Here is a 115,343-nt window from a genome sequence, read left to right on the forward strand (position 1 = left end):
GGCATAAAAAAGCCCCACCAAATGGTGGGGCATTAAAAGAGCTTTTAGCTCCTGATGAGAGAGACCAAATGATACGACCGTCGTCATTTGGTGAGGTAATGATAATTGTTATCATTTACATCTGTCAAACGGATTTGCCGATTTTTTTATGAATGATTTTTCAGGAGGTGGGTAATGACCTACGACGAACTCATTGAGCGGCTGGATCCGACTGTATACCGGAACCTCAAGCAATCTATCGAGCTTGGTAAGTGGCCTGATGGAAGGGCAATGACCCGCGAGCAGCGGGAAATCAGCCTGGAAGCGGTTATCTATTACGAGAACAAACACAATGTGCCCGAAGAGCAGCGGGTGGGCTATCTGGACCGGGGCGAGAAAGCCGGTACTGCCTGTGATCCGTCCGTGCAGTTTCGTAAAGATCGCCAGAACGGCAACGATGTGGATCCAGACCAGTTTGTTGAGGTCAAGGTTTGAGCGAGTCAATTGATGTAACCGGCCGCTTGCGTAAGATGCCGGCGCAAGCTGGCGATCCGGTGGCCTACACCCTGGCCGTGGGTGACACCCGCATTCCCCTGAACGACCTGATTGGCCAGAAGGTGCGACTGGACTTTGACGGTGTGATTCGCTGTATCCACTGTGACCGCGCCACCAAGAAGAGTTTTAACCAGGGCTACTGTTATCCCTGTTTCCGCAAACTCGCTGCCTGTGACAGTTGCATCATGAGTCCTGAGAAGTGCCATTACCATCTGGGTACCTGCCGGGAGCCCGAGTGGGGCGAGGCGAATTGCATGGTGGAGCACGTGGTCTACCTGGCCAATTCCAGTGGCTTGAAGGTGGGTATTACCCGGGGCTCGCAAGTGCCGACTCGCTGGATCGACCAGGGCGCGGTGACAGCCATTCCCATGCTGAGGGTAGCCAGCCGTTACCTGTCCGGTCTGGTGGAAGCAGCGTGCAAGAGCCATGTGGCGGATCGGACCAACTGGCGTGCGATGCTCAAGGGTGATGTGCCAGAGCTGGACCTGGTTCAGGAGCGCCGGAAAATGCTGGAACTTATTGAAGACGAGTTGGCGCAAATACGGGCTCAACATGGTGAGGACAGTATCCGGGTTGTGGACGAGGCCTCACTGGGGCTCGGTTATCCGGTTCAGGTGTGGCCGTCGAAAGTGAAAACCCATAATCTGGATAAAACCCCGGAAGTCGAAGGGCTGCTGGAGGGGGTTAAGGGCCAGTACCTGATGCTCGATACCGGTGTGATCAATATCCGAAAATTTACCGGCTACGAAGTCCGGTTCCGGGTTCTTGACTGAGCGCGGAAGTTTACCGTCTGGAGAGTGTGAATGCGTACCAACCAGCCACAAACCATCTACCTGAGCGAGTACCAGCCGCCGGCGTATCTGGTGGATCATGTTAACCTGCGCTTTGAGCTGTTTGAAGATGGCGCGCGGGTGCACAGTACCTTGTCCATGCGCCGCAATCCCGCCGCCATGCAGAGTGGCTCCACACTGGAACTGGATGGCGACAGTCTAACCCTGGAATCACTGGCTCTGAACGGTCAGTCCCTGGCCAGTGATGAATATCGAAACGAGGGCGACAAGCTGGTAATTCCGACCGTGCCAGAGGCTTTCGAACTGACCGTAGTCACCTGGATCGAGCCGCAGAACAACACTCGCCTGGAAGGGCTGTACAAATCATCGGGCATGTTCTGCACCCAGTGCGAGGCCGAGGGCTTCCGCTGCATCACCTATTATCCGGATCGGCCGGACGTGATGGCGCGTTTCCAGACCCGCGTTGAAGCCGATAAATCCGCCTACCCGGTATTGCTGTCCAATGGTAATCCTGTTGAGCAAGGTGATCTTGAGAACGGCCGTCACTTTGTCACCTGGGAAGACCCATTCCCGAAACCAGCCTACCTGTTTGCGTTGGTGGCGGGCGATCTCGTTGAGAAACGAGACACCTTTACAACCTGTTCCGGTCGCAACATAGATCTGCGTATCTACGTGGAGGCGCGCAACGCACGCAAGTGCGATTACGCCATGGATGCGCTCAAGCGTTCGATGCGCTGGGATGAAGAGGTGTACGGCCGTGAGTACGATCTTGATATCTTCATGATCGTGGCAGTGGATGATTTCAATATGGGGGCCATGGAAAACAAAGGCCTGAACATTTTCAATTCATCCTGCGTGCTTGCCAGCCAGGACACGGCCACGGATGCCGCTTTCCAGCGCATCGAGGCCATTGTTGCCCATGAGTATTTCCATAACTGGTCCGGCAACCGGGTTACCTGCCGTGACTGGTTCCAGCTAAGCCTGAAAGAAGGCTTTACGGTGTTCCGGGATTCCCAGTTCTCGGCGGACATGGGGTCGCCCACCGTCAAGCGCATTGAAGACGTTACCCTGCTGCGCACCGCTCAATTCGCCGAAGATGCCGGCCCCATGGCCCATCCGGTCCGGCCGGCCTCGTATATGGAGATTTCCAACTTCTACACCCTTACCATTTATGAGAAAGGGGCGGAAGTTGTGCGGATGATTCACAACCTACTCGGCGCCGAGCTGTTCAGGAAGGGCAGTGACCTCTACTTTGACCGCCACGACGGCCAGGCCGTCACTACCGATGACTTTGTTAAAGCCATGGAAGACGCGTCGGGTCGCGACCTGGGCCAGTTCCGCCTGTGGTACGAACAGGCGGGCACGCCGGTGTTGGCGGTATCGGATCATTACGATGAGGTGCAGGGTGTGTACCGCCTGGATATCCGGCAGTCGGTTCCGGATACGCCCGGACAGTCCGGGAAAAAGCCGCAGCATATTCCGTTTGCGATCGGCCTGCTTGATTCCGAAGGGCAGCCGCTGCCTCTGAATATGGGGGCGGAGGACAGCAACGGTCCCGCTGAGCGGGTGCTTGAACTGACTGAGACGCAACACAGCTTTGAGTTCCATGGACTCAAGGAGCGGCCGGTGCCGTCGTTGCTGAGGGATTTTTCCGCCCCGGTGAGGGTTCATTACCCCTGGACCCGCGAACAGCTGTTGTTCCTGATGAGTCATGATCCGGATGGCTTTAACCGGTGGGATGCTGGCCAGAAACTGGCGGTCGATGTTATCCAGTCATTGGTTGACGCGCCTCAGGGCACGGAAATTGAACCACGGCTGGTGGAAGCCTATCGCCTGTTGTTGAACGATACCGAGTTGGACCAGGCGCTTGTGGCCAAGATGCTGCTGTTGCCTTCGGAAGCCTATCTGATTGAGCTTTCCGAGCAGGCCGATGTGCCGGCCATTCATGACGCCCGGGAGCAGGTTCTGACGCATCTGGCCCAGGCGCTCCGCGATGACCTGTTGGCCTGTTATCAGCGCAACGCTGGTCAGGGCGATTACCAGCTGACGCCGGGTGCCATCGCCCGTCGCAGCCTTCGTAATACAGCGTTGGCGTGGCTGCTGCACATTGATGATAAGCAGGGGCGGGCGCTGGCCGTTGAGCAGTTTGAGCAGGCGGATAACATGACGGACCGGCTCGGCGCTTTGCGTGCCCTGGTAAATTCCGGTTTTGAATCGGATCGGATCAGGGCCCTGGCAGAATTCTTCGAGCGTTTCCAGGATGACCCGCAGGTGGTTGAACTCTGGTTCTCGGTGCAGGCGTCCAGCGACCGGGCAGGGCAGTTGCCGCAGATCCAGGCATTGTTGGAGCATCCGGCCTTCGACTGGAAGAACCCCAACAAGGTGCGTTCTGTAGTCGGGGTGTTTGCTGGCCAGAACCTGGCAGCTTTCCATAAGCCGGGTGGCAGTGGTTACCGGTTCCTGGCGGACCAGGTGTGTCGACTGGACGACAGCAACCCGCAGATTGCTGCCCGGTTGGTGTCTCCGCTTACCCGGTGGAAGAAGTTTTCACCGCAATACAGCAGTCAGATGAAGACCGCCCTTGAGCGGATTCGTGACAAAACCGAGCTTTCACGAGACGTGTACGAGGTGGTTCACAAGAGCCTGGCGGACTGACCCAGGCTCGTACCCTGGCTGTGATTGTAAAGCCGTCGTCACAGCCAGATACAAAATCGCACTTTCGGTCGATAGACAATGTTGCTCAATCGGCTAACCTGATGGAAAGTCTGCGATTACGTCAGACCATAACAATAAAGCCCTGTAGAGGCTCCCAGACGGATTTAAGGTTGCACAATGAGATACAACAAGAACGCATTTTTTGGCGGGCTGCTTGCGCTTTCGTTTGCAGCTGCGCCGGTTCACGCCGCTGTGTCTGCCGCTGAGGCAAGCCGCCTCGGTCAGGACCTGACGCCCTTCGGGTCCATCAAGGCTGGCAATGAAGCTGGTACCATTCCTGCCTGGACTGGCGGGCTGACAGAGCCCCCGGCTGGTTATGAAGGCAGTGGGCAGCACCACATCAACCCGTTCCCGGATGATGAGGTGTTGTTCACTATTACCGCCTCCAATATGGAACAGTACGATGAGTACCTGACCGATGGCGTCAGGGCCATGCTCCGTACCTACCCAACTACTTTCCGTATTCCGGTGTACCAGTCGCGCCGCACCCATGCCGTGCCCGACTGGGTTGCCGAGAATACCCGCAAGAACGCAGTCAACGCGGAAATCGTCGGACAGGCCGAGGGGTTGAGTGGGGCGTTTGGCGGCTACCCGTTCCCAATCCTGCACGGTACGGATGAAGAAAAGGCCTGGCAGGTGGTCTGGAACCATCTGACCCGCTGGCGCGGTGTTTCCGTGACCCGTCGTTCCAGTGAAGTGGCGGTTCAGACCAACGGTGATTATGGTCTGGTGACCTCGCAGCAGGAAGCCTTTTTTAACTTCTACAACCCGGAAGGCAGCGAGGCCGATCTCGACAACGTCATTTTCTACTACCTCTCGTTCACCCAGTCTCCGCCCCGACTGGCCGGCGGTGCTATTCTGATTCACGAGACACTCAACCAGATTATCAACCCGCGTAATGGTTGGGGCTACAATGCTGGCCAGCGGCGGGTTCGCCGTGCACCGAACCTCGGGTACGATTCCCCGATCGCGGCGGCTGATAACCTGCGCACCGCGGATGACACCGATATTTTTAACGGTGCCATGGATCGCTACAACTGGAACTACGAGGGTATTAGGGAAATATACATCCCTTATAACAACTACCGGATTGGCGAAAGAGGCACACCGTATTCCGAGGTTCTGGGTATTTCCCACCTGAATCCTGATCTGACCCGCTGGGAGCTGCACCGCGTGCACGTGGTAGAGGCTACCCTCAAGGAGGGCGAGCGGCACATTTACGGCAAGCGTCGTTTCTATGTGGATGCGGACAGCTGGAATACCGTGCTGCTGGACCAGTACGACGGTCGTGGAGAGCTGTGGCGTGTGACCATGGGCATCCCCAAGAACTATTATGAGCTGCCCGGCGTGTGGACAGTGCTGGACGTATACCACGACCTTCAGGCTCGCCGTTACCACGTGCTGGGTCTGGATACGGAAGAATCCGGTACTCGGGTGTTTACCGACGACGTACCGAATAAACGTTATTTCTCACCGGCCTCGCTGCGCCGGCGGAGTGTACGCTAAGGACTCGGCGCACAGTCTTATCCCGGAGTGGCAGTAGTGGTACCAGAGATACCGGCGGCCTCATGGCTGCCGGTTTGTTTGTGCTGCTGCGAGGCTCAGGGATAACGCAACAAGATACAATCAACGTAAAGGCAATTTGAATGGCTAATAGGTTCATATGCGAGACACTGGGGTCTGCCTGTCTGGGGTTCTCCATGGTACTGGCAGCCCCCGCGGCATTTGCGGTGCCAGATATTCTTGAAACTCCTGCCCGCCCGACACTGCTGGCGCCGGAATCGTTGCTGAACGACGCAACCCGTGCCGGCGAGCGGATTGTTGCTGTTGGAGAGCGTGGGCACGTGATCTTCTCGGATGATGAGGGGCGTACCTGGGTGCAGGGCGCCGTGCCGGTTTCCGTGACACTCAATGCTGTGGACTTTGGCACCGAGCAGCACGGCTGGGCGGTTGGCCATAGTGGGGTGGTACTGCACTCCTCGGATGGTGGCGAGAACTGGACCTTGCAGCTTGATGGCATCCAGGCAGCCGAATTGGCCATAGAGAGCAAACAAGCGCAGATTGCCGAACTCGAGGAGCAGATTGAGCAGGCACCTGAAGACGAAAAGACGGACCTTGAATGGGCGCTGGATGATCTCTTTTTCACCCTGGAGAACATGCAGGCGGATATGGATGTCGGGCCGGTTAACCCGTTCCTGGATGTCTGGTTTGAAGATGACAGCCACGGTTTTGTGGTTGGTGCTTACGGCATGATCCTGAGAACCCAGGACGGCGGTGAAACCTGGGAAGACTGGGCGCCGAATCTGGATAACCCACAGAGTTTTCATATTAACAGCATCACCCAGGTTACCGGTGGTGCCCTGGTAGCAGTTGGTGAAGCCGGGCAGATCCATGTGTCCGTGGACGGTGGCGATACCTGGGAACGCCGTGAAAGCCCCTATGAGGGATCTTTGTTTGGGGTTATGGGAACTGGCCAGGTTAACGAAGTCTTGACGTTTGGTCTGCGGGGCAACACCTTCCGCTCGACCGACCTTGGCCGCAGCTGGACAGTGGTTCCCAACGAGGGCGGCGCAACCATTAATAACGGTGCGGTTGCAGACGACGGCAGGATTACCCTGGTGGGCAATGGTGGCGCCGTGCTTATGAGTACCAATGGCGGCGAGAGCTTCCGGGTGTACTTCCGGAACGATCGGGAAGGTGTGATGGCCGTTGTTCCCCTGCAAGGAACCAATCTTCTTCTGGTTGGCGAGGGCGGTGTCAAGTTCACCGACGCTCGTGGCCGGAATCCGAATTAACGCCCTGGTGTGGCATCAACAGATTAATGGATAGAGGGGCTTTTTAATGTCTAACCCGATGCACGACAGGGGTGAACATTACCTGACAACGCCAAAGGCGGAGCCGTTTCTCGAGCGGCTGATTTTCAATAACCGGGCACCGATCCTGGTTGCGTTTTTCATTCTGACGCTGTTCCTTGGCTATAACGCCGTCAAGATCCAGCCAGATGCGAGTTTCGAGCGGATGATTCCGCTTGAGCATCCTTACATCGTCAATATGCTCGAACACCGGGACGATCTGGAGAACCTCGGTAACTTTGTCCGGATTGCGGTGGCCGTGGAAGAAGGCGATATCTTTACCGCTGAGTACATGGAAACCCTGCGGCAGATTACTGACGAGGTGTTTTACCTGAATGGGGTAGACCGTTCCGGCCTCAAGTCGCTGTGGACCTCCAACGTACGCTGGGTAGAGGTAACAGAGCAGGGCTTTCAGGGTGGCACGGTCATTCCTGACGGCTACGACGGTTCTCGTGAAAGCCTGGAGCAGTTGCGCCAGAACATCCTGCGTTCCAACGAAGTAGGGCGCCTGATTTCCGATAACTTCCGTTCCTCCATCGTTTACGCGCCACTGTACGAGAAGAACCCGGAAACCGGAGAAGCGCTGGATTATGGTGAGTTCTCACGCCAGCTCGAAGAAAAGATTCGCGATAAGTACGGAGCGGAAAATCCTAACATCAATATCCACATTGTCGGTTTCGCCAAGAAAGTGGGTGATCTGATTGAGGGTATTGCCTCCATTGCCTGGTTTGCGGGGATCACCATCCTGCTGACCACGCTGCTGTTGTTCTGGTACTCCCGTTGTATCGCAGGCACCCTGGTGCCGGTGTTCACATCGATCATTGCGGTGGTCTGGCAGCTTGGTACCCTCAAGCTGCTGGGTTACGGGCTGGACCCATACTCGGTGCTGGTTCCGTTCCTGGTCTTCGCGATCGGTATCAGTCACGGCGTGCAGATCGTCAACGCCATGGCCGTCGAGGCAGGTAAAGGCTTTGATGCCATCACCTCGGCCAGGCTTGCGTTCCGGGCCCTGTATATTCCGGGCATGCTGGCGCTGATTTCCGATGCCTTCGGCTTCCTGACCCTGGTGTTTATCGAAATTGACGTTATCCGTGACCTGGCCATTGCGGCCGGTCTGGGTGTGGCGTTCGTGATCATCACCAACCTGGTGCTGCACGTACTGATTATGTCTTACATCGGCATCTCCAAGGGCGGTGTCCGGCATGTGCAGAATCACGGGGAAAAACAGGATCGCAAATGGCGGGTCATGTCGTACTTCTCCCATCCAGGCGTTGCGCCGATTTCCCTGCTGATTGCGGTGATTGGTCTTGGTCTGGGTCTTTACTACAAGCAGGACCTCAAGGTTGGTGACCTGGACGAAGGTGCGCCGGAGCTGCGCCCGGATTCCCGCTACAACAAGGATAACTCCTTCATCATCAACAACTACTCCACCAGTGCTGACGTTCTGGTGGTGATGGTGAAAACCCAGGAAGAGCAGTGCACCCAGTACAACGTATTGCGCGCGATGGATCGCCTGCAGTGGGAGCTGCAGAACACTCCGGGCGTGCAGAGCTCTGCTTCCCTGGCGGATGTTTCCAAGATGGTGACCAAGGCGCTGAACGAGGGTAGCTGGAAGTGGTACGAGATCTCCCGTAACCAGACCATCATCAACGCTTCTATTCGTGAGGCCCCGGCAGGCCTGATCAACACCACCTGTGACCTGACGCCGGTGCTGGTGTTCCTGGAAGACCACAAGGCGGAAACCCTGCAGACCGTGGTTGACCGTGTTGAGGAGTTTGCCGATAACTTCAATAACGACGAGCACACTTTCCTGCTCGCCGCAGGTAACGCCGGTATTGAGGCCGCTACCAACGAAGTTATTGCTAATGCCAAAGACATCATGTTGCTGCTGGTTTACAGCGTGGTGAGCTTGCTGTGTTTCCTGACCTTCCGGTCGATCCGCGCGGTGGCGTGTATCGTGATTCCGCTGGGCCTGACCTCCATCCTGTGTGAGGCAATCATGGCGGTCTCGGGTATCGGTATCAAAGTGGCGACTCTGCCGGTGATCGCATTGGGGGTAGGTATCGGTGTCGACTACGGTATCTACATCTACAGCAAGCTGGAGAAGTTCCTGCTGGAAGGCAAGACACTCCAGGACGCCTACTACGAGACCCTGCGCTCAACCGGTAAGGCGGTTATCTTTACCGGTGTGACTCTGGGTATTGGTGTGGTGACCTGGATCTTCTCGCCGATCAAGTTCCAGGCGGATATGGGCTTCCTGCTGTTCTTCATGTTCCTCTGGAACATGGTGGGCGCCATTTGGCTTCTGCCCGCACTGGCGCGCTTCCTGTTGCGCCCGGACAAAATGCTTGCCAAGGCAAGAGCGGCGAAATAATCGCCGGAACTGCAAAAAAGCCCGCACTCGCGGGCTTTTTTGTTGCTGGGTCAGGCGGTTAGCGAGCTAATGCACTCTTTATTTATGGCCCGAAGTGGTCTATGTTCTTAAACGACCGGGATGTTTGCCCGCACTTTGAGACGGGCAACTGACAATAAAGACCAAGAAAAGAAGGAAGAGCACACATGACACTAAAACTCAAAGCGTCCGCGTTTGCCGTTGCTGCCGCCGTGAGCCTCGGGGCCGCATCGACAGCCGTTTCCGCCCAGGAACAGCGCTTCGTGACCATCGGCACAGGCGGCGTGACCGGTGTGTACTATCCCGCTGGTGGCGCCATCTGCCGGCTGGTGAACATGGATAGGAAAGCACACGGTATTCGCTGCTCTGTCGAGAGCACCGGTGGTTCCGTGTACAACCTGAACGCCATTCGCGGGGGTGAGCTTGATCTGGCGGTGGCCCAGTCCGACTGGCAGTTCCACGCATACAACGGCACCAGCCAGTTTGAAGACGCCGGCAAGAACGAGAAGTTGCGGGCTGTTTTCTCACTGCATCCGGAGCCGTTCACCGTGGTAGCGAGCAAGGGCTCTGGCATCAAGAACTTTGAAGACCTGGAGGGCAAGCGGGTATCCGTGGGCAACCCGGGTTCCGGCCAACGCGCAACCGCTGAAGTTCTGATGGACGAAATGGGCTGGGGTATGGACAAGTTTGCCCTGGCGGCGGAAATCAAGGCGGCGGAGCAGTCCCAGGCTCTGTGTGATGGCAACATTGATGCTTTCTTCTACACCGTTGGCCACCCCTCCGGTGCCATCAAGGAAGCCACCACCTCCTGTGACAGTGTTTTGGTAAACGTGGACAATGCCGCCAGCAAGAAGCTGATCGACGACAATCCGTACTACCGGAAAGCCGTTATTCCGGGTGGAATGTACCGTGGGTCTGACCAGGACGTAACCACTTTCGGTGTGGCAGCAACCTTTGTGTCGTCAACCGATGTGGCAGACGATGTGGTTTATGAAGTGGTTAAAGCGGTCTTTGAGAACTTTGACAGCTTCAAGCGCCTGCATCCTGCGTTCGGTAACCTGAAGAAGGAAGAGATGGTCTCTGACGCCCTGAGTGCGCCTCTGCACCCGGGTGCCGCCAAGTACTATCGTGAGGCTGGCCTGATCGACTGATCCGGCCCGTCGCCGGCAGGGCGGGCGTCCGGCCCGCTCTGCTGATTCCAACCAGGTTATCTCCCATCACAGGTACATTCTATGGCGAAGAACGACCCCGGTACCGGGGCGGGTGTTGACGCCGCCAAGGTCGATCAGCTGTTGCAGACAGAAACCGGAGGCAGGGCTCTCACCGGACCGGCTTCTGTTATCCTGTTTATCGTCCCGCTTTGCTGGTCTTTGTTTCAGCTCTGGATTGCATCACCGCTGCCGTTCATTCTGAACTTCGGTATTTTCAATTCCACGGAAGCCCGCTCCATTCATCTGGCCTTTGCGGTTTTCCTGGCCTTTTCAGCATTTCCCATGATCAAAGGAGTGCATGCCAACAAAGTCCCGATCTACGATTGGGTGTTGGCACTTGCGGCCGCTTTCTCTGCTTCTTATCTATTTGTCTTCTATAACGAACTTGCTACTCGACCGGGCGCTCCGATTACCACGGATCTCTGGGTTGCGCTTGGCGGCCTGGTGCTGCTGCTGGAAGCGACACGTCGGGCCCTGGGGCTACCGTTAACCATCGTTGCGGCGGTATTTATCACCTATTCCCTGGCCGGCCCCTATATGCCGGACGTCATCGCCCACAAAGGGGTCAGCCTCAATAAACTGGCGTCCCATCAATGGCTGGGCACCGAGGGGGTGTTCGGGGTGGCGCTGGGTGTATCCACCAGTTTTGTGTTTCTCTTCGTGCTTTTTGGTGCGTTGCTTGAGCGCGCCGGAGCCGGCAATTATTTCATCAAAGTGGCTTACGCCATGCTTGGTCATATGCGTGGCGGGCCCGCAAAGGCCGCTGTAGTGTCCAGTGGTCTGAGCGGCGTTATCTCTGGTTCTTCCATTGCCAATGTGGTTACCACCGGCACGTTTACCATTCCGCTCATGAAGCGTGTTGGCTTTCCGGCTACCAAGGCCGGTGCTGTTGAGGTTGCCGCATCCACCAACGGGCAGCTCACACCGCCTATCATGGGCGCTGCCGCGTTTTTGATGGTTGAGTATGTGGGCATTTCATACCTGGAAGTGATCAAGCACGCCATTCTGCCGGCTCTGATTTCCTACGTGGCATTGATTTACATTGTTCACCTTGAAGCTTGCAAGCTGAAGATGGAAGGCATGGAGCGGCCGAACCGTCTCTCCCTGGCACAGCGAATGCTGAATTGGGTGGTGATTCTGATCGGCCTGATTGTGCTCACCTTTGCGGTTTACTATGGTGTGGGCTGGACCAAGGATGTTCTTGGCGAGGCGGCGCCCTGGGTGCTTGGCCCGCTGCTTGTTGCGGTCTATGTGGGTTTGGTTGGCTATGCCACCCGGTTTCCCGAGCTGGAAGTGGATGATCCCGAAAAGGCGATGGGCGCATTGCCTGAGGTGGGCCCTACCGTCAAAACCGGCCTTTATTATCTCCTGCCTGTGGTGGTGCTTGTCTGGTGCCTAACCGTAGAGCGCTTTTCGCCGCAGTTGTCTGCATTCTGGGCGACCCTGTTCATGATCTTTATCGTGATAACACAGCGCCCGCTGAAAACACTTTTCCGCAGCCGCGGCCAGGTGCTCCGTGAGTTTGCCAGTGGCTTTGTTGATCTGGCGCATTCTTTGGCCACCGGCGCTCGCAACATGGTGGGCATTGGTGTTGCCACGGCCACCGCTGGCATCGTGGTTGGCACAGTAACCCTCACCGGTATCGGGTTGGTGATGACAGAGTTTGTAGAGTTCCTTTCCGGGGGGAATCTGCTGTTAATGCTCATCTTCACCGCAGTGATCAGCCTGATACTGGGGATGGGCTTGCCCACCACGGCTAATTACATCGTGGTATCGACACTGATGGCGCCGGTCATCGTTACCCTCGGCGCCCAGAATGGCTTGCTCGTGCCGCTTATTGCGGTTCACCTGTTTGTGTTCTATTTCGGGATACTGGCGGATGATACGCCGCCCGTGGGTCTGGCCGCCTACGCGGCGGCCGCTATCTCTGGCGCGGACCCTATTCGCACGGGTATTCAGGGCTTTACCTACGATATCCGCACGGCGATCCTGCCGTTCATGTTTATCTTCAACACCCAGCTGTTGTTGATCGGCCTGACCGGGTGGGTCGACCTGCTGATTACCGTGGCCAGCGCGGTAACGGCCATGCTCGTGTTCTCCGCCGCGACACAGGGTTTCTGGTTTACCCGCAGCTACAAGTGGGAAAGCCTGCTGTTGCTGTTGATTACCTTCACCTTGTTCCGGCCCGGGTTCTGGTGGGACATGATCTATCCGCCTTATGAAGAGCGGCAGGGCAGTGCGATTATGGAGTACGTTGAGACGGTGCCGGTTGATGATACAGCGGTTTTCCGGGTATCGGGCATGGGGCTGGATGGCAGTGACGTGACCACTTATGTTCAGCTCGATATTCCGGCTGGTGGGTCAGCGGAGGAGCGGCTCTCAGCCGTCGGTTTGGACGTGTCCGATCAGGGGAGCGTGCTGGCGGTGAATTTTGTCGATTTTGGCAGCGCTGCGGAAGATGCTGGTATTGAGTTTGGCTGGAATATCGAAGCAGTTCAGGCAAAGCTCGACCGGCCACCGAGGGAATTGATGTATATTCCCGCGCTGTTGTTGCTTGGATTGGTGGCGTTTGGCCAGCATAAGCGCAAAGCCAGGGAGGACGCATCACCTCAAACGGCGTAAAGCTCATGGCACTTAGTAAAAAACCGGCGTTGCTGCCGGTTTTTTTTCTGTTAGACTCGCCCTCAAACCGGCCCGTGGTTTGTATCACGGAGCCCGGCCACCATGTGATCTTTGGTATAGATCACCGCTGAGAAACCACAGGAGAGCATCATGCCCGTTATTACTCTGCCCGATGGCAGTCATCGCAGTTTTGCCGAGCCCGTAACCGTTCACGACGTTGCCGCCGATATCGGCGCAGGCCTGGCGAAAGCCGCCCTGGCCGGAAAAGTGAATGGCAAGCTGGTCGACACCAGTTTCCTGATCGAGAACGACAGCGAGCTGGCCATCGTAACGGAACGTGATGAAGAGGGCGTGGATGTTATCCGCCATTCTACCGCTCACCTGATGGCCATGGCGGTACAAGATCTGTTTCCCGGTGCCCAGGTAACCATCGGGCCGGTGATCGAGAACGGTTTCTACTACGACTTCAAATACGAGCGTCCGTTTACCAACGAAGACCTGGCGCGCATCGAAAAGCGTATGGAAGAACTTGCCAAGCAGGATCTGCCGGTATCCCGTTCCATTATGTCCCGGGACGAAGCGATCAAGCTGTTCAAGGAGATGGGCGAGGAGTACAAGGTTCGCATCATCGAGGATATTCCGGGTGAGGAAGACCTCTCGTTCTATCGTCAGGGTGATTTCATCGATTTGTGCCGTGGCCCCCATGTGCCCAGCACCGGCAAGCTCAAGGCCTTCAAGCTGACCAAGGTAGCCGGCGCCTATTGGCGTGGCGATACCAGCAATGAGCAGTTGCAGCGCATCTACGGCACTGCCTGGGGTAACAAGAAAGACCTGAAAACCTATCTGCATCGCCTGGAAGAGGCTGAAAAGCGGGATCACCGAAAGATTGGCAAGAAGCTGGGCCTGTTCCACATGCAGGAAGAAGCTCCCGGCATGGTGTTCTGGCATCCGGATGGCTGGTCCCTGTACCAGGAAGTTGAGCAGTACATGCGGGCCAAGCAGCACCAGCATGGCTACAAGGAAATCAAGACCCCGCAGGTGGTGTCCCGTACCTTGTGGGAGAAGTCCGGGCATTGGGACAAATTCAAGGACGGTATGTTTACCACCGAGTCCGAGAAGCACGACTATGCTATCAAACCCATGAACTGCCCCTGCCACGTGCAGGTGTTCAACCAGGGCCTGAAGAGTTACAAGGACTTGCCGCTGCGCCTTGCCGAGTTCGGCTCGTGCCATCGTAACGAGGCCTCTGGTGCCCTGCATGGCCTGATGCGCGTGCGCGGTTTTACCCAGGACGACGCACACATTTTCTGTGAAGAAGACGCCATCCAGGAAGAAGTGTCGGCGTTCATGAAAATGCTGCACGAAGTGTATACAGACTTCGGCTTTAACGAGATTCTGTACAAGCTGTCTACCCGCCCGGAAAAGCGCGTAGGTTCGGACGAGGTCTGGGACAAGGCGGAGGCTGCCCTTGAAGAAGCCCTGAACCGCGAGGGGGTTGATTGGGAGTTGTTGCCGGGCGAGGGTGCCTTCTATGGCCCTAAAATTGAGTATTCCCTGAAGGACTGTCTCGGCCGGGTGTGGCAGTGTGGTACCATTCAGGTAGATTTCTCAATGCCGGGCCGCCTGGGTGCCCAATATGTGGCCGATAACTCCGAGAGGAAAACCCCGGTTATGCTGCACCGGGCAGTGCTCGGGTCTTTTGAGCGGTTTATCGGTATACTGATCGAAGAATACGAAGGCGCATTCCCCACGTGGCTTGCTCCGACACAGGTTGCGGTGCTGAATATTACCGATAACCAGCGTGATTATTGTCAGAATCTGGCCAAAAAGTGGGATTCTTTGGGCTATCGGGTTAATGCTGACTTGAGAAACGAGAAGATCGGCTTTAAAATCCGCGAGCATACTCTTAACAAGGTTCCCTACCTGATCGTTGTTGGCGATAAAGAAATCGAGAACAACGCCGTTGCAGTAAGAACTCGCAAAGGTGAAGATCTGGGCACCATGTCTGTCGACGAGTTTGAACAGCTGCTTGCAGCCGACGTCGACCGAAAAGGCAGAAACCAAACGGAGATCTGATTATTAAACAGCGAACGAATCGGGGTGGGCGTACTCCAAAAGCGCCTATCAATGAGAACATTGACGCAACTGAAGTCCGTCTGATTGATGCCGAAGGCAATCAGGTCGGGATAGTACCCATCGAGGACGCGATCCGCATGGCGGAAGAAGCCACCCTTGATCTGGTGCAGGTTACGGATTCCGATCCGATCGTCTGTAAGATAATGGACTACGGCAAGAAAATTTTTGAAGAGAAAAAGGCCAAGGCGGCTGCCAAGAAAAAGCAGAAGCAGACGCAGGTCAAAGAGCTGAAGTTCCGACCAGGAACGGAAGAAGGGGATTATCAGGTCAAACTACGCAACCTGGTACGTTTCCTTGAGAACGGGGACCGCGGCAAGATCACAATCCGGTTCCGTGGACGTGAGATGGCACACCAGGAAATTGGTATGAAGCTCATGCAGCGGATTGAGGAAGATGTGGCCGAAATAGCCCAGGTTGAGATGCGGCCGAAAATGGAAGGCCGGCAGATGACCATGGTTGTCGCGCCCCGCAAAAAGAAGTGAACCTGATCCTGTGATGGGTCCCCCGCATTTGGCGGGGGATTTGTCGTTCAGGGGCACTATTTGTTTTATTTAAAAATAGAATGCGGAGTTTTAAAAATGCCGAAGATGAAAACCAAAAGCGGAGCTACCAAGCGGTTCAAGAAGACCGCCACCGGCTTCAAGCACAAGCAGTCCTTCACCAGTCACATCCTGACCAAGAAGAGCCCGAAGCGTAAGCGTCAGCTGCGCGGCACCAAGCTCATCGCCAAGTCGGATGTTGCATCTATCAAGCGCATGACCGCGTGCTGATCCAGCCGCGCGAAACGTTCCTTAGAAAGTAAAGGTAGAAGGATTAAAGTATGGCTCGTGTAAAGCGTGGCGTGGTAGCACGTCGTCGTCACAAGAAGATTCTCAAGCAGGCCAAGGGTTACTACGGCGCTCGTAGTCGTGTATTCCGCGTTGCCAAGCAGGCGGTTATCAAGGCTGGTCAGTACGCCTACCGTGACCGTCGCAACCGTAAGCGCGCTTTCCGCGCTCTGTGGATTGCCCGTATCAACGCTGGCGCCCGTGCAAACGGCCTGTCGTACAGCCGTCTGATCGCTGGCCTGAAGAAGGCGAATGTTGAAATCGATCGTAAGGTTCTGGCTGATCTGGCCATGAACGAGCAGCAGGCGTTTGCCGCTGTGGTTGAGAAGGCCAAAGCATCCCTGTGATCGCTTAAGCTCTTTCATCGATTACTGATCGATCCGGGTGCTTCATGTCATCGTGAATGCGCCCTCTGATAGGGGAAGGGCACGCTCTTCCCCTATTTTTGTTTTAACCTACCCCATTTCTGGTTTGGAGCAGGGTCAATGGAAAACCTGGAGCAACTGGTTCAGGACGGGTTGAACGCGGTAGAAAACGCGAACGACCTTCAGGCACTTGATCAAATTCGCGTGGAATACCTCGGCAAGAAGGGGGTGATCACCCAGCAGGCGAAAACTCTGGGCAAACTCTCTGCGGAGGAGCGTCCTGCCGCCGGCCAGAAGATCAATGAAGCCAAGGGGCAGGTTGAGCAGGCTATCAATGCGCGCCGGGCAGACCTTGAGACAGCCGCCATAGAGGCGAAGCTGGCCAGCGAATCCATTGATGTGACCTTGCCCGGGCGCGGCCAGGACCTGGGGGGCTTGCACCCGGTCACCCGCACCCTGCAGCGTATTGAGGAAATTTTTGCCCGCGCCGGTTACAGCGTGGAGCAGGGGCCGGAAATCGAAGACGACTACCATAACTTCGAGGCCCTCAACATTCCCGGGCACCACCCGGCCCGTGCCATGCACGATACCTTCTATTTCAATCCCGGTACCCTGCTGCGGACCCATACCTCCCCGGTTCAGATCCGCACCATGGAAGCCGGCAAGCCGCCATTCCGGATGATCTGCCCGGGCCGCGTTTACCGCTGCGATTCGGATATGACTCACACCCCCATGTTCCACCAGGTAGAGGGGTTGCTGGTTGAGAAGAACGTCAGCTTTGCGGATCTGAAAAGCACGGTGGAAGAATTCCTGCGGGTGTTCTTCGAGCGTGATCTTAAAGTACGTTTTCGTCCGTCGTATTTCCCGTTCACCGAGCCCTCCGCCGAGGTGGATATCGAGTGGGGCCGGGAAGCGGACGGCAGCATCAAGTGGCTGGAAGTGATGGGCTGCGGCATGGTGCACCCGAAAGTGTTCGAGCATTGCGGTATTGATGCCGAAGAATATCGTGGCTTTGCGTTTGGTCTGGGCGTTGAACGCCTGGCCATGCTCCGCTACGGCGTGAAAGATTTGCGCATGTTCTTCGAAAACGACCTGCGTTTCCTGCGTCAGTTCCGGTAAGCCCAAGGGCAGGACGACGTACGCAGAGCTCAGAATCAACCGCATAAACCGCATCAGGACAAGGCAAGAACGATGAAATTCAGTGAACAGTGGCTGCGCGAGTGGGTTAACCCGAACCTGGGGTCCCAGGAATTGATGGACCAGATCACTATGGCCGGGCTGGAAGTGGACGGCTTTGAGCCGGTGGCCGGGGAGTTCAGCGGTGTGGTGGTTGGCGAGGTGATTTCCGCCGAACCACACCCGGATGCTGACAAGCTGCGTGTGTGTCAGGTGAGTGACGGTACCAATACCGTTCAGGTGGTTTGTGGCGCTCCCAATGTGCGCGCCGGCCTGAAAGTACCGTTCGCGGTGGTTGGTGCGGTGTTGCCCGGTAACTTCAAAATCAAGAAGGCCAAGCTGCGTGGCCAGCCTTCCGAAGGCATGCTCTGCTCCGAATCCGAACTGGCGCTGTCTGATAATCACGATGGCCTTATGGAATTGCCTGCTGATGCGCCGGTTGGTCAGGACGTAGCGGATTACCTGAGGCTCAACGACATCGCCATTGACGTTGACCTCACTCCAAACCGCAGTGATTGCTTGTCCATCAAGGGGTTGGCCCGGGAAGTGGGTGTTCTGAACAGCCTGCTGGTAGAGGCACCAGAGATTGCCCCGGTGGAAGCGGCACATTCGGAAGTGCCGGATATCCGCGTAGAGGCGCCGGAAGGTTGCCCCCGTTACCTGGGGCGCGTTCTGCGTAACGTAAACCTGCAGGCGGAAACTCCCTTGTGGATGCAGGAAAAGCTGCGCCGTTCCGGTATCCGGTCCATTGATGCCGCAGTGGATGTCACCAATTACGTGATGCTGGAGCTTGGCCAGCCCATGCATGCCTTCGACCGTGACGAGATCAGTGGAGGCATCATTGTGCGCATGGCCAAGGCCGGCGAAAAACTGGTGCTGCTGGATGGTCAGGAAGTTGATCTGACTCCGGAAACCCTCCTGATTGCGGATCACCAGAAGCCGATTGCCATTGCCGGCGTTATGGGTGGGGAACACTCCGGGGTGAGCCCGAAAACCCGGGACCTGGTGCTGGAGTCGGCCTATTTCGATCCCATTACCCTGGCGGGTAAGGCCCGCGAATATGGTTTGCACACCGATGCCTCCCACCGTTTTGAGCGCGGTGTCGATTACCAGCTGGCTCGCGATGCCATGGAGCGGGCAACGCGCCTGCTGATGGACATTGTTGGTGGGGAGCCCGGAGAAATCGTGGAAGTGGCTAGCCAGGAGCACTTGCCGAAAGCGAGAGTGATCGATCTGAGGGAAAAGCGCCTGGCCGATGTGCTGGGCCTGGCGATTGACCGCACCACGGTGGAAGAAATCCTGTCTCGTCTTGGTCTGCATATCGACAAGTTACTGAAAGACGGCTGGCGCATCAGTGTACCCAGCTTCCGCCCGGACATTTCCATCGAAGAAGACCTGATCGAGGAAGTCGGTCGTATCTTCGGTTACAACAACCTGCCGGTGACCGAGCCAACGGGCTCCCTTGGCTTGCGGGCGAGAGAAGAGGCGGTACGGCCGTTGTCGGCCATTCGCAACTTCTTCGTGGCGCAGGGCTACCATGAAGCAGTTACCTACAGCTTTGTTGATCCGAAGATACAACAGCTGATCGACCCAGAGCGGGAAGGCATTGCTCTGGCCAATCCGATTTCGGCGGATTTGTCAGTGATGCGTACCACCCTGTGGAGCGGCCTGTTGAAGACGGTGGTGCACAACCAGAACCGCCAGCAGCCCCGCATCCGTCTGTTTGAAACCGGTCTCAGGTTTGAGAAAAATGATGGTGAGATCGACCAGCAGCCGATGCTGGCCGGTGTGGTGGTGGGCAATCAGGCACCGGAAAACTGGGTAAACGGTCGCAGAACCGCGGACTTCTTTGATGTAAAAGGAGAGTTGGAAAGCCTGTTCCGTTTGCTGGGTATAGAGATTCAGTTCATCGCCAGCCAGCATCCGGCGCTTCACCCGGGCCAGACCGCTGAATTGTTGCGTGACGGTGAGCATGTGGGCTGGTTGGGCACGTTGCACCCACAAGCTCAGAAAAATCTTGAACTTAATGGCACGATCCTGATGTTTGAGCTATTCTTGAACTCGATCGTTACCGGATATGTGCCTAATTTCAAAGATATTTCAAAATTTCCGGAAGTTCGGCGGGATTTGGCTATTGTTATTGGGAGCGATGTGGCGTTCGCCCAGGTTGAGCATGTGGCCAGGAGGCATGCCGGTGAACACCTTACGGCGTTGCGTGTGTTTGATGTCTATGAAGGCGAAAGCCTGGGTGAAGGCAACCGAAGCCTGGCACTCAGCTTGTTCTGGCAGCATCCCGAACGCACGCTCAATGAAGATGAAGTGCATTCGCTCTTCAACGGCGTGATTGATGCCTTGAAAGAAGAGCTGGGGGCAACACTGAGGAGTTGAGAAATGGCGGCTTTGACGAAAGCGGACATGGCAGAGCGCTTGTACGAGGAGTTAGGTCTTAACAAGCGTGAGGCCAAGGAAATGGTAGAAGCCTTCTTCGACGAAATCAGAGGCGCACTCAGCCACAACGAGCAGGTGAAGTTGTCGGGATTCGGCAACTTCGACCTCAGGGACAAGAAGCAGCGGCCGGGAAGGAACCCGAAAACGGGTGAGGAAATTCCTATCAGTGCCAGGCGTGTCGTGACTTTCCGGCCAGGCCAGAAACTCAAGCAAAAAGTAGAAACGTATGCTGGAACCGAGTCATAACAACGAACTCCCCGCCATTCCGGGGAAGCGCTATTTCACCATTGGTGAAGTAGCCGATCTGTGTGCGGTGAAGGCCCATGTACTGCGGTACTGGGAACAGGAGTTTCCGCAGTTGTCGCCGGTAAAGCGCCGGGGTAACCGCCGTTATTACCAGCGTGCAGACGTTATCACCATTCGCCAGATCCGCAGCCTGTTGTACGATCAGGGCTACACCATCGGTGGTGCCAAGCAGAAGCTGAGCAGCTCGGAAGTCAAAGACGACACCTCCCAGTACAAGCAGCTGATCCGGCAAATGATCACCGAGCTGGAAGAGGTACTGGATGTGCTGAATTCCCCCGCCCGGTAAGTGGCTTCGGGGAACACAGTGTAAGCCGTTGATGAAAGGCCGGAGTGGCGTGCCCACTCCGGCCTTTATCCTTTCTGGCTAGGGCTTCTGGAGGTTTGGGCATAAAGGCAGGCTAATCCCTGCCAGGTAAACTGTGCACAAGCCTGGCCAGCTGTTCGGCCGCCTGAGCAAGGTTTTTCTCGGCTCCGCTGTAGGCTTCTTGTAGTGGTATCGGCGCGGGCGTGATGGAAAATGCGGCTGACAGGCCTAGTCTATGCAGTTCGGCCAGTTCGTCGCCCAGTTTCCCTGCCAGGCCAATCACCGGAACACCGTATTTTTTTGCCAGCGAAGCAACGCCGGCAGGGGTTTTGCCGTAGGCGCTCTGGGAGTCAATCGCCCCTTCGGCAGTGATCACCAGGTCCGCTTGGGCCAGATGGCTTTCCAGCTCCACGGTTTCCATCACCAGCTCTATACCCGGGCGCAGTTCCGCCCCCAGAATACCCGCGACCATGCCGCCGATTCCACCCGCTGCGCCACTGCCCGGAAAACTGGCAATATCCATTCCTTGCTGTTCCACCAGGCGGGCAAAGTGCCCCAGATTGCGATCCAGCTCCACCACTTGCCGGGAGTCAGCGCCTTTCTGCGGCCCGAACACCGCTGCCGCGCCATTCGGCCCCAACAGAGGGTTGTTGACGTCGCAGGCCACAACCAGCTTTACCCCGGCCAATCGCTCCAGAGCAGGGGCCAGGTCCAGGCTGGCCAGTTCTGCAAGGCCGGCACCGCCGCGCGGTATGGGGTGGCCACCGTCATCCAGAAGGCGCGCCCCGAGGGCTTGCAATATGCCAGCGCCACCATCGGTGGTGGCGCTGCCGCCCAGGCCCATGATCAGGGTTTTGGGTTTGTGCTCAAGGGCAGCCAGTATCAGCTCACCGGTGCCAATGCTGGATGCAGTGGCGGCATTTCGGCTGCGGGCCGGCACGCAGTGCAGCCCGCTGGCCTCGGCGACCTCAACAATGGCAATCTCGCCATCATTAACCAGACCGTAGTGAGCTGAGACGAGTTCACCCATAGGCCCGGTGACCTTAACCGTGTGAAGCTGCCCCCGGCGCGCCTCCGTCAGAGCCCGGGTGGTGCCTTCACCGCCATCGGCCAGCGGCACCGTCACAAGCTGGTCATCCGGGGCTGCCTGTCGCCAGCCCCGGGCAATCGCCTGGGCCACCTGTTCGGCGGCCAGGCATTCCTTGAAGGAGTCCGGAGCAATCACAATCCGCATATCAAAGTACCGCGAGAGAAGTGAGCCACACGGCGGCAATGGTCACAAGGCCCATGATCAGTGTTGCCGTCGTGTGGGACTTGTACGCCGTAGCGACGGTCATCTTGCTGAACTGGGACACGACCCAGAAGTAACTGTCGTTGGCATGGGACACGGTCATGGCGCCTGCGCCAACGGCCATGACCGTCAGTACCCGGCCCATGTCGGAATCCAGACCCAGTTGGGGCAGCAATGGCGCAACCAGTGCAGACGCGGTGACCAGTGCGACGGTTGAGGAGCCCTGGGCCGACTTCAGAGCGGCTGCCACAATGAATGGCATCAGAACGCCGAGGCCAAGAGTGGACAGCGTATCACCCAGGTAGTCGCCCAGGGGGGTGGCGGCCAGAACCGCACCGAAGGCACCACCGGCACCGGTAATCAGAATGATCGGTGCCGCAACTTCAAGACCTTTGCTGGTGTGGCGGCCGAACTCGTCCAGTTTGCCCTTGCCTTGCAGCAGGGTAAGGGCAAAGCCAAGGCCAATCAGCAGGGCATTAAGCGGTTTGCCCAGGAAATTCAGACTCTCGTAGAGCAGTCCGTCACCGAGCGGAGCGGTAGGGTAACTGGCGACCGAACCTACGCAGATCAACAGAATAGGCACAAAGATGGGAGCGAATGCCTTACCGGCAGAGGGTAGTTCGCCATAGTGTTGGCGCGCTTCTTCAAAGGCCTCTTCAGCCTGTTCCAGCTCGGTGCTGGTCATATTCTTGCAGCGGGAAGCCCAGAACAAACCGGCCAGCGCTGCGATGATGGCGAAGATCAGGCCAATACCTATGACCAGGCCAAGATTGTTCTCCAATCCAAGATTGCCGGCGGCGGCAATAGGGCCAGGTGTGGGCGGTACCAGGGTGTGGGTGGCAAACAGGCCGGTGGACAGGGCAACGGTCATGGCGACCGGGGATACGCTCAGGGTGCGGGCCATGGAGCGTTTGAGGCTGTTGAGAATGACATAGCCTGAATCGCAGAACACCGGTATCGATACGATAAAACCTACTAGAGACATCGTGAGCGTGGGGAACTTCTGGCCCAGCAGTTTAATGATGGTTTCCGCCATCACAATTGCGGCCCCCGTGCGCTCCAGAATAACCCCTATAATGGTGCCCAGAACAATCACCAGGCCGATGTAGCCCAGAATGTTTCCAAAGCCGGCGCGGATGGTGGTTTCTATTTCAGACAGCGGCAGGCCAAAAGCGAATGCGGCCAGGAAAGACGCCAGCAGCAGGGTAATAAAGGGGTTCAGTTTCAGTCGGCTGGTGGCGAACACAATAAAAATTATGACTGCGACCAGAATCAGCACCAGATGCATTGGCAATCTCCAGAAAGGCTCTGTTTTTATCCGACTCTTTTGGTCGGTCTTGTGGTGCTAAGTGTAAAAGCTGATTGCCAATTGTTCGTTATGCATTTGCCCTAAGATGCTCTATTTTTGTGCGGCTAAACTGTGCAGGTGCACAATTTTGGTCAGCGGTTTTCCATAGCCATGTACAGAAACAGCAGGTCTTCCAGCCGAAAAGGGGACCAGCCGGTCAGGGTTTCAATGCCCTTGAGCCGGTAGCGAACGGAGTTCCGGTGTAGGTGCAGCTGGCTCGCGCAGCGTTGAATGTCTCCGTCTGCCTCTATAAAGGTTCTCAGGGTTTTGAGGTATTGCTCCCGGCGCGGGTGGGCCAGCAGGGGGCGAATGGCCTGGTTAAGCTGGAGTTGCTGCCAACCGGGGCTCAGACTTTGCCAGAGTGCTGCCAGTGGAAAATCCTGAAATGAGAAGTGCCCACCCGAGGGCTGGCGTTGGTTACCTGCTTTCAGGGTAGCTTCGGCAGACTCATAACAGGCTTTCAAATTGCTGTGAAATACCGTGCCGGTAGCGGCAGACACTGAATTCCGGCTCGTTGCAGGGATGCGGCCCAAGGCCGCATTCAAGGCCTCTGCCGCCGGGCGTTCGGTAAAGAAGAAGGCGAGATATCGCTGTCGGGTAAGTAACACCAGTGCCTCGGGCTCGGTGCGTTCGAGGTCTCTGGACAAAGTAGCCATATCGGGTGGCCAGGGTAAGGTCGGCTTATTCGCCGCCAGTACAACCGCAATTCTTGGCTTGTGAAGGTCCAGACCGATTTGTTGTGGCCAGTCCTCGGGAACCAGTTCACCGTCGAGCAGGGCCTGAAGGGTGTTCTGTATCTGGTTCCGGCGGTGACGAGTCACCTCGATCAGCGCCGCCTGCTCCAGAATCAGTTCTGCGGTAATTCGCAGCAGGTCGGCGTAGGGCGTTACTTTATCAGGGGTGCCGGAAATGCCGACAACGGCTACCACCGATCCGGACATCACTACGGGCAGGTTGACCCCGGGCCTGACCCCCGGGTATTCGCCCGCTTGGGCCTCATCTACCACCAGGGGGGTTCCGGTCCTGGCGACGGTTCTGGCTCCTTCGTGCATTTCTCCCACCCGCCGTGAGTCGCCAGAAGCAATGATGATGCCTTCCGGTGTCATCACGTTCACCGAGTGGCCAATGACGGGCATGGCCCGGTCCACGATCCGTTGGGCGGTGGCCTGGTCAAGAGTGTTCATCGTTGTTCCTCACAGGCCGCGGTCTTTAACGCTTTCCATTACTACAAAAGTGCTGGTCTGCAGCACATGGGGCAGGCTGGAGATCTGTTCGCCAAGCACTTGCCGGTACTCGGCCATGTTTTTGGTTCTGACTTTAAGAAGGTAGTCGAAGTTGGCAGCCATCATATGGCATTGCTCAACTGCAGAGATTTGCCGAACCGCCGTGTTGAACGCCGCCAGCGCCTTGCTGCTGGTGTCACTCAGGGTGACCTGGGCAAAAGCTACGTGCGACAAGCCAAGCTTGGTCTGGTTCACCATGGCGCTGTACCCGGTGATGTAGCCCTGCTCCTCCAGTCGCCGCATACGGATCTGGCAAGGGGTCTTGGAGAGGCCTACCCGGGAGGCAAGGTCTGTCACGGTTATGCGGCCGTTCTTCTGTAGTTCCCGGATGATCGAGAGGTCAATCCTGTCGAGATCCGCCATGGCTGCTATCCTTTTAGAAAGTCGATCTGGTTTTTATGCCCAGGTAATAATTCCTGTTATTGGCCTGAATTAGGGGTAATAGATTCGTAATTTGAGCCTAAAAAAGGGAAAAGGTAAACCAATTCCGGTCTGAATAGGTAAATAGTATATAGCGGCTTCGTTAAAATGCGGACAGTATTCCAATAAGCAGGAGGGCATCCCCCATGAGTCCACAGCAATCCATGACGCCAGAGCTTCATAACATTCGCAAGGCCATCCGTGCCAACTACCTGGCGGATGAGTATGAGGTTATTCATCGATTGATTGCTGATGCACAGCTCTCCGATGACGCCCGGGTGGCTATCTCCGCTCGGGCCGCCGACCTGGTGCGCAGCGTCCGCAGCAGCGCCCGCCCAACCATTATGGAAAAGTTCCTGTCCGAGTATGGGCTGACCACCAAAGAAGGTGTGGCTTTGATGTGTCTGGCGGAAGCGCTGTTGCGGGTGCCGGATAACCTGACTATCCATGACCTGATCGAAGACAAGATTACATCCGGTAACTGGGGTGCCCACGTGGGCAAGGCCAAATCCGGCCTGATCAATTCCGCCACCCTGGCGCTGTTGATGACCAGCAACCTGTTGAAGGACTCCGAGCGCCAGAGCGTGGGGGATACCTTGCGCAAGCTGGTCAAGCGACTGGGCGAGCCGGTGGTTCGTACCGTGGCTGGGCAGGCCATGAAAGAAATGGGCCGACAGTTCGTGCTGGGCCGGGATATCGAAGAAGCGCAGGAGCGCGGCAAGGCCCAGGAAGCAAGAGGCTACACCTATTCCTATGACATGCTGGGCGAGGCTGCCCGCACCGATGCCGACGCCCAGCGTTACTACCAGGCGTACTCCGATGCGATTGATAGCATCAGCAAGCGCTGCGAAGGCGATGTGCGCACCAATCCGGGTATTTCGGTAAAGCTGTCCGCACTGCTGGCCCGCTATGAGTACGGTAACAAAGAGCGGGTGATGAACGAGTTGATGCCCCGGGCCCTGAAACTGGCCCAGAAGGCCGCAGCGGCCAACATGGGCTTCAATATTGACGCGGAAGAGCAGGACCGGCTTGATCTGTCCCTCGATGTGATCGAAGCGATTCTCTCGGAGCCGTCACTGAAAGGCTGGGATGGTTTTGGCGTGGTGGTTCAGGCCTTTGCCAAGCGAGCCTCCCAGACACTGGATTGGCTCTATGCATTGTCTGAGAAACTGGACCGGCGGATCATGGTGCGGTTGGTGAAAGGTGCCTATTGGGATGCCGAGATCAAACGGGCCCAGGTGATGGGGTTGTCAGACTTCCCGGTGTTTACCCGCAAGGCCTGCAGTGACGTGTCGTACCTGGCCTGTACCAAGCAGCTACTGGACATGACCGACCGGATTTACCCCCAGTTTGCCACCCACAACGCCCATTCCGTCTCTGCGGTGCTGGAGTTGGCAGAAGGCCTGGGTCGAGACAAGTTTGAGTTCCAGCGGCTACACGGCATGGGTGAATCCCTGCACGACCAGGTACTTGAAGACAGTGGTGTACCTTGTCGGATCTATGCTCCCGTTGGTGCCCATAAAGATCTGTTGGCGTACCTGGTGCGCCGCCTGCTTGAGAACGGTGCCAACAGCTCTTTCGTGAACCAGATTGTGGACACCAGTATCACTCCGGAAGAGATTGCCAAAGACCCGATTGATGTGGTGAAGGCTCTGGGGCACAACCTGTCCAGCAAGGTGATTGTGCATCCGTCGAAGCTCTTTGGTGAGCAACGCCGTAACTCCAAAGGTTGGGATATCACCGACCCGGTAACCGTTGAGGAAATCGACGAGGGCCGTAATCGTTACAAGAGCCATCAATGGCAGGGTGGCCCCGTGCTCGCGGTTGAGCCCTCCAGTGATGAGGTGGTGGAAGTGCGCAATCCGGCCAACCCGGATGATCTGGTCGGCCACATCACCTACGCCTCCGAGGCGGACGTGTCTGCTGCCCTGGACGCAGCCCGGGACGGCTTCAAGCAGTGGTCGGCGCTGTCTGCAGAGGATCGCGCCGAGATGGTCCGCAAGGTAGGTGACCTGTATGAAGAGAACGCACACGAGCTCTTTGCACTGACCACCCGGGAAGCTGGTAAATCCCTGCTGGACGCGGTGGCGGAGATTCGTGAAGCGGTGGATTTCGCGATGTTCTACGCCAACGAAGGTGTCCGTTACAAAGACGCGGGTGAGGCCCTTGGCGTGGTTTGTTGTATATCCCCCTGGAACTTCCCACTGGCGATCTTTACTGGCCAGATCCTGGCGAACCTGGCGGCAGGCAATGCGGTCGTCGCCAAGCCGGCGGAGCAGACCTCACTGCTGGCGGTACGAGCTGTTGAGCTGATGCACCAGGCGGGCATTCCGAAGGCAGCTATCCAGTTGCTGCCGGGCACCGGCGCCACTGTGGGTGCTGGCCTGACCTCCGACGCCAGGGTGAATGGCGTTTGCTTCACCGGTTCCACCCTGACCGCCCAACGTATCAACAAAGCCATGGCCGAGCACATGGAGCCGGACGCGCCGCTGGTGGCGGAAACCGGTGGCCTGAATGCCATGATCGTGGATTCCACCGCGTTGCCCGAGCAAGTGGTTCGGGACGTTCTGGCGTCGTCATTCCAGAGCGCTGGCCAGCGCTGTTCTGCTCTGCGTATGTTGTACGTGCAGAAAGACATCGCCGACAACCTGCTGGAAATGCTCTATGGCGCCATGGAAGAGCTGGGCATTGGCGACCCCTGGCTGCTGTCTACGGACGTTGGCCCGGTGATCGATGAGAATGCCCGCAAGAAAATCAACGATCATTGCCAGAAGTTCGAGCAGCAAGGCAAGCTGCTGAAGAAGATCAAGGTGCCCGAGAAAGGCCTGTTCGTTTCCCCGGCGGTGCTGCAGGTGAGTGGCATTGAGGAACTGGAAGAGGAAATCTTTGGTCCGGTTCTGCACGTGGCTACGTTCGAAGCCAAAGACATCGACAAGGTAGTGGATGCGGTGAACGCCAAGGGCTATGGCCTGACCTTTGGTATCCACAGCCGGGTAGACAGCCGCATTGAGCATATTGCCAGCCGCATCAAGGTCGGCAACACCTACGTTAACCGGAACCAGATTGGCGCCATCGTGGGCTCTCAGCCGTTTGGTGGCGAGGGCTTGTCTGGCACTGGCCCGAAGGCCGGCGGCCCGCAGTACGTGCGGCGCTTCCTGAGAGCGGAGGTGGCCCACAAGCGGTCTGAGTCCAGCAACAAGGTACTCGGGGCTGACAAGGTGCAGAAGCTGATCGACAAGCTGGAAAAGGTCGAGGTACCGGCGGCGGATCGCCGAAAAGAAGCCCTGCGCCCCTGGTTCAAGACCGTGCCGGCGCCGTTGGATCTTGGCTATGAAGAGATGCCCGGGCCTACAGGCGAACAAAACCACCTATCCTGCCATGCCCGTGGCACCATTCTGTGCCTGGGGCCGGATGCGGAATCTGCGGTAGAGCAGGCTGGCACTGCGTTGTCACAGGGTAACAAGGTGGTTGTGATTGCACCTGGTGCCGAAAAAGCCCTGGCGGATGCCATCAAAGCCGGCTTGCCGGTGGTGGCCGCCGACGGCATGATCGCCCCGGACGCACTGACCCAGCTTGAGGGCTATGCCGCCATTACCAGCGTGGCCGAAAAGCCTCTGCTCAAGCAATATCGCCAGGCCCTCGCCCGGCGCGATGGTGCGTTGCTGCCCATCATCACCGAGCACAAACTGGACCAGCGCTACGTGATCGAACGGCACCTGTGCATAGACACCACCGCCGCCGGCGGCAACGCCAGCCTGATCGCCTCTGCCGAATAGGGTCTGCAAGGGTCTGTCCCCAAGGGTCTGTCCCCGCATGGGGACTGACCCCCTTTTACCTCGGCCCATCTCCAAACCCCGATACCTGGTGCGTTTGGGGTCAGTCCCCGTTCGGGGACAGACCCCGTATGGGGACTGACCCACTTTTACCTCGGCCCATCTCCCAACCCTGATACCTGGTGCGCTTGGGGTCAGTCCCCGTAGCCAGACCCCGTAGCCAGACCCCATAGTCAGCTCCCCATTCCCAAGCTACCATACCCACTCCTGAGTTCACTTCACCCATTACCGGAACACCATTGAACACGCCCGCACCAAAACAGACCGCCGAAGCCGAAGCCACTCAAACCTTCTTCGCAGTCTGCCTGTCGCTGACGCTCTGTTTCGTGGTCTACTCCATGCTGATCGTCGTGGTACCGGTCTACGGCCTGCAGCTGGGCGCCTCTCCCCTGGTGCTTGGTGCCGTCCTGAGTGCCCAGTATCTGTTACCTCTGGCCCTGGCTATTCCGCTGGGTGGGGTAGTCAGCCGTTTTGGCGGTCGGGCAACACTGATAACCGGTGCCAGCCTGATGGTGGCGGGGCTTTTGGCCATGCATTTCTGGCCTGGTTTTGGAGGGTTGGTCCTGGGGCAGCTTTTGGTTGGCCTGGCGCACCTGCAGATGGTTCTGGCGGCACAAACGATCATCGCCAATCTCGGAACCGGCCCGCGGCTTGAGAAATACTTTGGTTGGTATTCCACCTGGCTCTCCGGTGGGCAGGTGATCGGCCCACTGCTGGCAGGACTGTTGCTGAACGCCAGCGGAACCGCCTACGTGTTTTTGGTGATGGCGGCGTTTGCGCTGGTAGCCGGCCTGGTTGGTTTGTGGTTGACCGGTCAGGCCACTGAACGCATTCAGGTTACTCGAAAGCAGGCAGGGTTCCGGGCCCAGTGGGCTTTAATGCAATCCAATCGCGGCGTACAGCTGTCGGTTCTGGTGACCGTGTTGGGCATGTTTGCCCTGGGTGTTTACGGCAGTTACCTTCCGGTTTATCTGGAGAGCCTTGCAATCAGCCCTGTGATAATCGGGGTACTGGTGAGCCTCAGAGCGGTTGTGTCCATGGTGATTCGTCCGTTCATGGCGTCGATCATCCAGCTCGCCGGCGGCCGTGTGAATACGGTGTTTTTGTCACTGGTCACTGTGTCTGCGGGGATCGCGTTTCTGGGTGCAACGGAGCAGGTTGTCGTCATGGGACTGCTCGCAGTGCTGGTCGGTATCGGCTCAGGACTTACCCAGCCTTTGTCCATGGTTATTCTTGCGGAGTCGGTTGACCGTGCCAAGCGCTCCGGTGCGCTGGGAATGCGACTGATGGCCAACCGCGCCATCCACTTTCTGGCACCGCTGATGTTTGGCCTTCTGCTGGAGTTGGGCGGTTTCGCCCTGGCGTTCGGCGCCTCCGGTGTTGCCATCGCCGCCGCGCTACCCATAGGGCGAAAGCTGTTCAAGCCGTAATCCATTGCAAATTGAACTTCGGTACTCGGGTGGTTACCATTCAGCCTGCAGAGATGAGGGGCTATTCCGTGACCAGACTACTGATTTTCTTGATTTCGGTTTTCGCAGCCAGTGCCGCGTACGCCAATGAGACTCGCTGGTTGCTGCAGACCAGTGTGTTCACCTCCCATCATAACCCCAAGCCGGAGCACAACAACGACCAGAAACTGGTGGGCCTGGAGTACACCCGCGAGAATGACTGGGTCGTTGGAGGCGCAAGTTTTCTGAATTCCTTCAGTCAGCGCTCGGCGTATGTCTTCACAGGCCGATACTTTGATTTCGGGCCGGGGCCAGTGTTTGCCAAGGTGACCGGTGGGCTGATGCACGGCTATCGGGGCGAATATCGGGACAAGATTCCACTGAACCACCTTGGGGTAGCGCCCGCTATTATTCCTGCGGTGGGGGTTCGAGGGCAGTATGTATCCTCGGAGCTTTCGTTTCTGGGCGCCGCCGCAGTAATGATAACCACCGGCTTGCAGTTCTAGTCAGTTGTCAAGGATTCCTTGACAGTTCAGGTTGGCACATAACGTTGTCAGAATTGATGAGCCAGAAACAACAAAACCCGGACCTTTCGGCCCGGGTTTTGTGTAGGGAATTCTGGTCGGGACGGTAGGATTTGAACCTACGACCCCTTGCACCCCATGCAAGTGCGCTACCAAGCTGCGCTACGCCCCGTAAACTGCTGCCCACCAAGAAAAGAGGTTTATCTCAGTGGCTTAGCGGGAGCGAAGTCTACACCAGCCCACAGTAAAAATAAACAGGGGTGGGTGATTTTCTTCGATGGGTTACCTCAGCTTTGTCTCTCTCAGTTTCAGGATAAATTCCGGTGGCTCGAAGACATCGTGTCGGACCTATGGCTGGCCAGGTTGAACGCCCTGGCATCATCTGCGGCCTGTTGTGACTGTTTTGGCAGTGTAGGTTACAGATTTCCTGGCGAAGGGGTTTGATACGATGCATGCACCTGCTTTCGGGTTAGAGAATCTGGTCTATGCTTGAATATGCAGTAATGACCCATATCAACTTTTGATGTTTTGAGCTCAAAATAATAAGATGACCAGCTTGTAATCTATGAAGATAGATTCACAGCTAATGAACCCGAACGAATATTCAATCGTCACACCAGACCAGGAGGCGCCAACGTGGGCGAGGTAGTGAAAGACGAATATCAGACGGATTACGTCGCAGGCCAGGACAACATAAGACCGTTTGGACTAGACCTCCATAACTGGGTATTCCCGGTCACATCAGTCATTGTTGTGCTGTTTGTCATAGCAACCCTGATGTTCCCGACAGCCGCCAAGGAAACGTTGGACGGCATGAAGTGGGACATTATCGGGTCCTTTGACTGGTTCTTCCTGATCAGTGCCAACATCTTTGTGGTGGTTTGCCTGGTCCTGATCTTCATGCCCGTGGGCAAAATACGGCTAGGCGGGCAAGACGCAAAACCTGAGTTCTCGACCCTGTCATGGTTCGCCATGCTGTTCGCCGCTGGCATGGGCATCGGCTTGATGTTCTGGGCTGTGGCGGAGCCGGTTGCTTACTATACAGGCTGGTACGAGACGCCATTCAATGTTGAGGCGAACTCGGCCGAAGCCCGTGACATGGCTATGGGCGCGACCCTTTACCACTGGGGCCTGCATCCATGGGCTATCTATGCGGTGGTTGCCTTATCGCTGGCATTTTTCGCCTTCAACAAGAACATGCCATTGACGATTCGCTCGGCCTTTTTCCCACTCCTGAAGGATAAAGTCTGGGGTTGGCCCGGTCATATCATCGATGTGCTGGCGGTTGTAGCGACTATCTTTGGTTTGGCAACTTCTCTGGGCTTCGGTGCGCAGCAGGCGGCTTCTGGGCTGGACTACCTGTTTGGCATGGGCTCCGGTATCAATGTGCAGATGGCTATCATCGTTGGTGTAACGGCCTTGGCACTGATTTCGGTGCTTCGCGGTCTGGACGGCGGCGTCAAGGTGCTCAGTAACATCAACATGGTCACCGCGGGTGTGCTGCTGTTCTTTGTGATTTTTGCCGGCCCGACGCTGGCCATCGTGGAAACCATCTGGATTACCTCATCCACCTACGTGGCGAACGTGGTGCCCCTGAGTAACCCGTTTGGTCGCGATGACCAGGCCTGGCTGCAAGGCTGGACCGTATTCTATTGGGCCTGGTGGATTTCCTGGTCACCGTTCGTCGGGATGTTTATCGCCCGGGTGTCCAAGGGCCGCACAGTGCGTGAATTCGTGACTGCAGTACTGATTATCCCGACCCTGATTACCACCGTGTGGATGAGTGGGTTTGGTGGCGCGGCCCTGGAGCAGATTCAGCAGGGCATGGGAGCACTGGCAGAGGACGGCCTGACAGAAGTCTCGCTGGCGACTTTCCAGATGTTTGCGAACCTGCCACTGACTGGGATCATTTCCTTTGTGGGTATTGTTCTGGTGCTGGTGTTCTTCGTGACCTCATCGGATTCCGGCTCGCTGGTTATCGATAGCATTACTGCTGGTGGCAAGACCGATGCGCCCACCGCACAGCGTGTGTTCTGGGTAGTCATGGAAGGCGCGATTGCTGCTGCGCTGATCTTCGGCGGTGGTGATGATGCCCTGGGGGCCATTCAGGCCGTGGCCATCAGCGCTGGTCTGCCGTTCACGGTGGTGCTGCTGATCATGACTTGGGGCCTGCTGAAAGGCCTTACCCATGAGCGGAAGTTGCTGCTGCAGCGGGGTGAATTGCTCTAACAGGGAAGCCCATGCAGTTACAAAAAAACCGGAGCCTGGTGCTCCGGTTTTTTTGTGGCCAGCCGCCGGTCAGAATTTCCCGAAAGCTCCCATCGCGTACTGAACACGCTCCCTGGGGCTGAAATGGGGGCGCTTCAGGGCCTCAATGTTTCTCAGCCTGGGTAACAACCCTTCCCCGTTAGCCATCTGTATGGCCAGGCCGGGGCGGGCATTCAATTCCAACAGCAAGGGGCCTTTGTAGGCGTCTACCACCAGGTCTACGCCCATATAGCCTAATCCTGTGGCCTCGTAGCATCGAGAGGCCATTTCCAGCATGTCTTCCCAGCTGTCAATCTGGATGTTCTCCAGCGCCAGGCCGGTGTCGGGATGGAGTTTGATAGGGCGATTGAACTGCACCGCGTTGAGACTTCGGCCGGTGCCAACATCCAGGCCAACACCAACAGCACCCTGGTGCAGGTTTGCTTTACCGTCAGAATCCTTGGTGGCCAGCCTCAGCATGGCCATCACCGGATACCCCTGGAAGATGATGATGCGTATATCCGGGACTCCCTGGAACGAATACCTGGCGAGGGAGGGGGTGGATTGCACCAGATCTTCCACAATGGCGACGTCTGGGGTTCCCGCCAGGGAATAGAGGCCAGCCAGAATGTTGGTAAGGTGGCGTTCGAGCATGGCAACGGATATGCGAGCGCCAGAAGCTTTTATGTAATGGTCGCCGTCTCGACCGGTGATCACCGTAATGCCCTTGCCACCGGAGCCCTTGGCGGGTTTGATCGCGAATCCCGCAAGCCCTTCGGCCATCTCTCGGAAATGGGAAATTTCGTGTTGCCGGCGGACAACCTGCAACAACTCCGGCGTTTTGACACCGTACTCGCTGACAGCAAGTTTGGTTTTGAGCTTGTTATCCACCAGTGGGTAAGACGCCCGTTCATTATACCGGGCAATGTAGTCCACATTGCGCCGGTTCATGTTCAGGATGCCAAGCTTTCTGAGTTTTCTGGGGGAAATCCAGTCCATATCAGTCGTAGGCCTTCATGGGGGTAAAGCGCCTTAACTCGCTCAGCTTGTAGCCGGTGTATTGCCCCATCAGCAGGATCAATCCCAGCACCACCAGGTGCAGTTCCGGGAAGTTGAATGTCAGGTGCCCGGCCAGCGACGTGTTCATGGCCAGATAGGCACAAATAGCGACAAACAGGCTGCCGCTGCCTTGTACCATCACCTCGCGGGCGCCTTCCTCTTCCCAGAGGATGGACATCCTCTCAATGGTCCAGGCAATGATCACCATCGGGAAGAAGGTCACTGTCATTCCGGTGTTGAAGCCCATCTGGTAGCCGATAATGCTAAGTCCGGCAGTGATGAAGATCACCAGGATAATCAGCGCAGATATTCGTGAAACCAGAAGCAGGTTGAGGCTGGAGAGGTAGCCTCGTAACAGCAGGCCAATAGCGACGACCGACAGGAAAGCGATCAGTCCGGGCACCAGGGTGGTCTGAACAAACGCCACGGCAATCAACACGGGCATGAAGGTTCCGGAGGTGCGAACCCCGATGACAATCCGCATAAAGGCCACGATCAGAGCCCCGATGGGCAGTAACAGCAGCATCCGGAACATGCTTTGCTCTTCGATCGGGAGTTGGTAGAACCCCAGCACGCCGAGGCCGTTCTTGTTGGCTTCCAGGGTGGCCAGCTGAAGTGCGGGCACTGTCTGCCGGAGCATGGAGAAGCTTACCTGGGAGTTGTCGCCGCCCACCACATCAAGCAGCGACTCCGACCCCTGGCGCCACAGCAGCAGGTTTTCCGGTACCCCCTGTTCGGCGGTTCTTGGGTCAAAGGTGAGCCAGCGGTCACCGTTATGTATCTGCAGGAACTGCATCAATTGCTGACGGCGGCGGGCATCTTCCAGTTTGAGTGCGTCGGCGGTACGGGCTGGGATGCCAGCATGATTCAGCATTCGAACCAGCAGTTGCAGGTAGTTGTCGTCAGCCACCAGCAGGGTGGTGTTCTGGGTTCGGCTGTCAGGCTGAAGCAGCCGGATTAGCTCCCGTGTCAGGCTTTCCGGAGAGCTGGAGCGTTCGTTAGCCTGACGCAGTACTTCGCGGACTGCGGTAGCCTGGGGTTCTTCCCAAAAGGTGGGGGTTGGCCTCGGTTTTCGTGACCGCGCGGATTCCCCGGCACTGTCATCAGGCACAAACTGGGCTTTGAAATAGAGTGTCTGGGGGCCGGAGACATCCCGCTTGGTCCACTCGGCGCGCCGGCTGCCAGAGGTTTCGATAATGGAGAAACCATAGCCCGGGGACGCTGCTTGTTCGGTGAGAATGCTGAACCCCGGCGGTTGCTCGGGAATGTGCAGGCTTATCTGTGCCGCCTCATCCTGGCCGACAAAGTCCACCCGGGCTTCGATCATCCAGACTGGCCTTTGCTCGCCCGTCATCCAGGGGACACCAAGCTCGATGTGTCGCCAGGTGGCAATGGAAATGCCGGCGGCGATCAGCAGCAGAACAAAGGCGTAGAACGGCGCTCTGGAGCGGACGGTCATGAGTCATCTCCGTTAACGGCTTGCCTGCGGTAGGAGTCAGGAAGTTCCGTGGCGTATTCCTTACCCACGTCAATGAGCATGACATCCCGCAAAACGTTCCGGCCAATCAGTACCTCGTAGGTCAGGTTAGTCCTGTCGGCCAGGGTAAACTCGGCCACTTGCTGGTGGTCGCCGATGGCAAACTGGAGCTCCACCACCACGCGCCGTTCGGCTTCTTCGGCACTGGCCTGAATGACCCGAACACGGCGCGATATCTCCCGCTCCATGGTGACCCATTCGCCGTCCGCACCGGGCACGGGTACCTCAAAGCGTACCCAGTTGCTGCCATCCCGCTCGAAACGCTTGACGTTACGTGCGTGAATCGAGGATGTCTCTGCACCACTGTCAATGCGTGCGGTGTAGATGAGCCCAGGGCCGGCCAGGTAAAACTTCTCTATTTCCCCCACAATCACTTTGCCTTTGAGCCTGTCGGCGCGCCCCTGGTTCTCTGCAACTGCAGGGCAAACCGGTGCTGCGGCCGGCGGGCAAACGGGCCTTTCAACCTGGGTGGCGATGGCATCGAGAATGGTTTGTGTGGCAGCGTCGCTTTTGTGGAGGAGTTGCTCATGCCGCACGGTGGCGTTGTTTTCCATCGTCACCTGCGTGGCTCTCTGGGTTTGTACCGATGTTCTCAGGTCTTCCATGTTATGTTTGGGGACCATGAAGTAACGATCTGCCGAGCAGCCGGTGATCACAAGCGCCATGGTTGGAATAACGAACATCAGGAAGCGCCGAGGCTGGAAGAACCTGTAACCCATTGATTTCCCCTGAGCTGGCTGCGGAAGCGGTTTCTGCGACCGATTATGAATGCAGCCTGTGAATGTGTTTCTGAATCAGGCGCCAAAGTATACTACACGTGACCTGTGTGAATACTTTACAGTTGGTTAAGGCCTTGAAAATCGACTTAGGGTGAAATCAGCTGTTCCCGGCCGAGGGCAGTTTCAGAACGGAGAAATTCCTGGATCACCGGGGAGCAATTCAGATAGAACAGCAACAGTTCGCGCTGGATATCCTGATCCTGAATGCGGGTGGCAAAGCCTACGATGTCTTTCAGCGTCTGATCGCTCACAGCACTGTGTTCATTTGTGGGCACTGACTGGCCATAGCGAGAGTTGAGAAGTTGGGTCAGGCGCTCAAGGTGAAATTCGCCGGTGTGGGTGATGTGCGGCAACACCCGTACAGATTCGCGCCCCGAGTGCTCATCTGAGGTGCAAAATTCGTCATCAATGCATCCCGCGCCTTTTGCCGGCATGGTATCTACACCCAGTTTTCTCCAGAATGCCTTGAGCATGTGCTGTTCCTGCCTTGGCGCGCTCCTGGTGTCGGAACCCTGCGCCGTTGAGAGATCCTTTTAATCCTTGTAGAGCAATTTACGTTGGCCGTAAAGAACCGGATTCTGTCACTTTCCGAAAATGCCAATCAGTCGAGGGCGGAATTGAAATCGACGAAGGTAATGAGGGTTTAACGGGAAAAAAGTTCCGCGCATGGGGTAGACTGCTCAGCACACGCTAAGCATCGCAAATCTTTTGTTTTATTACGCTGCAAAAGGAGTTTTTCGTTGTGGTCGATGCCTTGACCAATCTCATGGAATCACGCCCCGAATGGCTGGCCGGCTGGATTATCACGCTTGTGGTGGCGTGCGTCGCCTTGTTTGCTGGGCTGGTCTGGGCCGCTTTGACGGTGCGCAAAGTTCGTGCTGCGCTGGATCTGAAGGCACAGGAACTGTCTGATCAGGATGCCCGGTTGCGCGAATCGGATCAGGCTCAGGCGTTACACCATCAACAGGTAAGCCATCTGGAACAGCAGATAGAACAGCAGCGGCAAACCCTGCTGGAGCGGGATAACAGTCTCGAGACCTGGCGCCAGAAAGCCACCGGTCTGGAAAACCGATTGGCCTCTGCAGATTCGGAGTTGGCCAGTCGCCGGGACCGGTTAAGCCAGTTGGAGCAGGAGAACCGGGATCTCCGGCTGCGGGCTGAGAGCCTGAGCGATGAGTTCAACCAGCTGAAAGTGGAGCTCCGGGAGCAACAGGTGACGCTGGACAAAGAGCGCCGCTCGGCAGCGGAAAAAATGGAGTTGCTTGAGAAAAACCGCGACGCTCTCAAACAGGAGTTTGAGAACCTGGCCAACCGCATCTTTGACCAGAAAAGTGAGCGCTTCAGTCAGCAGTCGAAGACCAGCCTGGATTCCCTGCTCAATCCGTTCCGGGACCAGCTCCAGGACTTCCGCAAACGGGTTGAGGATGTATACACCACCGAAACCCGGGACCGCCAGGCCCTGCGAAGCGAAATCAAATCGCTGCAGGATCTGAACCGCCAGATTACCGAGGAAGCCGCCAACCTGACTCGCGCCCTCAAAGGTGACAAGAAAGTACAGGGCAACTGGGGGGAATTGATTCTTGAGCGAGTGTTGGAACGCTCAGGCTTGCGCAAAGGCGTGGAATACGAAACCCAGGGCAGCTACCGGGACGAAGACAACCAGTTACTGCGCCCCGATGTCATCGTACATCTGCCGGACCAACGCAACCTGGTGGTGGATTCGAAAGTATCACTGCTGGCATACCAGCAGTGGGTAGTGGCCGAGGAAGACAGCGCCCGTGACGAAGCCCTCAAACAACACGTAGAGGCGGTGCGCAGCCATATCCGAAGCCTCAGTGAGAAAGACTACAGCCAGCTTAATGGCCTGCATTCTCCGGATTTCGTGCTGCTGTTCATGCCAATCGAGCCGGCCTTTGTGGCAGCATTCCAGCAAGACGAGAACCTGTTCGCAGAAGCCTTCGAGCGAAAGATTATTGTGGTGACTCCCACCACCCTGCTGGCGACCCTCAGGACGATTGAAAATATCTGGCGTTACGAGCGGCAAAGCCAGAATGCCCGGCGGATTGCTGACCGGGCTGGCGCCGTTTACGACAAACTTCGGGTGTTTGTGGAGGCTATGGAGCGTTTGGGCACCCAGCTGCACACGGCTCAGGGCACCTACGATAACGCCATGAATACGCTGACTCGCGGCCGTGGTAATCTGATCTCCCAGGCCAACCGGTTTGTGGAACTTGGGGTTCGGGTAAAGAAGGAACTGCCCAAGGCCATTGTGGAACAGGCCGAGGTGGATGCGGATGACGAAGATGCCGATTCCGGCGAGCCGAAGCATACCGAGCTTGGCGCGCCTACAGACGCAGGTAGCGACGCACCCGAGGTGGCGGAAGAAGGCACAAATGGCAATCAGGAGTAGCGGTATGTTGTCACCCAGAATTTTAAGCCTGGCCGGTGGACGGTCATTCATGGCAGGCCTGGCAATGGTGGCCTCGCTGGCAGCGGTTTCTGCCCACGGGCAGTCGTTGGCACCGGAGCATGAGATCCGTCGCCTGATGCTGGCCACCGAAGAGGCCGTTGCGGCAGAGCGCTGGGGTGAGGCGAGCGAATACCTGAACCGTCTGCAGAAGATGGAAACCGAAAAGCCGGCGGATTATTTCTACTACCGTGGCCGAGCAATGTTGCAGGCCGGCCACCTCAACGAGGCACGGGCGGCCCTGGAAGCTTATGTGAGCAGGGCTGGAGTGGATGGGCAGCACTACCAGCAGTCACTGAAGCTGATCACCGATATTGAGAAAGAAAATCGCGCCAACGTACGGGCGCTGGCCAACGGCAATGGCGAAGCCAAAGAGCCCGTGGCCATCATCGAACCTGCGGGCGGCCAGGAGCTGAAAAGCCTGCGACAGCTGTACCTGGCCGACTCAGACCGGGAGGCGTTGACCATCCATCTCAATGCCCTCTTGGAAACCGCCGGCTGGCGTAGGGACAAAACGGTGGTGCGGTTGGACCGGCCAGCAGACATCCGGTACCGGGTGAGCGTTGCCAACGGTAACCTGAACATTCAGGAGATCACCCGGAACACTGATGATACAACTGTCCGGAAGTCTGTCTCACTGCCGGTATTTGGCGTAAACCCGCAGCCCCGATGGGACTGTGAGCCCGCTGTGGGTGCCTGCTGGATTTACGATCCCAGGGATGGCTCCCGGCTGTTCCAGCTGGCCCAGAACCGCAACCAGGTGAACGAGATTGCCCTGACCCTGGGCCGGCTGATTCGTAACCTGCAGCAGGGCAGTTCCGGCTCCTGATCCGCACTGATTGCAAGGCCCTGGCCGTTATTCGGCCAGGTCACCCCGTTCGCCCTCCCGCCAGGCGCCCGGGGTGACGCCGGTCCACTTCTTGAAGGCCCGGTGAAACGTTGAAGGCTCCGTAAAGCCCACCCGCTCGGCAATATCGTTGATCGGCAACTCCTGATGGCTCAGATAGTAAATGGCCATATCCCGCCGCAACAGATCCTTGATCTCCTGGAACGACGTATTTTCCTGCTTCAGCCGCCGCCTGAGCGTTTGCGGGCTGGTGTGAAGCTCCTGGGCAATCCAGTCAAAATCCGGCATGGGCTTGGAAAAATCCCGGCCAATCAACCCCCGGATTCGGCCCGTCCAGGTGTTGCTTTCGTCCGGCCGGGATAACAGATCTGCCGGCGAGGTTTTCAGAAACTGGCGCATCTCCGGCTTGTCCCGGATCACCGGGGCGGAGAGAAAGCGCTTGCTGAAGGTGAGGGCGGTGCAGTCGGAGTCAAATGTCAGTGGGCAATGGAAGATATGGCGGTACTCATCGCCATGCTCGGGCCTTGGGTAGCTGAATTCGGCCTTCTCCAGCTCCACCGGCTGGCCAATCAGCCAGCTGCCCAGGCGGTGCCAGATCACCAGGATGCTCTCGCGCAGGAAATAGCTTGGGTCGTGAATCTCGCCCTCGATACGGGCTACCAGCCGGGCGTTGTCCTCGTTAATTTCCAGTTCCATGCTCACCATGGGCTCAAACAGGCGGGAGAACCGGAACGCCTGCTCGTAGACTTCTTCCAGCGTCTGGCAGTTAATCACCAGGGCGCACATGGTGGCAAAGGTGCCTGTGCGGGCCTTACGCGGCCCCATGCCCATAAACTCGTCACCGGTGCGGTTCCAGATCGCCTGCATCAGCCCGCTGAACTGGTCGCTGCTTACCCGGGCCATGTCTATGCGCAGCAAATCCGGCGAAATGCCGGCCTCCTGCAGCAGTGCACGGCTATCTAGCCCCAGGCGCTCCGCGCCGGAGAGGGATGCTTCAACAAAATGCTTTGAAACCGTAAGGGTAGACATAACCGGTGCCATTGATGGAAACGATGTTCATCATAAGTGCCCCGAGGGACAATGCAACCATCTGATTTCGCGAAAGATGGAAGATTCTGCCAATGGGAATGAAGGAACCGGCAGTTGGCCCCCTCTGCAAAACCCGGCAGCATGAGCCACAGTACTCACAATACCTCAGATCAACCAATGGAGACGACCATGGCAGGCCCACTGAACACCCTGAAAATACTCGATTTCAGCACCCTGTTACCCGGCCCCTACGCCACCATGATGCTCGCCGACATGGGCGCGGAAGTGCTGCGTGTGGAAGCGCCGGACAGGGTAGACCTGGCCAAGGTAATGCCCCCGTTTGATGGCAAATTCAGCACCACCTTTTCATATCTCAGCCGTGGCAAACAGACACTCCAGCTCAACCTGAAACAGCCCGAGAGCGTGGAGAAGGTAAAAGAGCTGGTCAAAGACTATGACATCGTTGTGGAGCAATTCCGCCCGGGCGTGATGGACCGGCTGGGCATTGGCTATGAAACCCTCAAAGCCATTAACCCGAATCTGATTTACTGTGCCATCACCGGCTACGGCCAGACCGGCCCCTACAAAGACCGCGCCGGCCACGACATCAACTACCTGGCCATCTCCGGCGTCGCCAGCCACTGCGGCCGCGCCGACAGCGGCCCGCCTCCCATGGGGATCCAGATTGCCGACGTCGCCGGCGGCTCTCACCACGCGGTGATGGGCATTCTCGCTGCGGTCATTCAGCGCCAGCAAACCGGGCAGGGAGCCTTCATCGATATCAGCATGACCGACGCCGCCTTCGCCCTCAACGCCATGGCCGGTGCCGCCGCCCTGGCCGGCGGCCAGCCCCAGAAGCCGGAGGGTGGAATGCTCAACGGCGGCACCTTCTACGATTACTACCAGACCAGCGATGGCCGGTGGTTGTCTGTCGGGAGCCTGGAACCGCAGTTCTCCGCACGGTTATGTGACACACTCGGACTCAGCGAGATGAAGAGCTTTGCGCTGAGTCAGAACCCTGAACATCAGCAGAAGTTGAAGGCAGCTATTAAAGAGAAGATTGCGGCGAAGACTTTTGCCGAGTGGCGAGCGGTTTTCGCGGAGGTGGATGCCTGTGTGGAGCCGGTGCTGACGATCGAGGAGGCGGCGGAGCATCCGCAGATTAAGGCTCGGCGGATGGTGGTTGAGAGGGATCGGGGGGATGGTTGTAGTCAGCAACAACTTGGAGTTCCCGTCAAGTTAGGTCCTACGCCATGGGCGGGACGCTAGCGGAAGCGGGCGTCGCTAGCAACGTGTGAAGCTTTTTATCGCGAATTAAATGAAAATAAAAAACCCCGGAACATGTCCGGGGTTTCAGACTGCTGACAAACCCTCGCCATTTCGGCGGGGGTTTGTTGTAATTGGGGTATCGACTTTTCAGAGGCTGCCCCATGCTCAAAGAGCCGTCCCCGCAACAACACGAACTCGAGATGGTCAGTCTCGAATCGCTGGTCCCCGACAACCACCTTCTCCGCAATATTGATCAGTACATCGATTTCGAATTTATTCGTGACCGGGTTCGACATTTGTACTGCTCGAACAATGGCCGGCCGGCACTCGATCCGGTGGTGCTGTTCAAGATGCTGTTTCTGGGCTATCTGTTCGGCATTCGCAGTGAGCGTCAACTGGTGCGGGAGATACAGGTTAACGTGGCGTATCGTTGGTTCTTGCGCTTCAACCTGACCGACAAGATTCCGGACGCCTCTACTCTGAGCCAGAACCGCCGGCGGCGTTTCCAGGACAGTACCATCTATCAGGACATCTTTGATGAGATCGTGCTCCAAGCCATGGGCTATGGCCTCGTGGGCGGCGAAGTGTTGTACACCGACAGCACGCACCTCAAGGCCAACGCCAACAAGAACAAGTACGATCTGAAACAGGCGGAGGAGAAGGTGGCGGCCTACCTGAACAGCCTGGAAGATGCCATCGAAGGCGATCGCAAAGCCCAGGGCAAAAAGCCCTTGAAAACGAAGCTGTCCGAGCAGCCAGCCAAGACCAAAGACACCAAGATCAGCCGTACCGATCCGGACAGTGGCTATATGGTTCGGGAAGGCAAGCCCAAGGGCTTCTTCTACCTTGATCACCGCACCGTCGATGGCCGCAACGCCATCATCACCGACAGCTACGCCACGCCGGCCAACCTGCACGACAGCCGCCCCTACCTCGACCGGCTCGATCGACAATGTGAGCGATTTGGCTTCGATGTCTGGGGTGTGGGCCTGGATGCGGGTTACTACACGGCAGGTATCTGCAAGGGCCTGGAAGACCGGGGCATCTATGGGGTCATGGGTTACCGGCGACCAAACAAGCCAAAGGGCTATCTCCCAAAGCGGGCCTTCACCTATGACGCTGAAACGAATACGTATCGCTGCCCGCAAGGTCAGCAACTGATCTACGCCACGACCAATCGGCTGGGCTACCGTGAGTACAAGTCCAATCCGGCTCACTGCAAAGACTGCCCACTATTAAGTCAATGTACGCGCAGCGCCAACCACGTCAAAGTGCTTACCCGGCATGTCTGGCAGGACAGCAAAGACCGAACAGATAGTTACCGGTTAACCCCGTGGGGCAAGGCGCTCTACAAACGACGACAGGAAACCGTGGAGCGGTCGTTCGCCGATGCCAAACAGTTGCATGGTCATCGTTACGCTCGATTGCGAGGGCTCTCGAAAGTGCGTGAACAGTGCCTGTTGGCCGCCGCTGCCCAGAATATGAAGAAGATCGCGCAGATCCTGGCGCGTCTTTTATGGCTCAAATCCCTTGGTATACCTGGGTTACAGAGGCCAATCCGGAAATGGGCCCAAAAACTGGCCGATCTGGAGTGCTGGGAATCCGGTCGGGATTATTGGACTCAATCCACCGCCAACGGAATTTAACAGCATCCAAACGCAACGAACCCCGGAAAAACCGGGGTTCGTCAGCAATCTGAAACCCCGGAACATGTCCGGGGTTTTTTATTACCCTAAGCGATCAATCATGGATTCGCTGGAGTTGGGTCGTTCTGTTTTACGAAGCTGCCATTGTTAAAGCCGATCGCTCCACCATCATTTGCAAAGAAGGAGATGATGTTGGTTGCCATGTCAGCAAACACGGCTGTCCCCGCAGCATCCGTCGGGCGGATGATGGTGGTGTGAGTGCCAGCCTCAAAGCGAACAACGTTCGCGCCAGCCTCAGTGGCTCCATCGCCAGTGATAGTCGCTGCCTCAAGCTGCATGATTAACGGCTCCGTGCCAGCCAGCGGTGCCGGCAAAGCCATTCCTAGCGGGGCAGTGTAGGTGCCGGCATAGGCCACGTCTGCAGCTACAGGGATGGTCTGGTCCTGAGTTGCACGATCTGCACCATCACCGTATATCTCGTTCAAGTACACCTGAGTGCCACTGTTCAAAAGAGATGCAGCGAAGTTGTGCGGCTCAACACTGTCCAATGACGCCTGAGACACGTTGAAGAAGAGTTCCAGGTTGCTGGTCCCCTGCGTGAGGCCTGATTGAGCGAGTCCCGCCAGTACTCTTGAGCCAATCGACGGAGAGTTCTCAAGGAGTTTGGCTATTCCTGCGCCAGGCGTTACGAATGCAGCGGCGGTGAACTGGACGATATTGCCATTACCGATCGTTTCGTCTGTAGCAGCACCGTTAACGAGCGTTACGAGCGATGTGCCGAGAATACCTCCCAGTGAGTGGCCCACAAAGTAGACGTTTGAACCGCCCGAGCCGTCGGCTTGTACATCAACATCAGCTATGGCCTGAGTCGAAGGATCGTTATCGCCATCAAAGTTATCTAGGTCAATAGCGTTCAGGTTTACCAGACTGGCATTCAAGTTAAGCAGATCGACAACGCCTTGTCTGTTATTGTCACGTGCGGCGGGCAGGTTCGCCAGGTTAAGGAAAAATTGAGCGGAAGACCCTAGCGCTTCTTCAACGTTCGTCGAATACTGCATGCGAGCAGGTGCTCCGGTAGATGTCTGCCCCCAACCAAAGTGCCTTTCGCTCATTGGCAGAGGGCTGTCTACAAACTCTCCATCCACAAGAACCTTGTCGACACTTAATCCCAGGGATGGGTCAAGCTCACCTGTTGCCAGCTTGGGTGCGATACCGTGATGCGGTAGGTCAATTGCTACGGTTACGAAGCATTGGCTGCCCAGTTGGTTGCCCAGTGCCAAGCTGTGGGAGCGATTTCCAAAAATTCCGTGTTGATAAACCACCACGTCCCATGGTTTGGCCAAACCACATGTCACGCCTTCTGGCTGCCCGGGAACTTGTGCGTCGGGATCAGGAACCGAGACGAGTACAGGTGCATTGACGGTGGTCACCTGCCCAGCGAACGGATAACGATAGGTGACTTTGTCGGATGGAGGAGTGGTTCCCGCATCATTCCCTTGTGAGGCGTCTATCAGAGTGCCGACGGTGGTTGAAGCTTTCCAGGTCGCGCTCAGGTTAGAGGGATCTGTCTCGGTGGGAACCGGCAGATAGTACGGCAGTTCAATGCCCGCCTGGAATATTGTGCCGGAGTTCGCAGATTCGCCGAGCACTGCCTGCGAAGGGACTCGGGTAGGCTCGAACGGCGTGATAGTTCTCGGCGCAGGATTGATAAAGTCCGCTCCATTGCCTGCAAGGTTGGCTGCCGTTCCAGCCGCGATCTGTTTCAGCGAGGGAGTTGCTTCTTCTGCATCCTGTTGAGCCTGGCCGGCGACCTGCGCCAGCGTTCCATACTGCTGTGTTGGAGACAGCTGTTCAAAAGCGTCAGCATTCTCAGCAAGGTAGCGTGCAATGGCTTCCTGGCGAGTGGACACAATTGAATTCTTATAGAAGAACTGTGCTGGAGACGTTGCAGCTTCCAGAACATCCTCAGTTCCGCCAGTAGTAAAGGTCAGCGACAGGGCAATGTTGTCCGCTGTTAATGGCGGTAGGCCGGCAGCTGCACGGCTATTATTGGTCAGAGCGCTAAAGTAGCCAGATGCCAGTCGCTCCCAGCCCTGAATGGCGCCACGGACGGGTGCCAGAGCGGAGTTTCCAAGCGGCTCATCTGGGTTGCTGATGTTTTGATAAGACGGTGAACCAACAATGCGATCACCAGCGTTATCTTTGATCTCATCGGTCACAACAACCAGATACTTCTTCTTCGGATCAAGCGGTCGCAGTGGAGTGATGCGAAGTACGTTATCCGTGCCGCCGTTCAAAGATACAACTTCAGCCCGGAATTCATTATTGAAATCGAATACCGCGCCAACGGTTTCGGCACCGGGGTTGGCCTGGGCTGCCTGAAAGGCGAGGCCGATGTCAAATGTGGGTGTTTCACCAGGGAATGACGTCCGCTCCGGAGCAGGAATCTCATTATTTTTAACCAGTTTTTCGATCAGCGCAGTGTAATGCGCGCCGCTGTTCAGCAATGAGTCACGGCCGGGAAAGTCCAGAGAGAGAAGAAAAACGTTCTGTTGCGGATTCGGAACTGGTGCTCCGCCCTCTCCCTGCAACACAGGCGTAAAGTTTATTGAATCAGGGTCAATAGAACCGGACAAGGCGATATCGAACTGGGCGGTAGTTGAAGAGCCGTCCATGAAGTCCAGTGCATTGGTGATCGGGTTCTCTGCAGAGCCATTTAGCGTTCCATCCGCTCCCGGCCCCTGTGCGAACTGAAGATCAGATGGCACAGGCAGTTCGCTTGTAAGAGGGTTGAACACTGGCCAGGTCTTTCCAGTGAATGCTGGGTTGTTAATTTTGTAATTGGGATTCGCATTACCCCCATCGCCGGCGCTATCGAAGCAGCCAGTCAACCCAAGGGAAGAAGCCACGGCAAGACTTATTAGAGTTTTCTTGAACATGGGTGGAACCTTTTCCTGTTGTTGTGTCGTTATATCCGGCGTAGACGGAACCGGTCGGCCCCTGAATTCCGTGCTTTTGCCTGTTCTGCTTTTATGAATTCGTTCGTTGTCTGAAATTGTAGCCAGCACTTGAGCCAATTTCTGTAGCTTTGACTATAGCGACAGTCTGGCAAGTGTTGATCAGCCAAAAGTGTGATTCTGCTTTCGGAATCCCTCCCCGCACAGTCGGAGTGGCCTTTCTGAAAAATAGTGGGCACCGGCGGGTTTGTCGAGTCCTATCGGGTTCATTTCTGGTAAACTCACGCTTCCTTATATAAGCAGGGGCTGCCTGGGTGGCTCCGCACACTTCCGATAATCAGAAAGCTGATGAGGCGACTATGACCACTGTTATCCGCCAGGACGACCTGATCGAAAGCGTAGCCGATGCGCTGCAGTTTATTTCCTACTATCACCCCAAGGATTTTATTCAGGCTGTGTACGAGGCCTATCAGCGCGAAGAGTCCCAGGCTGCCAAGGATGCCATGGCCCAGATCCTGATTAATTCCCGGATGTGTGCCCAGGGCCATCGCCCGATCTGCCAGGACACCGGCATCGTGACCGTATTCGTGAACATTGGCATGGATGTGAAATTCGAGTGCGACATGCCGCTGGACGACGTGATCAACGAAGGCGTGCGCCGTGCTTACACCCACCCGGACAATGTTCTTCGTGCCTCCGTGCTGGCAGACCCGGACGGCAAGCGCCAGAACACCAAGGACAACACCCCCGCCATCATCCATTACAAGATGGTTCCCGGTAACACGGTAGACGTGCACGTGGCAGCCAAGGGCGGCGGCTCTGAAGCCAAGTCCAAGTTTGCCATGCTGAACCCGTCTGACTCGGTGGTGGACTGGGTGCTGAAGATGGTGCCGCAGATGGGTGCCGGCTGGTGTCCGCCGGGTATGCTGGGTATTGGTATTGGCGGTACTGCCGAGAAGGCGATGGAGCTGGCGAAAGAAGCCCTTCTGGACCCGATCGACATTCACGATCTGCAGGCCCGTGGCGCGTCCAACCGCTCTGAAGAATTGCGCCTGGAGCTGTTCGAGAAGGTCAACGAGCTGGGTATTGGCGCCCAGGGTCTGGGTGGTCTGACCACGGTTCTGGATGTGAAGGTTAAGGATTTTCCGACACATGCGGCCAACAAGCCGGTGGCGATTATTCCGAACTGTGCCGCCACCCGCCACGCGCATTTTGTGTTGGATGGCTCTGGCCCGTCCCTGCAGACACCACCGAGCCTGGACGACTGGCCGGAAATCACCTGGGAAGTGGGCGAGAACGTGCGCCGCGTGAACCTGGACACCGTGACTCCGGAAGACGTTAAAGACTGGCAGCCCGGTGAAACCGTTCTTCTGTCTGGCAAAATGCTGACTGGCCGTGACGCCGCCCACAAGAAGATGGTGGATATGATCGAACGTGGCGAAGAGCTGCCGGTGGATCTGAAAGGCCGCTTCATCTATTACGTAGGCCCGGTTGATCCGGTGCGCGAAGAGGTGGTTGGCCCGGCTGGCCCCACCACGGCCACCCGTATGGACAAGTTCACCGACACCATGTTGGAGAAAACCGGCCTGACCGGCATGATCGGTAAGGCCGAGCGTGGCCAGGTCGCCATTGACGCAATCAAGAAGCACGGCGCGGTATACCTGATGGCGGTGGGCGGTGCGGCTTACCTGGTGTCTAAGGCGATCAAGGGTGCCGAGGTGGTGGCCTTCGAAGAGCTGGGCATGGAAGCCATCTACGAGTTCGAAGTGGAAGACATGCCGGTAACCGTAGCGGTGGATTCCCGCGGCAGCTCCGTGCACCAGACCGGCCCGGTCGAGTGGCACGACAAGATCATTGCTGCCAAAGCGGTTTGATCTGAGCCTGCGGTAGTACCAGTGCAGCCCTCGGCGTTTTGCTCAGGGCTGCCACTGAAATCAATTTCAAGGTTTTCCTGCACGTTTCTTCTCTCCCGTCCCTAAAGTTTTCCGATTAGAATTTGCACTCTAAATATAGTCAAAGAAGATTTTTTTAGCGCGATCTACACATTTTCTTTTTTGCTGATTAGATGATGTGCTAGTTTTAACCTATGAGCAGATTTTCACGACACCAGGTACTCAAACGTTTGCAGGCTGAACTGCCCCGAGGCGGGCCTTTCGATTTGTCTGTGCTGGCCCGGTTTGGAGTTTCACCGCAGCTGGCGGCGCAGTATGCAGAGGCCGGTTGGCTCGTTCGTTTGGGGCACGGGGTCTATGCTTTCCCCAACGACGATTTTGATATCTTCGGCGGCTTGAAGCTGTTGCAGAACCGAGTTGCAGGGTTGCACATCGGCGGAAAGAGCGCTTTGGCGCTGCAGGGGGTTCGGCATAATCTGGGCAGTACGGAGAGCTGTGTGCTGTGGGGAGATAAGCGTTATACCTTGCCAGACTGGTTTACCTCCCGTTTCCCTTCACGATACTGCCATGCGCGATTGTTTGAGTGGTCGGATAACGAGCTGGCAACAAAGACTCTCACCACGCCGCCGGGATTGCCCGAGCATGTGGTTGTCGCGTGTCCGGAGCGAGCGGTTCTTGAGCTTCTTTATGAAGTCGGTGTGAAACAGAGTCTCGAGGAAGCCCGTAATCTCTTCGATGGTCTGCGCTCACCCAGAAAGCAGGTTCTCGGTGATCTGCTTTCCTGTTGCACGAGCGTTAAAGCGGTGCGCCTGTATCTTACCTGGGCAAGAGAAACTGAATTAGTGAATGTTGATGCTTTGTTGGAGGACTTTCCGGTTCGTACCGGCAGTTCCTCCCGCTGGATGACCAGGCTGGATGATGGCACATTGCTCAGCCTCAACCCCCAAGGATAGGGATTAGTATGGACAAAACATACGCTGACACGGTGCGCCTGTTATTAACCGTGGCGCCGGAGGTGTTTGCCAACGATATATTCGCGATGAAAGGTGGCACTGCCATCAATCTGTTTCTTCGGGATATGCCCCGGTTATCGGTTGATATTGATGTTGTTTATCTTCCACGGGAGAAATCCCGGGATGAGGCTTTGCGAGACGTCAACCAGCAGCTGGCGGCCATCAGTGAACGCATTTTTAAGCTCGGGCTGCATGCGCGACTGATTCCTGCCCGAAATCTTGGCGATACCAAGCTGATCGTCGAAAGCGAAACCAGCCAGGTCAAAATCGAAGTCAACGTCGTCTTTCGTGGTAGCGTGTTGCCTCCAGAGCGGCGCCGGTTGAGTGAGCGCACGAGCGATCGGTTTAGCGTTGAGTTCGATCTTCCAATACTGGCGCCAGATGAGCTTTACGGGGGCAAGCTGGTCGCTGCGCTTGATCGACAGCACCCTCGGGATTTGTTTGACGTTTGGCAGCTGTATGAATCCGGCGGCATCACCGAGGGGATGATTGAGTGCTTTGTCGTCTATCTTGCGGGGCATAACCGCCCATCCCACGAAGTTATTTTCTGTAATGAGAAGAATATCGCCAATGAATTCGAGAGAGCATTTGTTGGTATGAGCGAAGTCGAATGCTCGCTAGAAACCCTGACTGAGACCCGGGCTCGGTTGCAGCGAGAGCTGGTTGTGAGGTTAACGGACTCACAAAGGCAGTTTCTGATTGGCTTGGCTCGTGCTGAGCCAGATTGGTCGCTTTTGACGTGTCGTCACGCACAAGAATTGCCAGCACTGCGTTGGAAACTCAGCAACCTTGAGATGTTTCGAAAGAAGCGTCCTGAAGATTTTGAGGCTCAGGCCAGGGCGCTTGAATCGGGCTTGGGGCAGGCCTGAGTGGTTCCTAAGGCTGCCACTGAAAGTCCTTCATCTTTACCCTTCCTTTATACACGTCCACCCCTTCCAGTCTCAGCTTCTCGGTTTGAAGCTGGCAGGTTTCTGTGCCTTCAGGAAAAGCAATCTGGCCGTTGCTGCGGATCACCCGGTGCCAGGGGATGCTGTGGCCAGCGGGCAGTTTGCCCAGGGCTCGGCCAACAAAGCGCGCCTGGCGGCCCAGGCCGGCCATGGCGGCGACCTGGCCGTAGCTGGCCACCCGTCCTTGCGGAATGGCGGCCACTACCTGCCAGATCTTTTGCTCTTTTGTCGGTTCTTTGTCGAACTCGTCCATTCAGAGCCTCATGCGTCTGCGCACTAGAGACGCAGGGCGCCGTCTACTTCGATCATACGTCCGGAGACATAGTCGTTCTCGAAGATGAACGCCACGGCAGAGGCAATCTCTTCGGGCTTGCCCATGCGCTTGAGCGGGATGCCGGCAGTCATTTTCTCCAGGGCTTCCGGTTTCATGGAGGCGGTCATTTCGGTTTCGATGAAGCCGGGGGCGATGCCCATGCAGCGGATGCCATAGCGGGCCAGCTCTTTGGCCCATACCGGCACCAGGGCCGATACGCCAGCCTTGGCGGCGGAGTAGTTGCTCTGGCCCATGTTGCCAGCGCGGGAGATGGAGGCGATGTTGATGATCACGCCCTGATCGCCGTTTTCGATCATTCGGGTAGCGGCTTCACGGCCACACAGGAACACGCCGGTGAGGTTGACGTCGATAACGGACTGCCACTGGGCTAGTTCCATGCGCTTTTCCAGTTTGCCGTCCTTGAATTTCACCATCAGGCCGTCGCGCAGAATGCCAGCGTTGTTCACCAGGCCGTTCAGGTGGCCAAAGTCGTTGATGATGGCCTGGAAGGTTTTCTCAACATCGTTTTCTTTAGCGACGTTGCAGACATAGGTTTTTGCATCGCCACCGGCTTGTTTGCAGGCGTCGGCGGCTTCCGCCAGTTTGTCTTCCATCAGGTCGATGAGCGCGAGCTTGGCGCCTTTGGCTGCCAGGTATTCTGCCATGGCGCGGCCGAGGCCCTGGCCGCCGCCGGTGATTGCGATCACTGAATCTTGAAGTTTCATGGTTTGCCCTAATTAAGTTCAGAGGTGGTTTACGTTCTCTGTGTGTCTGCATCGTTTTTATAAGGAGGCATTTTGCCCGTTTTCCTTTTTCTTTTCATTATTCTGCCCATCGCCGAGATGGTGGTTCTGATCAAGGTCGGCGGCCTGATCGGGGTGTTGAACACCATCGGGCTGGTGCTGCTGACCGCCGTCATTGGCGCCTGGTTGTTGCGCCAGCAGGGGTTGGCCACGTTGTTGCGGGCGAACCAGCGCTTGAACAGCGGCGAATTGCCGGCGAAGGAAGTGGCCGAGGGGCTGATTCTGGCCGTGGGCGGGGCCTTGTTGCTGACACCGGGGTTTATTACCGATGCGGTGGGGTTTGCCTGTTTGCTGCCGGGGTCCCGGCACTGGCTCGCGGCGAAGGCTTTGAAGCGAATGACGGTAGCCGGCCAGAGTCGGAGCTTTTATTTTGGCACAGGCGGTGGTGCCGGGCCATTCGGGCAGGGTCCGTTTGAAGGGCATGGACCGTTCCGGCCGCAGCGGCCGTTTGATCGGGATGCCAATGGCGACATTATTGAAGGTGAATACCAGGATCAGACGGAGAGCGATCGGGAACGCCTTGAGCGGGCACGGGAGCGCGGTGAGGGCGACGAAAAAAAGTGAAATTTTTTTCGCTCCGGGTGTTGAAAACGTTGGTGACAACCCCATTAACTCACCACAGATTCGTCTCGGGCTGAAAACTGCTGTCTATCAGTGGCTTGGATGCCGGGGCAATTTGTCCGGTCCGGGGTTCCGGCCAGACACTTTTAACATGCAATTGTCATTGCCACATTAATCTGACTATTGGAGAAACCGAGCAATGAAAATTCGTCCGCTACACGATCGTGTTGTCGTACGCCGTAAGGAAGAAGAAGAGAAAACTGCGGGTGGCATCGTGCTGCCGGGTAACGCCAAAGAGAAGCCTTCCCAGGGTGAGGTAGTTGCTGTGGGCAATGGCCGTATTCTGGATAACGGCGAAACCCGTGCACTGGCGGTCAAGGTGGGTGACACCGTGGTCTTCGGTCAGTATGCCGGTAACACCGTAAAGGTTGACGGTGAAGAGCTGCTCATCATGAGCGAAAGCGAAATCTACGGCGTGCTTGAGTGATCGCAGCAGCGTTAAGTACGAACGCTCATTAATCCGATCTTATTCAACTTCGGTTTAACGAACAGGAATAGAAGACATGGCAGCAAAAGACGTTAAATTCGGTGATAGCGCCCGCAAACGCATGGTTGCAGGTGTAAACATCCTGGCAGACGCCGTCAAGGTAACCCTGGGCCCGAAAGGCCGTAACGTGGTTCTGGAGAAGTCTTTCGGCGCTCCGACTGTGACCAAAGACGGCGTGTCTGTGGCCAAGGAAATCGAGCTGAAAGACAAGTTCGAGAACATGGGCGCGCAGATGGTCAAGGAAGTCGCTTCCCAGGCCAACGAAACCGCTGGTGACGGTACCACTACCGCAACGGTTCTGGCCCAGTCCATCGTCAATGAGGGCATCAAGGCAGTGACTGCCGGCATGAACCCGATGGATCTGAAGCGCGGTATCGACAAGGGCACGGCTGAAGCCGTTAAAGCCATTCGTGAAATGGCCAAGCCCTGCGACGACAGCCGCATGATCGCCCAGGTTGGTACCATCTCCGCCAACGGTGACGAGACCATCGGCAAGATCATTGCTGACGCCATGGAGCGCGTAGGCAAAGAAGGCGTCATTACCGTTGAGGAAGGTCGTGGCCTGGAAGACGAGCTGGACGTGGTTGAAGGCATGCAGTTTGACCGCGGCTACCTGAGCCCGTACTTCATCAACAACCAGGACAACATGTCTGCCGAGCTGGACGACCCGTACATCCTGCTGGTCGACAAGAAAATCTCCAACATCCGCGAACTGCTGCCGGTGCTGGAAGCTGTTGCCAAGGCTGGCAAGCCGCTGCAGATCATCGCCGAAGACATCGAAGGCGAAGCCCTGGCCACTCTGGTTGTGAACAACATGCGTGGCATCGTTAAGGTGAACGCGGTTAAAGCACCTGGCTTTGGTGACCGTCGTAAGGAAATGCTGCAGGACATCGCCATCCTGACCGGTGGTACCGTGATTTCCGAGGAAGTAGGCCTGACCCTGGAGAACACCACTCTGGATGACCTGGGTACTGCCAAGCGCGTTAACGTGACCAAGGAAAACACCACCATTATTGGCGGTGCCGGTGCGCAGAGCGACATTGAAGCCCGCGTTGAGCAGATCCGCAAGCAGATCGAAGACAGCACTTCTGACTACGACAAAGAGAAACTGCAAGAGCGCGTAGCCAAGCTGGCTGGCGGTGTTGCCGTGATCAAGGTTGGTGCCGGCTCTGAAGTGGAAATGAAAGAGAAGAAAGCCCGCGTTGAAGACGCGCTGCACTCCACCCGCGCCGCCGTTGAAGAAGGCATCGTAGCCGGTGGTGGTGTTACCCTGATCCGCGCCATTGCGGCCCTGGACAAGGTAGACGCCATCAACGAAGAGCAGAAAGCCGGCGTGAACATTCTGCGCCGTGCCATGGAAGCGCCGCTGCGTCAGATCGTATTCAACGCAGGTGGTGAGTCCTCTGTTGTGGTTGCCAAGGTGAAGGAAGGCGAAGGTTCCTTCGGCTTCAACGCCGCAACCGAGCAGTACGGCGACATGCTGGAAATGGGTATCCTGGATCCTGCCAAGGTCACCCGTTCTTCCCTGCAGGCGGCTGCCTCCGTAGCATCCTTGATCATCACCACCGAGGCGATGGTTGCGGACGAGCCTGAAGACGAGAAGTCTGGCGGCATGCCAGACATGGGCGGAATGGGCGGAATGGGAGGCATGGGCGGCATGATGTAATGCCGGCCAAGTCCCGACCAGATCTCAGTTTCTGAGGTCTGGCCCGATCTACCCCTGAAAAACCCCGCGCTGGTTCACACTGGTGCGGGGTTTTTCGTTATTTTTGTCATGAAGTTGCCCAATGGCTTTGTTAGACTCGGTTACCCGTTCATTAACGTGCAAAACTCAATGACTGAACCCCAAGCCAAGCCTTTCCTGCGCCCTGCCAAGATCCTGCTGCTGTTGCTGCTTGGCTTCCTGGTGTATGGGGTGGTGCTGGTGCTGTTGGTGCCGGCGGGGTGGGTTTGGCACCAGGCTTCCCGGCATATCCAGTTACCGCCGCAGGTAGTGGTGCAACAGGTGTCGGGTAGGCTCTGGGATGGCGCCGCAGGCGTTGTGGTTGCCGGTTTTCCAGCCCGGGTGCAGTGGACGTTGGGGTGGCCCTCGCTGACCGGGTTGGAGTTACCGATTGGATTTTCCCTGGTGTCGTCACAATCCCGGGTGGAGGGAACTGCTAGTATCGGTTGGCCGGGTAACCTGGATGTGACGGCCCGCGGCCGGATAGCGGTCGAGGAATTCGAAGATCTGATTCGTCAGAGTGGCGGAGCCATGATTGAAGGGGACGTCAGTATCGATCGACTGCGTCTGGTCTTCGCGGATAACCGATTGCAGCAAGCCGACGGTGTAGGGCGCTGGAATGGCGGGCTGGTTACCTGGCCTATGGGGAATCAGACCGGGCAGGCAGAGTTCCCGCCTATGCAGGCCAATATAGATACCACCGAGGGTGGCGTTGCGTTGACGGTATCGGAGCAGGGCGGCGATGGCCCCGCCGCAGATGCCAGTATTCTTTGGGACGGCATGATGGAGCTCAGGGTGTATAAGCGCATGGTTGACCTGGCGCAGCAGCCATGGCCCGACAGTGCGCGCCCGGGTGATGTAGTGTTCCGTGTTCGTCAGCCAATACTGCCGGGAGGGTTCTGACGTGGCAGGATTGGCAGTACATCATCAGGAGCGTCTATCCAGAGCCCTTGCAAACATTATTCTGGTCGCCCTGGTGGTTTATCTCAGTAGTTCGGCGGCCAAACTGACCTGGCTGTATGCATGGTCTGATCGGCCGGTTCCGGATGTACCGGCACAGTTGGGTGGCCAACCTGGTGCCCAGAACCGGGTGCCCCAGGCTTCCATCGCCGGTTACGAACTCTTCGGCCGGCCAGAGCAGCAGGCCGGTGTGGCAGAGGTTGTTCGCCGCAGCGCACCGGAAACCGGGTTACGGTTGCGCCTTGAGGGGGTGCTGATAGGGCAGCGGCCGGAAGACTCCGGTGCTATAGTTGCCGGAAGCAATGGTGAAACCGAGTATTACCGGGTAGGTGAAACCCTGCCCGGTAATGCAGAGCTGGCCGAGGTGGAATCAGACCGCATTCTGATTCGGCGTGGCGGCCGCTATGAGTCACTCGCATTTGAAGAACAGCTGGACTCTTCGGTAATGGTTGCGGACGCACAGGTTCAGGCGGCAGAATCGCCCGATGATTTCCTGGCCGGGGCCAGGCAGCAGCTGGATGCAGAAGGGGCTGCGGCACTGGCGGCTTATGGCTTGCGGCCAGCGGATGACAGCGGCGCTTCTGGGTATGTGTACGATGGCTCCAACCCGATGCTCAATGCGGTCAATCTGCGCCAGGGCGATGTCATTACTGCCATTAACGGTCAGCGCCTGGGTGATGTAGAACAGGATAAATCCCTGCTGGAAGACTGGCGCAGCCAGGCCCAGCTGGATATCGAGATAGAACGAGACGGCTCCATACTGACCGTTAGCTATGCCATACCCGAGCAGTGGCGCTGATCGGGAACATTACAACAGGACGATATCGCCAGATGTATAACCACAAGACCAACGTACTCCGGACCCTCGTGTTTCTTCTGCTGTTGCCGATCCTATCGGTGGCTCAGGCACAGGATGAAACCTGGCGGTTGAACCTCAAGGATGCGGACATCCGGGCCTTTGTCACTCAGGTGGCGGATATTACCGGGTACAGTTTTGTGGTGGACCCCAGGGTAAAGGGCAAGGTGACCGTGCTGTCCAGTGCGCCCATGAACAAGCACGAAATCTATGATCTGTTTCTGGCGGTATTGAATGTGCACGGTTTCACCGCCATTCCCGGGGAAGAAGTCATCAAGATTATCCAGCAGGTGGATGCAAAGCAGTCTGCCGAGATTCTGGATCGATTCGAGGTTACCCCATCTGAACAGCTGATTACCCGGGTTATCCAGATTGATAATGCCAATGCCCTGGAGTTGGTGCCGATCCTGCGGCCGCTGGTGGCCAAGTATGGTCATCTGGCCGGTGTGGCTGCGGCAAATGCCCTGATTGTCAGTGATCATTCATCGAACATTCAGCGAATTGAGCAGATTGTTCGCGAACTCGACAGCCCTTCCAAATACGAGGTTGAAGTTATCCAGCTCAGGGAAGCCTGGGTGGGTGACATGGTCAAACTCCTGCAGGAGCTCGCGCCCGATGAATTGCGTCGTGGCAGCGGTGACAGTTCCGCGAGAAAGTACAGCGTGACGGCGGATGAGCGGAGCAATCGGCTGATTCTCAGGGGCGACGAGACTTTTCGTGACAAAATGCGGGGCTTGATTCGTCAGCTTGATCAGCCCTCGGCAACTGGCGGCACGACAAAAGTCATCCGACTCAAGCACGCTGACTCCAAAGCCCTGACCGAAATTCTAAAGGGCGTGATGGGCGAAGTGGTGCGGGAATCGAGTACCGGCGGTGGCTCCGGGGGCAGTGGCTCATCGGGTAGCCGTTCGGCAAGCTTCTCGGTGTTCGCCGATGAAGGTTTGAATGCGCTGGTTGTCCGTGGCGAGCCGTCGTTGATGCAGGAGGCCGAGCAGATTGTGGCCGCTCTGGATGTGCGCCGGGCTCAGGTGATGATTGAAGCGGCGATTGTCGAGATCAGTGACGAGCTGGGCGATCAGTTGGGTGTGCAGCTGGCGGCGGGTGATGAGTCTGCCAACGCCTTCCCGGTGATGGGCACTAACCTTACCAGTGGTGAGGGCATGCTGGGGCTGAACTCGGTGATTGGTGCGCTGGTAGGCGATACCCTGCCGCAGTTGGGCGGCGGCATTACCGTTGGCGCTGGCCAGCGGGATCGGGACGGTCTCACCTGGGGGATTCTGATTCAGGCGCTGTCTTCCTCATCCGCTGCCAACCTGCTTTCGACACCGAGCATCATTACCCTGGATAATCAGGAATCCGAGATTATTGTGGGCCAGAACGTGCCGTTCAGAACGGGGCAGTCGACGGTCACCGGTGATGGAACCACCAACCCGTTTACCACCATTGAACGCCGTGACGTTGGTCTCTCCCTCAAGGTAACACCGACCATCAGTGCCGACGGCCTGGTTCGGCTGGTGGTCGAGCAGACCACCGAGGATATCTCTACCACGACGGTCTCGGGCGCTTCCGATCTGATCACCAACAAACGTGAAATCAAAACCACCGTGCTTGCCGATGACGGTGAAACCGTGGTTCTGGGCGGGCTGATCAAGGATGACTTCCAGGTCAACAAGAGTAAGGTACCGCTGCTGGGAGATATCCCATTGCTTGGGCGCCTGTTCTCCTCGGAGTCTGAAACCCGCATCAAGCGTAACCTGCTGGTCTTCCTGAGGCCGACCATCATGCTCGGCAAAGACGAGAGCGTGGCTGCCACTACCGAGAAGTTTAACCAGCTGTGGGACGTAAACCTTGAAGTCCGCGAAAAGCTCGGCCTGCCCGCCCCGGAAGACCAGCCCTCGGTGGATATGCTGTTCCAGGGGCGCAGGCAATAGGGTCAAGGGGTCTGTCCCCAAAGGGGACTGACCCATTTTGGCAGGCTAGGTACGTGGTTAGACTTGGGTGCAACAGACGGGCAAAAGTGGGTCTGTCCTCCAGGGTCTGTCCCCGCATGGGGACTGACCCATTTTGGAAGACTAGGTACGTGGTCAGGCTTGGTTGCCGCAGACGGGCAAAGGTGGGTCAGTCCCCGTTCGGGGACAGACCCCTTAGTGGCATCGGGCAATCCAGCTGGTCTGCTACCAGCCGCATTAACTCATACTCCCGCACATCCACCTTGCCATCGTGGGTCACGCAGTAGCCGCAGGCGTCGATGACGGCGGGCTTCAGCAGCGGCGACAGCCGATTCAGTATTTCCAGCGCTTCTCTCAGTTCCCGCATGGACACCTTTCCGGCTCTGCTTTCTTCCTGACCGGTACCAAAGCCGGCCATGGCTTCGAGATACAGCTTGTCCGCATCCTCAGGGGTGTCGGTGCCGGCCCGGGCAAACAGGCTGAGCAGGCGCCGCAGGGCCGGCATCACCTGGCGATAATTCCGGTATTTGACCGGTACAACCTGTTCTGCGCCAAGCCCGAGATGCCGGTTCAGGAAGGTGGTCAGGGCCAGCTCGAACAGGCTGACCCGGTTGTCGGCTGCGACCAGCTTCTGAACGTTTTCAAGCAGGGCGTCGCGTTCGTCCGGGTCCAGTTTCCGCAATGCCGGCATGGCCAGTTCCAGTACCGGGAAGCGTGCAGTTTCACCCAGTCTTGCCAGGGCCGGCAGCATCTTGTCCAGCAGGTCTGGCTGAGCGCCCAGTAGCGGGTGATCGGTTAACAGCGCCAGCCGTTGTTTCTGGATGCTCGGCGAAAGATCAAAGATCAGCAGGGCATAGCACAGCTGAATTGCGCCGGCGCGGGTGTAGAGCAGGTTACGGAAGGTGGATGGCAATTGTTCCAGAAGCTGGACGGCAAAGGCTTCGCTCTGGGCGCTGACGGTGCCTACCCGTGTGGACAACTTTTCAGCCAGCTGTGGAGTGTCGGGTGCCAGGGAAGAGCGCACCGGTGATGAGCTACCACGGCCCCTGGCAGGCGCGACAACTTGGTTGACCAGATCGTTCAGGCCAGCCTTGCCGGCCGGCCTCGCGGTGCTCTGGCGCTGCTTTTGGCTTGGTTCCGTGTCTCTCAGGCGGCTGCGCAGGCGAGCCAGCATGCCGGGCTGGATGGCATTGATGCGTTCGTTGATGGGCGGGTGGGACGCGAGCAGGGTGCTGAACTTCATCCGTGCCGACTCGCCAAAACACATGTGGTTCATATCGCTGGCATGGCTGGTGGTGTCCAGGTAGCCGCCCTTCATGCCAATTTTGAACAGGGCGCTGCCTATGCCCTCGGGGTTACGGGTAAATTGTACGGAGGAGGCGTCCGCCAGCATTTCCCTTTGCCGGGATACCGCAGCCTGAATCAGCCGGCCGAAGAACACACCCACATAGCCGATGATCATCAGGGCCAAACCGATCAGGCCCATTGCAGCCTGCGCACGGCCATCCCGATTTCGGCTTCGGCCGCCGCTGTAGAAACCTGCCCGAAGCAGGAACTGGCCAATCTGACCAAGCATCAGAATGCCGGCCAGCAGCGCAATCAGCCGGACGTTAATGCGCATATCGCCATTCAATATATGGCTGAACTCGTGCCCCACCACGCCCTGAAGCTCGTCTCTGGTGAGGTGGGTAAGTGCGCCGTGGGTAACCACCATAACGGCCTCACCAGGCGTGTAGCCGGCCACAAAGGCGTTGATGCTGGTTTCGTTGTCCATCACGTACAGGTCTGGCACGGGCACGCCACTGGCGATGGCCATTTCCTCCACGATGTTGCGAAGCTTGCGTTCTTCAGGATCGTTGGTGTCGGGCTCAATCGGGCGGGCGCCCACCATTTTGGCCACCCGGCTACCGCCACCGGCCAGGTCTGCCCAGCGAACCAGCGAGCCGACCCCTATAAGCAACACCACCGCAAGTGCGGTGGTGAGCCCGTGGCTGGAGGTGAGCCAGTAATGGAAGGGTAGAGCCGAGGTTTGGCTGCGGGTGACCAGATACCCGACCAGGCAAACAGCCAGGGTAATCAATGTGACGGCTGTCAGAAACAGGACGATTAACAGGCCGGTATTGCGCCGGGCATGGGCCTGGCGCTGGAAGAAACCGGGGTTTGCCATGATTCAGGCCTCAGAAGCTGACTTTTGGTACCTGGCGCGCTTCCGGGGTTTCCAGTTGCAGCTGGGCGGTTTCCTTGAAGGCAAACATGCCGGCAACAATATTGTTCGGGAACTTCTCGCGGAAAATGTTGTAGGTCATCACGCCGTCATTGTAGGCCTGGCGGGCAAAGGCCACCCGGTTTTCGGTGCTGGAGAGTTCTTCCATCAGTTGCTGGATGGTTTCGTTGGCTTTCAGTTCCGGGTAGTTTTCAGAAACGGCGTAGAAGTTTGCCAGGGCTTTGGTCAGCAGGTTCTCGGCACTGCCCAAACGCTGGATCTTGGTGCCGTCCCCCGGGTCTTTCGCCGCGTCTTTCTGGGCGCTGACGGCGTTGTTGCGGGCTTCCATCACCTGGGTCAGCGTCGATTTTTCGTGAACAAGGTAGGCCTTGGCGGCTTCCACCAGGTTGGGAATCAGGTCATGGCGGCGCTGTAGCTGCACATCAATCTGCGCAAAGCCATTCTTGAACTGATTACGCAGCGATACCAGGTTGTTGTAGATAAACACCAGGTACAGTATGACAACGGCAATAACAACAAGGCCGATGACGGTCGTTCCCATGACTACTCCTCAGGGTGAAAGGTTCAGGCGTTATTTTCCACGATACGGGCATGGAAAGTCTGTACAAACGTCTCAAATTCCTTGGGTGGCAGTGGCTTGCTGAAAAAGTACCCCTGGGCCAGTTTACAACCACGCTGGCTCAGATAGTACTCTTGCTCAGCGGTTTCAACCCCTTCGGCCACAACGGTGAGGTTCAGGCTTTTGCCAAGATCAATGATGGTGTTGGCAATTCGTGTGTCTTCCTCGTTGACCAGCAAGTCCCGAATGAACTGCTTGTCGATTTTCAGGTGCTGAACCGGCATCTGCTTCAGGTAGGTGAGAGACGAGTATCCGGTGCCAAAATCGTCCACCGCGATGCTGATGCCTGCCCGATGCAGGCGATGCAGCTTGGCCACGGCGTCGGTGAGATTGGTCATGAAGCTGGTTTCGGTGACCTCAAGCTCTAGCCGGCCGGCGGGAATGTTGTGGCGTTTCAGGGTGTTCAGGATGTCATCGACGATGGATTCCTGGCGAAGCTGAACAGCAGACAGGTTCACGGCAATTCTGAGGGGAGAACCTTCACTGGCCCATCGAGCGGCTTGCCAGCAGGCCTGGTCCAGTACCCATTGGCCAATCTCGACGATGGCGCCATTGGACTCGGCAACGGGGATGAAGTGATCAGGAGGAATCATGCCTCGCTCGGGATGTTCCCAGCGCAGCAGTGCTTCGGCACCGATAATGCGTTTGGTCTCGAGGTTGATCTGAGGCTGGTAAACCAGATGGAACTCGTGGTTTGCCAGTGCGTTACTCAGGTCTTTCTCAAGCTGTTTGCGCTCCCGGATCTCCTGATCAATGCTGGCTACGTAGAACTGGAAATGATTGTGTCCGTTCTGTTTGGCCAGTGCCATGGTCTGTTCTGCGCTTTGCAGAAGCCGGTCGGCCTGGTCAGCATCGGAGGGGAACAGGGCAATACCCAGGGTAGCCGTCATGGATATGCGATGGTTGCCGGCGTTGATCGGGGTGGCGAAGCTGCCCAGAATCTTTTCGGCGGTATCGGCTGCCTGAAATCCATCGCGAAGCCGCTTCTCGACAACGACAAACTGGTCGCTGCCCAGCCGGGCAACACTGAACCGTTCCGAAGGCAGGTTGGCGGTCAGGCGACTGGCGACCGTCTGCAATATGGTGTCGCCAGTTCGGAAGCCGCACTGTTCGTTCACGGATTTGAAGTCATCAATGCCGCAAACCATCAATGCCAGTGTGCCATGGGATTCCCTGGCAGACACGATGTCGTGTTGCAGGTCTTCCATGAATGCATCGCGGCTGGGCAGCCCGGTCAGAGTGTCATAGCGTGCCAGGCGGTTGACCCGATCTTCGGCTTCCTGATGCCTTTTCTGGCTCTCAGCGATAGAGACCAGAAGATTATTGGTGGCGTTCACCCATAGCCCAAGCTCGTCTGCCCGATGTCCGTCCGGAACCGCAATCAGCCGGTCGTCGGGCCGTGCCGGGTCGACTTTGCGAACGGATTGTACAATGCGTAAAAGGGGGCGGGTAAGCACCAGATGGAACACCACGAACAGTACAAGGCCCAGAATCAGTGCCAGTGCAATGCCCGAACCAAAGGTGATCAATGCGCGGTTCAGCCAGTTCTCAGCGATAGGGGCAGTGTCGTAGCGCACTTCAAGGTAGCCGTAGATCGTGTCTGGGCTGGTGCCTCGGTGCAGGCTTTCGCGGTATTCACGAATGCTGCCGAAAATGGGGTCGGTAATTGGGCGGAATGCCCGGTTTTGCAGTGGCCTGAGCCGGCCGCCCAATTGGTCGCCATCCGGGTGAGAAATGCGAGCCAGGTGAATGGGCTCCAGCGCGAAAAGGCCATCAACCACTTGCTGGGCCAGGGTGTCATCAATACTGAAAGCGGACTGGGTGGCGGCGTAACGAACCATTGCCATGGTCTGGTTGGCCTGGCGTTCCAGTTCCATGGATACCCGCCTGGCGTCGAGAGCAACCTGAACGGTGCTGACCAGGATGCCTGTCAACAGGGCGACAATCAGCACCCAGCGCAGGATTCGGTATCCCAGGTGATTTTCAACTTTGAAGGCAGTTTGCATTCCGAGTCTTGTGGCTCATCTGTCCGGATTGTTCTTGAGTGCCGGCGCCGGGGTCAGGCCTGCCGTTTACGACAGTATGGTTCAGATTTTTTGCAACTGCATGGAGTATGGCCGATTTTTTCAAATAATCATGGGTGGGCGTGTATCGATTTGTTGCGGTTTTGTCGCATCTGGATACAGAAACGCCCGCCAGGCTGACCTGGCGGGCGTTCAGGCGGAAGCGGCCGGGCAGCTTCCGATGGCACTACTCTGTGATCAGGCCAGATTTTCGTTAACGAAATTCCAGTTGACCAGGTTCCAGAAGCCTTCGAGGTAGTTCGGGCGGCTGTTCCGGTAGTCGATGTAGTAGGCGTGTTCCCAGACGTCAACGGTCAGTACCGGCTTGTCAGCGCCGGTCAGCGGAGTTTCCGCATTGCTGGTATTGACGATGGCTACGCTGCCGTCGGCCTTCTTCACCAGCCAGGTCCAGCCTGAGCCGAAGTTGTTGGCGGCTTTGTCGTTGAATTCTTTCTTGAACTCTTCGAAAGAACCAAATGCCTTCTCGATCGCCTCTTTGGCAGCGCCAGTGGGCTCGCCACCGCCGTTCGGGCTCAGGCAGTTCCAGAAGAAGGTGTGGTTCCATACCTGCGCAGCGTTGTTAAACAGTGGGCCGCTCGCGCTCTTGATAATGTCTTCCAGGGATTTGCTGGCATTATCGGTGCCGTCGATCAGGCCATTCAGCTTGGTGACGTAGGTCTGGTGATGCTTGCCGTAATGGTATTCCAGGGTTTCCTGGGACATGTGCGGTTCCAGTGCGTTTTTTTCGTAAGGCAGTGCGGGAAGTTCAAATGCCATGAGGTCGTTCTCCCTGTCTCTCTGTTTATGTTGAATGTGTACGTCACAGCAATATAAGGGCGATTTGAGCTAAATCAACCCCTTGGTGTAAGAGTACTTGTAAACTCGGGGCTGCCGGGCAGGAACTGTGCGCAGTTCCGGACCCGCCAAACCAGCTCTTCATAGCTGTCGGCCAGAATATTTACATGCCCCAGCTTGCGCCCCGGGCGCTCACCTTTATTGTAGAGGTGAACATGAGCGTAGGGCAGTTCCAGTATGCGTTCAATGTCTCCATGCTCGCCGATGATGTTTATCATGCAGCTAAGCCCCCGGGCTTCCACATTACCCAGGGCATGGCCGCTGACAGCGCGAATGTGGTTTTCAAACTGACTGGTCATGGCGCCTTCGATGGTCCAGTGCCCGGAGTTGTGCACTCGCGGCGCCATTTCGTTGGCGACCAGCCCGTCATTGGTTTCAAAAAGCTCGAGGGTTAATACGCCCACGTAGTTCAATTCGTTCAGCAGAGATTTGATGTATTTCTCTGCGTCTTGCTGAATGTGTGCCTGAAGGGCAGGCGCGGGAGCAATGGAATAACGAAGGATGCCTTCGTGGTGGGTGTTCTCGGCGATGGGGTAGAAGGCCAGGTCGCCGTCCTCGGCGCGCACGGCAATAATCGATACTTCACGTTTGAAGTTGACGAACTTTTCGACGATCACCCGTGGGTGCCCGATGCTGCTCCAGGCGGCTTGTGCTTCTTCCGGTGTTTTCAGGACGGCCTGGCCTTTGCCGTCGTAGCCTTCGGTGATGGACTTGGCAATCACCGGGCAGCCGAGTTCTTCGGCAGCGGCTTTGAGTGACTCGGCGCTGTCTGCAATTTGCCATTGGGGTGTGGGGATGCCCAGGCGGCCGAACAGGGTCTTTTCGGCTTCGCGGTTCTGGCAAACTTCCAGGGCTCTGGGGCAGGGATGCACGGGTTTGTGTTTGGCGAGTTCTTCTGCCACGGTGACGGGCAGGTGTTCGAATTCGTAGGTAACGCGGTCCACCCGGGAGATGAAGTCGTCCAGGTATTGGCCGTCACGGTCGATGATCACTTCGCCAAGGCCGGCGCTGGGGCTGCCGGACATGTCATAGAGCACGAAGTCTTTGGCCAGGGGGTAGCCTGCGAGGGCTAGCATGCGGCCTAGCTGGCCGGCGCCAAGTACACCAATTCTCATGTAATTTCTCCTGCCACTGTTTCGGCTCTGACATTGGTGGTGTGAGCAGTTCGGGGAAGGCTTTCCAAAACACGCTCAAGCCCATCCATGGGGCGCTTGGGCTTCGCCATCCATGGCTCCGCACAGTTTTGGAAAGCCTTCCCCGAACTGCTCATCCAGCCTTTGGAGTTGGCTTCACTGATCTCTGGGATCAGGGTTATCCAGAATTGTTTGTGTCTGTTTCGCTCTGAACTCGTCAACAGCCTTGCGGACGCCATCATCAGACGTGCCGATAATCTGTGCTGCCAGCAGACCAGCGTTGGTTGCCCCGGCTTTGCCGATAGCCAGGGTGCCAACGGCGATGCCGCCGGGCATCTGTACGATAGACAGCAGTGAATCCAGGCCGTTCAGGGCCTTTGATTGTACCGGAACGCCCAGTACTGGCAGAGAGGTCTGGGAGGCAACCATGCCGGGCAGGTGCGCGGCACCGCCGGCGCCTGCAATGATGACTTTCAGGCCGCGGTCGGCTGCGGTTTTGGCGTAGTCAAAGAGCAGGTCGGGGGTGCGGTGGGCGGAGACCACCCGGGTTTCGTAGGCGACGCCGAGTTTCTCGAGCATGTCGGCGGCGTGTTCCATGGTGGGCCAGTCGGATTTCGAGCCCATGATGAGTCCTACAAGCGGCTGCATATGCAACTGTCCTGTGATAATTGGAAAGCCGGCCATTGTATGTTTTGCCTACCTACCATGCAACACAGGGTGGGCGTGGTTCCGGTAATCTTTAAAAGGCTTCATTTTAACGGATTGTTAAGTGCGGGTATTATCGTGGCTGACATTTTGACCATCCCGATTCAGGAGTAGTAATGGAACCCATTCGCCCGGACGATGACGAGCTGAGAGCTGAGCCCCCTATTGGTGGCGCCGAGCCCAGAAAACCTGATGGGCAAAAGAGGAAATCGGCCAGTAAACGGCAGAAGCCCCCAAAGCCGCCGAAACCGGAGAAGACGTCTGGCGGTGGCGGCCCGGGAGGTGGGTTGTTGATGTGGCTTTTGTTGGTGGTCGTGGCCGCAGGCGCGGGTGCCGGCTGGTATGTTCAGAATGAGCGTATTGAAGCCCTGGAGGGGCAGCTGGAAGAGGCCGATTACTGGGCTCGGCAGAGTAAGCTGGCGCTGGCCCGTTTTGAGGGTGAATTATCGGAAACCGGGGAGTCGCTGCAGGAGCGGGGAGCTTCCCTGGAGGAGAAGATTGCAGCTAATGACAAGCGCCTGGATTCAGCAGACAGTGAAATCCGTAAGCTCTGGGTGGTTGCCAACGAACGCAATAAGAAGCGTCTCGATGAGCATCAGCAAAGGTTGGCGGAGGTTGATGATCAGCTTGCCCAGGCAAACAAGTTGGTGGCTGATCTGACCGCATCGTTGGAGCAGGCGCGCAACGGTTTGTCAGCAGATGTGGCGCAGGTGCGGCAGCGACTTGACGATTCCGTTGCTTCGCTGGAGCGGGCCAACCAGGAGGCGACGCAGCAGTTGACGCGGCTGAGCCAACAGATCGGGGATGTGGATCAGGTTGTTGAGAGCCGGATAAGGCGGTTTGAGCAGGAACAGAAGCTGGGGATCAGTGGCATGGAGGGCCAGATTGCCGTGCTGGAGCAGAAGATGGACGCCATGGCGGGCGACGGCGAGGTCCGGGCTTTGAGGAATCAGCTGTCTGAGCTCAAGAAAACCGTTGATGCGGTGGATGCGTCGCGGTCTCAGCTTACTTCCCGGCTGGTCAGGCTGTCGGAGGAGGTAAACCAGCTTCGCTCGCAGGTTTCCGGAAACTAGACCCTCTTGTTCCTGCGAAGGCTTGGCTTCCAGGGTGCTTTGGGGGTGAATGTAACGATTTGTATTCATCCCTTGCGGTAGCTCTCATTTCTATTGAGTGGCAGTTGATATCATCGGCTAACTCGATAGGGATGAAGAGTGCATAACAATGAAAAAACGAGTGCCTTACCTTCGGAACGCTATCGCCCTGTTGTGTGTGGTGGCGCTCTCCGGTTGTACCATCTATCAATCTATTGGCAAGAGCGTGGGAGCTTTCCTGCATCCTGTGTCGGGGCATGACTTTGTCCATATCGACACCGATGCCTGGGACCAGAGCAATGCCGTGTTGTACTTTTATCGCACCCACTCCCAATGGGCGGCGGATGAGATCGAGTCTCCCAGCGTCTACATTGACGACAAGCACTACTTCAATATACGCAACAACAGCTACACCTGGCTTGAAGTGAAACCCGGTGATCGGCACATCGCCATGCGGCGGCCACTGCTGGGGCTTGAAGGGCTGAATTCGTTCAGCTTGAGCCTGATTGCCGATGCCACACTGCGGGTTGAGCCCGGCAAGATCTATTACCTGCGTTACAACGAGCTGACCGAGCCGGAGCGGCGCCATCCGGATCTGGACCCGGATCATCCTCTGGCCAGTGGCGATCTGCAGCTGGTGACCCGTGACTACGCCATGCAGTCTGGTCAGATTGTTTCGACTCTGTTCCTCAACAGCGATCTGCTGGCGCCGAATCATGCTGGTGCTTCCATTGTTGAGGTCAATGAAGACATGGATTACAAGAAGCGAAAGGCGGCGTTGGAGGAAGAGCGGGAGCTTGAGATTGAGCAGCTGAAACAACAGGGTAAGTATGAGTCTGCCTCCTGGTACTGGCCGTTCGGTGGTGGCCCCACAGAGCCCCTTGAGGCGGATCAGAAGCTGGAGGCGCTGGAGCGGGATTACGCAAAGCTGGAATTGGAACGTAAGCAGCGGCGTGAAGAGGAATCCGGCGGCTGGTGGATTTTCTGAGCGAGGGTTGTCTACACTGGAGTTGGTTGACTGCGGTGAGATAAAAACAATGTCGCTCAAAGATAATCTGGTAGTTCGATTCGAGAAAGTGGCGGGGCGCCTGGTGCCCTATCTGGAAGAGTCCTGGCGGGATGTCATGGTTAAGCTGGATGATCTCAACCGTTCGCTGGCCAGTCAGGCGATTCCGAATGAACGGCGAGACAAAGTCAGTGAGTTGGCGTTGCGTCAGAAGGGCGAGCAGGCGGGCCAGAAAACCGGGGAGGTGCGCGACTTTCCTGGCGGGCGCAAACGGCACACAAGCTCCTGATTTTGATTAATAAATGCTCAGGTAATGCCGGGTCAGAAAAAATTCATGAATTTTCCGGAAAACATTTGACACGGTGAGTGAAATGCTTAAAATGCGCGTCTCACTTGGTTGATGCAGCAAGGCTGAATCAACAAGCGCCAAGCGCAACAAGTGACCGCTTTGAGCCTGAAGAACAGTAAGGCCACGAAGTGGGTGGTTAGCTCAGCTGGGAGAGCATCGCCCTTACAAGGCGAGGGTCGCAGGTTCGATCCCTGCACCACCCACCATTTTCAAGCGGTTTCAGGTTCGGCGTTTATTTACAGCGTTGAATCGATGCGGAGCGGTAGTTCAGTTGGTTAGAATACCGGCCTGTCACGCCGGGGGTCGCGGGTTCGAGTCCCGTCCGCTCCGCCAACTTTTTCCCGGGTGGTTAGCTCAGCTGGGAGAGCATCGCCCTTACAAGGCGAGGGTCGCAGGTTCGATCCCTGCACCACCCACCAGATGTGAAGAAAAGCAGATCCAAGCGGATCTGTTTTTTTTCGCCTGAAGGAAAGTCTGATCGTTTCCCTGATACAAAAAACCGGGAGCTCAATGCCCCCGGTTTCTCGTCGTTCAGGCTTTTGCAAGGCCCGGCATCATTTGCCGATCAGCGACTGCCCGCACACCCGCACAACGTTGCCGTTAACGCCGGCAGAAGCCGGGTTGCAGTACCAGGCAATGGCTTCTGCCACGTCTACGGGTTGTCCGCCCTGAGACAGACTGTTCATGCGCCGGCCCGCTTCGCGGATGGTGAATGGCATGGCGGCGGTCATCTGGGTTTCGATGAAGCCGGGGGCAATGGCGTTGATGGTTATGCCGTTTTTCAGGTGCTTCGCCATAGACTCTACATAACCGATCACACCGCTCTTGGCGCAGGAATAGTTGGTCTGGCCGAAGTTGCCGGCAATACCGCTGATGGAGGAAATGCACACAATACGGCCGTTGTCGCGCATCAGCTTGCGCTCGGCCAGTTCTTCATCGATCAACTCTTCAGCAGTCAGGTTGACAGCGATCGTCATATCCCAGAAGTGCTCTGGCATGTTTCCGAGGGTTTTGTCGCGGGTAATGCCGGCGTTGTGAACCACAAAATCAACCCCGCCGGTTTCTTTTTCGATGAAATCTGCTATCAGCTTGGGTGCCTTTTCTTCCGTAATGTCGCAGGCCAGCGCCTTGCCTTTGGTGGCGTCGGTTACTTTCTGCAGTTCCTCCAATGCCGGGGGGATATCCAGGCCGATAACGGTTGCGCCGTCACGGGCCAGGGTTTCTGCAATGGCTGCGCCAATGCCCCGGGAGGCGCCAGTGACCAGGGCTACTTTGCCGGCCAGCGGAGCCACCGGGTTGGTGGCTTTGGCCTCCTCTGCTTTGCCAATACGCACCGCCTGGCCGGAAACATAAGCCGAGCGTGCAGACAGGAAGAAGCGAACCGTGGAATCCAGCTGGTTCTCGGCGTTCGGAGCCATCCATACCAGGTTGGCCGTGCAGCCCTTCTTGCCGATTTCCTTGCCAACGGCGCGGACAAAGCCTTCAAGGGCTTGCTGGGCGGCGGCCTGGGGTGCCTTCCGGCAGGTGTGAGGGTCCTGGCCTATCACCAGCACTCGGCCATTGGACGCCAGTTTGCGGATGGTCGGATGGAAAAAGTCGTACAGGGCGCGCAGTTCCTGAGGGGTTTTGAGACCGGTCGCATCGAATACCAGGGCTGAGAACTTTCCGTTCACTTCGCCGGACACATCCAGCGCCTTGGCTTTGTTGCCCGCCTGAGCGGAGTCCGCCAGGGTTTCGATGCCCGTGGCATGGTGCAGGCCCGCCGGGCTGGCGCCAATGATTGAGCCGAGCGTGGCGATAGCGCGGGCACCGGCGCCTGCACCAATCAATACGTCGCCTTCAATAAATGGCTGGTCGACCCGCTTCAGGCGGTTGAGGGGCGCCGGGGAGGGCAAGCCCAGCGACTGTGCAGCGGTTTTGCCAACCGGAGTGTTAACCAGTTTCAGGTAGAGGTCAGACATGATGTTCTTCCTTGTGAGTTTGGTTGAGTATGAAATAGCCCAAAGGGTAAAGCTTCTGCCAGTTATTGGATTGACTCAACTCAGTCATGGCGTTGTCAGAGTTGCCAATGAGCAACGGGCGCCAGGCGCTAGACTCTGGGCTAACCTGAATCAAACCACTTATGATCACCACTGAAGGGACAGTTTGCTATGGCACAGGCACCAAAAACCACTCGTACTGGCACGGAATCCGGTTCTCGGGCTACCAAAAAAGCGCCCGGCATTCGCCGCGTTGCCGTTATTGGCGGTAATCGCACGCCATTTGCCCGCTCCAACACCGCCTACAGTAAAATCAGTAATCAGGAGCTGCTGACATCCACACTTCGGGGCCTGGTGGATCGCTACAACCTCCAGGGCATGAGGCTGGGCGAGGTGGTCGCTGGCGCGGTGATCAAACACTCCCGGGACTTCAACCTTACCCGTGAGTCGGTGTTGAGCTCGGGCCTGGCGCCGGAAACGCCGGCCTACGACATCCAGCAGGCCTGTGGTACCGGGCTTGAGGCCGCCATTCTGGTGGCGAACAAAATTGCTCTTGGGCAAATTGAATGCGGTATCGCCGGCGGTACCGATACCACGTCGGATGCGCCCATCGGTGTGGGTGAGGGCTTGCGGGAAATTCTTCTGGACCTGAACCGTGCCAAAACCGCCAAGGAACGCCTCAAGATTCTCGGCCGTTTCCGTCCGGGCCATCTGATGCCGGAGATTCCGGAGAATGGCGAGCCGCGTACCGGACTGTCCATGGGGGATCACTGTCAGGTCACGGCGAAGGAGTGGAATATTGCCCGTGAGGACCAGGATCGCCTGGCCTGGGAAAGCCACCAGAAGCTGGCCAAGGCCTATGACGAGGGCTTCTTTGAGGATCTTCTGACACCGATGGCGGGTCTGGATAAAGACAACATCCTGCGCCCGGATACCACCCTTGAAAAATTGGCTACATTGAAGCCCTGTTTTGATCGTGAAAACGGCACCATGACTGCTGCCAACAGCACCGCCCTGACGGATGGCGCCTCCTGCGTGTTGCTGGCAAGTGAAGAGTGGGCCGAGGCCAATAAGATGGAAGTGAAGGCCTGGCTGACGTTCTCTGAAGTGGCAGCGGTGGACTTCGTGGACAAGAAAGAGGGCCTGCTGATGGCGCCGGCCTATGCCGTGCCGCGTATGCTGGAGAAGGCAGGTCTGACCCTGCAGGATTTCGACTTCTACGAAATTCACGAAGCCTTCGCCGCCCAGGTATTGTCTACCCTCAAGGCGTGGGAAGATCCGGTCTTTTGCAAGGAGCGCCTGGGTCTGGACAAGCCGTTGGGCAGTATTGACCGGGCAAAGATGAACGTGAAAGGCTCGAGCCTGGCAACCGGCCACCCGTTTGCCGCCACTGGCGGTCGTATCGTCGCAACCCTGGCCAAATTGCTGGAAGAAAAGGGCAGTGGTCGAGGCCTGATTTCCATCTGTGCGGCGGGCGGTCAGGGCGTGACGGCGATTCTGGAGCGCTAAGTTACGGGAAAACCGTAATTTCCTTTGACAGGGGCAACTTCACGCCGTATTATTCGCGCCACGTTGATCGGGGTGACCCGGTAAACAACCAGTTTGATGCGGGGTGGAGCAGTCTGGTAGCTCGTCGGGCTCATAACCCGAAGGTCGTAGGTTCGAATCCTGCCCCCGCTACCATATAAAAGAAAGGCAGATCAGTAACTTACTGGTCTGCCTTTTTTGTTTTTGCGGCGACCAAATTCCCCTGTGACGTATATGTGACACATATGTGCCAATCCCTGTGACATCCTATTTTGATGGTTGGGTGAGATTGACCGTAAGTCTTTCTATGTCACACGCCAAATAATCCCTCAGCGGACGACTCGGTCATCCCTCATTTAGCAATCCCCTCCCTGGAATTATCTTGGCTATCTTTAATTTTTACCTATTGGTCTTCCTGAAACTCCAGCAGATCGCTGACCTCACATTTGAATAATTTACAGAGTTTGTCGAGCGCATCAAGATCGATCCGTTGAGCGGTCTCTTTGTAAAGCAGAGTCACCGTGTTGCGGTTCAGGCCGGTCTCTCGCGCCACATCCACGATCTTCATTTTGTGCTCGCCCATAATGCGGGCCAGGTGGCATCGAATCATCTCTAATTTATCCTTAATGAAAAAATATCATCCAGGATGACAAAAAGCGCTTGCAAGTGTTCTTTTGTTGCATAAAATGTCATTTAGGATGGCATTCTGATATAGGGGATGTCTTTTGTTGATCTAGCGTATCGCAACGGAAGGAATTTTTCGATGGAAAACTCTTACACCTATCTGACCACTGAAGAACTGGCTGGTCGAATCAAATATGACTGTCGGACCATTCGCCAGTGTCTGAAAGACACGGTTCTCCTAGAGGGCAAGCACTACATCAAGCCGTTCGGCCGCCGCAAGATTCTTTTTCTTTGGGAGGAAGTCGAAAAGGAAATGTTAGACGGTGCCCGGGAGAATGAGTTTTTGGCAATTCCTATGGCGAACGGGGTGGTTTGTCATGGGTAAGGTGAGGGCAAGGAAAGAGACAGGAAAGCTGTATTTGGACTTTATGTACGCAGGTCACCGGTGTCGTGAACAAACGGCACTGCCGGACACGCTTGTAAACCGCAAACGTGTAAACGCACTTTTGCAGAAAGTTGAGGCCATGATTCTCTTGGGTGACTTCAACTATGCGGAGTATTTCCCTGATAGTCGTAACCTCAAGAAGGTTCAAGCCAACCAGGCAGGTGCTGGGACTGGCAGCAACTCAGAAAATGGCAAAGCATCTGATACTCCTCTGTTCGCAGACTTCGCTGACCAGTGGTTCCTCGAATCGAAAATCCAGTGGCGGAACTCCCACACTCGTAATGTGGAATCCATTCTGGCCAGCTCTCTGAAGCCAGCCTTCAAGGATAAACGGGTAGGCGAGATTTCCAAACCAGACATTTTGGCTGCGCGTAACAAGATGGCTCGGCGGAAGGGAAGGGGGGCAAGTGGTTTGATGGCGCCCAAAACCATCAACAGCCACATGACCATTCTGCGGATGATTCTGACGGAGGCGGCGGAGCGGTTTGACTTCACTAATCCCTACCTGAACATCAAGCCGCTGAAGCAGCAGAAGGTACACATCGAGCCCTTCTCCCTGAATGAGGTAGAAAAGATCCTCGAAACAGTCAGGGAAGATTACCGCAACTACTACCTGGTGCGTTTCTACACCGGCATGCGCACAGGGGAAGTTGACGGCCTCAAGTGGGAGCATGTGGATTTCGATAAACGGGAAATCCTGGTGCGAGAAACCCTCATTCATGGCCAGACCGAGTACACCAAAACAGATGGCTCTCAGCGGGAAATTCCCATGTTTGGCCCGGTGTACGATGCACTCAAGGCCCAGTACGAGGCCACCGGCAAGCTCAGCAAGTTCGTATTTTGCAACCGGCTGGGTGAGCCACTTGACCATAACAACGTGACTAAGCGTGTCTGGTACCCGCTGCTGGAGCATCTCAAGCTAAAAAAACGCCGTCCCTACCAGACGCGGCACACAGCGGCGACGTTGCTCCTCGCCTCCGGTGAGAACCCGGAGTGGGTGGCCAGAACTCTCGGCCATTCTTCAACGGAAATGCTGTTTAAAGTGTATTCCCGATACATCCCGAACCTGACTCGTATGGATGGCAGCGCCTTTGAGCGTCTGATTCAGAGTCGGGTCATCGAAAACGATAAGGAGGCAGGTGATGAAACTGAATGATCTGCGCCCGTTGACCCAGGAAACGTTCAAAGGCACCTACCGTCTGACAGGGCGTGTTGCTTGTTTTGATGATGAGGGTATCCCGTATCTGAAACTTCGCTTGAGCAGTTGTGCCAGCGACATTGTTGTATTGGCGGTGATCGGCTCTATCGTGATCCCAGAGCATCTCGGGCATATGGATCTAGTTGTAGTCAAAGGACAGGCCTGTGTTGGTACGGAGGAAAGTGAGATTTTGCTGACCGATATCCGTCGCCCGTTGCAGGCAGACGTTGCCGGCTTGCCGGCACTGCAGACTTTGCCACGAACGTTCTGCCCTAAGCCGGAGGCACTGGATCAGCTGGTGGCTGCGGTACGGTCTTTGCGGTCAGCCCCATTACAGATGTTCATTAAGCGAGTATTGGAGCGCCGTGACAGATTGGAGGTTTTCCTGAAAGCTCCGGCAAGCAGGAATTACCATCACAGTGAGCCCGGTGGTCTGCTGGCTCATTCCCTGGAGGTGGCGAAGAACGTTCTGGTCATGACGAAGGCCAATGAACCCGAGATGCCTTGGGAGCTTCAGGAGCTCGGTTTCGTCGCTGGTTTGTTGCACGATATTGGCAAGACCTACACCTATGATACGTGGGGTAAGCCGACAGCAACTGCAAGGTTGTGCGACCATGCCGACATGACTTTAGAGGCCTGCGCCTACGGCCTGGCTTATCTTGACAAGGTAGACCCTGATGCGGCTCTTGCACTCCGGCACATTTGGACCTGTGCCTCGCCCGGTGCTCGCTACGGTGTCAGCCCTGCGATGACGCTTGCCCGTTATGTTCGGGACGCCGATGCCCAGAGTGCCATGGCTGACAATCAGCGGAAGGCCTATCGAAAGCGCCAGCCAATCGGTTTTGGGCGGCTCGGAAACAACACATATTGGCGGCCATCGATAGAAGCTCACGGATGAGGCGGATGAAAACTACAGTGAGGGGTGTGAGCACGTTGCGGCCACACCCCTTTTTTATTCGATGTTGTGTGAGGACAGCAGCTGGGCCGTGAAACAGGCATTTACCCGGCAACGGTGCTAAGGTCAGGAAAAATATAGCCTCCAGAGCGAAGGATATGCTGAAGATATACTACCTCCACGGCTTCGCCAGTCACTTCGATATCACCAGCGACAAACTCAAAACGCTCGCCAGGCTTGGCCCTGTCTATGGTCACGACATCGATTACACCCAAGGCTCGGAAGACGTTATCGAAGAGAGCTTGGACAAACTGATGCAAGTAAACCCAGACCTTCTGGTTGGGACTTCGATGGGGGGATGGCTTGCGGGTATTCTGGGTGCCGAATCCGGCATTCCGTTTGTCGCCATCAACCCGGTGACGGATCCTGGTCACACTCTCAAGCCCTGGATAGGGCAGGGTGTTGATCATCAGGGGCAGGCCTATCAACTGACGGACGAAGTGGTTTCTAGCTACTATCCTTTCACCCACTATGGTAGCGGGTTGGTACTGCTGGATCAGGGGGATGAACTGCTTCCGTGGAACGACACCGTAAGGGCGCTTGGGGACTATTTTCCGGTTCATAGCTTTGAGGGCGGCAGCCATCGGTTTGAGCACATGGAAGAAGCGCTAGACCTTGTTCGGGAGCATGTGAAGGATTAATGCTACGAGGGGCGGCGTTAACGACAGTGCGACTGTTCCTCACTCGGCTTAGGTGCGACCGAATGTGTCAGAGCGCGACCTAACACGTAACCGGCTGCCACACCCACCAGCGCCGTCACCGGCCCGATCAGGCCGCCCAATAAGCCGCCAATAAACATCAGTATTACGCTTTTCATACAGACTCCTCCCACCTTCCTGGCAGCTGCACTATTCCGAGTATAAGGCATTGTGCCCAGCGATGGGTTGACCTGCTGATATTGTCTCGCCAAAATACTGTATATTCAGACAGTATCCGGTGTAAAGCATGTCCTGCATTCTGCTTGGTGACTTTGAGTCCTTCTCTCGCCTGAACATTCCGATGTTTCTGGAGCGGGTCTCCGCTGGCTTCCCATCGCCGGCGGAGGACTACGTTGAGAAAACCATTGACCTGAACGAGCTGTGCATCCAGCACCCGGCTGCCACGTTCTTTGTGCGAGTTCAGGGGGAGTCTATGGTTGAGGCGGGCATCTATCCCGGCGATGTCCTGGTGGTAGACCGATCACTGCGGGCCAGGCATGGAGATATCATCATCGCCAGCCTGGAAAGCGAGATGACGGTCAAGCAGTTGCATTTGACGCCACCGCCCGTTCGCCTCCTTCCAAGGAATTCAGCGTACCGGCCTATTACCGTCGAGGGCGATATGGTGATGGAGGTGTTTGGTGTGATCACCAATGTCATCCGGTCACTCAAGCGGGGAGGGCAGGGATGACACCTGAATCGGCAGTCTCCTTTGTCACCGTAAGACGACGGTTCGATTTTCGCAGCATCGAGGTCGGACGCTGGGTGACGCCCCAGGAGCGGGACCGGGCATCCGGCCGGTTCGATCAGGCGCTGTGTGATTTGATGACGATCCTGCGAGGACCGGAGCCATTGATCTCCCTGAGGAGCACGCTGGGCCTGCAGTATGGCATCGGCGGCCGGCTGGGCGTGGCCGCGCACTACATTCCCGCCACCCGGCAACTGGCGCTGGCCAAGAACGCTGGTGCGGGTAGCCTGGCGCATGAATGGTTTCACGCCTTTGATCACTACATGGGTGGCAAAGCTTACCGGAATGCCGGACCGTGCGGCTTCGCTTCAAGTGCCTGGCTGAACAGCGTAAGCAGTAAACCGCATCCACTGAATGAACGGCTAGCCGCCTGCTTCCAGGCCATCATGCTGACGGAGGACGGCACTGCACCCAGCACTTTGTTCCGGGCCTCCCAGGTGGCTGATCAGCACTTGAAAACGGTTTATTACGCCAAACCGGAGGAGCTGTGCGCCCGCGCCTTTGAAGCTTTTATTGAAGACAGTCAGCCGTGTAACCGATTTCTGGTAAACGGAACCGTTCACTCTGATGAAGCCAAGGCGGGTCTGTATCCGCAGGGCGAGCATCGCCAGCGGATCAATGACACCTTTCAGTGTTACTTTGCGGCGCTCGGGGCTGCGTTGTACCGGGAACAGGCCAAAGCCGGATGAGGAAGCCTGTGTTCGCCTTGGTGGATTGCAATAATTCCGGGGCTTTACTAACAGTTAGATGCGATTTTTTCTAGAGAATACAATCGGTTAGGCTAGGTAGCTTTTTTCACGTTTTTTGTTTTTGAGGTGGTCGTCGCACGTTAATCGGGCTCTGCCCATCCGCTATCCATGTGGCTCCAAAGATCAGGCATGGAAGGGCATGGCAGGACTCCACGCGGCAATCGAGTTTCTGGCTGGGTATTACACAGACTTGCCCGCCCGTTTGCATCCGACCTGACCAGTCCTTTGGGCCGGATTCGACCAGCACGCTTCTTGATCATGACCGGCAGAAGACGACCCATTGCTGCCGGTTGCGACAGGCAGCAATGGGCCAATCTCTCTCGTCCGCTGCGTCGGCAGCCGTGTCAGCACATCTTTGAGATAGGCATACGGATCATGCCCATTCATGCATGCTTAGATATCCAGGCAAATTTTGCCGAAATGCTGGTTGGTTTCCTGATACTTGAACGCTTCGACAATCTCGCTCAAAAGGAAATGACGATCAATAATCGGGCGCATGCCATTAGCATTGATGGCTCGGATCATGTCTTGCTGCTGGCTGCGGCTACCCACCAATACACCCTGCAGACGCACTTGCTTGATCAGTGCCGGTACAAAATTCATTGCACCGCTTACGCCACTCAATATCCCGATGACGGAGATGTGACCAGCAACCCGAATTGCAATCATCGATTGCTCAAGCGTCGCAGGGCCGCCGACTTCGATGATGTGGTCAACACCACGGCCACCCGTTAGAGCGCGTGCAGTTTCGCCCCAGTTAAGGTCTCTGCGGTAATTGATCACATGATCAGCGCCTAGCGCTTTCAGACGTTCAAGTTTTTCGTCGCTTGAAGAGGTAGCAATGACGGTAGCACCGGCCATTTTAGCGAACTGCAGGGCGAAAATTGAAACGCCACCAGTGCCTTGGACGAGCACGGTGTCGCCCGGCTTGAGTGAGTCATCGGCCATCAGGGCGCGCCATGCAGTAAGGCCGGCGGTGGTAAGCGTCGACGCTTCAGCATGGCTGTAGCCAGTAGGCGCGAGGGTGAACGATGTGGCTTTGGCCGTCACTTGCTCGCGAGCGTAGCCGTCAATGCCATCACCTGGCACGCTAACAAAGCCTTCAACCAGTGGCGCACCGTTGATCCACTCCGGGAAGAAGGTGCTGACGACCGAGTCACCCACCTTGAATTCAGTGACATCTGGGCCGACAGCAATGACTTCACCTGCACCATCGGCCATGGGGATGCGTTTTTCGGCAGGGCCCCATATACCGGTGACCACCGCGAAGTCGTGGTAGTTGAGCGAGTTGGCGTGAAGGCGTACGGTGATTTCGCCACGCGCTGCGGCTCGGACTTCGCTGCTGCCAACCACAACCTTTTCATAGCCGCCACCGGGTTGGACGAAGATAGCTTTGCTGCTCATAGGGGTTTCCTTATGTTTTCTAATTACGCGAAATAACGAAATGAAAGTTTAAAAATTACAATTCGATGATCAACCTACCCGCAAAGTCATCAATCGCCTGCTCATTGCGCCGGTAGTAAGTCCACTTTCCGATGCGGGTGGTTAGCACGAAGCCTGCACGTTGCAAGATAGCTAAATGTGCAGACGCGGCAGAAGGTGAAAGCCCGGCCTTGTGCTGCAAATGGGTTACGCACACTCCTATCGCAGGATCGCCATGATCCTGAGGTGGGAAATTACTGAGTGGGTCTTTGAGCCACTCCATCATTTGCATGCGAGTGTCATTGCCCAGGGCTTTGAGCTGTTCAAGTATCATGGTCGGCAATGTTACGCTTTTTTACGAAATGTTCAATAAGTAATCTATTACCCTTCGCAAGGGTTTGAAATCAAAAAAACGCATCCAGCTGAATCGCCCCTACTTTTGTAGACGCATTGAATGACTGCTTGGACTACCCCGCTCTGGTAGACATCCCCGGTCTATGCTTGAACGTCCGCTTCTGGCCGTTCTCTGTCGGTCATGGCCACTAAGCGTGCTGGTCAAATCCGATGCAATCGGTGGTCAGGTCGAATGCAAAGGTGGTCACGTGAAATGCAATTTCGCATCTGGCGGCTCGGAACAAAAATTACAGGCCGTTTGATCTGTGGGTCACGTTTTGTGGGAGGGCAGGGCTACTATTTTAAGGTCACCGCTTCTTGCTTTTAGGGCTCGCAGTTCTGCCATCAGAACTTCATTAATCGACGCGAGGTCAGCGGTTTTCAGGCGTAGCTCTTCTAGTTCTTGGCGGAGCAGTTTATTTTTCTCGCGTTCCGCTATGAGATCCTGATGCTTTACGTCGCGTTGGGCACGACTGGAGCGGCCCTGAGCCTCGCGGATTGCCTCGGCCACATTCGGGTAGTGGTTATGGATCAACGCCGTTGAGACGCCCGCCTCACGAGCTACTGCGGCAATAGTGACTTTGGTCTCACCTGTATGGGGTCGGCCACGTTGAATGCGAGCTAACGCAAGACGTAGATCTCGCTCTCGACTGTCGGATGTCTTGCGTGTTGTTTTCATTCGTCAGCGGTCTCAGGTTCAAATTCAAGCTGTTCCAGTACATTCCGACAACGATCCAAATCACGCAGAACGCGCTGTCGACCACCTTCGCCGATGTCTTTACAGTCCAACAATCCTTTTAGGTTGTTGAAGAGACCTTGGTAGACCCCAGCGTGCTGGACACCAATCACAGAGCTGTCGCAGCCGCCACAGCGCGTTCTTTCCATTGTATTGCCGACGCGGCAGCCAGAACCAACATGCGTCTGCCATACCCCAACGATGAGGTGATCGCCGGCGGTCTTGGGTCAAAGATCAACCACCAGAAGAGAAGACCATCCAGCAACATGCTCCAGTTCATGACCCAGTACAGCTCCCGGCTGAGCATGGCGTCGAAATGGATCGATGGCCACAGCCAGAAATAAATGAGCCCAACAAATAGGAAAAGGGCGATAAAGGGCTGTTGCAGAACCTGATAAACCCAACCCAGAGGCCGTAGCGCGCGCCTCCAGCCCGGGCGGATTTTTTCAAACCAGAACCGCAGGACCGGCAACGGATTGGACAGGGCGATAAGGATAGGCCCGATGTGATGAAGAATCAGATGCTGGCCCCGATGGACGAAGAACATGTATTGCGCGTAGTAATCGAAGCGCGTCTGCATCACCGCATAACAGATCAGCACCCCCAGGGTGAACGCAAAAATCCGTAGCGAGCCAGGCCGATCCTGATCCGGCATCCGAATTAGCCCGACGCCATAGAACCCCATCACGAGCATGTAGCTCAGCACGGTCAGCGGCGAGAAATCGTAGGGTAAAAGGTAGTCAAGCAGTGACATAGCGTTGCCGGTTGTTTTGTTGTTATTTCAGTGACCCTACCTTGGATGTCACCAGGTCGTACAGTTCCTGAGGCCCCAGGCGGCTCAAGGTGTCTCCGTTAACGTAGAATGTTGGGGTTCCGGAAATTCCAACCGCCTTAACGTCCGCAGCATCCTGTTGAATAATGCCGTCAATCTCGGGTGAGTTCATACCGGCCCGAGCGGCTTCGACATCAAGTCCGGCTGACTCCGCCGCATCCCATGCTGCGGCGACCTTTGGATCATCGTGCCATTTCGGTTGTGCTTCCATAACAGCGTCCAGTACCGGCTCATAGACCCCCTGTTCACGGGCGGTTTCCAGGATTCTGACGGCCTCTTCCGAGCCTTTGTGAAACAATACGTAGCGCAGTACCAGACGCACGTTGTCCGGGTAGGCAGCCTGAATCTGTTTCACATAGGGATGCATGGCGCGACAACCTTCGCAGGATGGGTCGAAGAACTCGACAATGGTTACCGGCGCGTCCTCAGGGCCAATAACGGGAGAGTAATCCCTCACCAGTGGCGTTTTTTCAACAACGGCGGGTTCATTAGTGCCCTGGGAGCGATCGTAAATAACAAAAGCACCAGCAAAGACAACCAGACAAAAAAGAAGGAGACTGATGACCAGGGTTCGGGTTTGCACGGGAGATCTTCCTATTTTAAATGAGTTTACGGGTTTCAGATTATTCAGGTGTCCGGTAGCAGCCGACTAGGCACCCACCGCAGATAAAGCATCATTCCAAACAGTTCCAACAAAGACTGGACGACAATCACCACGACGGCCACAGCCCAGGCCTCTGGCATTGACAGTGCCAAAGGTAAAACCACGAAGGAGTTGCGTGTTCCTAGGCTGAAGATGACGGTGCGACCGGTTTCTACCGGTAATCGAAAGACCCGGCGCAGAGCCTTTCCAACCAGAGCCGCAGCTAGAAGATAGGCCGGAAATAGAATCATCAAGGGCCAGATAAGTGAGCCGGTACTGTCGATCTGGCTGACCTGTGTCATTGAGATGATGAACAGTACGACTGTCAGCAGAGGGACCGGCATCAGACCCATGAAGCGAATGAACCCGATGGCTTTTCTGGAGTTTTCGGCCCATTTTTCAGTCAGAAATGCCAGGATAAGCGGGACAATAATCAGCCCGCCAAAGGCCGGCAGGAGGTGCCGCCCAAGCTCAAGATTCACGTCGAACTGATTACCCATGAAAAGCCAGAGGTAAAGTGGAAGAAGACCCAGTTGAGCAATCAGCAGAACCGGTGTTGCCGCAATGGCTCGGGTGCTGTCCCCCTTGCCTAGGTGAGTGAAGGTGACAAACCAGTCGGTACAGGGCATCAGCAATACCAGAAGCACTCCCAACTTCAGCGCGTCATTGTCCGGCAGCGCCAATATCAGCAAGGCAGTGATCGCCGGCATGACCAGAAAATTTCCGGTGAGCAAGGCACCCATGAACCGACGGTCCCGGAACATATCAGACAGGTGGGTCAACGGTGTTTGAGTAAATGTGGCGTAGAGCAGAACTCCGAGCAACCCCCAGATTAAGTAATCCGGCACACTGTCACCGAGGGATGATGTCCAATCCACAGACAGTCCGAAAACAACAGCGATGAGGTAGGCCCAGACCTGGTGGCGTTCAATTACGTCTCGCATGGCGTGCTCGTAACCGAGTGGAATGTCGGCCATTCGCAGCATATCTGCCACACGGTACCCTTTTCAGCAGCCCTGCTAGCCATGGCCATAAGTATGGGCATCTTTGTGACTGTGATCAGGATGTTCAAACTCCAATGTTGAATGAGTGATGCCGAACTCGTTTTCCAAAGTTCGTTTTATCCCACCCTTGACTTTTTCAAGTTCATTCCAGGCACTTATTTCGACCACCACATGGGCGTCGAGGGAGGCATCATGCTCACCCATCTGCCAGAAATGTACGTGGTGAAGGTCTAAAACGCCTTCTACGTTTGATAAAGCCTCGATGACAGAATCTGTGTCGATATCCAATGGACTACCCAGCATGAGTGTCCGGATGGTTCCGCCGATTTCCGTTAGACCCAGGTAGAGAATATAGCTTGCGATACCAATTGTGATCGCGGGATCAACCCAACGCATGTCGTACAGGAGAATCAGGGCGCCGCCTACAACGACTGCAATTGACGCAAACGCATCAGACAAGTTGTGTAGAAACAGCGCACGGATGTTGACGCTGTCCTTTTGCATGGAGTAAGTAAGCAGCGCGGTCAAACCATCCACTACCAATGCGATAATGCCAAGCCAAACTACCCACCACCCCTTGATTTCCGGGGGATCTATGAATCGCATGCCACCTTCGTAGATCAAATATGCCCCGATCATTATCAAAGTGGTGTAATTTATGAGTGCCGCAACAACCTCAATTCTCCCGTAGCCAAAGGTCATCTTCGAGTCGGCCGGGCGGCGTGCAATCTTCCGCGCCGCAAATGCGATAAATAGTGACGCCATATCCGAAAAGTTGTGTATAGCGTCGGCTATCAGCGCCAAGCTGCCAGCGAAGATCCCTCCAGCGATCTGAGCCAAGGTTAGGATACCGTTCGCCCAGATAGCTACTGCAACTCTCTTATCCTTAGTATCCGGTGACATGTGAGCATGCTCGTGGCCCATTGTTTTCTCCTTGGTCGTTGCTGTTCAATTAAACGTAGTCGCAACACTCGCTAAGCCTGGCTCAGAGGGCTTAGCGAGTGTTGCGACCGCGCGAAAACTAGCCATTCTGGCGATTTTCCATGTTATTCCCGGCACCTTTCTCGGCTGTGAAGCCCGTGACCAAAATCATGGCCACGCTCAGGAGGATGAACACGTCGGCAAGGTTGAACGCCGGCCAATGCCAAGATTGCCAATGGAAATCCAGGTAATCGACAACGTAGCCTCGGAAAACTCGGTCGATGACATTTCCGAATGCACCGCCAAGTACCATCGCATAGGCCAGGGCTTCTGTTCGCTTATGGCTGTCCCGCATCAATTTGACCAGAACAGCCGAGACGACAACGGCTATCGCAATAAAAAAATATCGCTGCCAGCCCCCGCCATCGGCGAAGAGACTAAAGGCAGCGCCTTTATTCCATACGTGCACCCAATTAAAGAAAGGAGTGATCTCAACCGATTGCCCGTAAGCCATGGATTGCTGGACGAGCCATTTAATAAGCTGGTCGGCCAGCGCTACCAGTGTGGAAAAGCCGAGAAAGATAAACGTAGAAAAACTAGCACGGTGTTCAGACATCGAATTATCCTTTTAGTGCAAGGATGCGCTTGGCACCAATGAATACAATGCCTCCCACAACGCCGCCAATAACCAGATCCGGATAGTTTGAACCGGTCCAGGCAACAAGAAGCCCCGCAAGGATAACTCCCAGATTGATAACCACATCATTGGCCGAAAAGATCCAGCTGGCTTTCATGTGAGCACCGCCTTCACGGTGTTTTGCGATCAGAAGAAGGCAGCTGATGTTGGCAACGAGAGCAACAGAGGCGACGGTCATCATCATTGACGACTGGGGATCACTGCCGAACAGAAAACGCCTGCCAACCTCAACCAGTACACCGACGGCAAGGATAAGCTGGAGAATGCCAGCCACATGCGCAGCTCTGACCTGCATTTTGATGCCGTGCCCAACGGCGTAAAGAGCAAGACCGTAGACGGCAGCGTCGGCAAGCATGTCTAGCGAGTCTGCAATTAGGCCAGCAGACTGCGCGATCAGGCCCATCGTCATCTCGACCAGAAACATCAGGCCGTTGATTGCCAGCAGTATCCATAAAGTGCCGGATTCCTCAGTCTCGTTGGCATGAGACGATTCAGCCGCCCTGACGGACTCAGGGCTGGCGTCTTCTGTCTTCTGCAAGGAAGCCCCCAGACCCAGGGTTTCCAGTTTGTTGGTAATAGGTCCGGTTTCGCCTTGATGGATAATTTCCAGCTTTCGATTCGATAGGTCGAATGAGAGTGACTGAATGTTGTCAAAACCCGTGAGAGCCCTTCGAATCATTAGCTCTTCTGAGGGGCAATCCATTTTTGGCACGCTGTAGGTGCTGAGCTGGCTGCCTGTTTCGGCGGTGACGGGTCTCTGAAACTCATTGTTTACGACAGAATCTTCGCTGCCACACGGTCCATCGCAGGGTTTGCTCATTTTCGCGGCTCCGGTTCTTGCACGAGTTCCGTTATTTAAAACCCTGTAGTCACTACAGGGTCAACGTTAAGTCGTTAGTTTTTGACGACACTGGTTAATCCACCGCGATTCGACGGCTTGCGGCTTGACCCTGTAGTAACTAAAGGGTTGAACTGGAGTACGTCAAAAAGGAGTTTGAGCAACGATGAGACAGAGCAACAAGAGCGTTCTTATCCTTGGTGGCTATGGAGCTGCAGGGGCGGCTATTGCAACACTCTTGGGGCAACGGATCGAAGGCAACATTGTCCTGGCAGGCCGGTCGCTGGACAAAGGGCGCAAACGGGCGGAACAGTTAGATCGCGAAGCCGGTGCCACAGGGCGTTTCAGCGCCAGTTCAATTGATGTGGCTGATGCTGCGCAAGCCAGGCAATGCTCGCATGAGCAAGAATATCGTTATTGTGGCATGCGATCTTTCCATGTCTGCTATTGAGAATCTGGTTCAAGGCTGTATCTGTAGTGGTCAACTAATCCCGGACAGTATTTTAAGGTTTTCCTCAGCTGCAACAGGCGAAATGCCGCCGTTGAATGCGTGAGGCCGCTGCCGGTTGTAGTAGTCCATCAGATAGCCACCAACATCTCTTTTTGCCTCAGGCAGATTTCGATAACCCAGGGCCGGTATCCACTCAGATTTCAGACTTCGGAACAGTCGCTCCATCGGTGCGTTGTCCCAGCAGTTGCCACGCCGGCTCATGCTTTGTGTCATTCGATAGCGCCAGAGCCTCTGACGGAACTTGCGACTGGCGTACTGACTGCCCTGATCCGAGTGGGACATGACTTTCTCTGGCTGACCACGCTGTTCCCAGGCGTGATCCAGAGCTTTTACAACCAGGTCCGCATCCGGACTGGATGACATTGCCCAGCCAACAACTCGCCGGGCATATAGGTCCAGCACCACAGCCAGATAGCTCCATCGCTGGCCGCTCCAGATGTAGGTGATGTCACCACACCAGACTTGGTTAGGCCGTTCTACTGCAAACTCCCGGTCCAGATGGTTCGGGATATCTGGTCGTTCAACGGTAGCCTGCTTGTAGGCATGAGGGCCTGGCTGCTTACAGATCAGCCCCAACTCGCTCATCAGTCGTCGAACTTTAAAGCGACCAACGACAACGCCTTCCTCGCGGAGCAAGCCTATGATTGTACGACTGCCGGCAGAGCTGCGGCTCTTGGTAAACAGGCGGTTTACCTGAGCCCTCAGGGCCAGGCGCTCCACATCTACACGGTTCCGCCGTTGGCGGTACTCGTAATAGCTGGAACGACTGATATCAAACGCTTCACAGACCAGTTCAATTGACTCCTGCTCCCCCAACCGGTCTATCAGCGCGTACCATTCATCTCGTCCGACATCAAGAGAGCTGTAGCCTTTTTTAATATTTCTTTCTCTCGCTCCAGGCGATTGCAGCGGGCTTCCAGCTCCTGAATACGTCGCTGCTCCGGGGTTAACGCCTTGCCTTTCGGAGTGACGCCCTTACGCTCGTCCGTCAGTTGTTGAACCCAACGCCGAACAGCGCTTTCACCAACTCCCAGAGACACGCTGGCCTGCGGAATCGTGTAACCTTGATCCAGCACCAAGCTGGCTGCTTCCTGTTTGAACTCAGGAGAAAAAGAACGTCGCTTTCTGGTCATCAGACACCTCGTTTATGGTGGCGATCTTACCACCTACGTTGGTGTCCGGAATCATTGAACCACTACAGATTCAAGTGGCGATAGTCGTCTCAATATCCTGCGAACCGTAGGGAAGGTCCGATTAAGCAACTTCGAAATCGGCGCAGTTTACCAGTTGGCAGAAGAAAGCGATGGCCCTGGAGAAGATACGTCTTATCTGGTTGGTGGTGCCGTTAATCTTGAGCGTTGGAAGATCAAGGCACAGTACGGACTGACCGAAGCCGAGACAACAAACGAGGAGCTAACCCTGCTGGCCTTGGGGCTCGATTATAAACTGGCGAGCAAGAGTAAGGTCTATGCGTATGTGTCTCAGGTGGAGGCGGACTTGGCCGACTCTGAGGACTCCACATTTGGTGTGGGCTTCGAGCATAAGTTTTCCATGTAGAGTCGAGCGTGATCGCTGAATACAGGGGGACCGACGTATCTGAAATCTTTTCCGGATTTCAAGCTCATTTAAGGTTCGTGTGAGAGTCTACTTGTGAGTTAACTAAGGTTATTTAATGGCGGGAATGCTTCATTCTCGCCTTTTTTTTGACCTTTAGTTCGTTGTTCTAGCTGGTTTTAAGATTTGCGCCACGATCCGTACGAATCGGATATCACAAACAATTAAGAAAGAAACTGGAGGGGAATACGTTGAAACGCAACATTCTGGCCACTGCGATTGCAGGGATGACAACACTGTCGGGAAGTTGGGCCGCGACGGCAGCGGAGGTTGAATTCCACGGTGATATGGATAACCGCTTTCAGGCCTACACCAATCAAAGAGACTGGTTTGCTGGTGGTAACTCAGGTGGCGGTACGCTGAAAGATGACGAGCCGACCGAGAGCTTCGGCGAGGTCAAATATCGCTTCTGGGCGAAGGCAACTTCCGACGACAAGAAAGTTACCGGTGTATTCGCGACGGAGATTGGTGGCATCCGCTACGGTGAGGGGTCGGGTGGCGACTATTCCGGTGATGGTGTGAACATCGAAACACGGTGGGCTTATGTGGATTTCTTGGTGCCCAACACGCTAGACCAGCGCGTCTCGCTGGGCTTGCAGCCAGTGTCAGTGAACCGACATGTCTGGACTGAAACCGCCACAGCCGCTGTTTGGAAAGGCTCACTGGGCTCTGGATTTGACTATCAGTTGTTATGGGGGCGAGGTGACTCTTCCAATGAGAGCGGCGTCGACTCAGAACAGGACGAAGGCTGGGATGGCGCGGACAACTTCGCGATCAACCTGAACAAGCGTTACTCACCGAACCTGAGCGCGGGCCTTTTCTACCTCTATCAGATGAATGATCAATTGCTGAGGGAGTAGGTACGGTAAATAGCAGGGAATATGAACTGAAGAGTATCGCTGATAACTCCAAATATTCCGTTTCCAGCGTTGGGGTGGAGCTGGATTATGATCAGGAAACGTCGCTGGGACGCATGTTCGTGAAGGGTACGGTGATTGGCCAAAGCGGCACAATAGAGGGTGTCAATTTCGTCCCTTTGAATGGTGCTACGAATCCCAATACGAACTACGACCTTTCTGGGACGCGGCGAGCTCTGGCTGCAATTTGGGCCAAACGAACTGACGTACACCGTGCTCTACGCATCGGGTGATGGCAATGAGCAAGATGCGGACTTCGACGCCTTCATCGCCACGGATGTCGACTTCAGCGACAGTATGATTTTTCAGGAAAACATGACGAGCGATGACTACTTCGCCGAAACGCCCTATATCCTCGACAAAGGGTATTTCATGAACAAGCTTCAGCTCGATCATAAACTAGCGGCCAATATTACGGTCAGCGGAATGATGGTCTACAACCGCTTGGCTGAGGATATTGCACTTGCAGATGGATCGTGCTCAAAAGATCTGGGGCTGGAATTTGGCTCCAAGGTCTCCTACTTCCCACACCCTTCGCTGGAGCTGTCGGCAGAAGCTGCATACCTTGCATCAGGTGATGCCATGGATGCGCTGGAGGAAACTGCCTTGCAGGACGGCAAAAGCGATCAGGACATTGTTCATGTTGCCGGTCGGGTAAGGTACAAGTTCTAACAAAAATGGGGTGGTGGGAGCGCCACCCCGTTTTCGTTATACGAAATGAATCCGCATTAAGTGGCTTTTTCCTATGATTACTCGTTCTGCAGTATTTGTGTTCCTGATGCTACTACTAGCTGGCGCGGTACAGGCGGTTGAGCGCGAGCATCCAGCAAAGGCAGAAGTCACTCAGGTAGATCGTGATCAAAAAGTGCTTTCCCTCAAAGTTGGCGATACTAGTGTTGAGGTGGGTGATTTATTTGTTGTGTTGCGGGAGCCTGGCGATGCAGGCATCCCGGAAAAAAACCTTGCAGTCATCGGTATCGAGAGTATCGGAAAGGATCGGGTGGTAGGGAAAGTGCTGTTTGGAGCGATGCCCTCCGTTGGCGCTGTATCGAAACGCTTCTACGGTATTCCGGCGGTGTTTACTGACAGAGTCGGCGATCCCACGCCGGTAACGCCGGCGTTGAAAGCCCGATTTCCTGATCTTTTGTGGCGGGACGAGCCAGAGGCGTCAAACGATGTGCCATTGGTGCGCTTTCAAGTTACCGGGAGAGGTCAAGCCGTTGCGACCTACAATAACACCTGGTTGGTCGGCATCGTACAGACCGATGCTGAAGCACATCGGGTAGGTTCGGTTGAGGAGGAGGCTTTAGCATCTCCATTTGCCAGACTGCCCATCAACGCAAAGTCGTTGTCCGCGCTTCGTTCTGGCAGCGATTACTATTTTGCGGCGGAGCATGGAAACAAACTCAGCTTTTTTCATGTTGATTCCAGAGGGGGGCTGTTCAGAGCCTGACGTCCATTGAGGTGCCCCGTCGGGAGAAAGTCATCCGAATGGACTGGTACGTTTCAGAAAACTCATACTACCTCATTTTGAATCAGTGGAATGGCCGTCGCGTTTCAAGTTCTTTGATCCAGTTGGCCGAGGGGAAGGCCGAAGCCATCGGTTTCATTCCCTTAATATTGGGATTGCAGGATTTGGATGCTGACGGCCGCCGGGAAACTATTCTCGGGCAGTCTTTCTACTCAGATCAGGGGTTTGGTTCAGAGGTTTATCAAATATCAATCTCACCAAACGGGCCTGATCTTGATAAGGTCGATCATGAAAAATTAAGCCGATACACGCCAGTGTTTCGGGTAATCGATGCCGTTGTTCAGAGCAAATCGGGACCTTTGAATATGGTGACCGTCTCTCAAGGGGAGGTTTCATTTTTTCCTGCTGGCACTGAGGGGCCCCGTCTGGGCTATGAGATTGGAAACCGGGTGGCGGGCACGAGTATGACTTACGACGTGTCGCCTGAGCTGGTGTTTAGTCCGAGGCAAACACTGTTTTTGCCGAACCTCCTAGTACGCTCTGGTGAGGGTGCAGTTAATATTGGGATTCCACAGGAATCCAGTGCAGCCGAAGATAGGATAGGTGTTTATGAGACGCGAGTTGATTGGTTGACACTGAGATTCGGGAAATCTCCCAAAACGCAGTCAACAAGTCTTCTAACGTAGGCTCCGGTGTCCCCCATATCAGGCAATACAGGGTTATTCTTTATGTCGCCTGATGAAAACTCAGTTCAAAGCGACAGTTTTGACGTTGAGACGTTGGTGTATCGGGGTGCTATGCCTGCTGGTCGCTGACTAAAGCTGGATAAGTTGCCCTTGTAGTCGTCAAATGCTTCTGGGAAGCTCGATTAGAACCCGAAGACCGCCTTTAGGTGATGTTGAGAAGTGCATGGCGCCACCGTAGTCATTTATGATTTCCTGAACGATTGATAGACCAAGGCCATAGCCAGGGGTTGTTTCATCCAGTCTTTTCTGGCGCCTGGTAAGATCGGCAAGCTGGTGTGAAGCCACTCCTGGGCCGTCGTCTTCAACAAGAATAGTCAAAGTGTCATCGTTAAGCTTCAAGTGTAAATGCACTTCCTGAGAGCACCATTTGCTAGCGTTATCAAGCACATTGCCCAAGATCTCATTAAAATCACGCTCATCAATTGGCCAGACAAGCTCTCTGGGTAATGTTTCTTGAAGATGGATCTGTTTGTAAGGATAAATTCGACTGACTACGTCCACCAGTGCCAGAGCTCTCTCAATGATTGGTGTCGCCTTTCCAATGTACTGACCGGACATTTCGGTTTTTCTCATTTGAGTGTCGATCAGCTCGTGCATTTCAGACAGTTGAGACTTAATTTGACTCGCGAGTGTGGTGGGAATGGCTTCGTCATTGATCATGGAGTTTATGACGGCAAGGGGGTTTTTTAAGCTATGAGAAATATCTGCGGCTAGGTGGCGTGAACGGGTAAGTTTTTTGTCGTACGACTCTAATAGACGATTAAGATGTTTGACAAGTTCATCGAATTCTTCAGGTACGCCCTCATCCAGTCTATTACGCTCACCCTTTTTAAGCGAAGTTAATTGGGCGCTCATCATTTTTAAAGGTTTTAGTGCGATAGTTACACCAATAAATATGATCATTGATATCGTAACGAGAATTGTAAAAGATATGATCCATATAAGAACGTGGATTTTGTCAAGTGTGTTTGGGGAGTAGGAACTTCTTTCAATTATAGTAACGCTTAGTTTATTTTGTCTGTTATTAAATATTTTGTAGTAGCCAAGGATTGATCGACCATCATCCGATATGTGAAAAATTCCAGGCTTTCTGAACGATTCTACCACCTGTAATTTCGGTTTAATGTTCTCGCTTGTAAAACTCCGACCTTGACTGTCTTCGATGTGGACAGAATATTGAGACAATGAAAAATTTCTGAGAGAGGATTTTGTAATTTCTTCTTTATCATTTGTTAGTATCTTTGAGAGCTGGTTAGCTGCAGCCTGTAGCTGCTGTCTGTGAAGCTCGTCATGGATATAGTCGATTAAAAGGGTGTGCGAGAAGAATATTAGCCCGGTACACGCGAAACCCGTTAGTGTCAGGAAAGTAAGCAGTTTCCGTTTTATTGAAGGGCGTTGTTGTTTTCTGGACATGTTGTCTGCCAAGCAGGTGGTTAGAATTTGTTATCGACTAAATCTAGCCCGGATTTCTCATGACGGGATAAAAGAAAGCGGCTGAAAGTGCTATAGTTTCAGGACCTTACACCGTTCACCAAGCACCAAAAGCCGCTATCCAAAATGGTACCTGAAAAACTGACCTTCTCGCCACTGTCTCGCCGTCAAATTGAAGCCGATTTCTCCGGTGGTCACATCACCTCCGATGCCGGACTGCTTTTGCTTCGGGAAGTCGACAATCAACACCAGCTCACTCAGCGCCTGGCTACGGTGCTGGACGATGCCCGTAATCCCGTGCTGGTTCGTCACAAGCTTCAAACCATGGTCCGGCAGCGGGTCTTTGGCGTGGCTGCCGGGTACGAAGACCTCAACGATCACGAAACGTTACGCTGACCAGGCACTTCAGACCGCGACTGGCGAAGAGGCCATTCTGGCGGGCAAATCAACACTGTGCCGAATGGAGCAGCGCGTAGACCGGCAGGCCGTGGTCAAGGCCCACGAACTGCTGTGGCATCACTTCATTGAACAGCACGAGACTCCACCCAAGGAAATTGTGCTGGACTTCGATGGCACTGATATTCCAGTGCATGGCGACCAGCCCGGCAAGTTCTTTAACGCCTACTACGATCACCATTGTTTCTTCCCGCTGTACGTGTTCTGCGGCCGTCACCTGTTGGTGAGCTACCTGCGCACCAGCAATCGAAGCGACAGCCGCCACAGCTGGGCCATTCTGGCCCTGCTGGTGAAGTTCATCCGGCAGTACTGGCCGGATACCCGCATCGTGTTCCGGGGTGACAGCGGCTTCTATCGCCCCCGATTGCTGAGCTGGTGCGACCGGAATAACGTGGATTACCTTGTGGGCATCAGCAAAAACAGCCGGCTGCTCAAGGAGGTGGACGTGCCCTCGATGCTGGTTCGCAGGGCTCACGGGGAGTTGGGAGAAAAAGTCTCTGCCACCTACCGGTTCCAGTACCAGGCCCGAACCTGGAAACACCCCCGCTGGGTGATCGCGCGTCTGGAGGAGGGCGAACTGGGTGCCAACCCCAGGTTCATTATCAGCTCCCGTTACGACGACGGCGTTAAACTCTACTACGAGCAATACTGTGCCCGGGGTGACATGGAAAACCGGATCAAGGATCAGCAGTTGTGTCTGTTCGCAGATCGCACCTCCAGCACGCGGTGGTGGACCAATCAGTGGCGGCTGCTTCTGTCGGGCTTTGCCTACACGTTGTTCGAGCGATTACGCGCTCACCTGAAGAAAACGCCCTTCGAGCGCATGAGCGCCAGTAACCTGCGGCTGAAGCTGATCAAGGTGGGCGCGGTCATCATTCGCAACACTCGGCGCATACGGGTGTTGATGAGCGATGCCTATCCTTACAAAGACGAACTCTCTGACCTGGTACGCCGTCTGGTTCCGGGATAGAAGCCCGGGCTCCCCCGGCCCGACGCAATGGGGGAAAGGGGGCCGTGTGTCCGGACAACGGGAATTGATCACTTATTGGGCAGGCATGGCCGAAACCGACCGGCCATAGCGGTAACCAGTTCAGTCTGCGAGACTTGCCGGGGACCTATGAGAAATCCGGGTTAGCCTCATTGAGAAGCGCTACAAAGAGTTTTTAGCGACTCATATCTGAACTGTTTTTCCGAATTCAAACTCATTTCAAAGTTTGCACTTATTATCTCGATCTTTTCCTGCCTCGTCATAGGCGCCTTACACCTATGATTTTTGGCTATTAATCGCTTCGGGAGAAAGTCGATGAAGGCAAGCAAGCACTCGCCTCGGGCGTTGCTGTGTTCAGTACTATTGTCCATTCCTCTGTTCGGTCAAGCTGAGACTGTTAATTGGGCGAATTGGCTCACTGGCCAGATAAGCAAGCACCCGGAGGTACTGGCAGCGACAGAGCAGGCGGCAGCGCGGAAAGAGGACGCTGAGGCAAGCGAACAACCGCTGTATAACCCGGAGTTGTCCGTAGGAGCAGACAGAACGGGCAGTGAGAATAACTTTGAGGCAGGGCTGTCACAAACGATCGATTGGTCTGATCAACAGGGCGCATTACAGGAGAAGGCAAAGCTGATCAGGCTGTCTGCGCAAGCTGGCTTGAGCGAAGCAGTTCTGACACAAACGTCTGAATCATTGTTTGCGCTTGTCGAGTGGCGCGCCACTACGCTGTTTGAGGAAATTGCTGAATCCCAACAGCAGCGCCTGGATGCTTTGCTGGACCAGGTTGAACAGCGCCAGCAGGCAGGTGATCTGGGGCGTGCCGATGCAGAGCTTCTGTTTCTAAATCTATCCCGTCAGTTGAGCGAAGTCGCCCAGGCAAAGGCCGCAGTTGATCGGGCAGAAACTCAGGTTCAAGAACGTCTGCCGGACTGGAGGCCTCAGGATGGGGGAATCCCCGAGTATATATGGCCAGCGCTGGAGTCCCAGATTGGTGAGGCTGATCTGCTGTCACACCCGTCAATTGCAGTCGCTCGAGCCGAGTGGCAGGTGCTGAAAAGTGAGGCAGAGGTTGCGAGACGCAAAGCCACAGCATCGCCGACAGTAGGGCTGAGCGGAGGGCGTGACGGCGGCGAGAACGTGGTTGGCCTGACATTCTCGATCCCTCTGAACGTCCGTAATAACTACAGCGCTGAAATCCGGGCCGCGAATCGACGGGCTCTGGAGGCCGAAGCGCGGTTTCAGGCGCTCTACCGGAAACAACAATATGACCTGGCAGGCGCTCGCGCTTCCTGGAAGCGATACGACAAGCAACTTCGTCGATGGAAAGAACTATCCCAGGGGCGTGTACAGCGAAGTGCCGATTTGCTTGAGAAGCAGTGGCAGGTCGGCGACCTCTCCACCTCTGAGTATCTCCAGGCGTTAGGCCAGCGCGCGGAGAGCCTGAAAACCGGTATTGAACTGGAAAAGCTGGCGCAGCTGGGCCTGATTGAACTCTTGAGCCAGTCTGGCGAACTGATCACCCCCTTCCAATAATATTCTGGAAACTGGATAGTCATCATGAAAAAAACTCTGATTTCAGTATTTGTATTGACGCTGTTTATAGCTCCCCCTTCATTGGTGCAGGCCGAGGAAGATGCGCATAACGAGGCGGGCCATGATCATGCCGCCGGTGGCGACGATCATCGAGAAGGTACCGGTGAAGAGGATGAGCATGAGGGCGGGCATGCTGAAGAACGTGAGCATGAAGAGGAAGAAGGTCATGGCCACGAAGAGGAGAGCGATGGTGGTCATGAAGAATCAACTACCGCAAGCATCAATGCCAAACAGAAAGAGCTCGCCGGCATTGAAGTAGCAACCCTCGAAAGCAAGCACGTTGACTATGAAATCTACGCTCCCGGTGAGCTGCTGACCAACGGCTATACCAGCTATCACGTGTCCCCCCGGGTTGCCTCAGTGGTGCTGCGGCGTCACGTGGAACTGGGTGAGCACGTAACCAAGGGCCAGCCGCTGGTAACCCTGTTCAGTGAGACGGTGGCACAGGCGCAGGCGGATTACAGGAAAGCTTTTCCTGAATGGAAGCGAATCAGCGGGCTGGGTCGTTCCGTGGTTGGCGATCAGCGGTTCAATACAGCGAAAGCCAACATTGAAGCAGCAAGGGCGACTCTGCTTGCTTACGGGCTGAACGATGATGACATTGGTGCGTTGAAGGCCAGCGGGGTGGATAGTCTCGGTGAATACATGCTCAGGGCTCGCGTGGATGGTGCAGTACTGACCGATGAGTTTGAGCAAGGACAAAGAGTTGAGGCTGGCCAGCCGCTGGTGACTCTTGCTGATGAGAGTGAGCTTTGGGTAGAAGCCCATCTGCCAGCAAGCTCCGACATTGTTCTAGAGAAGGGCGCGGAAGCCGAAGTCAGGGCAGCGGGTCGTGTGGGCGTGGCAACGGTGTCCCAGGAAGCCCACACCATTGATCCTGTGACCCGCACGCGGATTGTCAGGCTGGAGCTGGACAATCCTGAAGATCGTTTTCATCCAGGAATGTTCGCAGATGTGTATTTTCGTTTTAAGACCAGCGAGCCGGTGCTTGCCGTGCCGGAGACTGCATTAATGCGTGGCGCGGACGGCGACTGGACGGTCTATGTGGAAGAGGCCGAAGGCGAGTATGAACCCGTGGAAGTGGAACTGGGCCGCTCAATTGGCGGGCTCCGTGAGGTTTCCGGCCTGGCTGCGGGCCAACGAGTCGTTTTGCGGGGCGCATTTTTTGTGGCCTCTGAGATTGCCAAAGGCGGCTTTGATCCGCACAACCACTGATTCCGGGAGCCATTATGTTCAACCGAGTTGTCGACTGGGCGGTTCAGAACCGCCTGTTGGTTCTTATTGCGCTTGCAGTGCTTATCGCCACGGCCGCGTTTCAGATACCAAAACTGAATCTTGATGCTTTCCCCGACGTTACAAACGTCCAGGTCGCTGTTAATACAGAGGCGCCCGGACTTGCGGCTGAGGAAGTCGAGCAGCTGATCACCTATCCCATTGAAGCGGTGATGTATGCGTTGCCGGATGTTGAGGAGGTTCGGTCCATCTCCAAAACCGGGTTGTCTGGTGTCACCGTGGTCTTTAAAGAGGGCACGGATATCTATTTCGCGCGCCAACTGGTTTTCGAGCGGTTGCAGGCCGCGCGGGAGCTGATTCCGGACGGGGTCGGGGTGCCTGAAATGGGGCCGAATACGTCCGGTCTTGGCCAGGTCTACCAGTACTTGCTGATAGCGGACCCGGATTCGGGGTACGACGCAATGGAATTGCGCAGCTTGCACGACTGGCTGGTCAAACTGTTGCTGATACCGGCTGAAGGGGTTACGGAAATCCTGTCGTTTGGCGGAGAGGTCCGCCAGTACCAGGTTAACCTGAACCCGGCGCGAATGCTGTCCTATGACTTATCACAGAACGATGTCATGGAAGCCCTGGAGAACAACAACTCCAATGTTGGGGGCTGGTATATGGGCCGCGGGCAGGAGCAGTTGGTTATTCGCGGTATGGGCTGGCTGGGTAATGGCGAGCAGGGGCTCGAGCAGATCCGTCAGGTGCCCGTTAAAACCAGTGATGGCATTACAGTGACAGTGAACGATGTCGCCGAGGTAGCGCTGGGCACTGAAATTCGCCAGGGTGCGGTAACCATGACCCGGAAGGATGAAGCCGGTCAGGTTGAACAACTGGGTGAAGTGGTTTCTGGCATTGTACTCAAACGAATGGGGGCCAACACAAAAGCCACCATCGACGGCATCGAGGCCCGCATTGATCGCATAAATCAGGCGCTTCCGAGTGGGGTTCGTTTTGAGCCCTATTACAACCAGGCGGATCTGGTGACCAAGGCCGTAGAGACGGTGACCAATGCGCTTCTGTTGGCTTTTGTGTTTATTGCGATCGTGCTTGCCCTGTTCCTGATGAATCTGCGGGCAACAACGCTGGTGCTGCTTTCAATACCGATTTCCATCGGGATTGCCCTGATGATCATGGCCTGGTTCGGTCTCTCGGCCAACCTGATGTCTCTGGGCGGTATTGCTGTGGCAATCGGCATGCTGGTGGATGGCTCTGTTGTTATGGTTGAGAACATGTTCAAGCATCTGACCCATCCTGATGCTGAGCATGACGCCCGTCGGGATGAATTGGTGAAAAACGACCCTGACCCATTGGACGCGTCACACGATGACCATGGCATTGCGCTTCGACTGCAGGAGGCAGGCCGGGAAGTGGCGCGACCAATTTTTTTCGCGACGGCGATTATCCTGGTCGTTTTCATGCCTTTATTCAGCTTTGAAGGTGTGGAAGCCAAGCTTTTTCAGCCAATGGCGATCAGCATAATGTTGGCCATCGTGTCCGCTGTGATCGTTGCTCTGGTGGTTGTGCCGGCCTTGGCATCGTTTATGTTTCGCAAGGGTATTCGGGAGCGGGAAAGTTTCATTTTAAAGCCCCTCGAAAAGCTTTATCGCAAGGGCCTTGACTGGTCGTTGAAACACACCCGCTCTGTTGTCGGTGCAGCAGCTGTCCTTGTTGTGCTGGCGGCCTTGGTCGTGCCGCGACTCGGTACTGAGTTTGTCCCCGAATTGGAAGAGGGGACCATTAACCTCCGGGTAACGCTAGCCCCCTCATCAAGCCTTGATACCGCGCTTGAAGTGGCGCCGAAACTGGAGGCCATGCTGATGGAGTTTCCAGAGGTGACCTACGCGCTGTCCCGGGCGGGCCGACCGGAAATAGGCGGCGATCCGGAGCCCGTCAACAACATCGAAATCTACATTGGCCTCAAGCCAACAGCCGAGTGGACCAGCGCCAGTAATCGCTATGAATTGCAGGCCCTGTTTGAGGCGAAGCTCGAACAGCACCCGGGGCTACTGTTTAACTTTTCTCAGCCTATCGCGACTCGGGTTGATGAATTGCTGTCAGGTGTCCGCGCGCAACTGGCCATCAAACTCTTTGGCCCGGATCTCGACGTACTGGCGGAGAAAGGCCAGCAGATTGAAGCGGCGGTCCGAACAGTTCAGGGAACACGAGACGTGGCCATGGAGCAGATTGCTGGTGAAGCGCAGTTGGTGGTTCAGCCTGACCGTCAGGCACTTTCCCGGTACGGACTCGCCGTGTCTGATGTGATGAGTGTCGTCCGGGATGGACTGGGTGGTGCCGCCGCGGGCCAGATCATCAACGGAAATGAGCGGTACGATATCTATGTGCGTCTGGCCAAACGTTTCCGGGAAGACCGGGATGCCATTGCCGATTTCAGGTTACAGGCGCCGTCCGGAGCCTGGGTGAGACTCGGTGATGTGGCCGATGTGTCTATTGAGTCCGGCCCGCCTCAGGTGCGCCGCGATGACGTTCAGCGCCGTGTGGTCATTCAGTCTAATGTGCAGGGTCGTGACATGGGCAGTGTGGTTGCCGATATTCAGGATACCATCGCGACAGAAGTGAACCTTCCCCCCGGCTATTCGGTGGATATTGGTGGTCAGTTTGAAAACCAGCAACGAGCTCAGAAGCGATTGACCATTGTGGTACCTGTATCTCTGGGCCTGATCGCGCTGTTGCTGTACTTTGCTTTCAGTTCGGTTGGTCAAGCGCTGTTGATTCTGGTCAACGTGCCGCTTGCCGTTATTGGTGGCGTCTTTTCACTCTGGATCTCCGGCCAGTATCTTTCGGTGCCCAGTTCCGTTGGATTTATCACACTGTTTGGTGTGGCGGTGCTTAACGGGGTCGTAATGGTCGAAAGCATCAATCAGCGAATACAGGATGGGTTGAACGTGGATACTGCGGTGTTTGAAGGTGCCGTCTCCCGTTTGCGTCCTGTCTTGATGACAGCAATAACCTCGGCACTCGGTTTGATACCGATGCTATTGTCGACGGGCGTGGGTGCGGAAATCCAGAAGCCATTGGCCAGCGTGATTGTAGGTGGCCTCGTGACTGCGACTTTCCTAACGCTTTTTGTTTTGCCGGCTCTATTCACGCGCTTCTCAAGGTCTAAACTCGATGATATGCAACGGTAGAAGAGAGGTGGAAATACACAGTTTTGATCGCGAGCAGGGGAGGGTAATCCCTCCGTCATAGCGGGGCGGAGGAATTATGGTTGTGCTCTACTCTGGGAAAGGAAGCACAACTGTAATTCTGGCGCCCCCTGTTTCTGAGGGGCCAATGTTCATCCGTCCGAAATTGTCTTCTAGTATTTCGGACACGATGGACAGTCCCAATCCAAATCCAGAAACGGTTTCGTCAAGCCGGGAACCTCTATCCATCACTTTTGAGGCCGCTTCTGGAGTAATCCCAGGGCCGTCGTCTGCAACTTCTATCGTTAGCCCGGAATCGGTCTGGCTTATTGAAACGTCAATCTCAGCCTGACTCCATTTCCCGCCGTTTTCGAGCAGGTTACCGAATAACTCTGATAGGTCCTGACGCTCCATGGGCCAACTGAAGTTATTCGGCAAGGATGTATTAATACGGAAACTCTTATCGGGAAAGATTTTTTCCATGACAGAAATGACGTTGTTCGCTATTTCAATCGGCAAACATGTTTACCCCATCTGCCTGCCGGAGATATCTGCCTTGCTCATGCGGTAGTTCAAGGACCGGCTTAGATCCTTTAGGTTGGAGGTCATGAACTCTATGTCGTCGCGGGACGGAGGTAATGAACCAGTGTCTGACAAGATTGCGAGATTGGCAGAGATCGAGGTCTTGACCATGTGAGAAAGATCGGAATTGAGGCGGCGGTGGCGGTCAAGGCGACGACTTGCTAGTTCAAGTAGGTTATTGAACTGTTTGATCAGCGGACTGAACTCCTCTGGTGCGTCAGGATTCAAACGAGGTTGTTTGCCAGATTGCAGTCTCCTCATGTCTTCCTTGATGTGTTCGATCGGTTTCAAAGCGAGGTAAGTAATGGTGCCTACCAGAGCCAAGAGAACAACAAGTAATAATGCGGAGGCAGCCAGCAAGGTCAGGTGAGCCCCACTGGATCGCTCGGCGAGTCCACTTTCCATTTCCAGGATGGTGACTGACGAAAGCGGGCTGTCAATTCCGAAACCTCGTTTCAATCCAAGAAGGCCATCTGCACCTTGGGATATTTCTACAAAGCCCGCCGGCTTTCTTGAAACCATTCGCAACGTTGTTTGATCTATGTTGCTACTGGCAATGATGCTTCCGTCTTTCACTTCGACGACGAGGGCGTGCTCCAGTAGCAATTGGAATCGATCAATCATGCTGCCAATCTCGTCGGGCGTCGGAACTTCGTTTTCAATGATGGTTTGAAAACTCTCCACCTCCTTGTCAAGGCGATGTTTTCTGGACTCGTTCGAAAGCTGCTCTATTACATAAGTGTGCGAGAAAAAAATTAGTAAAAAATACAAGAGGCTGAAAGCGATGCCATATTGGAGGACAGTTTTTCCGATGCTTTTCTGCGCTGTCATGAAGGTGCTTTTGTCGATTGAGCGGAAGGCTTCAGTTGAAGGCACATAGAGGTGCTCTGATCGGAAAGCATAGTTGGAATCGAAGCGTGCCGCAACGGGTGCGAGCCGGAGCGAGGGACGCTCTGGTCTTCAGATCGGTCTGGCTTGGTCTTATCGTTCTTAGGCATTTGAATAACTTGATTTAGTGTCATCAAATCAAAGCCGACCTAAATGGCTTTTGAGCTTGTGGTAGCCGCTGAAAAAAACGTTTCATCAGCATATATTTTCAAGTGTGTTTAAAGTTTCGATGTTCTACTAAACACCCAAGGCCATTGAATGTTGCTGGTCTAATTGAAAAAAATGTCGGAGCCGTTTTATGAAGAAAGTATCCATGATTATAGTAGCTTCTTTCGTGGCAAGTGGTGCTTCTATAGCCCACGCAGGAGGGCAAGCGGACAGATACAACGAGGCAAGAAGCTATCCTAATAAGAGCATAGATGAACGTTCCTCCCAGTATCGTGTGGAAGAGAGCGAGACCATCAAAAAACTGAAGGAAGAACATAGATTGATTAAAGAGTTGATTGGGGATCTCTTGGAAAAGCAATAACATTTATCGTTGTTTACTTGGAGCCAGACGGGCAATTACGTGGCTCCAAGATTAATTTAATGGTAGATTTTTGTTAATTTTCCCAAAATTGCGAAAGTCGCGCTTTAGTATTGATGAATCTCGTAAGGAAGACAGAGCGCAAAATGTTGGAAAGCTGCATTCTTAACTAAGATATTTTGCAGTATTCATGGCTAATTCAGACCTCCCTCGATTTTTCATAAAACCATATCTAATCTAGAATTACCAAGTTAAAAATAGTTCTATTTTAGTCATCGTTTTTTCAATTCTTGTTCCTATTTGGTGCGCATTATTGATGAGCGCACTATCGACGAGCAATGCAACACTTGAAGCAGAGTGCTTATTGCATTGAATTGTTAAATATTTAATCATTTTTATGAACTGCGGCCCTGATTTGACAATAATTGCTCATAGAATAAGTTTTTTAAAAGGTGGCACAAAACGTGTATGCATTATAGGTGCGTTATTCAATGCGCAAATAACTAAGCTGCCCAAATAGAAGGTAAAAACGATGAAAAGACGTATCTCGACTAAAGATTGTTTGCTAAGTGTTGGTTTGCTCGTAACTCTCCAAGCGGTCCCGTTAATTGCCAGCGCAGGTGTTAGTGCTAATTTGGGCATAACAAGCAACTACTTATTTCGCGGTGTGACACAAACAGATGGCTCAACGGCGACGCAAGGCGGGCTTGACTACGAACATGCGTCGGGGCTTTATGTTGGCGGCTGGGGCTCCAATGTGGATTTCGGCGATGGGACGAGCTACGAGCTTGATCTTTATGCTGGCTTCTCCGGTGTAATTGAGGATATCGGTTACGATGTTGGCTACATTTATTACTCTTACCCTGATGCTCCTGAATCTATTGATTTTGGCGAAATATACGGAGAGTTGAGTTACAGCATTGTATCTATAGGTGTTGCTTACACAGCAAACAGCGACGTAAGCGGCGAAGGGCTGTTCGTTCCAGGCGATATCTATTATTACGCATCAGTTGATGTGCCACTGGAAGACGATTTCAGCACAGGTGTTTTGATTGGCTATTATGATTTCACTGATGATGGCAAGGCGTCTATTGGCGAGGCGAGCTACGGACATGCAGCTGTTAACGTCACCAAAGATGCGGGAAGCTTTGGAGCTTTTAGTGTTAATCTGGAGTACGCTGATATCGATTCAAGTAACGCACTTGGTTCGGTCAGTTCGGACGACCCGAAGTTTTGGCTGGGCTGGACTAAGTCTTTTTAATCTATTTGGTATTTTTCACCGAAATGGTTAATCGTTGAGAAAGCTGGCCCGGTTTGTGGGCCAGCGCATTTATCTGGCGAGCCCTGGTCCTTGAGGAAAATGGTTAAATCACAGTAAAATCATTTAAGCTTCAACCCTTTTTTGAAGAGAATCTCTTGCAAAGTAATATCCTTGTCCTCTCAATGTTTTTATTCGTTTTTTTCCGAGTATCTTTCTGAGCCTGGCTATGTAGACTTGAACGACATTTCTGGTTGGGCACCTTTCGATATTATAGAGTGCTTCAACAAGTTCGTCCTGTGAGAAAACTCTGTCAGGAGAGCGAAGAAAGCATTGTAAAAGGCGGTACTCCGTTGCGGTTAGTCTGAACTCTTTATGATCGGGAGTTGTTAGGGTTCTATAGGTTGCATTAAGTAGAAAACCATCCACGATGATCTTATCAGTTGCTCGCCCGTCTTTTCTTCGTATTATGGCGCTAAGTCGAGCTTTTAGTTCATCGAATTCGAAGGGTTTTGGAAGATAATCGTCTGCCCCGGCATTCAAGCCCTCAACTCTCTCTGTCCAGTTGGAGCGGGCAGTTAGAATAAGAATAGCTTCATCTCTGCCACTGCTTCTCCATTTTTGCATCAAAGAAAGCCCGTTCTCGTCGGGCAGTCCTATATCCAGAATGATCGCCTGATAACTGCTTGTCTCTACGAAGAAATTTGCCTCTTTTCCGTTTTGGGCAACATCTACAGTAAAGTTTTCCTTCGCAAGCCAAACGGAGATTTTTTCTGCGAGTACCGCGTTGTCTTCGACAATTAGAACCTTCATCTATAAGCGCCGTCTCTGGATGTTGGAAAATTGTGGCTGTCGCCCTTCTCGAGAGCAAATCAAAATTAGCTAAGAGACCGGACTTCAAGCGACCCGCTATAACAACAGACGAAGCTGAATCTAGCTTGAAAAAGGCATTACGGTGAGGAAAGTTTTCTATACAAACACTATCCACATGTGATCGCTTAACCACATACCAGGTGGCCGGGTCAACGATTGATCACCGGGACCGCCCTGGGAAGGTCAACTATCACGGACAACCCACTTTTCGGAGCAGGTGAGAAGTTGAGGGTTCCACTGTAGCGTTCGACAATTTCTCGAACAATCGCCAGCCCAAGGCCATGGCCTGGGGTCTGCTCGTCCAGCCGCAACCCCCGTCGACCCAGATTGCCGATTTCAGCGTCCGCGACGCCGAGCCCATCGTCTGTTACGCCGATCTGCAGATTTCCGGAGTGTTGAACGAGTGACAGCTCCACGCATCGTTCCGACCATTTGCCTGCATTGTCCAGAAGGTTGCCCATGATTTCATTCAGGTCGTGCTCCTCGATCGGCCAGCGGGCGTCCTCCGGCAGGGAGCTCGACAGTTCAAAGGACTTTTCCGGGTATAGTCGCCCCAGCATCCAGACTAGATCCCGTGCCTGTTTCAGAGGGTAAGCGCTTTTCCCAACCTGTGGCCCTGCAAAGCGACTTCGGCGCATCTCGGCTTCAAGCTGTTTGTCGATGTCATTGAGTCTCGCGGTCATCTGAAGGCGGAGATCGTTGGAGAGCGGACGACTGGTGTCCTCAAGAATCTGCCGGACGGCCGCAATGGGGGTTTTGACGCTGTGAGACAGATTCGCCAGCGCATCCCTTGATCGTTCCAGGCGTTGATCCAGCGAGTCGAGCAATTGGTTGAGCTACTGGGCCAGCGGTCGAAATTCCTCAGGTGCTTGGACATGAATCCGCGAGACCTTGCCATCCTGAAGTCGCTTCAGCGTGGCCTTCAGTTCGACGACAGGGCGCATGGACAGATTGATACCGAACCAGATCACAACGACCAACAGCAGAATCAGCAGAATAGAGACGATGGCCGTCCACCCGTGCAACTCTGCCTGGCTGCGTTTCAGTGCGCCAAGATCCTCGGACACGATCACTACAATCGGCGTATCGCCGATCCGGAACGACTTTCGGTACGCAAGAATGCTCTTTGGGCCTTCGACGGTGTCCGCATCCCGAACACGAACGGTCCCATCCTTTGCTGATTCTATTAACGACGTTAACACCGGTGCCCAGGAATCCGGGGAAATGATCGTTCTGGACGGAGAATGTATGGCGAAGGCGTGGTGAAAGACTTCCTGAAAATAGTCACCAGTCTGGAGACTGTCCAATTGACCGCCAGAATCACGAATCTGATGCTCCAGAAAGGCGACCTCATCCTTGAGACGTGTCTCGACGAATTCCCGGGACATCCGGTCCAGTAAGAGGCCGTGAACCAGCCATGCAAGCCCCATTAGCGCAATGCCCGCTGGCAGTAGCAATAAAAGCAAGGTGCCTTTGACGGATCTGGGCTTGCTAAACCGCGTCATTAAACAGATACCCCTGGCCGCGACGGGTTGCAATGGTGTCGTTGCCAACCAGTTTTCGCAGTCTGCGGATATAGGCTTCGATGACGTTCTCATTCGGGCTGTCGTTCAGGTTGTAAAGCTGTTCCATTAATTGTTCTTTCGAGAACACATGGCCGGGACGGCTCATCAGACAGCGCAGCAGGCGAAATTCCGTGCCGGTGAGGCTGTGCTCCGTGCCATCCTCGGATTTCAGGCTTTGACGATTCTCATCCAGTTCGAAGCGTCCGGCTTTGACCATTGAATGAATGCGACCTTCGCTTCGACGCACAATGGCGTTAAGCCGGGCGATGAGTTCTTCGGTCTGAAAGGGTTTTGCAAGGTAGTCATCCGCTCCAGCTTTAAGGCCTTCCACCTTGTCGTGCCAGTCGCCCCTGGCGGTCAGAATAAGCACCGGACAGACGACCTGATGTTTTCGCCACTTCCTTAATACGTCTAATCCATTGCCGTCAGGAAGGCCAAGATCCAGAACGACGGCCCGATAGTCCTCCTGCTCGCCCAGAATCGCGGCTTCTTTGGCGGTGTAGGTCGTATCAACGCTGAACCCTGCCTTTTCAAGCTGACCACGTAATCCTTCAGCCAGCAAACGGTCATCTTCAACGAGCAGTAATCGCATCGGACATTCCTTCTCTGAGCCAAGAAATAGTCTTGGAGTGTCGCCGATCAACCTGAATTCAGCCTGAACGACAAAATAGTTTGGTATTTTTCAGCGAGAATTCAGGTTAATGCGCGATGGTGTGATTCGTATTTTGGCATCGCTCTTTGCTCAGAGCTAACCGACGCCGGGATTTCCGGCCACTTTATCAATGGAGAAGACAAGATGAACGCATCCAAGTTGATTGTTGCAGCCGCTGCCATGTCAATGTCCGCAGCGACCCTCGCCGCCGGTGCTCATGGCGGTGGCCATGGTGCCAGCAGCGGCGAACCGGGTAAAGCCTCGGAAGCCTCTCGCACTATTACAGTGGAAATGTACGACAACTACTACGAACCCGAAGAAATCAGTGTGAAGCCTGGTGAAACCGTTCGCTTCGTGGTGGAGAACAAAGGAAACCTCGTGCATGAGTTCAATGTTGGCACTCCCGACATGCATGAAGCTCATCAAGAGGAAATGATGATGATGGTTGAGCATGGCGTGATCCAGGGCGGCAAGCTCAACCAGGACATGATGAACATGGATATGGGCAATGGCAAAACCATGAAGCATGACGACCCGAACAGCGTGTTGCTGGAGCCCGGCCAAAGCAAAGAAGTGATTTGGAAGTTTTCTGATAAAGGCAATATCGAATTCGCCTGCAACGTGCCAGGCCACTACCAGGCCGGCATGTACGGTGACGTTAACTTTGAGTAAACATGCGTACTGAAAACCCGCGAATGCACGGGTTGGGACTGTTTTCCAGCCCTGCTTCAACGAAGTGCAGTTTGGAGTAAGAAAAAGATGAAAACACGCCTACTGACAGGACTTTTAAGCCTGCTGATGCCAGCCATGGTTATGGCCGGTGAGTACGACCTGACGGTCGACCGGGTAAAAATTGATACTGGCGATTTCGTGAAAGAAGGCATTGGATACAATGGCGCATCTCCGGGACCGGTGATGCGCTTCAAAGAAGGCGAAAACGTAAAGATCAACGTGACCAATAACCTGGACGAGATGACGTCCATTCACTGGCACGGCCTGATCCTTCCTTTTGATCAGGACGGTGTGCCTGGTATCAGCTTTCCAGGCATCAAGCCGGGTGAAACCTTTACCTATGAATTTCCTATCCAGCAGGCAGGCACCTACTGGTTCCACAGCCACTCTGGTTTTCAGGAGCCGGACGGCGCCTATGGTGCCATTGTCATCGAGCCCGAGGGCCGTGAGCCATTCCGCTACGATCGTGAATACGTGGTGCAGCTGACTGACAAGCACCCCCATTCCGGTGACCGCATCATGCGCAACCTGAAAATGATGCCGGATTACTACAATCGCGAGCAGCAAACCGTTGGCGAGTTTTTCTCGGACGTGTCAAAAAATGGCCTGATGAACACCGTCAGTGACCGTATGGCCTGGGGTGGCATGCGGATGATGAAAGCGGACGTTGAGGATATCCATGGCTTTACGGGCCTGATCAACGGCAAAGGCCCGGACCAGAACTGGACGGGACTCTTTGAGCCGGGCGAACGCATTCGGCTGCGATTCATCAACTCTTCTGCGATGACCTACTTCGACATCCGGATTCCTGGTCTGGACATGACGGTTGTCCAGGCTGATGGCAACAACGTTCAGCCGGTCAATGTGGACGAATTCCGGATTGGTGTGGCGGAAACCTACGATGTGATCGTTCGCCCGAGAGACAAGCAGGCCTACACCATTTTTGCTGAATCCATGGGGCGGTCCGGCTATGCCAGGGCAACGTTGGCCCCCGAAGAGGGTATGGAAGCGGCCGTGCCGCAACTGCGCGAACCGGCGCGCCTGACCATGGCTGACATGAGCGGTATGGCCGGCATGGACCATGGCAGCATGTCTGGCATGGATCATGGGAACATGGATATGAACAGCTCGGAAGGTATGTCCGGAATGGATCACTCCAACATGGAAGATATGGATCATTCTGACATGTCCGGCATGGATCATGGTTCCATGGTGATGGGAAAAGAAGGCCCAAGCGATCCCTTTTATGCCAAGGGAAGTGGCCTTGTGCCCACAGCGGCCAATGGCGGCAAGTTCCTCTCTTACGCTGACTTGAAGGCTCAGGATCCGCTGTACGAAGACCGGGAACCGACCCGGGAAATAGAGCTTCGCCTGACCGGTAATATGGAGCGTTACATCTGGAGCATTAATGGCGTCAAGTATGAAGACGCCGATCCGATTCGTCTCAAATACGGTGAGCGGGTCCGTTTCAAGTTTGTGAATGAAACCATGATGACACACCCCATGCACCTGCACGGCATGTGGTCGATTCTGGACGTTGGCGCCGGCCAGTGGAACCCGATCAAACATACAATCAACGTGAACCCGGGCACCACGGTTTACATGGAAACCGAGGTCGACGCGCCCGGCCAGTGGGCGTTCCACTGTCACCTGTCCTATCACGCGGCCGCTGGTATGTTCCTCAAGGTAATTATTGAAGGTGGGCCAGATTCAACGCAGGCCAAAACAGACGTGATTGCTGAAGATGGAGGTGAGGCATGAGTTGTATTCGATCACTTGTCGCCGTCAGTTTTCTTGCCTCTATTGGTGTCTCAACGGCGGTGACAGCTCAGGAAATGATTTCCGACACCACGGCTCGTAAACAGCCGCTCACAACCTGGGGCGTTCAATTCGAGGAATTTGAGTACCGCTACAGCGACGATGACGAGGAGCTGGGCGTCTGGAATGCGGATGCCTTCTACGGCACCGACGAGCTGAAACTCCGGTGGATTTCAAAAGGTGAGTACAGCCTGGAGGAGCGGGCCTACGAATCACTGGAAAACCAGCTGGTCGGCCAGATCCCCATTTCCAAGTTCTTCGACGCCAAAGCGGGTGTTCGCTTCGACACCCCCGAGGGACCGGATCGCACTTATGCCGTGTTGGGTGTCGCTGGGCTTGCACCGCAATGGTTTGAGGTTGACGCCAACCTGTATGTGAGCAATGAAGGTGAGACGTCCGCTGAACTTGACGCAGAGTACGAGCTGCTGCTCACTAACTATTGGATCCTTTCCGCAACGCTGGATGCGACGGTAGCGTTCAGTGAAGACAGGGAAATTGGCATCGGCAAAGGATTGGTTTCCACCGAAACCGGCCTCCGGCTCCGCTACGACCTGATAGACCGTGCGTTCTCACCCTACGTGGGTGTGGTGCACGAGCGTAAGTATGGCGATAGCGCTGACCTGGCCGAGGCGAGCGGCGGCGGCACAGAAGACTGGTTTGTCGTGATCGGCGCTCGAATCGCCTTCTGACGTTGATGCTAACGGGCCATGGGGAAACCCATGGCCCGTTTTCGTCTAAGATTTGATTCAACACAAATCTACGGGAAGTCTGTGTCTGTTTTCAGTCGCAGTTCAGGTTGAAGTGTTTTGATCCAGAGAGAAGTTATCTGGAAGAGAGGTGTCGCCCCATGACCAAAGCACACAAAGCAACCAATCAGGAACAGTTTTTGTTGCGCCGGAAATTGGCCATCGAGGGGATGGGAGAAGGTCAGTGGGAGGATCTCATCCACGATCTTAACCACCACCCCTGCGTTGATTTCGCCGAGCGTAAACCGAATGGCACATTGCGGGTGACATATGACGGAACCCACTGGTCTGTCGATGAATTACTGGAACTGGTCAAGGCCTGCGGTGGCCGATTGAAAACCGGATGGTGGACCCGGCGCAAACTGGCCTGGTACCGGGTTACCGACGACAACGTCCGGGCAAATGCCAAGCATGAGCCGTTCTGCTGTTCCAAGATTCCACCCATGAAAAAATAACAGGAGGTTGAATGAACAGGGAGGAAGATCGAACCACTCGCTATCAGGAAGGCAGCCTCACTCTGCCCGGAACCGTCATGCTGGGTACCGGCGTCATGATTGGCGCCGGTATTTTTGCGTTGACCGGGCAGATGGCCCAGATGACCGGCGTACTTTTCCCGCTGGCCTTTCTCGCTGCGGCGGTGATTGTGAGCTTCAGCGCCTATTCCTACATCAAGATCTCCAACGCCTACCCGTCGGCCGGGGGCATTGGTATGTACTTGCATAAAGCTTACGGAAACCGGCTGCCAACGGCTTTCAACGCCCTGTTGATGTACTTTTCCATGGTGATCGCCCAGAGCTTCCTGGCCCGCACCTTTGGCTCTTACACCATGCAACTATTCGGCGGGGATGACAGTGGCCGCATGGTGCCCATTCTCGGCGTGGCGCTCATTCTTGCGGCCTTTCTGATCAACCTGCTGGGCAATCGGATGATTCAAGGGGTGGCTTCCTTTATCGGGATCCTGAAAATCGGCGGCATACTGATTTTCGGTCTGGTCGGGGTCTGGATTGCCGACTCAATCTCGGTTGATTTTTCGGAGCCCGGTGAAGCCGGAGCGCTGGGCAACTTCCTGGGCGCAACCGCACTGGGGATTCTGGCGTTCAAAGGCTTTACGACCATCACCAACAGTGGTTCGGAAGTAATAGACCCAAAGCGAAACGTCGGGCGCGCCATCGTGATTTCCATTGCCGCCTGCGTGGTGATCTACACGCTGGTGGGCTTCGCGGTCGCCAGCAACCTGTCACTGGCTGAAATTATCGAAACGCAGGATTACTCCCTCGCTGCTGCTGCGCGTCCCGCTCTCGGCGATTACGGTGTCTGGTTTACTGTCGCTATTGCCATGATGGCCACGGCGGGCGGTATTCTCGCCAGCGTCTTCGCGGTATCCCGCATGCTGGCGATGCTGACGGAGATGAAGCTCGTACCACATCGGCATTTTGGCATGCCCGGCAGCATCCAGAAACACACACTGGTGTATACCGTTGTCCTGGGGCTGATCCTCACCGCCTTCTTTGATCTGTCACGAATTGCCGCGCTGGGTATCGTGTTTTACCTGATTATGGACATTGCCATTCACTGGGGTGTACTGCGCTATCTTCGCAAAGACATCAAGGCCAACACCTGGGTGCCAGCAACAGCCATCTTGTTGGATCTTTTGGCGCTGGGCGGCTTCGTCTGGGTAAAGCTTAATACGGACCCGTTCGTCATCAGCGTGGCAGTCGTGACCATGATCGTGATTGCAGTATCCGAGCAGATTTTCCTTAAAAGATCACCGGAATCGGCGCAAGCGAAACAGGAAGAGAGTCATGCGCATCATCATTAATCTGAATCAGGAAGAGAGGCTATTGCCATGATGGGAGATAACATGTTCGGGAACACCATGTGGGCAGGCCACTGGCTGTGGATGCTGGTGATTGCCATTGTGGTCGTCATTCCGGCCTGGCGTATTTGCCAGCGCACGGGGTATCCGGGGTGGATGGGTGTACTGATACTGATCCCTATCGTCAATCTGGTTCTGCTGTATTTCATTGCATTTGCAGACTGGCCCGCCGATAAAACAGGAGATCAGAATGGCTGAGCACCATCACGCCCATGACCACGATCACCACGCCGATAAAGAACCTGGCGGGCACACCGCCAAGGATCCGGTTTGCGGCATGGCAGTCGATCCGCATACCGCGGAACACCGCAGCCAGCATGGCGGTAAAACCTGGTACTTCTGCTCGTCGCGTTGCCAGTCCAAATTCGACGAGGACCCTGAGCAGTACCTCGATTGGGAAAAGAAACAGCAAGAGCCGGTAGCGCCGGGCACTATGTATACCTGTCCCATGCACCCCGAGATTCGGCAGCAAGGGCCAGGGGACTGCCCAATCTGCGGCATGGCCCTAGAGCCCGAGCAGGTAAGCCTGGACGACGGGCCCTCGGAAGAACTCAAAGACATGACCCGCCGATTCTGGATCGGCCTGGTGCTGGCCCTGCCTGTACTGGTACTGGAGATGGGTGGGCACCTCACCGGACTCGATCACATTATAGCCCCGCAGATGTCCAACTGGATTCAACTGGTGCTGGCAACGCCTGTGGTGCTCTGGTGCGGTTGGCCCTTCTTCGTCCGGGGTTGGAAATCCGTGGTTAGCCGTAACTTGAACATGTTTACGCTCATTGCCATTGGTACCGGCGTCGCGCTGATCTACAGCCTGGTGGCGACCCTGGCGCCGCAGATCTTCCCAGGCGCCTTCCGGCAGGAAGACGGGTCGGTCGCCGTCTACTTCGAGGCGGCTGCTGTCATCGTGGTGCTGGTGCTGCTGGGGCAGGTGCTGGAATTGCGTGCCAGAGAGAAAACCTCTGGTGCCATCAAGGCCCTGCTGGATCTGGCACCGGCGACGGCCAGAAAACTGGACGACGATGGCAGCGAATCCGATGTGTCGCTTGATCAGGTCAAGGTCGGTGACCGCTTGCGGGTACGTCCGGGAGACAAGGTGCCGTTGGACGGCGAGGTGCTTGAAGGCAGCTCCAACGTGGATGAATCCATGGTGACCGGTGAGCCTTTGGCAGTCAGCAAAAAATCCGGCGACCAGGTGATCGGTGGTAGCATCAACCAGCAGGGCAGTTTCATCATGCGGGCGGACAAGGTCGGCCGGGACACCATGCTGTCTCAGATCGTGCAGATGGTGGCCAGCGCCCAACGTAGCCGTGCACCGATTCAGGGGCTGGCCGACAAGGTCGCGGGCTATTTCGTGCCAGCGGTGATAGTGATCGCCATTATCGCCTTTATAGCCTGGTCATTGTTCGGGCCCACGCCGCCTATGGCGTTCGGGCTGATTGCAGCGGTCAGTGTTCTGATCATTGCCTGCCCTTGCGCACTTGGCTTGGCGACGCCCATGTCCATCATGGTGGGTGTCGGACGCGGTGCTCAAAGTGGCGTTCTGATTCGCGATGCGGAAGCCTTGGAGCGTATGGAGAAGGTGGACACCGTGGTGGTGGATAAAACCGGCACGCTGACAGAGGGCAAGCCGCAAGTCACCCGGCTTGTCGCGGCCAACGGGTTCGATGACAGTAGTCTCATGCGTTATGCAGGCGGCCTGGAGAAAGGCAGTGAGCACCCACTGGCTCACGCCATACTCGATAAAGCCAAGGGCATGGACCTGAAGCTTCCGGATGCGGAAGACTTTGACTCTCCGAATGGTAAAGGGGTTACCGGTCGAATAGACGGCAAGCGGGTGCTACTTGGTAACCGCCTTCTCATGGAGTCGGAAAATGTCGACACCACGCGATTTGACGGCGACGCCGACCAGCTCCGAAAAGATGGTGCTACCGTGATTTTTGCTGCTGTCGACGGAAACGTCGCAGGGTTGCTGGCGATTGCCGATCCGGTCAAGGAAACCACCGAAGCCGCTATTTCCGCGCTGCAAAAAGACGGCATCCGGGTGGTCATGCTGACCGGCGATAACCGCACTTCAGCTGAAGCAGTTGCCCGAAAACTGCATATCGACGAAGTGGAAGCGGAAGTCCTGCCGGAAGATAAGGGCAAGATCGTCCAGCGCCTGAAAGACGAAGGCTGTGTTGTCGTGATGGCGGGTGACGGCGTAAACGATGCGCCTGCACTGGCAACGGCGGATGTCGGTGTGGCCATGGGCACCGGGACCGATGTCGCCATCGAAAGCGCCGGCATTACGCTGCTACGCGGCGACCTGATGGGCATTGTCGAGGCGCGCCGTTTGTCTCTGGCGACCATGCGCAATATCCGTCAGAACCTGTTTTTCGCCTTCGTTTACAACTCCGCCGGTGTTCCGATAGCGGCAGGGGTTTTGTACCCGTTTTTCGGGATACTGCTGTCGCCCATTTTTGCAGCGGCCGCCATGTCGCTGTCCTCGGTCAGCGTGATCGTGAATGCGCTGCGTTTGAGGGTGGTGAAACTCGGGTCAAAGCAATGAACTTCTGAATCATTGGAGGTAGCTATGTCATACACGATCGATCAAGTTATCAAAGATGTCGATTTCGAGGACGTGGACAGAAGAGCGCGTCAGGCCCTCACTGATCACGGGTTCGGTGTGCTGACAGAAATTGATGTCAAAGCCACCATGAAGAAAAAGCTTGACAAGGATATGTTGGCCTATCGGATTCTCGGGGCCTGCAATCCTGGCATGGCCTGGGAAGCCATCGGTGTGGAGCCTCGCGTGGGTGCCATGCTGCCTTGCAACGTTATTCTTCGTGAGGTTTCGGAGGGCATTGAGGTAAGTGCAGTGGATCCATTGGCTTCCATGAGCGCCATCGATAATGACGAGCTCAAGCAGGTTGCCGGGAAGGTCAGGGATATGCTCTCTGAGGTTGTGGAATCGATCTGAAGCCGGTAGAGGCGTCGATTTGCTGCAGTGCCTGCGGTTTGCAATGGATTAGCGAATTAGCCAGGCGAGCGCATAGCCCAACTGAACACTGGAAATGCAAATAGGACTCCTCATTTGACGACGGGATACCTATTTGATGTCAGTCATATTATGGAGAAGAAAAAAGGAAAAAAGATATGGATATAAAGACTTTTGGACAACTGATCGACTGGACGCGCGATCTGCACTCACATCTGGCGAGCTGTCTGTCCCATTGCGCAACAAAGCACGAGGAAGAACGGGCCCGTGCGCTTTTGGATTATCTGGCAGCTCATGAATCGGACATAGAGCGGATCGTGAACGAGTTTGAGCACCAAGGGGATAAGAAGGCACTGGAAACTCGGGTGTACGACTACCTGTCCCATAATCCGATCAAAACTCATCGAACCTGCGACGAGCCTTACGCGAAGCTTGATTTTGATGGTATCTGCCGGGAAGTGTTCGACTTTCATGATCAGATTATTGATCTCTACAAAACGCTGATTGGAAAAGCCGAAATTCCAGAAGCAAAAGAGCTGTTCGAATCTCTTTTGGCGATGGAGGAAAATGAGTCGATGAGACTGGCTCGTCAGGTTGGCCGAATGCAGGATCTATGAGATCCGAGCACTTTTGCTGACGGCTTAATCCCTTTGAATGTTTCCAATTGAGGCTCACCTTCACACCTCAAAGACGGGCGCAAAGCCACCTCCCGGCGTTCGAAAGTTGGTGGCCTGGCCCTGGTACACACGGGCAGCGGCAAGCAGATGTTGCCCGGCATAGGTGTACAAACGGATATCGACCTTTCTGGTGGTGACCGTGCCATCCACTCTCAGGGTGCGTTCTCCGGCGGGAACGAAGTTCTGCGCGATGTAATCACCCTTCAGGATCTCTTCGAAAACGCGGCGGGTTAGTTTTTCGCCCCGATAGACGCCCTTGCTGCCATGGCCCGCTACCGGTTTGAAAAACAGTTTACGCCGGTTGCTCCACAACTCCGCCTCATCACTTGCTGAAACCAGCCGGGTCTTCGGTACAGCTCTATCCAGAAATCCTGCCTCGGTTTCACTCAGGCCCCAGTCGCGCAGGGTTTGGGCATCAGATAGCAGGATCAGGTTCCGTTTGTCGGCCATCAGCGCATGGGCGCGTGGATTGGGCGTGACGACCGCCGCGCCGTCGAGGTAGGCGCGCCTCAGCGCCCCAAGAGCCGGGGCCTCCAAGGCAAAATCCACCAGGCGGTTGTACACCATGCCGATAGGCTTGCCGTGGGCGCTCAGAGCGCCATCAACATACTCAAGCTCCGATGGATCGAGGATCAAGGTCTCAATGCCTCTGGCCTGGAATAACTGCTGGGCCAGTTGGAATTCTGGGAACATAAACTGGGATTCAGGGGCATCGTCCACAATGGCCAGGCAACCGGGCGTCGAGTCGCCACCTTGCCGTTGCCACTCCTGCTGGAACATGGCAAACACCGCGTCCTCGAACCCATCCAATGCACGGTTGGTGCCAGCGGTCTGCTGGGACGGGTCACAGCATCGGTGTTGAGCCCGGGCCAATACCGTGTTCAGAAATGCGCCGCCGGCATTGGTGTTGATTTCGATCAGCTGAGGCCCGTTCTCGCCCAGGTGAAAGTCGTAGCCCATGAACGCCCCGATGGGGCCTGGATCAAAACCGGCGATGTCCGGCGCCCAGGACAGAGCTTTTTCCTTATAGGGCGGAAGCTCGGCTGCGGATTCGATCGCCTGAACAATCCGCTCCATCGTCGCGATGTCAGCCTGGGGAACAAAAACCGGCGTGTTTGAAAAGAGATGATGGATCTCGGGAGTGGCCGGTGCCCCGTTCCCAGTGTCTGAAAACTGCTTCTGGAGGCTGTCAGTGAGCGCTTTTCGGTCAAGGGTGATGCAGTAACACTGCCGGTTGAGCTGGTCGGCGTGGGTTTTGGTTGTTCGCTGGTTTTCCTGGGGCACGTCTTGCATTGGTCGTCCATGGTCATTGTGAATCGTTCCACCTTGATTCTGGTC

The 115,343-nt window shown here is 55.6% G+C and carries 98 protein-coding genes, 5 tRNA genes and 5 pseudogenes; 68 read left to right on the plus strand and 40 right to left on the minus strand.

The features are described 5' to 3' along the window. The first annotated feature begins 174 nt into the window (after positions 1-174). The 16 genes from ASQ50_RS17830 (at position 175) to ASQ50_RS17905 (ending at position 20,661) form a co-directional block, all read left to right on the plus strand. Positions 175-474, plus strand: coding sequence for a YeaC family protein (locus ASQ50_RS17830; protein WP_058093123.1), 300 nt, complete (start codon positions 175-177; stop codon positions 472-474). Beyond that, on the plus strand, positions 471-1,307 hold the full coding sequence (locus ASQ50_RS17835; protein WP_058093124.1) for a DUF2797 domain-containing protein: 837 nt from the start codon (positions 471-473) through the stop codon (positions 1,305-1,307). The genes ASQ50_RS17830 and ASQ50_RS17835 overlap by 4 nt, the downstream gene beginning before the upstream one ends. Before the next feature lie 30 nt (positions 1,308-1,337). Beyond that, complete coding sequence (gene pepN, locus ASQ50_RS17840) at positions 1,338-3,980, plus strand: aminopeptidase N (protein WP_058093125.1); 2,643 nt, start codon at positions 1,338-1,340, stop codon at positions 3,978-3,980. A 177-nt stretch (positions 3,981-4,157) separates the two neighbouring features. Beyond that, positions 4,158-5,546 (plus strand): DUF1329 domain-containing protein, encoded by a 1,389-nt coding sequence (locus ASQ50_RS17845; RefSeq protein ID WP_058093126.1) that lies wholly within the window; start codon positions 4,158-4,160, stop codon positions 5,544-5,546. Positions 5,547-5,686: 140 nt separating this feature from the next. Next, on the plus strand, positions 5,687-6,835 hold the full coding sequence (locus tag ASQ50_RS17850; protein WP_227513203.1) for a WD40/YVTN/BNR-like repeat-containing protein: 1,149 nt from the start codon (positions 5,687-5,689) through the stop codon (positions 6,833-6,835). Between the two features lie 46 nt (positions 6,836-6,881). Beyond that, the gene (locus tag ASQ50_RS17855; RefSeq protein WP_058093127.1) at positions 6,882-9,266 is read left to right on the plus strand and encodes an efflux RND transporter permease subunit; all 2,385 of its coding nucleotides are present in this window, start codon (positions 6,882-6,884) and stop codon (positions 9,264-9,266) included. A gap of 185 nt (positions 9,267-9,451) precedes the next feature. After that, positions 9,452-10,435, plus strand: a complete 984-nt coding sequence (locus tag ASQ50_RS17860) for a TAXI family TRAP transporter solute-binding subunit (protein WP_058093128.1) — start codon at positions 9,452-9,454, stop codon at positions 10,433-10,435. 81 nt (positions 10,436-10,516) lie between these two features. Further along, positions 10,517-13,117 carry a TRAP transporter permease gene (locus tag ASQ50_RS17865; protein WP_058093129.1) on the plus strand — a complete coding sequence of 867 codons (2,601 nt, stop codon included), beginning with the start codon at positions 10,517-10,519 and terminating at the stop codon, positions 13,115-13,117. A gap of 150 nt (positions 13,118-13,267) precedes the next feature. Beyond that, positions 13,268-15,193, plus strand: coding sequence for a threonine--tRNA ligase (thrS, locus tag ASQ50_RS17870; RefSeq protein ID WP_058093130.1), 1,926 nt, complete (start codon positions 13,268-13,270; stop codon positions 15,191-15,193). After that, positions 15,190-15,735: a translation initiation factor IF-3 gene (infC, locus tag ASQ50_RS20690; RefSeq protein WP_076657253.1), complete on the plus strand. Its 546-nt coding sequence runs from the start codon at positions 15,190-15,192 to the stop codon at positions 15,733-15,735. Before thrS ends, infC begins: the two co-directional genes overlap by 4 nt. Before the next feature lie 96 nt (positions 15,736-15,831). Then, positions 15,832-16,023, plus strand: coding sequence for a 50S ribosomal protein L35 (gene rpmI / locus ASQ50_RS17880; protein WP_007151842.1), 192 nt, complete (start codon positions 15,832-15,834; stop codon positions 16,021-16,023). Positions 16,024-16,073: 50 nt separating this feature from the next. After that, positions 16,074-16,427: a 50S ribosomal protein L20 gene (rplT, locus tag ASQ50_RS17885; RefSeq protein ID WP_022989373.1), complete on the plus strand. Its 354-nt coding sequence runs from the start codon at positions 16,074-16,076 to the stop codon at positions 16,425-16,427. Positions 16,428-16,565: 138 nt separating this feature from the next. Next, positions 16,566-17,564, plus strand: a complete 999-nt coding sequence (gene pheS, locus ASQ50_RS17890) for a phenylalanine--tRNA ligase subunit alpha (RefSeq protein WP_058093131.1) — start codon at positions 16,566-16,568, stop codon at positions 17,562-17,564. A 72-nt stretch (positions 17,565-17,636) separates the two neighbouring features. Continuing rightward, the gene (gene pheT / locus ASQ50_RS17895; RefSeq protein WP_058093132.1) at positions 17,637-20,009 is read left to right on the plus strand and encodes a phenylalanine--tRNA ligase subunit beta; all 2,373 of its coding nucleotides are present in this window, start codon (positions 17,637-17,639) and stop codon (positions 20,007-20,009) included. 3 nt (positions 20,010-20,012) lie between these two features. Next, entirely contained in the window at positions 20,013-20,315 is a 303-nt protein-coding gene (gene ihfA, locus ASQ50_RS17900; protein ID WP_022989370.1) for an integration host factor subunit alpha, read from the plus strand. Continuing rightward, positions 20,296-20,661: a MerR family transcriptional regulator gene (locus ASQ50_RS17905; RefSeq protein WP_058093133.1), complete on the plus strand. Its 366-nt coding sequence runs from the start codon at positions 20,296-20,298 to the stop codon at positions 20,659-20,661. Before ihfA ends, ASQ50_RS17905 begins: the two co-directional genes overlap by 20 nt. Positions 20,662-20,773: 112 nt before the next feature. Here the strand turns inward: ASQ50_RS17905 and ASQ50_RS17910 are convergent, their stop codons facing one another. The 4 genes from ASQ50_RS17910 to ASQ50_RS17925 form a co-directional block, all read right to left on the minus strand. Then, positions 20,774-21,913, minus strand: a complete 1,140-nt coding sequence (locus ASQ50_RS17910) for a glycerate kinase (protein ID WP_058093134.1) — start codon at positions 21,911-21,913, stop codon at positions 20,774-20,776. Between the two features lies 1 nt (position 21,914). Then, the gene (locus ASQ50_RS17915; protein WP_058093135.1) at positions 21,915-23,258 is read right to left on the minus strand and encodes a GntP family permease; all 1,344 of its coding nucleotides are present in this window, start codon (positions 23,256-23,258) and stop codon (positions 21,915-21,917) included. 152 nt (positions 23,259-23,410) lie between these two features. Next, a complete protein-coding gene (locus ASQ50_RS17920) occupies positions 23,411-24,502 on the minus strand; it encodes a CdaR family transcriptional regulator (RefSeq protein WP_058093136.1) in 1,092 nt (363 codons plus the stop codon). Positions 24,503-24,511: 9 nt separating this feature from the next. Further along, positions 24,512-24,964, minus strand: coding sequence for a winged helix-turn-helix transcriptional regulator (locus ASQ50_RS17925; protein ID WP_058093137.1), 453 nt, complete (start codon positions 24,962-24,964; stop codon positions 24,512-24,514). A 203-nt stretch (positions 24,965-25,167) separates the two neighbouring features. Between ASQ50_RS17925 and putA the strand changes: the two genes are divergently transcribed. From putA to ASQ50_RS17940, 3 genes are all read left to right on the plus strand, one after another. Continuing rightward, positions 25,168-28,797, plus strand: a complete 3,630-nt coding sequence (putA, locus tag ASQ50_RS17930) for a bifunctional proline dehydrogenase/L-glutamate gamma-semialdehyde dehydrogenase PutA (protein WP_058093138.1) — start codon at positions 25,168-25,170, stop codon at positions 28,795-28,797. 296 nt (positions 28,798-29,093) lie between these two features. Continuing rightward, positions 29,094-30,284: an MFS transporter gene (locus ASQ50_RS17935; protein WP_076657256.1), complete on the plus strand. Its 1,191-nt coding sequence runs from the start codon at positions 29,094-29,096 to the stop codon at positions 30,282-30,284. A 68-nt stretch (positions 30,285-30,352) separates the two neighbouring features. Beyond that, on the plus strand, positions 30,353-30,808 hold the full coding sequence (locus tag ASQ50_RS17940; RefSeq protein WP_156510036.1) for a sn-glycerol-3-phosphate transporter: 456 nt from the start codon (positions 30,353-30,355) through the stop codon (positions 30,806-30,808). Between the two features lie 113 nt (positions 30,809-30,921). Here the strand turns inward: ASQ50_RS17940 and ASQ50_RS17945 are convergent. After that, a tRNA-Pro gene (locus ASQ50_RS17945) sits at positions 30,922-30,998 on the minus strand. Between the two features lie 464 nt (positions 30,999-31,462). On the opposite strand from ASQ50_RS17945, the gene ASQ50_RS17950 reads away from it, so the two are divergent. Then, on the plus strand, positions 31,463-33,055 hold the full coding sequence (locus ASQ50_RS17950; RefSeq protein ID WP_058093139.1) for a BCCT family transporter: 1,593 nt from the start codon (positions 31,463-31,465) through the stop codon (positions 33,053-33,055). A gap of 69 nt (positions 33,056-33,124) precedes the next feature. Here the strand turns inward: ASQ50_RS17950 and ASQ50_RS17955 are convergent, their stop codons facing one another. The 4 genes from ASQ50_RS17955 to ASQ50_RS17970 form a co-directional block, all read right to left on the minus strand. After that, entirely contained in the window at positions 33,125-34,072 is a 948-nt protein-coding gene (locus tag ASQ50_RS17955) for an alpha-L-glutamate ligase-like protein (RefSeq protein WP_058093140.1), read from the minus strand. Position 34,073: 1 nt separating this feature from the next. After that, positions 34,074-35,591 carry an inactive transglutaminase family protein gene (locus ASQ50_RS17960; RefSeq protein ID WP_058093141.1) on the minus strand — a complete coding sequence of 506 codons (1,518 nt, stop codon included), beginning with the start codon at positions 35,589-35,591 and terminating at the stop codon, positions 34,074-34,076. Continuing rightward, positions 35,588-36,352 (minus strand): ATP-dependent zinc protease, encoded by a 765-nt coding sequence (locus ASQ50_RS17965; RefSeq protein WP_412535734.1) that lies wholly within the window; start codon positions 36,350-36,352, stop codon positions 35,588-35,590. Before ASQ50_RS17965 ends, ASQ50_RS17960 begins: the two co-directional genes overlap by 4 nt. A 182-nt stretch (positions 36,353-36,534) precedes the next feature. Next, positions 36,535-36,921 carry a hypothetical protein gene (locus ASQ50_RS17970; protein WP_058093143.1) on the minus strand — a complete coding sequence of 129 codons (387 nt, stop codon included), beginning with the start codon at positions 36,919-36,921 and terminating at the stop codon, positions 36,535-36,537. A 293-nt stretch (positions 36,922-37,214) separates the two neighbouring features. On the opposite strand from ASQ50_RS17970, the gene rmuC reads away from it, so the two are divergent. Together rmuC and ASQ50_RS17980 are read left to right on the plus strand one after the other, a co-directional pair. Continuing rightward, positions 37,215-38,858, plus strand: coding sequence for a DNA recombination protein RmuC (gene rmuC / locus ASQ50_RS17975; protein ID WP_264754058.1), 1,644 nt, complete (start codon positions 37,215-37,217; stop codon positions 38,856-38,858). Between the two features lie 49 nt (positions 38,859-38,907). Further along, positions 38,908-39,744 (plus strand): hypothetical protein, encoded by an 837-nt coding sequence (locus ASQ50_RS17980; RefSeq protein ID WP_197492700.1) that lies wholly within the window; start codon positions 38,908-38,910, stop codon positions 39,742-39,744. A gap of 27 nt (positions 39,745-39,771) precedes the next feature. Here the strand turns inward: ASQ50_RS17980 and ASQ50_RS17985 are convergent, their stop codons facing one another. Further along, positions 39,772-40,791 (minus strand): AraC family transcriptional regulator, encoded by a 1,020-nt coding sequence (locus tag ASQ50_RS17985; RefSeq protein ID WP_058093145.1) that lies wholly within the window; start codon positions 40,789-40,791, stop codon positions 39,772-39,774. A gap of 189 nt (positions 40,792-40,980) precedes the next feature. On the opposite strand from ASQ50_RS17985, the gene ASQ50_RS17990 reads away from it, so the two are divergent. Together ASQ50_RS17990 and ASQ50_RS17995 are read left to right on the plus strand one after the other, a co-directional pair. Continuing rightward, entirely contained in the window at positions 40,981-42,060 is a 1,080-nt protein-coding gene (locus tag ASQ50_RS17990) for a CaiB/BaiF CoA transferase family protein (RefSeq protein ID WP_058093146.1), read from the plus strand. Positions 42,061-42,221: 161 nt separating this feature from the next. Further along, positions 42,222-43,706 carry an IS1182 family transposase gene (locus ASQ50_RS17995; RefSeq protein ID WP_076657258.1) on the plus strand — a complete coding sequence of 495 codons (1,485 nt, stop codon included), beginning with the start codon at positions 42,222-42,224 and terminating at the stop codon, positions 43,704-43,706. A gap of 98 nt (positions 43,707-43,804) precedes the next feature. On the opposite strand, the gene ASQ50_RS18000 is transcribed toward ASQ50_RS17995, so the two are convergent. Beyond that, positions 43,805-46,645: a hypothetical protein gene (locus tag ASQ50_RS18000; RefSeq protein WP_058091822.1), complete on the minus strand. Its 2,841-nt coding sequence runs from the start codon at positions 46,643-46,645 to the stop codon at positions 43,805-43,807. A 377-nt stretch (positions 46,646-47,022) separates the two neighbouring features. Between ASQ50_RS18000 and ASQ50_RS18005 the strand changes: the two genes are divergently transcribed. The 3 genes from ASQ50_RS18005 to ASQ50_RS18015 all read left to right on the plus strand — a co-directional run bounded on the left by ASQ50_RS18005 (position 47,023) and on the right by ASQ50_RS18015 (position 50,437). Beyond that, complete coding sequence (locus tag ASQ50_RS18005) at positions 47,023-48,537, plus strand: fumarate hydratase (protein ID WP_058091821.1); 1,515 nt, start codon at positions 47,023-47,025, stop codon at positions 48,535-48,537. 212 nt (positions 48,538-48,749) lie between these two features. Beyond that, entirely contained in the window at positions 48,750-49,508 is a 759-nt protein-coding gene (locus ASQ50_RS18010; protein ID WP_058091820.1) for a type IV toxin-antitoxin system AbiEi family antitoxin domain-containing protein, read from the plus strand. Between the two features lie 8 nt (positions 49,509-49,516). Next, the gene (locus tag ASQ50_RS18015; protein ID WP_058091819.1) at positions 49,517-50,437 is read left to right on the plus strand and encodes a nucleotidyl transferase AbiEii/AbiGii toxin family protein; all 921 of its coding nucleotides are present in this window, start codon (positions 49,517-49,519) and stop codon (positions 50,435-50,437) included. A 7-nt stretch (positions 50,438-50,444) separates the two neighbouring features. On the opposite strand, the gene ASQ50_RS18020 is transcribed toward ASQ50_RS18015, so the two are convergent. Continuing rightward, positions 50,445-50,768, minus strand: a complete 324-nt coding sequence (locus tag ASQ50_RS18020; protein ID WP_058091818.1) for an MGMT family protein — start codon at positions 50,766-50,768, stop codon at positions 50,445-50,447. 23 nt (positions 50,769-50,791) lie between these two features. After that, entirely contained in the window at positions 50,792-51,553 is a 762-nt protein-coding gene (locus ASQ50_RS18025; RefSeq protein ID WP_058091817.1) for an SDR family oxidoreductase, read from the minus strand. Between the two features lie 72 nt (positions 51,554-51,625). Here ASQ50_RS18025 and ASQ50_RS18030 point away from each other — a divergent pair, with 72 nt between their 5' ends. The 6 genes from ASQ50_RS18030 (at position 51,626) to gspD (ending at position 58,209) form a co-directional block, all read left to right on the plus strand. Further along, on the plus strand, positions 51,626-52,195 hold the full coding sequence (locus ASQ50_RS18030) for an FxsA family protein (protein WP_058091816.1): 570 nt from the start codon (positions 51,626-51,628) through the stop codon (positions 52,193-52,195). A gap of 196 nt (positions 52,196-52,391) precedes the next feature. Beyond that, positions 52,392-52,679: a co-chaperone GroES gene (gene groES / locus ASQ50_RS18035; protein WP_058091815.1), complete on the plus strand. Its 288-nt coding sequence runs from the start codon at positions 52,392-52,394 to the stop codon at positions 52,677-52,679. A gap of 76 nt (positions 52,680-52,755) precedes the next feature. Next, positions 52,756-54,405, plus strand: a complete 1,650-nt coding sequence (gene groL, locus ASQ50_RS18040; protein ID WP_058091814.1) for a chaperonin GroEL — start codon at positions 52,756-52,758, stop codon at positions 54,403-54,405. Between the two features lie 168 nt (positions 54,406-54,573). Next, complete coding sequence (gene gspN, locus ASQ50_RS18045; RefSeq protein WP_058091825.1) at positions 54,574-55,365, plus strand: type II secretion system protein N; 792 nt, start codon at positions 54,574-54,576, stop codon at positions 55,363-55,365. Position 55,366: 1 nt separating this feature from the next. Then, on the plus strand, positions 55,367-56,221 hold the full coding sequence (locus ASQ50_RS18050; RefSeq protein ID WP_058091813.1) for a type II secretion system protein N: 855 nt from the start codon (positions 55,367-55,369) through the stop codon (positions 56,219-56,221). A 32-nt stretch (positions 56,222-56,253) separates the two neighbouring features. Continuing rightward, the gene (gspD, locus tag ASQ50_RS18055; protein ID WP_058091812.1) at positions 56,254-58,209 is read left to right on the plus strand and encodes a type II secretion system secretin GspD; all 1,956 of its coding nucleotides are present in this window, start codon (positions 56,254-56,256) and stop codon (positions 58,207-58,209) included. Positions 58,210-58,396: 187 nt separating this feature from the next. Here gspD and ASQ50_RS18060 read toward each other — a convergent pair whose 3' ends face one another. The 6 genes from ASQ50_RS18060 to purE form a co-directional block, all read right to left on the minus strand. Next, complete coding sequence (locus tag ASQ50_RS18060; RefSeq protein WP_058091811.1) at positions 58,397-60,394, minus strand: M48 family metallopeptidase; 1,998 nt, start codon at positions 60,392-60,394, stop codon at positions 58,397-58,399. Positions 60,395-60,404: 10 nt separating this feature from the next. Then, complete coding sequence (locus ASQ50_RS18065; RefSeq protein ID WP_058091810.1) at positions 60,405-60,992, minus strand: LemA family protein; 588 nt, start codon at positions 60,990-60,992, stop codon at positions 60,405-60,407. Between the two features lie 23 nt (positions 60,993-61,015). Then, positions 61,016-63,076: a putative bifunctional diguanylate cyclase/phosphodiesterase gene (locus ASQ50_RS18070; RefSeq protein WP_058091809.1), complete on the minus strand. Its 2,061-nt coding sequence runs from the start codon at positions 63,074-63,076 to the stop codon at positions 61,016-61,018. Positions 63,077-63,331: 255 nt separating this feature from the next. Continuing rightward, complete coding sequence (sodB, locus tag ASQ50_RS18075) at positions 63,332-63,910, minus strand: superoxide dismutase [Fe] (RefSeq protein WP_058091808.1); 579 nt, start codon at positions 63,908-63,910, stop codon at positions 63,332-63,334. Positions 63,911-63,984: 74 nt separating this feature from the next. After that, the gene (locus tag ASQ50_RS18080; RefSeq protein WP_058091807.1) at positions 63,985-65,103 is read right to left on the minus strand and encodes a 5-(carboxyamino)imidazole ribonucleotide synthase; all 1,119 of its coding nucleotides are present in this window, start codon (positions 65,101-65,103) and stop codon (positions 63,985-63,987) included. A gap of 174 nt (positions 65,104-65,277) precedes the next feature. Further along, positions 65,278-65,769, minus strand: a complete 492-nt coding sequence (purE, locus tag ASQ50_RS18085) for a 5-(carboxyamino)imidazole ribonucleotide mutase (RefSeq protein ID WP_058091806.1) — start codon at positions 65,767-65,769, stop codon at positions 65,278-65,280. Between the two features lie 173 nt (positions 65,770-65,942). On the opposite strand from purE, the gene ASQ50_RS18090 reads away from it, so the two are divergent. From ASQ50_RS18090 to ASQ50_RS18115, 6 genes are all read left to right on the plus strand, one after another. Continuing rightward, complete coding sequence (locus tag ASQ50_RS18090) at positions 65,943-66,899, plus strand: hypothetical protein (RefSeq protein WP_058091805.1); 957 nt, start codon at positions 65,943-65,945, stop codon at positions 66,897-66,899. Positions 66,900-67,047: 148 nt separating this feature from the next. Next, positions 67,048-67,905 carry a DUF2846 domain-containing protein gene (locus ASQ50_RS18095; RefSeq protein WP_058091804.1) on the plus strand — a complete coding sequence of 286 codons (858 nt, stop codon included), beginning with the start codon at positions 67,048-67,050 and terminating at the stop codon, positions 67,903-67,905. A 49-nt stretch (positions 67,906-67,954) separates the two neighbouring features. Next, entirely contained in the window at positions 67,955-68,212 is a 258-nt protein-coding gene (locus ASQ50_RS18100) for a hypothetical protein (protein ID WP_058091803.1), read from the plus strand. Between the two features lie 190 nt (positions 68,213-68,402). Beyond that, a tRNA-Val gene (locus ASQ50_RS18105) sits at positions 68,403-68,478 on the plus strand. A 50-nt stretch (positions 68,479-68,528) separates the two neighbouring features. Beyond that, positions 68,529-68,605 (plus strand) — tRNA-Asp (locus tag ASQ50_RS18110). Positions 68,606-68,615: 10 nt separating this feature from the next. Then, positions 68,616-68,691, plus strand: a tRNA-Val gene (locus ASQ50_RS18115). Between the two features lie 135 nt (positions 68,692-68,826). Here ASQ50_RS18115 and ASQ50_RS18120 read toward each other — a convergent pair. Beyond that, entirely contained in the window at positions 68,827-70,233 is a 1,407-nt protein-coding gene (locus ASQ50_RS18120; protein ID WP_058091802.1) for a 3-oxoacyl-ACP reductase, read from the minus strand. Positions 70,234-70,422: 189 nt separating this feature from the next. Here ASQ50_RS18120 and ASQ50_RS18125 point away from each other — a divergent pair, with 189 nt between their 5' ends. Both ASQ50_RS18125 and ASQ50_RS18130 read left to right on the plus strand, forming a co-directional pair. Continuing rightward, positions 70,423-71,760: an acetyl-CoA C-acetyltransferase gene (locus tag ASQ50_RS18125; protein ID WP_076657260.1), complete on the plus strand. Its 1,338-nt coding sequence runs from the start codon at positions 70,423-70,425 to the stop codon at positions 71,758-71,760. Positions 71,761-71,857: 97 nt separating this feature from the next. Continuing rightward, positions 71,858-71,934 (plus strand) — tRNA-Met (locus ASQ50_RS18130). 247 nt (positions 71,935-72,181) lie between these two features. Here ASQ50_RS18130 and ASQ50_RS18135 read toward each other — a convergent pair. Beyond that, positions 72,182-72,388, minus strand: coding sequence for a helix-turn-helix domain-containing protein (locus tag ASQ50_RS18135; RefSeq protein WP_058091801.1), 207 nt, complete (start codon positions 72,386-72,388; stop codon positions 72,182-72,184). Positions 72,389-72,541: 153 nt separating this feature from the next. Between ASQ50_RS18135 and ASQ50_RS18140 the strand changes: the two genes are divergently transcribed. From ASQ50_RS18140 to ASQ50_RS18155, 4 genes are all read left to right on the plus strand, one after another. After that, positions 72,542-72,787: a hypothetical protein gene (locus ASQ50_RS18140; RefSeq protein ID WP_058091800.1), complete on the plus strand. Its 246-nt coding sequence runs from the start codon at positions 72,542-72,544 to the stop codon at positions 72,785-72,787. Further along, entirely contained in the window at positions 72,780-74,003 is a 1,224-nt protein-coding gene (locus ASQ50_RS18145) for a tyrosine-type recombinase/integrase (protein ID WP_058091799.1), read from the plus strand. Before ASQ50_RS18140 ends, ASQ50_RS18145 begins: the two co-directional genes overlap by 8 nt. Then, on the plus strand, positions 73,990-74,943 hold the full coding sequence (locus tag ASQ50_RS18150; RefSeq protein WP_058091798.1) for a TraI domain-containing protein: 954 nt from the start codon (positions 73,990-73,992) through the stop codon (positions 74,941-74,943). The genes ASQ50_RS18145 and ASQ50_RS18150 overlap by 14 nt, the downstream gene beginning before the upstream one ends. 155 nt (positions 74,944-75,098) lie before the next feature. After that, entirely contained in the window at positions 75,099-75,641 is a 543-nt protein-coding gene (locus ASQ50_RS18155; protein WP_058091797.1) for a YqiA/YcfP family alpha/beta fold hydrolase, read from the plus strand. 17 nt (positions 75,642-75,658) lie between these two features. Here the strand turns inward: ASQ50_RS18155 and ASQ50_RS21110 are convergent, their stop codons facing one another. Further along, on the minus strand, positions 75,659-75,817 hold the full coding sequence (locus ASQ50_RS21110) for a hypothetical protein (RefSeq protein ID WP_156471732.1): 159 nt from the start codon (positions 75,815-75,817) through the stop codon (positions 75,659-75,661). A gap of 128 nt (positions 75,818-75,945) precedes the next feature. Between ASQ50_RS21110 and umuD the strand changes: the two genes are divergently transcribed. Then, the gene (umuD, locus tag ASQ50_RS18160; protein WP_058091796.1) at positions 75,946-76,389 is read left to right on the plus strand and encodes a translesion error-prone DNA polymerase V autoproteolytic subunit; all 444 of its coding nucleotides are present in this window, start codon (positions 75,946-75,948) and stop codon (positions 76,387-76,389) included. Then, positions 76,386-77,135 (plus strand): CLCA_X family protein, encoded by a 750-nt coding sequence (locus ASQ50_RS18165; protein ID WP_058091795.1) that lies wholly within the window; start codon positions 76,386-76,388, stop codon positions 77,133-77,135. The genes umuD and ASQ50_RS18165 overlap by 4 nt, the downstream gene beginning before the upstream one ends. A gap of 357 nt (positions 77,136-77,492) precedes the next feature. Here the strand turns inward: ASQ50_RS18165 and ASQ50_RS20695 are convergent. From ASQ50_RS20695 to ASQ50_RS18210, 10 genes and pseudogenes are all read right to left on the minus strand, one after another. After that, positions 77,493-77,588: pseudogene (locus ASQ50_RS20695) on the minus strand (transposase domain-containing protein); the annotation flags it as partial. Beyond that, entirely contained in the window at positions 77,589-78,599 is a 1,011-nt protein-coding gene (locus tag ASQ50_RS18170; protein WP_058091794.1) for a zinc-dependent alcohol dehydrogenase family protein, read from the minus strand. Between the two features lie 55 nt (positions 78,600-78,654). Further along, positions 78,655-78,951: an ArsR/SmtB family transcription factor gene (locus ASQ50_RS18175; RefSeq protein ID WP_058091793.1), complete on the minus strand. Its 297-nt coding sequence runs from the start codon at positions 78,949-78,951 to the stop codon at positions 78,655-78,657. 330 nt (positions 78,952-79,281) lie between these two features. Continuing rightward, positions 79,282-79,689, minus strand: a complete 408-nt coding sequence (locus tag ASQ50_RS18180; protein ID WP_058091792.1) for a TetR family transcriptional regulator — start codon at positions 79,687-79,689, stop codon at positions 79,282-79,284. 205 nt (positions 79,690-79,894) lie between these two features. Then, positions 79,895-80,500 (minus strand): annotated as a pseudogene (locus ASQ50_RS18185) (cytochrome c oxidase assembly protein); the annotation flags it as partial. Positions 80,501-80,522: 22 nt separating this feature from the next. Beyond that, positions 80,523-81,161, minus strand: coding sequence for a DsbA family protein (locus tag ASQ50_RS18190; protein WP_058091791.1), 639 nt, complete (start codon positions 81,159-81,161; stop codon positions 80,523-80,525). 44 nt (positions 81,162-81,205) lie between these two features. Then, positions 81,206-82,198: an arsenic resistance protein gene (locus tag ASQ50_RS18195; RefSeq protein ID WP_197492701.1), complete on the minus strand. Its 993-nt coding sequence runs from the start codon at positions 82,196-82,198 to the stop codon at positions 81,206-81,208. Between the two features lie 42 nt (positions 82,199-82,240). After that, positions 82,241-83,149, minus strand: coding sequence for a cation diffusion facilitator family transporter (locus tag ASQ50_RS18200; RefSeq protein ID WP_008169406.1), 909 nt, complete (start codon positions 83,147-83,149; stop codon positions 82,241-82,243). A gap of 97 nt (positions 83,150-83,246) precedes the next feature. After that, a complete protein-coding gene (gene lspA, locus ASQ50_RS18205) occupies positions 83,247-83,762 on the minus strand; it encodes a signal peptidase II (protein ID WP_011786687.1) in 516 nt (171 codons plus the stop codon). Positions 83,763-83,766: 4 nt separating this feature from the next. After that, positions 83,767-84,663: a cation transporter gene (locus tag ASQ50_RS18210; RefSeq protein ID WP_058091790.1), complete on the minus strand. Its 897-nt coding sequence runs from the start codon at positions 84,661-84,663 to the stop codon at positions 83,767-83,769. 184 nt (positions 84,664-84,847) lie between these two features. Between ASQ50_RS18210 and ASQ50_RS18215 the strand changes: the two genes are divergently transcribed. Next, positions 84,848-85,132 carry a KR domain-containing protein gene (locus ASQ50_RS18215; protein ID WP_058091789.1) on the plus strand — a complete coding sequence of 95 codons (285 nt, stop codon included), beginning with the start codon at positions 84,848-84,850 and terminating at the stop codon, positions 85,130-85,132. A gap of 30 nt (positions 85,133-85,162) precedes the next feature. On the opposite strand, the gene ASQ50_RS18220 is transcribed toward ASQ50_RS18215, so the two are convergent. Beyond that, positions 85,163-86,325, minus strand: a protein-coding gene (locus ASQ50_RS18220; protein ID WP_156471733.1) for an IS3 family transposase whose coding sequence is annotated in 2 segments (ribosomal slippage) — positions 85,163-86,070 and positions 86,070-86,325 — 1,164 coding nt in all. Because the reading frame shifts where the segments join, the coding sequence is not laid out codon by codon here. A gap of 91 nt (positions 86,326-86,416) precedes the next feature. Between ASQ50_RS18220 and ASQ50_RS18230 the strand changes: the two are divergent. The 5 genes and pseudogenes from ASQ50_RS18230 to ASQ50_RS21555 all read left to right on the plus strand — a co-directional run. Continuing rightward, positions 86,417-86,749: pseudogene (locus tag ASQ50_RS18230) on the plus strand (porin); the annotation flags it as partial. 248 nt (positions 86,750-86,997) lie between these two features. Then, positions 86,998-87,666 carry a hypothetical protein gene (locus ASQ50_RS21540; RefSeq protein ID WP_227510122.1) on the plus strand — a complete coding sequence of 223 codons (669 nt, stop codon included), beginning with the start codon at positions 86,998-87,000 and terminating at the stop codon, positions 87,664-87,666. Positions 87,667-87,936: 270 nt separating this feature from the next. Continuing rightward, the gene (locus tag ASQ50_RS21545; protein WP_227510123.1) at positions 87,937-88,395 is read left to right on the plus strand and encodes a hypothetical protein; all 459 of its coding nucleotides are present in this window, start codon (positions 87,937-87,939) and stop codon (positions 88,393-88,395) included. A gap of 73 nt (positions 88,396-88,468) precedes the next feature. Continuing rightward, entirely contained in the window at positions 88,469-89,176 is a 708-nt protein-coding gene (locus tag ASQ50_RS21550; protein WP_227510124.1) for a hypothetical protein, read from the plus strand. 38 nt (positions 89,177-89,214) lie between these two features. After that, positions 89,215-89,880: a hypothetical protein gene (locus tag ASQ50_RS21555; protein WP_227510125.1), complete on the plus strand. Its 666-nt coding sequence runs from the start codon at positions 89,215-89,217 to the stop codon at positions 89,878-89,880. A gap of 159 nt (positions 89,881-90,039) precedes the next feature. Here ASQ50_RS21555 and ASQ50_RS18245 read toward each other — a convergent pair whose 3' ends face one another. Beyond that, positions 90,040-91,353, minus strand: coding sequence for an ATP-binding protein (locus ASQ50_RS18245; RefSeq protein WP_058091787.1), 1,314 nt, complete (start codon positions 91,351-91,353; stop codon positions 90,040-90,042). 144 nt (positions 91,354-91,497) lie between these two features. Between ASQ50_RS18245 and ASQ50_RS18255 the strand changes: the two are divergent. From ASQ50_RS18255 to ASQ50_RS18270, 4 genes and pseudogenes are all read left to right on the plus strand, one after another. After that, a pseudogene (locus ASQ50_RS18255) lies at positions 91,498-92,797 on the plus strand (IS1380-like element ISMaq4 family transposase). A gap of 333 nt (positions 92,798-93,130) precedes the next feature. Then, positions 93,131-94,348 (plus strand): TolC family protein, encoded by a 1,218-nt coding sequence (locus tag ASQ50_RS18260; protein WP_058092801.1) that lies wholly within the window; start codon positions 93,131-93,133, stop codon positions 94,346-94,348. 24 nt (positions 94,349-94,372) lie between these two features. After that, positions 94,373-95,623, plus strand: coding sequence for an efflux RND transporter periplasmic adaptor subunit (locus ASQ50_RS18265; RefSeq protein WP_068351585.1), 1,251 nt, complete (start codon positions 94,373-94,375; stop codon positions 95,621-95,623). A gap of 14 nt (positions 95,624-95,637) precedes the next feature. Further along, positions 95,638-98,835, plus strand: a complete 3,198-nt coding sequence (locus tag ASQ50_RS18270) for an efflux RND transporter permease subunit (RefSeq protein WP_068351588.1) — start codon at positions 95,638-95,640, stop codon at positions 98,833-98,835. 87 nt (positions 98,836-98,922) lie between these two features. Here ASQ50_RS18270 and ASQ50_RS21560 read toward each other — a convergent pair whose 3' ends face one another. Both ASQ50_RS21560 and ASQ50_RS21565 read right to left on the minus strand, forming a co-directional pair. After that, the gene (locus tag ASQ50_RS21560; RefSeq protein ID WP_227513205.1) at positions 98,923-99,351 is read right to left on the minus strand and encodes an ATP-binding protein; all 429 of its coding nucleotides are present in this window, start codon (positions 99,349-99,351) and stop codon (positions 98,923-98,925) included. Positions 99,352-99,357: 6 nt separating this feature from the next. Continuing rightward, the gene (locus tag ASQ50_RS21565; protein ID WP_227513206.1) at positions 99,358-100,290 is read right to left on the minus strand and encodes a hypothetical protein; all 933 of its coding nucleotides are present in this window, start codon (positions 100,288-100,290) and stop codon (positions 99,358-99,360) included. 310 nt (positions 100,291-100,600) lie between these two features. Between ASQ50_RS21565 and ASQ50_RS18280 the strand changes: the two genes are divergently transcribed. After that, positions 100,601-100,831: a hypothetical protein gene (locus ASQ50_RS18280; RefSeq protein WP_004581712.1), complete on the plus strand. Its 231-nt coding sequence runs from the start codon at positions 100,601-100,603 to the stop codon at positions 100,829-100,831. A gap of 529 nt (positions 100,832-101,360) precedes the next feature. After that, positions 101,361-102,089 carry a TorF family putative porin gene (locus ASQ50_RS18285; RefSeq protein WP_004581713.1) on the plus strand — a complete coding sequence of 243 codons (729 nt, stop codon included), beginning with the start codon at positions 101,361-101,363 and terminating at the stop codon, positions 102,087-102,089. Between the two features lie 123 nt (positions 102,090-102,212). On the opposite strand, the gene ASQ50_RS18290 is transcribed toward ASQ50_RS18285, so the two are convergent. The 3 genes and pseudogenes from ASQ50_RS18290 to ASQ50_RS18300 all read right to left on the minus strand — a co-directional run bounded on the left by ASQ50_RS18290 (position 102,213) and on the right by ASQ50_RS18300 (position 105,116). Then, a complete protein-coding gene (locus ASQ50_RS18290) occupies positions 102,213-102,899 on the minus strand; it encodes a response regulator transcription factor (RefSeq protein WP_004581714.1) in 687 nt (228 codons plus the stop codon). Positions 102,900-103,108: 209 nt separating this feature from the next. After that, positions 103,109-104,464, minus strand: a pseudogene (locus tag ASQ50_RS21675) (sensor histidine kinase). Beyond that, entirely contained in the window at positions 104,451-105,116 is a 666-nt protein-coding gene (locus tag ASQ50_RS18300) for a response regulator transcription factor (RefSeq protein ID WP_058092402.1), read from the minus strand. The pseudogene ASQ50_RS21675 and the gene ASQ50_RS18300 overlap by 14 nt, the downstream one beginning before the upstream one ends. A gap of 204 nt (positions 105,117-105,320) precedes the next feature. Between ASQ50_RS18300 and ASQ50_RS18305 the strand changes: the two genes are divergently transcribed. The 9 genes from ASQ50_RS18305 to ASQ50_RS18345 all read left to right on the plus strand — a co-directional run bounded on the left by ASQ50_RS18305 (position 105,321) and on the right by ASQ50_RS18345 (position 113,945). Continuing rightward, the gene (locus ASQ50_RS18305) at positions 105,321-105,848 is read left to right on the plus strand and encodes a cupredoxin domain-containing protein (protein WP_058092401.1); all 528 of its coding nucleotides are present in this window, start codon (positions 105,321-105,323) and stop codon (positions 105,846-105,848) included. A gap of 87 nt (positions 105,849-105,935) precedes the next feature. Then, entirely contained in the window at positions 105,936-107,669 is a 1,734-nt protein-coding gene (locus ASQ50_RS18310) for a copper resistance system multicopper oxidase (RefSeq protein ID WP_058092400.1), read from the plus strand. Beyond that, positions 107,666-108,415, plus strand: coding sequence for a copper resistance protein B (locus ASQ50_RS18315; RefSeq protein WP_058092399.1), 750 nt, complete (start codon positions 107,666-107,668; stop codon positions 108,413-108,415). The genes ASQ50_RS18310 and ASQ50_RS18315 overlap by 4 nt, the downstream gene beginning before the upstream one ends. Before the next feature lie 158 nt (positions 108,416-108,573). Next, on the plus strand, positions 108,574-108,927 hold the full coding sequence (locus ASQ50_RS18320; protein ID WP_058092398.1) for a hypothetical protein: 354 nt from the start codon (positions 108,574-108,576) through the stop codon (positions 108,925-108,927). 11 nt (positions 108,928-108,938) lie between these two features. Then, positions 108,939-110,291: an APC family permease gene (locus tag ASQ50_RS18325; protein ID WP_076657265.1), complete on the plus strand. Its 1,353-nt coding sequence runs from the start codon at positions 108,939-108,941 to the stop codon at positions 110,289-110,291. Positions 110,292-110,318: 27 nt separating this feature from the next. Next, positions 110,319-110,546, plus strand: coding sequence for a hypothetical protein (locus tag ASQ50_RS18330; protein WP_022990675.1), 228 nt, complete (start codon positions 110,319-110,321; stop codon positions 110,544-110,546). Further along, on the plus strand, positions 110,539-112,899 hold the full coding sequence (locus ASQ50_RS18335; protein WP_068351591.1) for a heavy metal translocating P-type ATPase: 2,361 nt from the start codon (positions 110,539-110,541) through the stop codon (positions 112,897-112,899). Before ASQ50_RS18330 ends, ASQ50_RS18335 begins: the two co-directional genes overlap by 8 nt. Positions 112,900-112,923: 24 nt before the next feature. Next, on the plus strand, positions 112,924-113,310 hold the full coding sequence (locus ASQ50_RS18340; protein ID WP_058092337.1) for a DUF302 domain-containing protein: 387 nt from the start codon (positions 112,924-112,926) through the stop codon (positions 113,308-113,310). A 176-nt stretch (positions 113,311-113,486) separates the two neighbouring features. Next, the gene (locus ASQ50_RS18345; protein WP_058092336.1) at positions 113,487-113,945 is read left to right on the plus strand and encodes a hypothetical protein; all 459 of its coding nucleotides are present in this window, start codon (positions 113,487-113,489) and stop codon (positions 113,943-113,945) included. 60 nt (positions 113,946-114,005) lie between these two features. Here ASQ50_RS18345 and ASQ50_RS18350 read toward each other — a convergent pair whose 3' ends face one another. Then, positions 114,006-115,298: a hypothetical protein gene (locus tag ASQ50_RS18350; protein WP_058092335.1), complete on the minus strand. Its 1,293-nt coding sequence runs from the start codon at positions 115,296-115,298 to the stop codon at positions 114,006-114,008. Between the last annotated feature and the right edge of the window lie 45 nt (positions 115,299-115,343).

The sequence above is a fragment of the Marinobacter sp. LQ44 genome (assembly GCF_001447155.2).
In the GTDB taxonomy this organism is placed as follows: Bacteria; Pseudomonadota; Gammaproteobacteria; order Pseudomonadales; family Oleiphilaceae; genus Marinobacter.

What these genes read in the sequence shown, in the direction of transcription:
- ASQ50_RS17830 (WP_058093123.1), top strand. Translation starts at nt 175, where the DNA reads ATGACCTACGACGAACTCATTGAGCGGCTGGATCCGACTGTATACCGG.
- pepN (WP_058093125.1), top strand. Translation starts at nt 1,338, where the DNA reads ATGCGTACCAACCAGCCACAAACCATCTACCTGAGCGAGTACCAGCCG.
- ASQ50_RS17845 (WP_058093126.1), top strand. Translation starts at nt 4,158, where the DNA reads ATGAGATACAACAAGAACGCATTTTTTGGCGGGCTGCTTGCGCTTTCG.
- ASQ50_RS17850 (WP_227513203.1), top strand. Translation starts at nt 5,687, where the DNA reads ATGGCTAATAGGTTCATATGCGAGACACTGGGGTCTGCCTGTCTGGGG.
- ASQ50_RS17855 (WP_058093127.1), top strand. Translation starts at nt 6,882, where the DNA reads ATGTCTAACCCGATGCACGACAGGGGTGAACATTACCTGACAACGCCA.
- ASQ50_RS17860 (WP_058093128.1), top strand. Translation starts at nt 9,452, where the DNA reads ATGACACTAAAACTCAAAGCGTCCGCGTTTGCCGTTGCTGCCGCCGTG.
- ASQ50_RS17865 (WP_058093129.1), top strand. Translation starts at nt 10,517, where the DNA reads ATGGCGAAGAACGACCCCGGTACCGGGGCGGGTGTTGACGCCGCCAAG.
- thrS (WP_058093130.1), top strand. Translation starts at nt 13,268, where the DNA reads ATGCCCGTTATTACTCTGCCCGATGGCAGTCATCGCAGTTTTGCCGAG.
- rpmI (WP_007151842.1), top strand. Translation starts at nt 15,832, where the DNA reads ATGCCGAAGATGAAAACCAAAAGCGGAGCTACCAAGCGGTTCAAGAAG.
- rplT (WP_022989373.1), top strand. Translation starts at nt 16,074, where the DNA reads ATGGCTCGTGTAAAGCGTGGCGTGGTAGCACGTCGTCGTCACAAGAAG.
- pheS (WP_058093131.1), top strand. Translation starts at nt 16,566, where the DNA reads ATGGAAAACCTGGAGCAACTGGTTCAGGACGGGTTGAACGCGGTAGAA.
- pheT (WP_058093132.1), top strand. Translation starts at nt 17,637, where the DNA reads ATGAAATTCAGTGAACAGTGGCTGCGCGAGTGGGTTAACCCGAACCTG.
- ihfA (WP_022989370.1), top strand. Translation starts at nt 20,013, where the DNA reads ATGGCGGCTTTGACGAAAGCGGACATGGCAGAGCGCTTGTACGAGGAG.
- ASQ50_RS17905 (WP_058093133.1), top strand. Translation starts at nt 20,296, where the DNA reads ATGCTGGAACCGAGTCATAACAACGAACTCCCCGCCATTCCGGGGAAG.
- ASQ50_RS17910 (WP_058093134.1), bottom strand. Translation starts at nt 21,913, where the DNA reads ATGCGGATTGTGATTGCTCCGGACTCCTTCAAGGAATGCCTGGCCGCC.
- ASQ50_RS17915 (WP_058093135.1), bottom strand. Translation starts at nt 23,258, where the DNA reads ATGCATCTGGTGCTGATTCTGGTCGCAGTCATAATTTTTATTGTGTTC.
- ASQ50_RS17920 (WP_058093136.1), bottom strand. Translation starts at nt 24,502, where the DNA reads ATGAACACTCTTGACCAGGCCACCGCCCAACGGATCGTGGACCGGGCC.
- ASQ50_RS17925 (WP_058093137.1), bottom strand. Translation starts at nt 24,964, where the DNA reads ATGGCGGATCTCGACAGGATTGACCTCTCGATCATCCGGGAACTACAG.
- putA (WP_058093138.1), top strand. Translation starts at nt 25,168, where the DNA reads ATGAGTCCACAGCAATCCATGACGCCAGAGCTTCATAACATTCGCAAG.
- ASQ50_RS17955 (WP_058093140.1), bottom strand. Translation starts at nt 34,072, where the DNA reads ATGGACTGGATTTCCCCCAGAAAACTCAGAAAGCTTGGCATCCTGAAC.
- ASQ50_RS17960 (WP_058093141.1), bottom strand. Translation starts at nt 35,591, where the DNA reads ATGACCGTCCGCTCCAGAGCGCCGTTCTACGCCTTTGTTCTGCTGCTG.
- ASQ50_RS17965 (WP_412535734.1), bottom strand. Translation starts at nt 36,352, where the DNA reads ATGTTCGTTATTCCAACCATGGCGCTTGTGATCACCGGCTGCTCGGCA.
- ASQ50_RS17970 (WP_058093143.1), bottom strand. Translation starts at nt 36,921, where the DNA reads ATGCTCAAGGCATTCTGGAGAAAACTGGGTGTAGATACCATGCCGGCA.
- rmuC (WP_264754058.1), top strand. Translation starts at nt 37,215, where the DNA reads ATGGAATCACGCCCCGAATGGCTGGCCGGCTGGATTATCACGCTTGTG.
- ASQ50_RS17980 (WP_197492700.1), top strand. Translation starts at nt 38,908, where the DNA reads ATGGCAGGCCTGGCAATGGTGGCCTCGCTGGCAGCGGTTTCTGCCCAC.
- ASQ50_RS17985 (WP_058093145.1), bottom strand. Translation starts at nt 40,791, where the DNA reads ATGTCTACCCTTACGGTTTCAAAGCATTTTGTTGAAGCATCCCTCTCC.
- ASQ50_RS17990 (WP_058093146.1), top strand. Translation starts at nt 40,981, where the DNA reads ATGGCAGGCCCACTGAACACCCTGAAAATACTCGATTTCAGCACCCTG.
- ASQ50_RS17995 (WP_076657258.1), top strand. Translation starts at nt 42,222, where the DNA reads ATGCTCAAAGAGCCGTCCCCGCAACAACACGAACTCGAGATGGTCAGT.
- ASQ50_RS18000 (WP_058091822.1), bottom strand. Translation starts at nt 46,645, where the DNA reads ATGTTCAAGAAAACTCTAATAAGTCTTGCCGTGGCTTCTTCCCTTGGG.
- ASQ50_RS18005 (WP_058091821.1), top strand. Translation starts at nt 47,023, where the DNA reads ATGACCACTGTTATCCGCCAGGACGACCTGATCGAAAGCGTAGCCGAT.
- ASQ50_RS18010 (WP_058091820.1), top strand. Translation starts at nt 48,750, where the DNA reads ATGAGCAGATTTTCACGACACCAGGTACTCAAACGTTTGCAGGCTGAA.
- ASQ50_RS18015 (WP_058091819.1), top strand. Translation starts at nt 49,517, where the DNA reads ATGGACAAAACATACGCTGACACGGTGCGCCTGTTATTAACCGTGGCG.
- ASQ50_RS18020 (WP_058091818.1), bottom strand. Translation starts at nt 50,768, where the DNA reads ATGGACGAGTTCGACAAAGAACCGACAAAAGAGCAAAAGATCTGGCAG.
- ASQ50_RS18025 (WP_058091817.1), bottom strand. Translation starts at nt 51,553, where the DNA reads ATGAAACTTCAAGATTCAGTGATCGCAATCACCGGCGGCGGCCAGGGC.
- groES (WP_058091815.1), top strand. Translation starts at nt 52,392, where the DNA reads ATGAAAATTCGTCCGCTACACGATCGTGTTGTCGTACGCCGTAAGGAA.
- groL (WP_058091814.1), top strand. Translation starts at nt 52,756, where the DNA reads ATGGCAGCAAAAGACGTTAAATTCGGTGATAGCGCCCGCAAACGCATG.
- gspN (WP_058091825.1), top strand. Translation starts at nt 54,574, where the DNA reads ATGACTGAACCCCAAGCCAAGCCTTTCCTGCGCCCTGCCAAGATCCTG.
- gspD (WP_058091812.1), top strand. Translation starts at nt 56,254, where the DNA reads ATGTATAACCACAAGACCAACGTACTCCGGACCCTCGTGTTTCTTCTG.
- ASQ50_RS18060 (WP_058091811.1), bottom strand. Translation starts at nt 60,394, where the DNA reads ATGGCAAACCCCGGTTTCTTCCAGCGCCAGGCCCATGCCCGGCGCAAT.
- ASQ50_RS18065 (WP_058091810.1), bottom strand. Translation starts at nt 60,992, where the DNA reads ATGGGAACGACCGTCATCGGCCTTGTTGTTATTGCCGTTGTCATACTG.
- ASQ50_RS18070 (WP_058091809.1), bottom strand. Translation starts at nt 63,076, where the DNA reads ATGCAAACTGCCTTCAAAGTTGAAAATCACCTGGGATACCGAATCCTG.
- sodB (WP_058091808.1), bottom strand. Translation starts at nt 63,910, where the DNA reads ATGGCATTTGAACTTCCCGCACTGCCTTACGAAAAAAACGCACTGGAA.
- ASQ50_RS18080 (WP_058091807.1), bottom strand. Translation starts at nt 65,103, where the DNA reads ATGAGAATTGGTGTACTTGGCGCCGGCCAGCTAGGCCGCATGCTAGCC.
- purE (WP_058091806.1), bottom strand. Translation starts at nt 65,769, where the DNA reads ATGCAGCCGCTTGTAGGACTCATCATGGGCTCGAAATCCGACTGGCCC.
- ASQ50_RS18090 (WP_058091805.1), top strand. Translation starts at nt 65,943, where the DNA reads ATGGAACCCATTCGCCCGGACGATGACGAGCTGAGAGCTGAGCCCCCT.
- ASQ50_RS18095 (WP_058091804.1), top strand. Translation starts at nt 67,048, where the DNA reads ATGAAAAAACGAGTGCCTTACCTTCGGAACGCTATCGCCCTGTTGTGT.
- ASQ50_RS18100 (WP_058091803.1), top strand. Translation starts at nt 67,955, where the DNA reads ATGTCGCTCAAAGATAATCTGGTAGTTCGATTCGAGAAAGTGGCGGGG.
- ASQ50_RS18120 (WP_058091802.1), bottom strand. Translation starts at nt 70,233, where the DNA reads ATGTCTGACCTCTACCTGAAACTGGTTAACACTCCGGTTGGCAAAACC.
- ASQ50_RS18125 (WP_076657260.1), top strand. Translation starts at nt 70,423, where the DNA reads ATGGCACAGGCACCAAAAACCACTCGTACTGGCACGGAATCCGGTTCT.
- ASQ50_RS18135 (WP_058091801.1), bottom strand. Translation starts at nt 72,388, where the DNA reads ATGATTCGATGCCACCTGGCCCGCATTATGGGCGAGCACAAAATGAAG.
- ASQ50_RS18140 (WP_058091800.1), top strand. Translation starts at nt 72,542, where the DNA reads ATGGAAAACTCTTACACCTATCTGACCACTGAAGAACTGGCTGGTCGA.
- ASQ50_RS18145 (WP_058091799.1), top strand. Translation starts at nt 72,780, where the DNA reads ATGGGTAAGGTGAGGGCAAGGAAAGAGACAGGAAAGCTGTATTTGGAC.
- ASQ50_RS18150 (WP_058091798.1), top strand. Translation starts at nt 73,990, where the DNA reads ATGAAACTGAATGATCTGCGCCCGTTGACCCAGGAAACGTTCAAAGGC.
- ASQ50_RS18155 (WP_058091797.1), top strand. Translation starts at nt 75,099, where the DNA reads ATGCTGAAGATATACTACCTCCACGGCTTCGCCAGTCACTTCGATATC.
- ASQ50_RS21110 (WP_156471732.1), bottom strand. Translation starts at nt 75,817, where the DNA reads ATGAAAAGCGTAATACTGATGTTTATTGGCGGCTTATTGGGCGGCCTG.
- umuD (WP_058091796.1), top strand. Translation starts at nt 75,946, where the DNA reads ATGTCCTGCATTCTGCTTGGTGACTTTGAGTCCTTCTCTCGCCTGAAC.
- ASQ50_RS18165 (WP_058091795.1), top strand. Translation starts at nt 76,386, where the DNA reads ATGACACCTGAATCGGCAGTCTCCTTTGTCACCGTAAGACGACGGTTC.
- ASQ50_RS18170 (WP_058091794.1), bottom strand. Translation starts at nt 78,599, where the DNA reads ATGAGCAGCAAAGCTATCTTCGTCCAACCCGGTGGCGGCTATGAAAAG.
- ASQ50_RS18175 (WP_058091793.1), bottom strand. Translation starts at nt 78,951, where the DNA reads ATGATACTTGAACAGCTCAAAGCCCTGGGCAATGACACTCGCATGCAA.
- ASQ50_RS18180 (WP_058091792.1), bottom strand. Translation starts at nt 79,689, where the DNA reads ATGAAAACAACACGCAAGACATCCGACAGTCGAGAGCGAGATCTACGT.
- ASQ50_RS18195 (WP_197492701.1), bottom strand. Translation starts at nt 82,198, where the DNA reads ATGGCCGACATTCCACTCGGTTACGAGCACGCCATGCGAGACGTAATT.
- ASQ50_RS18200 (WP_008169406.1), bottom strand. Translation starts at nt 83,149, where the DNA reads ATGGGCCACGAGCATGCTCACATGTCACCGGATACTAAGGATAAGAGA.
- lspA (WP_011786687.1), bottom strand. Translation starts at nt 83,762, where the DNA reads ATGTCTGAACACCGTGCTAGTTTTTCTACGTTTATCTTTCTCGGCTTT.
- ASQ50_RS18210 (WP_058091790.1), bottom strand. Translation starts at nt 84,663, where the DNA reads ATGAGCAAACCCTGCGATGGACCGTGTGGCAGCGAAGATTCTGTCGTA.
- ASQ50_RS18215 (WP_058091789.1), top strand. Translation starts at nt 84,848, where the DNA reads ATGAGACAGAGCAACAAGAGCGTTCTTATCCTTGGTGGCTATGGAGCT.
- ASQ50_RS21550 (WP_227510124.1), top strand. Translation starts at nt 88,469, where the DNA reads ATGATTACTCGTTCTGCAGTATTTGTGTTCCTGATGCTACTACTAGCT.
- ASQ50_RS21555 (WP_227510125.1), top strand. Translation starts at nt 89,215, where the DNA reads ATGGACTGGTACGTTTCAGAAAACTCATACTACCTCATTTTGAATCAG.
- ASQ50_RS18245 (WP_058091787.1), bottom strand. Translation starts at nt 91,353, where the DNA reads ATGTCCAGAAAACAACAACGCCCTTCAATAAAACGGAAACTGCTTACT.
- ASQ50_RS18260 (WP_058092801.1), top strand. Translation starts at nt 93,131, where the DNA reads ATGAAGGCAAGCAAGCACTCGCCTCGGGCGTTGCTGTGTTCAGTACTA.
- ASQ50_RS18265 (WP_068351585.1), top strand. Translation starts at nt 94,373, where the DNA reads ATGAAAAAAACTCTGATTTCAGTATTTGTATTGACGCTGTTTATAGCT.
- ASQ50_RS18270 (WP_068351588.1), top strand. Translation starts at nt 95,638, where the DNA reads ATGTTCAACCGAGTTGTCGACTGGGCGGTTCAGAACCGCCTGTTGGTT.
- ASQ50_RS18280 (WP_004581712.1), top strand. Translation starts at nt 100,601, where the DNA reads ATGAAGAAAGTATCCATGATTATAGTAGCTTCTTTCGTGGCAAGTGGT.
- ASQ50_RS18285 (WP_004581713.1), top strand. Translation starts at nt 101,361, where the DNA reads ATGAAAAGACGTATCTCGACTAAAGATTGTTTGCTAAGTGTTGGTTTG.
- ASQ50_RS18290 (WP_004581714.1), bottom strand. Translation starts at nt 102,899, where the DNA reads ATGAAGGTTCTAATTGTCGAAGACAACGCGGTACTCGCAGAAAAAATC.
- ASQ50_RS18300 (WP_058092402.1), bottom strand. Translation starts at nt 105,116, where the DNA reads ATGCGATTACTGCTCGTTGAAGATGACCGTTTGCTGGCTGAAGGATTA.
- ASQ50_RS18305 (WP_058092401.1), top strand. Translation starts at nt 105,321, where the DNA reads ATGAACGCATCCAAGTTGATTGTTGCAGCCGCTGCCATGTCAATGTCC.
- ASQ50_RS18310 (WP_058092400.1), top strand. Translation starts at nt 105,936, where the DNA reads ATGAAAACACGCCTACTGACAGGACTTTTAAGCCTGCTGATGCCAGCC.
- ASQ50_RS18315 (WP_058092399.1), top strand. Translation starts at nt 107,666, where the DNA reads ATGAGTTGTATTCGATCACTTGTCGCCGTCAGTTTTCTTGCCTCTATT.
- ASQ50_RS18320 (WP_058092398.1), top strand. Translation starts at nt 108,574, where the DNA reads ATGACCAAAGCACACAAAGCAACCAATCAGGAACAGTTTTTGTTGCGC.
- ASQ50_RS18325 (WP_076657265.1), top strand. Translation starts at nt 108,939, where the DNA reads ATGAACAGGGAGGAAGATCGAACCACTCGCTATCAGGAAGGCAGCCTC.
- ASQ50_RS18330 (WP_022990675.1), top strand. Translation starts at nt 110,319, where the DNA reads ATGATGGGAGATAACATGTTCGGGAACACCATGTGGGCAGGCCACTGG.
- ASQ50_RS18335 (WP_068351591.1), top strand. Translation starts at nt 110,539, where the DNA reads ATGGCTGAGCACCATCACGCCCATGACCACGATCACCACGCCGATAAA.
- ASQ50_RS18340 (WP_058092337.1), top strand. Translation starts at nt 112,924, where the DNA reads ATGTCATACACGATCGATCAAGTTATCAAAGATGTCGATTTCGAGGAC.
- ASQ50_RS18345 (WP_058092336.1), top strand. Translation starts at nt 113,487, where the DNA reads ATGGATATAAAGACTTTTGGACAACTGATCGACTGGACGCGCGATCTG.
- ASQ50_RS18350 (WP_058092335.1), bottom strand. Translation starts at nt 115,298, where the DNA reads ATGCAAGACGTGCCCCAGGAAAACCAGCGAACAACCAAAACCCACGCC.